At 71.2% G+C, this 115,343-nt stretch carries 89 protein-coding genes and 3 pseudogenes (1 of these 92 running past the window's edge); 34 read left to right on the forward strand and 58 right to left on the reverse strand.

The features are described from left to right. The 8 genes from OHA89_RS31875 to OHA89_RS31910 all read left to right on the forward strand — a co-directional run. Window positions 1–245: the 3' portion of an FkbM family methyltransferase gene (locus tag OHA89_RS31875; RefSeq protein WP_257557595.1), read on the forward strand. Its footprint begins 502 nt before the window's first position; only the last 245 of its 747 coding nucleotides appear in the window; its start codon lies off the left edge, out of view; its stop codon occupies window positions 243–245. Window positions 246–340: 95 nt separating this feature from the next. Next, a complete protein-coding gene (locus OHA89_RS31880) occupies window positions 341–1,486 on the forward strand; it encodes a glycosyltransferase family 4 protein (RefSeq protein WP_406367694.1) in 1,146 nt (381 codons plus the stop codon). Window positions 1,487–1,790: 304 nt separating this feature from the next. Beyond that, window positions 1,791–2,006, forward strand: a complete 216-nt coding sequence (locus tag OHA89_RS31885) for an MbtH family protein (RefSeq protein ID WP_266611175.1) — start codon at window positions 1,791–1,793, stop codon at window positions 2,004–2,006. Window positions 2,007–2,046: 40 nt separating this feature from the next. Further along, the gene (locus OHA89_RS31890) at window positions 2,047–3,285 is read left to right on the forward strand and encodes a cytochrome P450 (protein ID WP_266611177.1); all 1,239 of its coding nucleotides are present in this window, start codon (window positions 2,047–2,049) and stop codon (window positions 3,283–3,285) included. A 54-nt stretch (window positions 3,286–3,339) separates the two neighbouring features. After that, window positions 3,340–4,602, forward strand: a complete 1,263-nt coding sequence (locus OHA89_RS31895; RefSeq protein ID WP_215144959.1) for a LeuA family protein — start codon at window positions 3,340–3,342, stop codon at window positions 4,600–4,602. Beyond that, complete coding sequence (locus tag OHA89_RS31900) at window positions 4,586–6,571, forward strand: aconitase family protein (RefSeq protein WP_406367695.1); 1,986 nt, start codon at window positions 4,586–4,588, stop codon at window positions 6,569–6,571. The genes OHA89_RS31895 and OHA89_RS31900 overlap by 17 nt, the downstream gene beginning before the upstream one ends. Next, window positions 6,568–7,635, forward strand: a complete 1,068-nt coding sequence (locus tag OHA89_RS31905) for an isocitrate/isopropylmalate dehydrogenase family protein (protein WP_266611180.1) — start codon at window positions 6,568–6,570, stop codon at window positions 7,633–7,635. Before OHA89_RS31900 ends, OHA89_RS31905 begins: the two co-directional genes overlap by 4 nt. Further along, the gene (locus OHA89_RS31910; RefSeq protein WP_266611181.1) at window positions 7,628–8,872 is read left to right on the forward strand and encodes a PLP-dependent aminotransferase family protein; all 1,245 of its coding nucleotides are present in this window, start codon (window positions 7,628–7,630) and stop codon (window positions 8,870–8,872) included. The genes OHA89_RS31905 and OHA89_RS31910 overlap by 8 nt, the downstream gene beginning before the upstream one ends. Here OHA89_RS31910 and OHA89_RS31915 read toward each other — a convergent pair. The 20 genes from OHA89_RS31915 to OHA89_RS32010 all read right to left on the reverse strand — a co-directional run bounded on the left by OHA89_RS31915 (window position 8,869) and on the right by OHA89_RS32010 (window position 30,185). Beyond that, on the reverse strand, window positions 8,869–9,633 hold the full coding sequence (locus OHA89_RS31915; protein ID WP_257557602.1) for a hypothetical protein: 765 nt from the start codon (window positions 9,631–9,633) through the stop codon (window positions 8,869–8,871). The two genes, OHA89_RS31910 and OHA89_RS31915, sit on opposite strands and share 4 nt — an antisense overlap. Continuing rightward, entirely contained in the window at window positions 9,617–11,227 is a 1,611-nt protein-coding gene (locus OHA89_RS31920; protein ID WP_406367696.1) for a substrate-binding domain-containing protein, read from the reverse strand. Before OHA89_RS31920 ends, OHA89_RS31915 begins: the two co-directional genes overlap by 17 nt. After that, window positions 11,224–12,384: a hypothetical protein gene (locus OHA89_RS31925; protein ID WP_266611186.1), complete on the reverse strand. Its 1,161-nt coding sequence runs from the start codon at window positions 12,382–12,384 to the stop codon at window positions 11,224–11,226. The genes OHA89_RS31920 and OHA89_RS31925 overlap by 4 nt, the downstream gene beginning before the upstream one ends. Window positions 12,385–12,586: 202 nt before the next feature. Further along, the gene (locus OHA89_RS31930) at window positions 12,587–12,883 is read right to left on the reverse strand and encodes a DUF1876 domain-containing protein (protein WP_257557606.1); all 297 of its coding nucleotides are present in this window, start codon (window positions 12,881–12,883) and stop codon (window positions 12,587–12,589) included. 72 nt (window positions 12,884–12,955) lie between these two features. Further along, window positions 12,956–13,156 (reverse strand): DUF5988 family protein, encoded by a 201-nt coding sequence (locus OHA89_RS31935; RefSeq protein WP_215144947.1) that lies wholly within the window; start codon window positions 13,154–13,156, stop codon window positions 12,956–12,958. A 51-nt stretch (window positions 13,157–13,207) separates the two neighbouring features. Beyond that, a complete protein-coding gene (locus OHA89_RS31940) occupies window positions 13,208–14,419 on the reverse strand; it encodes a hypothetical protein (protein WP_266611189.1) in 1,212 nt (403 codons plus the stop codon). Beyond that, the gene (locus OHA89_RS31945; RefSeq protein ID WP_266611191.1) at window positions 14,416–15,465 is read right to left on the reverse strand and encodes an aspartate-semialdehyde dehydrogenase; all 1,050 of its coding nucleotides are present in this window, start codon (window positions 15,463–15,465) and stop codon (window positions 14,416–14,418) included. Before OHA89_RS31945 ends, OHA89_RS31940 begins: the two co-directional genes overlap by 4 nt. A gap of 22 nt (window positions 15,466–15,487) precedes the next feature. Beyond that, window positions 15,488–16,447 carry a GlxA family transcriptional regulator gene (locus tag OHA89_RS31950; RefSeq protein ID WP_266611193.1) on the reverse strand — a complete coding sequence of 320 codons (960 nt, stop codon included), beginning with the start codon at window positions 16,445–16,447 and terminating at the stop codon, window positions 15,488–15,490. Between the two features lie 144 nt (window positions 16,448–16,591). Further along, window positions 16,592–17,053: a response regulator transcription factor gene (locus OHA89_RS31955; RefSeq protein WP_406367697.1), complete on the reverse strand. Its 462-nt coding sequence runs from the start codon at window positions 17,051–17,053 to the stop codon at window positions 16,592–16,594. 68 nt (window positions 17,054–17,121) lie between these two features. Beyond that, on the reverse strand, window positions 17,122–18,579 hold the full coding sequence (locus tag OHA89_RS31960) for an aldehyde dehydrogenase family protein (RefSeq protein ID WP_406367698.1): 1,458 nt from the start codon (window positions 18,577–18,579) through the stop codon (window positions 17,122–17,124). Window positions 18,580–18,622: 43 nt separating this feature from the next. Next, window positions 18,623–19,978, reverse strand: a complete 1,356-nt coding sequence (locus tag OHA89_RS31965; protein WP_266612532.1) for a hydroxyacid-oxoacid transhydrogenase — start codon at window positions 19,976–19,978, stop codon at window positions 18,623–18,625. Window positions 19,979–20,134: 156 nt separating this feature from the next. Continuing rightward, window positions 20,135–21,373, reverse strand: a complete 1,239-nt coding sequence (locus OHA89_RS31970; RefSeq protein ID WP_215144937.1) for an ATP-grasp domain-containing protein — start codon at window positions 21,371–21,373, stop codon at window positions 20,135–20,137. Between the two features lie 37 nt (window positions 21,374–21,410). After that, window positions 21,411–22,763 (reverse strand): MFS transporter, encoded by a 1,353-nt coding sequence (locus OHA89_RS31975; protein ID WP_266611198.1) that lies wholly within the window; start codon window positions 22,761–22,763, stop codon window positions 21,411–21,413. Between the two features lie 78 nt (window positions 22,764–22,841). Next, complete coding sequence (locus OHA89_RS31980) at window positions 22,842–23,951, reverse strand: M14 family metallopeptidase (RefSeq protein WP_266611200.1); 1,110 nt, start codon at window positions 23,949–23,951, stop codon at window positions 22,842–22,844. Between the two features lie 32 nt (window positions 23,952–23,983). Further along, window positions 23,984–24,751: a hypothetical protein gene (locus tag OHA89_RS31985; protein WP_266611202.1), complete on the reverse strand. Its 768-nt coding sequence runs from the start codon at window positions 24,749–24,751 to the stop codon at window positions 23,984–23,986. Window positions 24,752–24,763: 12 nt separating this feature from the next. Beyond that, complete coding sequence (locus OHA89_RS31990; RefSeq protein ID WP_215144930.1) at window positions 24,764–25,492, reverse strand: hypothetical protein; 729 nt, start codon at window positions 25,490–25,492, stop codon at window positions 24,764–24,766. 23 nt (window positions 25,493–25,515) lie between these two features. Beyond that, window positions 25,516–26,604, reverse strand: a complete 1,089-nt coding sequence (locus OHA89_RS31995; RefSeq protein ID WP_266611204.1) for a hypothetical protein — start codon at window positions 26,602–26,604, stop codon at window positions 25,516–25,518. A 196-nt stretch (window positions 26,605–26,800) separates the two neighbouring features. Then, window positions 26,801–27,868 (reverse strand): hypothetical protein, encoded by a 1,068-nt coding sequence (locus OHA89_RS32000; RefSeq protein WP_257557626.1) that lies wholly within the window; start codon window positions 27,866–27,868, stop codon window positions 26,801–26,803. A 74-nt stretch (window positions 27,869–27,942) separates the two neighbouring features. After that, window positions 27,943–29,082, reverse strand: coding sequence for a serine hydrolase domain-containing protein (locus OHA89_RS32005; protein ID WP_406368661.1), 1,140 nt, complete (start codon window positions 29,080–29,082; stop codon window positions 27,943–27,945). A gap of 209 nt (window positions 29,083–29,291) precedes the next feature. Then, window positions 29,292–30,185 (reverse strand): alpha/beta hydrolase, encoded by an 894-nt coding sequence (locus OHA89_RS32010; protein ID WP_266611206.1) that lies wholly within the window; start codon window positions 30,183–30,185, stop codon window positions 29,292–29,294. Window positions 30,186–30,293: 108 nt separating this feature from the next. On the opposite strand from OHA89_RS32010, the gene OHA89_RS32015 reads away from it, so the two are divergent. The 5 genes from OHA89_RS32015 (at window position 30,294) to OHA89_RS32035 (ending at window position 34,676) form a co-directional block, all read left to right on the forward strand. Continuing rightward, the gene (locus OHA89_RS32015; protein WP_406367699.1) at window positions 30,294–31,328 is read left to right on the forward strand and encodes a helix-turn-helix domain-containing protein; all 1,035 of its coding nucleotides are present in this window, start codon (window positions 30,294–30,296) and stop codon (window positions 31,326–31,328) included. A 282-nt stretch (window positions 31,329–31,610) separates the two neighbouring features. Further along, a complete protein-coding gene (locus OHA89_RS32020; RefSeq protein ID WP_215144925.1) occupies window positions 31,611–32,174 on the forward strand; it encodes a hypothetical protein in 564 nt (187 codons plus the stop codon). A gap of 107 nt (window positions 32,175–32,281) precedes the next feature. After that, entirely contained in the window at window positions 32,282–32,758 is a 477-nt protein-coding gene (locus OHA89_RS32025) for a hypothetical protein (protein ID WP_266611209.1), read from the forward strand. Between the two features lie 116 nt (window positions 32,759–32,874). Continuing rightward, window positions 32,875–33,471 (forward strand): hypothetical protein, encoded by a 597-nt coding sequence (locus OHA89_RS32030; RefSeq protein ID WP_406367700.1) that lies wholly within the window; start codon window positions 32,875–32,877, stop codon window positions 33,469–33,471. Window positions 33,472–33,659: 188 nt separating this feature from the next. After that, the gene (locus OHA89_RS32035) at window positions 33,660–34,676 is read left to right on the forward strand and encodes a serine/threonine-protein kinase (protein WP_266611212.1); all 1,017 of its coding nucleotides are present in this window, start codon (window positions 33,660–33,662) and stop codon (window positions 34,674–34,676) included. 16 nt (window positions 34,677–34,692) lie between these two features. On the opposite strand, the gene OHA89_RS32040 is transcribed toward OHA89_RS32035, so the two are convergent. The 5 genes from OHA89_RS32040 to OHA89_RS32060 all read right to left on the reverse strand — a co-directional run bounded on the left by OHA89_RS32040 (window position 34,693) and on the right by OHA89_RS32060 (window position 45,244). Beyond that, window positions 34,693–34,923, reverse strand: coding sequence for a response regulator transcription factor (locus tag OHA89_RS32040; RefSeq protein ID WP_215144919.1), 231 nt, complete (start codon window positions 34,921–34,923; stop codon window positions 34,693–34,695). Window positions 34,924–35,136: 213 nt separating this feature from the next. Further along, complete coding sequence (locus OHA89_RS32045; protein WP_266611214.1) at window positions 35,137–37,569, reverse strand: SpoIIE family protein phosphatase; 2,433 nt, start codon at window positions 37,567–37,569, stop codon at window positions 35,137–35,139. A gap of 114 nt (window positions 37,570–37,683) precedes the next feature. Next, window positions 37,684–38,352 carry a 4'-phosphopantetheinyl transferase superfamily protein gene (locus tag OHA89_RS32050; protein WP_266611216.1) on the reverse strand — a complete coding sequence of 223 codons (669 nt, stop codon included), beginning with the start codon at window positions 38,350–38,352 and terminating at the stop codon, window positions 37,684–37,686. Beyond that, window positions 38,349–43,034 carry an aminotransferase class I/II-fold pyridoxal phosphate-dependent enzyme gene (locus OHA89_RS32055; RefSeq protein ID WP_406367701.1) on the reverse strand — a complete coding sequence of 1,562 codons (4,686 nt, stop codon included), beginning with the start codon at window positions 43,032–43,034 and terminating at the stop codon, window positions 38,349–38,351. Before OHA89_RS32055 ends, OHA89_RS32050 begins: the two co-directional genes overlap by 4 nt. A 26-nt stretch (window positions 43,035–43,060) precedes the next feature. Beyond that, complete coding sequence (locus OHA89_RS32060; protein WP_406367702.1) at window positions 43,061–45,244, reverse strand: MMPL family transporter; 2,184 nt, start codon at window positions 45,242–45,244, stop codon at window positions 43,061–43,063. Between the two features lie 179 nt (window positions 45,245–45,423). Here OHA89_RS32060 and recQ point away from each other — a divergent pair, with 179 nt between their 5' ends. Next, window positions 45,424–47,442 carry a DNA helicase RecQ gene (gene recQ, locus OHA89_RS32065; protein ID WP_406367703.1) on the forward strand — a complete coding sequence of 673 codons (2,019 nt, stop codon included), beginning with the start codon at window positions 45,424–45,426 and terminating at the stop codon, window positions 47,440–47,442. A 20-nt stretch (window positions 47,443–47,462) separates the two neighbouring features. Here recQ and OHA89_RS32070 read toward each other — a convergent pair whose 3' ends face one another. The 9 genes from OHA89_RS32070 to OHA89_RS32110 form a co-directional block, all read right to left on the reverse strand. Beyond that, window positions 47,463–48,116, reverse strand: a complete 654-nt coding sequence (locus OHA89_RS32070) for a DUF4389 domain-containing protein (RefSeq protein ID WP_406367704.1) — start codon at window positions 48,114–48,116, stop codon at window positions 47,463–47,465. Window positions 48,117–48,179: 63 nt separating this feature from the next. After that, window positions 48,180–48,962: a DUF72 domain-containing protein gene (locus OHA89_RS32075; RefSeq protein ID WP_266611224.1), complete on the reverse strand. Its 783-nt coding sequence runs from the start codon at window positions 48,960–48,962 to the stop codon at window positions 48,180–48,182. Window positions 48,963–49,064: 102 nt separating this feature from the next. Further along, window positions 49,065–51,581, reverse strand: coding sequence for an acyl-CoA reductase (locus OHA89_RS32080; RefSeq protein ID WP_266611226.1), 2,517 nt, complete (start codon window positions 51,579–51,581; stop codon window positions 49,065–49,067). Continuing rightward, window positions 51,578–52,726 (reverse strand): acyl-protein synthase, encoded by a 1,149-nt coding sequence (locus OHA89_RS32085; RefSeq protein ID WP_266612535.1) that lies wholly within the window; start codon window positions 52,724–52,726, stop codon window positions 51,578–51,580. The genes OHA89_RS32080 and OHA89_RS32085 overlap by 4 nt, the downstream gene beginning before the upstream one ends. 23 nt (window positions 52,727–52,749) lie before the next feature. Then, window positions 52,750–53,892 carry a GNAT family N-acetyltransferase gene (locus tag OHA89_RS32090; protein WP_406367705.1) on the reverse strand — a complete coding sequence of 381 codons (1,143 nt, stop codon included), beginning with the start codon at window positions 53,890–53,892 and terminating at the stop codon, window positions 52,750–52,752. After that, complete coding sequence (locus OHA89_RS32095; RefSeq protein WP_406367706.1) at window positions 53,889–55,193, reverse strand: MFS transporter; 1,305 nt, start codon at window positions 55,191–55,193, stop codon at window positions 53,889–53,891. Before OHA89_RS32095 ends, OHA89_RS32090 begins: the two co-directional genes overlap by 4 nt. Then, window positions 55,190–56,452 (reverse strand): phenylacetate--CoA ligase family protein, encoded by a 1,263-nt coding sequence (locus tag OHA89_RS32100; RefSeq protein WP_406367707.1) that lies wholly within the window; start codon window positions 56,450–56,452, stop codon window positions 55,190–55,192. Before OHA89_RS32100 ends, OHA89_RS32095 begins: the two co-directional genes overlap by 4 nt. A gap of 236 nt (window positions 56,453–56,688) precedes the next feature. Further along, window positions 56,689–57,810, reverse strand: a complete 1,122-nt coding sequence (locus tag OHA89_RS32105) for a sensor histidine kinase (RefSeq protein ID WP_406367708.1) — start codon at window positions 57,808–57,810, stop codon at window positions 56,689–56,691. Between the two features lie 7 nt (window positions 57,811–57,817). After that, complete coding sequence (locus OHA89_RS32110; protein WP_215144897.1) at window positions 57,818–58,534, reverse strand: response regulator transcription factor; 717 nt, start codon at window positions 58,532–58,534, stop codon at window positions 57,818–57,820. Window positions 58,535–58,667: 133 nt separating this feature from the next. On the opposite strand from OHA89_RS32110, the gene OHA89_RS32115 reads away from it, so the two are divergent. Together OHA89_RS32115 and OHA89_RS32120 are read left to right on the forward strand one after the other, a co-directional pair. Then, complete coding sequence (locus tag OHA89_RS32115) at window positions 58,668–59,801, forward strand: molybdopterin-dependent oxidoreductase (RefSeq protein WP_406367709.1); 1,134 nt, start codon at window positions 58,668–58,670, stop codon at window positions 59,799–59,801. Then, window positions 59,801–60,208, forward strand: coding sequence for a hypothetical protein (locus tag OHA89_RS32120; protein WP_257557653.1), 408 nt, complete (start codon window positions 59,801–59,803; stop codon window positions 60,206–60,208). The genes OHA89_RS32115 and OHA89_RS32120 overlap by 1 nt, the downstream gene beginning before the upstream one ends. Here the strand turns inward: OHA89_RS32120 and OHA89_RS32125 are convergent. The 5 genes from OHA89_RS32125 to OHA89_RS32145 all read right to left on the reverse strand — a co-directional run bounded on the left by OHA89_RS32125 (window position 60,131) and on the right by OHA89_RS32145 (window position 64,758). Then, entirely contained in the window at window positions 60,131–61,462 is a 1,332-nt protein-coding gene (locus tag OHA89_RS32125) for a glycosyltransferase 87 family protein (RefSeq protein ID WP_406368664.1), read from the reverse strand. The two genes, OHA89_RS32120 and OHA89_RS32125, sit on opposite strands and share 78 nt — an antisense overlap. 80 nt (window positions 61,463–61,542) lie before the next feature. After that, window positions 61,543–62,292 (reverse strand): bifunctional 2-polyprenyl-6-hydroxyphenol methylase/3-demethylubiquinol 3-O-methyltransferase UbiG, encoded by a 750-nt coding sequence (locus tag OHA89_RS32130; protein ID WP_266611235.1) that lies wholly within the window; start codon window positions 62,290–62,292, stop codon window positions 61,543–61,545. Beyond that, window positions 62,289–62,921, reverse strand: a complete 633-nt coding sequence (locus OHA89_RS32135) for a DUF2064 domain-containing protein (RefSeq protein WP_406367710.1) — start codon at window positions 62,919–62,921, stop codon at window positions 62,289–62,291. Before OHA89_RS32135 ends, OHA89_RS32130 begins: the two co-directional genes overlap by 4 nt. After that, window positions 62,918–63,625 (reverse strand): glycosyltransferase family 2 protein, encoded by a 708-nt coding sequence (locus OHA89_RS32140; RefSeq protein ID WP_215144886.1) that lies wholly within the window; start codon window positions 63,623–63,625, stop codon window positions 62,918–62,920. Before OHA89_RS32140 ends, OHA89_RS32135 begins: the two co-directional genes overlap by 4 nt. A gap of 41 nt (window positions 63,626–63,666) precedes the next feature. Continuing rightward, complete coding sequence (locus OHA89_RS32145; RefSeq protein ID WP_406367711.1) at window positions 63,667–64,758, reverse strand: NAD-dependent epimerase/dehydratase family protein; 1,092 nt, start codon at window positions 64,756–64,758, stop codon at window positions 63,667–63,669. A 134-nt stretch (window positions 64,759–64,892) separates the two neighbouring features. Between OHA89_RS32145 and OHA89_RS32150 the strand changes: the two genes are divergently transcribed. Continuing rightward, window positions 64,893–65,426, forward strand: coding sequence for a DM13 domain-containing protein (locus OHA89_RS32150; protein WP_257557660.1), 534 nt, complete (start codon window positions 64,893–64,895; stop codon window positions 65,424–65,426). Between the two features lie 184 nt (window positions 65,427–65,610). Then, window positions 65,611–66,372, forward strand: coding sequence for a maleylpyruvate isomerase family mycothiol-dependent enzyme (locus tag OHA89_RS32155; protein WP_266611238.1), 762 nt, complete (start codon window positions 65,611–65,613; stop codon window positions 66,370–66,372). 6 nt (window positions 66,373–66,378) lie between these two features. Here the strand turns inward: OHA89_RS32155 and OHA89_RS32160 are convergent, their stop codons facing one another. After that, entirely contained in the window at window positions 66,379–68,613 is a 2,235-nt protein-coding gene (locus OHA89_RS32160) for a sulfatase-like hydrolase/transferase (RefSeq protein WP_406367712.1), read from the reverse strand. A gap of 251 nt (window positions 68,614–68,864) precedes the next feature. On the opposite strand from OHA89_RS32160, the gene OHA89_RS32165 reads away from it, so the two are divergent. From OHA89_RS32165 to OHA89_RS32195, 7 genes are all read left to right on the forward strand, one after another. Then, on the forward strand, window positions 68,865–69,782 hold the full coding sequence (locus OHA89_RS32165; protein ID WP_406368666.1) for a formylglycine-generating enzyme family protein: 918 nt from the start codon (window positions 68,865–68,867) through the stop codon (window positions 69,780–69,782). 406 nt (window positions 69,783–70,188) lie between these two features. Further along, window positions 70,189–71,805, forward strand: a complete 1,617-nt coding sequence (locus tag OHA89_RS32170; protein WP_266611243.1) for an MBL fold metallo-hydrolase — start codon at window positions 70,189–70,191, stop codon at window positions 71,803–71,805. Between the two features lie 59 nt (window positions 71,806–71,864). Continuing rightward, the gene (locus tag OHA89_RS32175; protein ID WP_406367713.1) at window positions 71,865–72,635 is read left to right on the forward strand and encodes a thioesterase II family protein; all 771 of its coding nucleotides are present in this window, start codon (window positions 71,865–71,867) and stop codon (window positions 72,633–72,635) included. Between the two features lie 77 nt (window positions 72,636–72,712). Continuing rightward, on the forward strand, window positions 72,713–74,503 hold the full coding sequence (locus OHA89_RS32180; RefSeq protein ID WP_266611246.1) for an amino acid adenylation domain-containing protein: 1,791 nt from the start codon (window positions 72,713–72,715) through the stop codon (window positions 74,501–74,503). Further along, complete coding sequence (locus OHA89_RS32185) at window positions 74,500–76,254, forward strand: NAD(P)/FAD-dependent oxidoreductase (RefSeq protein ID WP_215144877.1); 1,755 nt, start codon at window positions 74,500–74,502, stop codon at window positions 76,252–76,254. The genes OHA89_RS32180 and OHA89_RS32185 overlap by 4 nt, the downstream gene beginning before the upstream one ends. 283 nt (window positions 76,255–76,537) lie before the next feature. Further along, window positions 76,538–77,638: a ribosome small subunit-dependent GTPase A gene (rsgA, locus tag OHA89_RS32190; RefSeq protein ID WP_257557672.1), complete on the forward strand. Its 1,101-nt coding sequence runs from the start codon at window positions 76,538–76,540 to the stop codon at window positions 77,636–77,638. A gap of 285 nt (window positions 77,639–77,923) precedes the next feature. Further along, window positions 77,924–80,356: a non-ribosomal peptide synthetase gene (locus tag OHA89_RS32195; protein ID WP_406367714.1), complete on the forward strand. Its 2,433-nt coding sequence runs from the start codon at window positions 77,924–77,926 to the stop codon at window positions 80,354–80,356. An 89-nt stretch (window positions 80,357–80,445) separates the two neighbouring features. Here OHA89_RS32195 and vioC read toward each other — a convergent pair whose 3' ends face one another. From vioC to OHA89_RS32210, 3 genes are read right to left on the reverse strand one after another with little or no spacing between them, the layout of a single operon-like run. Beyond that, complete coding sequence (gene vioC, locus OHA89_RS32200; RefSeq protein WP_257557674.1) at window positions 80,446–81,483, reverse strand: arginine beta-hydroxylase, Fe(II)/alpha-ketoglutarate-dependent; 1,038 nt, start codon at window positions 81,481–81,483, stop codon at window positions 80,446–80,448. Window positions 81,484–81,519: 36 nt separating this feature from the next. Continuing rightward, complete coding sequence (locus OHA89_RS32205) at window positions 81,520–83,160, reverse strand: condensation domain-containing protein (RefSeq protein WP_406367715.1); 1,641 nt, start codon at window positions 83,158–83,160, stop codon at window positions 81,520–81,522. Beyond that, complete coding sequence (locus OHA89_RS32210; RefSeq protein WP_406367716.1) at window positions 83,150–90,205, reverse strand: amino acid adenylation domain-containing protein; 7,056 nt, start codon at window positions 90,203–90,205, stop codon at window positions 83,150–83,152. Before OHA89_RS32210 ends, OHA89_RS32205 begins: the two co-directional genes overlap by 11 nt. Before the next feature lie 198 nt (window positions 90,206–90,403). Between OHA89_RS32210 and OHA89_RS32215 the strand changes: the two genes are divergently transcribed. Beyond that, window positions 90,404–91,240 carry a putative nonproteinogenic amino acid hydroxylase gene (locus tag OHA89_RS32215; RefSeq protein WP_215144868.1) on the forward strand — a complete coding sequence of 279 codons (837 nt, stop codon included), beginning with the start codon at window positions 90,404–90,406 and terminating at the stop codon, window positions 91,238–91,240. Here the strand turns inward: OHA89_RS32215 and OHA89_RS32220 are convergent. The 5 genes from OHA89_RS32220 to OHA89_RS32240 form a co-directional block, all read right to left on the reverse strand. Continuing rightward, entirely contained in the window at window positions 91,216–92,814 is a 1,599-nt protein-coding gene (locus OHA89_RS32220) for an amino acid adenylation domain-containing protein (protein WP_266611252.1), read from the reverse strand. The two genes, OHA89_RS32215 and OHA89_RS32220, sit on opposite strands and share 25 nt — an antisense overlap. Continuing rightward, on the reverse strand, window positions 92,811–93,899 hold the full coding sequence (locus OHA89_RS32225) for an ornithine cyclodeaminase family protein (RefSeq protein ID WP_406367717.1): 1,089 nt from the start codon (window positions 93,897–93,899) through the stop codon (window positions 92,811–92,813). The genes OHA89_RS32220 and OHA89_RS32225 overlap by 4 nt, the downstream gene beginning before the upstream one ends. Window positions 93,900–93,915: 16 nt before the next feature. Continuing rightward, entirely contained in the window at window positions 93,916–95,706 is a 1,791-nt protein-coding gene (locus OHA89_RS32230) for an ABC transporter ATP-binding protein (RefSeq protein ID WP_266611255.1), read from the reverse strand. Window positions 95,707–95,755: 49 nt separating this feature from the next. Continuing rightward, the gene (locus OHA89_RS32235) at window positions 95,756–97,447 is read right to left on the reverse strand and encodes an ABC transporter ATP-binding protein (protein ID WP_266611257.1); all 1,692 of its coding nucleotides are present in this window, start codon (window positions 97,445–97,447) and stop codon (window positions 95,756–95,758) included. 103 nt (window positions 97,448–97,550) lie between these two features. Further along, the gene (locus tag OHA89_RS32240) at window positions 97,551–98,309 is read right to left on the reverse strand and encodes a thioesterase II family protein (protein WP_266611259.1); all 759 of its coding nucleotides are present in this window, start codon (window positions 98,307–98,309) and stop codon (window positions 97,551–97,553) included. Window positions 98,310–98,941: 632 nt separating this feature from the next. Here OHA89_RS32240 and OHA89_RS32245 point away from each other — a divergent pair. From OHA89_RS32245 to OHA89_RS32270, 6 genes and pseudogenes are all read left to right on the forward strand, one after another. Then, window positions 98,942–99,736, forward strand: coding sequence for an SDR family NAD(P)-dependent oxidoreductase (locus OHA89_RS32245; RefSeq protein WP_215144856.1), 795 nt, complete (start codon window positions 98,942–98,944; stop codon window positions 99,734–99,736). Beyond that, window positions 99,729–100,223 carry a GNAT family N-acetyltransferase gene (locus OHA89_RS32250; protein WP_406367718.1) on the forward strand — a complete coding sequence of 165 codons (495 nt, stop codon included), beginning with the start codon at window positions 99,729–99,731 and terminating at the stop codon, window positions 100,221–100,223. Before OHA89_RS32245 ends, OHA89_RS32250 begins: the two co-directional genes overlap by 8 nt. A 74-nt stretch (window positions 100,224–100,297) precedes the next feature. Continuing rightward, on the forward strand, window positions 100,298–101,989 hold the full coding sequence (locus OHA89_RS32255; protein WP_266611265.1) for a carbamoyltransferase N-terminal domain-containing protein: 1,692 nt from the start codon (window positions 100,298–100,300) through the stop codon (window positions 101,987–101,989). A gap of 8 nt (window positions 101,990–101,997) precedes the next feature. Further along, complete coding sequence (locus OHA89_RS32260; protein WP_266611267.1) at window positions 101,998–102,630, forward strand: hypothetical protein; 633 nt, start codon at window positions 101,998–102,000, stop codon at window positions 102,628–102,630. Between the two features lie 537 nt (window positions 102,631–103,167). Then, window positions 103,168–103,725, forward strand: a pseudogene (locus OHA89_RS32265) (pectinesterase family protein); the annotation flags it as partial. Window positions 103,726–103,813: 88 nt separating this feature from the next. Beyond that, window positions 103,814–104,476: a hypothetical protein gene (locus OHA89_RS32270; RefSeq protein ID WP_406367719.1), complete on the forward strand. Its 663-nt coding sequence runs from the start codon at window positions 103,814–103,816 to the stop codon at window positions 104,474–104,476. 21 nt (window positions 104,477–104,497) lie between these two features. On the opposite strand, the gene OHA89_RS32275 is transcribed toward OHA89_RS32270, so the two are convergent. Continuing rightward, window positions 104,498–106,318, reverse strand: a complete 1,821-nt coding sequence (locus OHA89_RS32275; protein ID WP_266611271.1) for a glycoside hydrolase family 15 protein — start codon at window positions 106,316–106,318, stop codon at window positions 104,498–104,500. 123 nt (window positions 106,319–106,441) lie between these two features. Next, on the reverse strand, window positions 106,442–106,798 hold the full coding sequence (locus OHA89_RS32280) for a hypothetical protein (RefSeq protein ID WP_257557692.1): 357 nt from the start codon (window positions 106,796–106,798) through the stop codon (window positions 106,442–106,444). Between the two features lie 344 nt (window positions 106,799–107,142). Between OHA89_RS32280 and OHA89_RS32285 the strand changes: the two genes are divergently transcribed. Continuing rightward, a complete protein-coding gene (locus OHA89_RS32285; RefSeq protein WP_257557697.1) occupies window positions 107,143–107,787 on the forward strand; it encodes a CatB-related O-acetyltransferase in 645 nt (214 codons plus the stop codon). Between the two features lie 75 nt (window positions 107,788–107,862). Here the strand turns inward: OHA89_RS32285 and OHA89_RS32290 are convergent, their stop codons facing one another. After that, complete coding sequence (locus tag OHA89_RS32290; protein ID WP_406368668.1) at window positions 107,863–108,855, reverse strand: chitinase; 993 nt, start codon at window positions 108,853–108,855, stop codon at window positions 107,863–107,865. A gap of 5 nt (window positions 108,856–108,860) precedes the next feature. On the opposite strand from OHA89_RS32290, the pseudogene OHA89_RS32295 reads away from it, so the two are divergent. Continuing rightward, window positions 108,861–108,983 (forward strand): annotated as a pseudogene (locus OHA89_RS32295) (acyltransferase); the annotation flags it as partial. 420 nt (window positions 108,984–109,403) lie between these two features. Here the strand turns inward: OHA89_RS32295 and OHA89_RS32300 are convergent. The 7 genes and pseudogenes from OHA89_RS32300 to OHA89_RS32330 all read right to left on the reverse strand — a co-directional run. Continuing rightward, window positions 109,404–109,865: pseudogene (locus tag OHA89_RS32300) on the reverse strand (SUMF1/EgtB/PvdO family nonheme iron enzyme); the annotation flags it as partial. A gap of 38 nt (window positions 109,866–109,903) precedes the next feature. Continuing rightward, complete coding sequence (locus tag OHA89_RS32305) at window positions 109,904–110,806, reverse strand: ABC transporter permease (RefSeq protein ID WP_266611273.1); 903 nt, start codon at window positions 110,804–110,806, stop codon at window positions 109,904–109,906. Beyond that, on the reverse strand, window positions 110,793–111,587 hold the full coding sequence (locus OHA89_RS32310; RefSeq protein WP_257553662.1) for an ABC transporter ATP-binding protein: 795 nt from the start codon (window positions 111,585–111,587) through the stop codon (window positions 110,793–110,795). The genes OHA89_RS32305 and OHA89_RS32310 overlap by 14 nt, the downstream gene beginning before the upstream one ends. A 34-nt stretch (window positions 111,588–111,621) precedes the next feature. Then, the gene (locus OHA89_RS32315; protein WP_257557712.1) at window positions 111,622–112,731 is read right to left on the reverse strand and encodes an aliphatic sulfonate ABC transporter substrate-binding protein; all 1,110 of its coding nucleotides are present in this window, start codon (window positions 112,729–112,731) and stop codon (window positions 111,622–111,624) included. A gap of 261 nt (window positions 112,732–112,992) precedes the next feature. Further along, window positions 112,993–113,064, reverse strand: a complete 72-nt coding sequence (locus OHA89_RS32320) for a putative leader peptide (protein WP_353962671.1) — start codon at window positions 113,062–113,064, stop codon at window positions 112,993–112,995. 163 nt (window positions 113,065–113,227) lie between these two features. Further along, window positions 113,228–113,686, reverse strand: coding sequence for an Rrf2 family transcriptional regulator (locus OHA89_RS32325; RefSeq protein WP_257557714.1), 459 nt, complete (start codon window positions 113,684–113,686; stop codon window positions 113,228–113,230). Window positions 113,687–113,815: 129 nt separating this feature from the next. Continuing rightward, complete coding sequence (locus OHA89_RS32330) at window positions 113,816–115,018, reverse strand: acyl-CoA dehydrogenase family protein (RefSeq protein WP_406367720.1); 1,203 nt, start codon at window positions 115,016–115,018, stop codon at window positions 113,816–113,818. Window positions 115,019–115,343 lie beyond the last annotated feature (325 nt).

Genomic DNA, 115,343 nt, shown 5'->3' on the forward strand with positions numbered 1-115,343 from the left:
AGGCCGACGTCGAGGGGGCCGAACCGGCCGTGCTCGAAGGCGCCCGCGACACCCTGCTGCGCCACCGGCCGGTGCTCCTGCTGGAGATCGAGCACAGGCACCTCGCGAAGTACGGGGCGAGCCCGGCGGACCTGGTCCGCCGGCTCCGGCCGTTCGGCTACCGGATGCGCCGCTGGCACGGCGGCCGCTGGGCGGAGACCCGGGAGGTCCGGGACGACTGCCGCAACTACCTGTTCACCGACTGACCTTCACCGACTGACCTTCAGCGACTGACCTTCAGCGATCGACGATTCCCGGTCTCCGCGGACCCGGGGAACCCGAGGAAAGGAGCCTGCCCCCCATGGGCACCACTCTGATCATCACCAACGACTTCCCGCCCCGGCAGGGCGGCATCGAGACCTTCGTGCACGCCATGGCCACCCGCGTGCCCGACAACGACGTCGTCGTCTACACCTCCTCCGAGCCCGGCGCCGCCGAGTTCGACGCCACCCTGCCCTTCCCGGTGATACGGGACCCCGGCCGCACCCTGTTACCGACGCGCCGGGCCACGGCCCGGGCCCTGGACATCGCCCGCCGACACGGCTGCGACCGCGTCTGGTTCGGGGCGGCCGCCCCGCTGGCCGCGATGGCCCCGGCACTGCGCCGGGCCGGGATCCGGCGGATCGTCGCCACCACCCACGGCCACGAGATCTGGTGGGCACGCATACCCGGTGCACGCCGCCTCCTGCGGCGCGTGGGCAACAGCGTGGACGTGGTGACCTATCTCGGGGAGTACACCCGTGCCCGCATCGCCCCGGCGCTGGGGCCGCGCGCCCGAATGAGCCGGCTGGTGCCGGGAGTGGATTCGAACGTGTTCCGTCCCGACCTCACCTCCGGCCGCAAGCTGCGCCAGCGCTACGGACTGCAGCACCGGACGGTCATCCTCTGCGTGGCCCGGCTGGTTCCCCGCAAGGGCCAGGACACCCTCATCCGCGCCATGCCGCTGATCCGGCGGATGGTGCCGGACGCGGCGCTGCTGATCGTGGGCCGGGGACCGGACGAACGGCGGCTGCGCCGGCTCGCCGACCGGCACGCCCCGGGGGCGGTCGTGTTCGCCGGGGGGCTCGACCACGCCGAGACACCCGCCCACTACGCGGCGGCCGACGTGTTCGCCATGCCCTGCCGCACGCGCCGGGCGGGACTGGAGGCGGAGGGACTCGGCATCGTCTTCCTGGAGGCGTCCGCGACCGGTCTGCCCGTGCTCGCGGGGGATTCCGGCGGGGCGCCGGACGCGGTCCTCGACGGGCGGACCGGAAGGGTCGTCGACGGCCGCGAAGTCGCCGCGGTCGCCGATGCCCTGGCCGAGCTCCTGGTCTCCCCGAGCCGCGCCGCGACGGGCGCCGCCGGACGCCGCTGGGTCGAGGAGGAGTGGTCCTGGGAGGCCTCGTCCCGGCACCTGACCCACCTGCTGACCCCGGTGGACGTCCCTGCGGCCAAGCGGTTGTGAACTGGGCTTTTTCCTTGCAGGGAAACTTCTTGCCCGCGGCGTGAGGTCTGAACAACGATGAAGAGGTACGGGTACCCGCACCACGACGGTGCGGGTAGCCGCACTTCCACCGCCCGGGCCGGCCGTCCGGCCGCCCGTGAGGCCCCGTCGCCGGGGCCCCGGCCCGAGGCCGTCTCCCGCACCGGCGGCCGCCGCCATCCCGGCCGCCGCCGTCAGCGGGACACCGCGCCGTTCGCGCACCGGTACGCATCACCGCGCCGCGCGCCGCCCTGCCGGCCCCGCGCCCCATGTGAGAGGGACACCCATGAGCAACCCGTTCGAGAACGACGACGCCGCCTACCTGGTCCTGGTCAACGACGAGGGGCAGCACTCGCTGTGGCCGGCCGCCACCGCGGTGCCCGCCGGCTGGCGCACGGTCCACGGTGCGGCGGGCCGCCAGTCCTGCCTGGACTACGTCGAGGAGCACTGGAGCGACATGCGGCCGCACAGCCTGGCCGGCACCACTTCCCCGGCCGCGTGACCGTCCCCGCCCGCGAGCCGAGCGAGGAGCCCGCCGCACCATGACCTCAGCCCCCACCACCGTGCCGGACCTGACCGACCCGCTCACCCACCTTCCCCCCGACGGCCTGGACGAGGTCTGGGCACACCTGCGCCGCGAGGACCCGGTCCACTGGCACCCGGGCGGCACCGACACCCCCGGCTTCTGGGTCCTCACCCGGCACGCCGACGTCTCGGCCGTCCTGCGCGACTCCACCCGCTTCACCTCGGAGCGCGGCAACGTGCTCGCCACCATGCTGCACGGGGGTGACAGCGGGGCCGGAAGCATGCTCGCCGTCACGGACGGGCCGCACCACACCGCCCTGCGCAACCTGCTGCTCAAGGCGTTCTCCCCCCGCGCCCTGGAGGGCGTGGTCCGGCAGGTGCGCCGTACCAGCCGACGGCTCGTCACCGAGGCGCTGGAGCGCGGCGGATGCGACTTCGCCCAGGACATCGCCTCGTACGTGCCGCTCGCCACCATCTGCGACCTGCTGGCCGTGCCCGAGTCCGACCGGGAGTACATCCTCACCCTGACCAAGTCGGCCCTGGCGTCGGACTACGCCAACCTCCAGGAGGGCGAGGACCGCCTCGCCCGCGCCGAACTGCTGATGTACTTCCACGACCTGGTCCGCCACCGCCGCGCCCACCCCGGCTCGGACGCCATCAGCCTGATGGCTACGGAGCCCGCGGGGTCCACCCTGCTGGACGACGACGCCGTCGTCCTCAACTGCTACAGCCTGATCATGGGCGGTGACGAGACCAGCCGACTCTCCATGATCGGCGCCGTGCGGACGCTGGCCCACGACGCGCGGCAGTGGCAGGCACTGAGCGACGGCACGGCCCCGCTCAAGGAGGCCACCGAGGAGGTCCTGCGCTGGACCACCCCCACGCTGCACTTCGGCCGGGCCGCCACCGAGGACGTCGAACTGCACGGCCGCACCATCGCCAAGGGCGACCTGGTCACCCTCTGGCTCAGCGCAGCCAACCGCGACGAGCGGGTCTTCACCGACCCGCACCGCTTCGACCTCGCCCGGACCCCGAACAAGCACCTCTCGCTCGGCTACGGCCCGCACTTCTGCCTGGGCGCCTACCTCGGCCGGGTCGAGATCACGGCGATGCTCGACGCCCTGCGGACGTTCGTCGGCTCCATCGAGCAGACGGGTGACGAGCAGCGCATCTACTCGAACTTCCTCGCGGGCATGAGCAGCCTGCCCGTCTCGCTCAGCCCCCGTCCCGGGCCGCTTCCCGCCTGGCAGGAATGACCGCCGGAACCTGCCCTTCTTCCCGTACCACCACCAGAGCACGCGGAGGTCGTAGTGAACAGCAACACCGGCCGGAATGCGCACCCGAGCCCCGACGTCTGGTTCAACTGGAACAGCGTCGAAGCGGTGCCGGCCACCCCGGCGCCGGCGTATGCGGGGAAACTCTTCGACGAGACGCTGCGCGACGGACTCCAGGCTCCGAACATCCGCAACCCGTCGCTGGAGCAGAAGCTGATCCTCGTGGACCACATGGCCCGCACCGGCGTCCACTCGGCGGACCTCGGCTTCCCCGGATCGGATCCGCTCGCCCTGAAGGAATGCGTGGAGATCGCCCGGTACATCGCCGAGAACAGACTCCCCCTCGTCCAGGGCTACGCGGGCCGCACCCACCCGGCGGACATCGAAGCGATCTGCGAGATAGCCCAACAGGCCTCGGTACACGTCGACGCCTACCTGTTCATCGGTGTCAGCCCCATCCGGCAGTACGTGGAGGACTGGGACCTCGCCTCCATCCAGCGCCACGTCCGCGCGTCGGCCGTCGCCTGCCGGCGCGAGGGAGTGGAGTTCGTCCTGGTCCTCGAGGACGCCGTACGGTGCACCCCCGAGGTGCTCGCAGGGGTGTACGACGCGGCCATCGAGTCCGGGGTGGCCCGCCTCACCCTGTGCGACACGGTCGGCGCCGCGTTACCGGCCGGCGCGGCCTCGCTCATCCACTGGTCCCGGCGCTACTTCCTGGACCGGGGCCATCCGGTCGCCTTCGAATGGCACGGCCACAACGACCGCGGGCTGGCCCTGGCCAACTCGCTCACCGCCCTCGCCCTGGGCTGCGAGCGCGTCCACGGAACGATCCTGGGCATCGGGGAGAGGGCCGGAAACGCCTCCCTCGACCAGCTGGTCGTCAACACCCACCTGGACCGGCACGACAGTTACGACCTGAAGGCACTGCGCGACTACTGCGACTACGCGGCGCCCGTGCTGGGAGTCGACATCCCGCAGAACTATCCCGCCCTGGGCCGGGACGTGTTCAAGACCAGTGCCGGCGTGCACGCCTCCGCGATCCTCAAGGCGCACGAGAAGGGAAACCTCCTCGTCAAGGACAGCGTGTACTCCAGCGTCCCGGCGAGCTTCCTGGGCCGGGAACAAGAGGTGCTCATCGACGAGGCGTCCGGCACCAACAACGTCAAGTACTGGCTCACCGTCAACGGTTACGACAGCTCCAACCCCGCCTACCTCAAGAAGGTGCTGGCGATGGCGAAGTCCACCCGCGGCCCCCTCACCGACGAGCAGATAAGGCAGATCATTGCGACCGCCGAGTGACACCACGCACGGCGCCGCCGAGCGCCGGACGATCCGCCTCCGGGGCAACGTCCTCGTCGTGACCGAGGACACGGACGCACTGGCCGCCCAGCTGGACGGCAGCGGCGCCCTCACCACGGCCCAGCTGCTGCGGACCCCGCTCATGAACAACATCTCGACGGACGAGATGATCCCCGGCTGGTGCTGCTACTGGTACGACGAGAAGCTCGGCGACTACGCCTACCTGGGCCTGCGCGGCAAGCAGGTCGGCGAGGGCGCCCTGCGGGCCTTCGGACCGCAGATCATCGTCAGCGGTGAGGCGAAGGGCTGCGGCTCCTCCCGGGAACACGCCGTCTACGCCGAGAAGTACGCGGGCGTCGAGCTGGTCTTCGCGCGTTCCTTCGAGCGGATCTACGAACAGAACTGCCGCAACGTCGGCATCATCACCTGCGACGACTTCGAGCTCCTCGACGCGCTGCTGGCGGGCGAGGAACTGCCGCTGGAGGCCTTCACCCGCCGGGCCAACGAGATCGAGCGCGCCATCGTCGACCTCGGGGGACTCTTCGGCTTCAACCGGGCCGGGTCGCGGATCGAGCCCGCGTTCGCGCCCGGCCGCCCGCTCAACGTGGTCGAGAAGATCATCCAGAGCCGCCTCTCGTCCCGCAACCCGCTGCCGGCGGACGCGAGCGTGCGGATCGGCCAGTCCTACTTCGTCCGGACGGATGTAAGGTTCTCCCACGAGTACGTCACCCCCATGGCCGCGGGCATGTTCACCCAGCAGTTCGGCCCCGGCGCGGTCCTGGCGGATCCGCGATCCGTGTACTTCTTCCAGGACCACCTGTCGCTGGCGGGGCCGGTGCTGGCACGGCGCGCGAACGGCGCCGAGCTGATCGAACGGGTGGAGAACCTCGGCAGCCGGCAACAGGAGTTCGCCGCCCTCAGCGGGGGCAACTTCATCGGTCCCGCGCCGGACGGCGGCAGCCGCGCCATCTGCCACAACCACATCGTCGAGCACGTCGCCCGGCCAGGAGACGTGATCATCGGCACCGACAGCCACACCTGCACGGCCGGCGCCGTCGGCGCGTTCGCCTTCGGGGTGGGCGCCACCGACATAGCCAACTCCTGGTACAACCGCGAGATCCTGCTGAAGGTCCCGGCCGTGATCCGGATCAACCTGCTCGGCGACCTGCGCCCCGGGGTCTGCGCGAAGGACGTCATGCTCGGCCTGCTGCGGCACCCCGCCATCGAAGGCAGCCAGACCCTCGGCAAGGTCCTCCTGTTCACCGGACCCGGCTGCGCGGGGCTGAACATGGACGAACGCGCCACCCTCTGCAACATGGCGGTCGAAGCGGGCGGCATGACCGCACTGTTCGAGCCCGACGCGATCACCCACGCCCACCTGGCACAGCGCGATCCCGCACAGTCGCCCGGCAGCGCCCTCACCTCGGACGAGAACGCCGCCTACGCCGCGGTCGTCGACATCGAACTGGCCGGGATCGAGCCGATGGTGGCCCTGCCCGGCGACCCGCGGAACTCCGTCCCCCTCGCCACCGTCCACGAGCAGGTGAAGGTCGACAAGATCTACGGCGGCTCCTGCACCGGAGGCAAGGCCCACGACATGGACATGTACGCCAGCGTGTTCGAGCAGGCGCGGGCCCGCGGCGCGCGCGTGCCCGCCGGCGTGCAGGCCTTCATCCAGGTCGGCAGCGAGGCCGTGATGCGGTACGCGGCCGAGCGCGGCTACATCGAGCTCTTCTCGGACGTCGGGGTGACGGTGCTGCCCCCCTCCTGCGGAGCGTGTATCAACGCCGGTCCGGGTGTTTCCGAGAACCCGGCCGAGGTGACCGTCAGCGCCCAGAACCGGAACTTCCCCGGGAGATCGGGGCCCGGACAGGTCTACCTCGCCTCGCCCTACGTGGTCGCCGCGAGTGCCATCGCCGGCCGGCTCAGCTCGGTGGAGGACATGTTCCTGATGCGGACGGGCTCATGAAGATAGCGGTGGTTCCCGGAGACGGCATCGGCCAGGAGGTCGTCCCGCCGGTCCTCGACGTACTGGCCCTGCTCGGCGAGGAGTTCGGCCTCGGGATCGAGTACGAGGTCTTCGGCTGGGGAGCGGACCAGTGGCTGAGCAGCGGCGTGGGGCTCCCCGAGGGAGCGCTGGACATGCTGTCGGCGCAGTACTCGGCCGTGTTCCTGGGCGCACTGGGCGATCCCAGGATCCCCGACATGGCCCACGGCCGGGACATCCTCCTCGGCATGCGCCGAGGACTCGACCTCTACGTCAACCACCGCCCGCTGACCCTGCCGACGGGGGTGGTCGACGTCTACCGGGAGAACACCCAGGGGCTCTACGCCGGCGTCGGCGGCACGGTTCTGCAGGGCGGGCTGGCCGGCGTCGCGATCGACGAGTGCGTGTACACCCGCCCCACCGTGGAGAAGTTCGTGCGCTACTGCCTGCGCCGCCTCGCCGAGGAGGAACGGGGGCGCGTGGTGCTCGTCCACAAGTCCAACGCCGTACCGCACACCGGGAGGCTGTGGCAGGAGGTGTTCCGGCGCGAACTGGAGGACTTCCCGCAGCTGGAGGGATCCGAGGAGTACGTCGACTCCTTCTGCTACAACCTCGTGCGCGATCCGTCCCCGTACGAGGGCGTGGTCACCTCCAACCTCTTCGGCGACATCATCAGCGACATCGGCGCCGCCCTGATGGGCGGTCTCGGCCTCGCCGCGAGCGCCAGCATCTGCCCCGAGACGGAGTTCGCCCTCTTCGAACCGGTGCACGGCAGCGCCCCCGACATCGCCGGAAAGGGAGTGGCCAACCCGTACGCCGCCCTCCTCTCGCTGGCCATGATGCTCGACCATCTCGGGCACGGGGCGCCGTCCGCCGTGCTGCGCCGGGCCCTGGCCGGCGCGCTGCGCAGCGACGCGGCCACCCCGGACCTCGGCGGCCGGGGGACCACGGCCCTGTTCACGGCCGAGGTGACCACGCGCATCACACGCGAACTCGACGGCCGCGGCCGCCCGCGGGCCGGAGCGGAGGAGGTGCACCATGCGTAGGCGCGTCCCGCCGCCCGGGCTGGCCGGCCGCACCGACGCGGCCGGCAGCTCGGTCATCCGCGAGGCCCTCGCACTCACCGCCCGGCCCGAGGTGATCTCCTTCGCGGGCGGCCTGCCCGCCTCGGAGCTGATCGACACGGAAGGCATCCGCGCGGCGTACGACCAGGTGCTCAGCGAGGCCCCGCACCGTGTCCTGCAGTACTCCGTCACCGACGGGGACCCCGAACTGCGCGAGGCGGTCGCGGCGCGGCTGGTCCGCGGCGGGCTCGCCGCCCGCCCGGACGGCCTCCTGATCACCACCGGCGCGCAGCAGGCCCTCACCCTGCTGGCGACCGTACTGCTCGAACCGGGCGACACCGTCCTCGTCGAGGAGCCCACCTACCTGGCCGCGCTCCAGTGCTTCGGCTACGCCGGTGCGCGCGTGGTCGCGGTGCCCACGGACCGGCACGGCATCGACGTCGAAGCCCTCGCGGACGCCGTGGAGCGCGAGCGCCCCAAGCTGCTCTACCTGGTGCCCGACTTCCAGAACCCGACCGGGCACACGCTGCCGCTGGACCGGCGCCGGGAGGTGGCACGCCTGGCCTCCACCCGCGGATTCTGGATCGCCGAGGACGACCCGTACGGCGAACTGCGCTTCCGCGGCTCCCGGCTGCCGTGGATCTCCGCCCTGGAGGGCGCCGCGGACCGGACCGTGCTGCTCGGCAGCCTCTCCAAGGTGGTGGCACCGGGCATGCGGCTGGGCTGGCTGCACGGGCCGCCCGGACTGCGGCGAGCCGCCGTGCTCGCCAAGCAGGCGCTCGACCTGCACAGTTCGACCGTCGACCAGGCGGCCGCGGCGCGCTACCTCCGCAACCACGACCTCGACGCCCGGCTGGACCGGGTCCGGGCCCTGTACCGCGAACGCTGCGACACCCTGCTCGAGGCGCTCCCGCGGGTACTGCCCCCCGGCAGTACCTGGAGCCGTCCCGACGGCGGGATGTTCGTCTGGGTCCGGCTGCCCGACGGCTGGGACGCGGCGGCCCTGCTCCCGCAGGCCGTGGCGCAGGACGTCGCCTACGTACCCGGCGCCCCGTTCTTCGCCGGGCGTCCCGACCCGGCCACGCTGCGGATGTCCTTCGCCACCCACGGCCCCGCCGACATCGGGGAGGGGATGCGCAGGCTGGCCAGGACGTTCGCCCGGGCCACCCCGGCGGAGCGGACCCGGGTCCCCGCCCCCGCGGGCCCGCCTAGGCCCTAGCGGAAGATGGCCATCGCCTGGACCTCCAGGACCCCTTCGTCCGGGTTCCATTCCTGGACCTTGCCCAGGCAGCGGGCCGAGAAGGTGCCCCGGGGGACCTGGTTGCGCAGGCCCTCCGTGGCGCAGGTGACCCGGACCCGGGGGCCACGGGACGGGTCGGCCGGGTCACCGTACGGGGCCAGGAACACGGTGGATCCGGCCCGCTCCGGGCCGTCTCCGGCCGTACGGAACCGGCCCCGGATCAGCACGAAGCCCTCGATGTCGCGCAGCCGGACGGAGCCCTGCGCGCCGGAGGCCGTCCGCAGCAGCGCCGGGCTGCGGGTGACGGACTCGCTCGGGAGGTCGACGTGCACGATGACGCGCTTCTCCTCCAGCACCTTCATGATCAGGCCGATGACCGAGATCGGCTCCGCGACCTCCAGATAGCGGCTGACGATCTCGGTGTTCTCCTTGCGGCCGCCGTCCGCGCCGACGCCGAACACCTTCGCGCGGACGGTGCCGTCCTTGCTGTCGCTGGTGCGCTGTTCGACCTCCTTGCGCAGGGCCGCCGTGTACCCGCGCATCTGGTAGTGGTCCATGACCGTCTTGTCGTGCAGGTAGAAGCAGATGCCGTCGGTGATGTCCTGGGCGGCGGCCCGCCGGGCGCGGACCAGCCGCAGCACGGCCACCGCCAGGAGCGCCACGAGGCCCGCCCCGGTGACGGCCCACAGCAGCATCCAGGGCCACCACACGGCCCACCACGCTTCACTCGTGACACCCACGGATCTCCTTGAAGGCATTGAGAAGGGACTGCCCGGTGGCATCGGCCATGTGCCCGCCGGTGGCCCTGGCGGCCCGGTCGAGCTCCCTCGGGTCGGCCTCGCCGTACCGGACCGTGTAGGTGCGGACCGCGCGGGCGGCCGGCGACAGGGCCGCGTACCGGGCGAGGAACGCGTCCAGGCTCATCCCGGCGTTGTTCTCCCCGTCCGTCATGAGCACGATGGACACCCGCTGCCCGGAGTCCTTCGCCACTGCGGCGGCCGCCGTCCGGTAGCCGTGGTCGAGGGCCGACCACACGGCGGTGCTCGCGTCGAAGCCGTCGTCGGGGAGCATGCCGCGCAGCCGCTCCAGGTCCGGCGCCCCCTTGTACGTCACGCTCTGCTCGTCCAGGACGCCGCCGCCGAAGCGCACCACCGTGAGAGTCTCGCCCTGGTGGAAGCGGGCGAACTTGCCGGAAGGGGAGCCGTCCGCGCCGCTCAGCCCGTCCATCGTGGCGCGGAGGTTCGCGATCCGCTCGCCGCGCATGGACCCGGAGTAGTCGAGCAGGAAGATCACCCGCGCCGGACGGCCGCCGCGCGCGTCGGCGTAGTCGGCCAGCAGCCGGTCGAGAACCGCCTGGCTGTCCGGGAAGTACAGGGCGTTGCCGAGCGGGGTGCGCAGGCTGGGCACGCGGGTGAGGCCGGGGTCGACCGGCCGGCGCAGCGTACGCTCCATGATCTTCCGCTGTACCGGCTCGCTGCGGAGCCAGGCCGCCAGCCTGTCGTAGGCGGCCCGTTTGGCCGGATCGAGCAGCATCAGCGGATAGTCGGACAGCACGATGCCGTCCTTCGGGTAGACGATCTCCAGGGGAACGCGCAGGGTGCCCGCCCGGTTGAGGGTGAGCAGCTCGGACTCGTAGGTGATCAGCCCGTCGAGGCCGTCCTCGCCCCGTGCGTACGCGTCGGTGAGGCGGCCGGAGGAGTCGTCGGTCAGCGCGTGCCCGGCGAAGAAGCCGCGCAACCGGTCGCAGGAGACGTCCTCGGGGCGCAGCGCGCCACCGGTACCCGCGGCGGCGGTCGCGACGCCCACCAGCGCGGCGAGCCCGCTGTTCGAACTGCGGGGGTCGGCCATGGCGTACTTCAGCGTGCCGGCCGCCGCCGCGTCCGCCAGGTCCGCCCATGACAGCTGCCCGTCGGGGGCCGCCCGCCGCAGCCGCTCGGCCACCTCGGGCTTCAGGCCGACGACGACGGGGGAGCGCATGATGCTCGTCGACAGCGGACCGTCCGCCTGGCGTCCGCCCTCCTTCAGCTTGAGCTGGAAGGGGCGGGAGGAGGAGAGCCAGGCGAGGTCGTGCCGGTAGTCGCCGGTGACCAGGGAGGCGGTGGCCTCGACGGTGCCCTGGTACTCCATCGTCAGCGTGATGCCGGTGTCACGGCGCAGATCGTCGAACAGTGGCTGCATGTCGGCGAGTTCGGAGCTGGCGAGCACCCGCAGGGTCACCGGCTCGTCCTCGTCCCCGGAGCAGGCGGTGAGCGTGGCCAGTACGCACAGGCAGGCCAGGGCGAGCGAGGCCAGCGTCCTGCGACGGAGCCGGCCGGGCGAGCCAGGGGCCGTCACGGCGCCCCCTCCGGGAGCTGGGCGGGCGGGCAGTCGCCGATGACGGAGATCATCTGCTCCAGATGGCGGATGCGGGGCATGGGCGAGCGCGTGTCGTCACCGCTCAGGGCGGGAACCGGGACGTTCCGCTCGGTCAGGAACCGCGACAGCTGGTCGCCGGCCACCTCGCCCGCCGGGTCCAGGATGCGGAAGCCCAGCTCCATCGCACGCCGGCGCAACTCCGGGTCCTCGGTGACGAGTTCGCCGAGCCGCTCGCCCTCGGTGTTCAGCGCGATGAACTGGGGCTGGGTGACGAACTGGCTGGAGGGGTAGAGCAGTACCCGCTCCGAGTCGAGCCGACCGGACTCGGCGCGGTTGCGGACCTGATAGGTGAGGTACTGGTGCTCGTACGCCACGACCACCGGGGCGATGCCCTTGCCCTCCGGCGAGATGTATGTCTTGAACACGTCGGCGGCGGGCAGGCCCTGCTCCATGAGGTGCTTGACGGACTGCGCGCGGCTGCTCGCCTCCTCCGTGGTGGTGGGAACGTCGGGGCCGTTGCCGCGCCAGGTGAAGGAGACCAGGGCCAGATAGGTCCCGGCCGAGTTGGAGGTGCACACGTCGGGGCTCTGGGCGACGATCCGGTTGGCGTTGGAGATCCCGTGCCGGCCGATGCCGAGGTCGTTCCAGCGCTGTCCCTTGTCGATGCTTTCGAGGAACTTCTGCATGTCCAGCGAGTAGTAGAGCGGCTGGTCCGCGCCCCCGGCGGGCAGCGGTCTGGCGATGCCCGCGTCACGCAGGGTCTCGGCGTACTCCCGGTAGGTCGCGAGCACGATGGGGCTCACGAACGGGCGGCGCACCTTGGCGTACTGTCCTGCCGCGGAGCGCACGCCGGTGATCAGATCGCCGGCCGGCTGACCTGAGGGGAAGACGAAGTCGAGGGCGCCGAGGTCGCGCAGGGCGACCTCGCGCGAGCCCGTGCTGGTGATGTGGACCTTCACGCGGTGCTTCAGCAGGATCCGCTGGACCTCCTCGTCCTCGAAGAAGTCCCGCTTGGAGGCCATCTTGCCCTCGAGGACGATCACGCTCTCGAAGGGCAGCAGCAGATTGCCCGACACGGCCAGTGTGGCGAACCCCGTCAGCACCGTGGCCAGCGCGGGCAGGAACAAGAGCAGCATCCGCCGCGACCACGAGCCGGACGGCCGGCGCCGCACGGCCAGGCGAGGCTCCTCGACGACAGGTCTCTCCCCGACAGTCACCCATGCCCCCCAGCACGTCCCCGTCACCCTCGAGCGGCATCATCCACCGCCCGGTTGGCCATTCACGCACAGTTCCGCTAATCCCGCGTTAACAACTGCGTTGAAAATGTGGAGAGTTGGCTCACCGACCGGCGTCTTCCGGCCATCCGTAACCGGTGCGCGGATCAGGAGGCGCGGCGCCCATCGCCAAGAGATCCTTGTCGGCGGCGCGCATCAGCTGGCCGGCGAGGTCGCGCATCGCCCGGCTCGCGGCGAGCTCGTCACCGATCGCGGGAACCTCCAGGTCCTGCGGATTGCAGCGCGCCGCACCGCGGCCGACCATCGTCGACTTGCCGTTGTCGAGGACCGCCCGCGCCTTGGTCGTACCGCCGTCCTCGATCAGGTAGACGCCCACCTTCCATTCCTCGGCGTGTGTCATGACATGCCTCCTCACACCCCGGCACTGCCCTGTCTCCAGGATGCATCCGCGGGCGGGGTACGGGCCACCGCTCTACTCGGCGATCTCCGTCCGCTCCCACCACTCGTACACGGGCAGCCGCCCCTCCGGGCCGTCCTGGTGCCGCGACGTGGGCTTGAAATGCTCGTATCCGCCGAGGTGCGGGATCTTCAGGTCTTCTCCGGGGGCGGGGGCCGCGACGATCCGCTCGCGCAGGTCGTCCGGGCCGCCCACGAGTACCGCGCTGTCTGCCATGCCTCCAGTCTTCCGACCCCTGGGACCGTTCGCACGTCGAACCCGGAGGGCTCAGTGCGCGCCGTCCCGCGGCACCGGGACCGCCCGGGAGCCGAACAGGACGTCGCTGTGCGCGGAGCGCGCCTTGACCGGGGCCGGTGCCGGTGCCGCCGGGTCCGGGGCGTTCACCGGGTCCGGGTAGAGCCGGGCGTGGCACCGGCGGGCCTCGGCGTCTGCGTCGGCCCGGGACACCAGGACGTGCTCGGCCCGGCCGTCCGCGCGCACCGTGGTGATCAGGCACAGGTCGTCGTGCCGCCGCCCGGCGCCGAGGTGGTGCGCCGTACCCCGGGCCCCGGCCGGCACCACCAGGTAGGTGCCGCTCGCCGAGTCGAATTCCGTGGTCCGCAGGCCCTCCGCCAGCAGCCCGCGCGCCGCCGCCCGGCGCTCCGGCCCGGACCGGAAGCGCCAGACGTCGCTGCCCTTGTGCGCGACCACCGCGGCCGCCTCGGGGCCCTGGCCCACCACGGTCCCGCCCCCGCCCGAGCCGGTCCACGGGAAGGGGCGGCAGTGCAGCCGCACGTCCCCGCGCTCCGCCCAGTCCACGGCACTCTCGTGGACGACCTTGGCGCCGTGGCGCGACATCCGCCGCACGCCCTCGTAACTGATCTCGGGGAGCGTTCGCGCGGCCGGCACCAGATAAGGGTCCGCGGTGCAGACTCCGGGCACGTCGGAGAAGAGCACGCAGGTACCGGCGCCCAGCGCCGCGGCCATCGCCGCCGCCGAGAGGTCGGAGCTGTTGCGGCCCAGCATGACGGTCCCGCCGGCCGAGTCGACCGCCTGACCGCCCGGTACGACCAGGACCGGGCAGTCCTCCAGACCCGACAGCAGCACCGCGGGATCGGCCCGGATCAGCCTCGCCCGGTCGGCGGGCCCCTCGCCCAGCAGCCCGGTGCCGGCCGCGGACAGCGCCAGCGCGGGCACGCCCGCGGCGTCGAGGGCGGCCGCGAGCAGGGCGACGCTCACCGTCTCGCCACTGGTCAGCAGCATGGCGGCGACCTGTGCGGGCGGGTCGTCGGCCAGGACGTCGAGGGTCTGCTGGAGCCTGCCCGTGGTGCCGGACATCGCACTCACCACCACGACCACCGGGCGCTTCTCGTCGGCGATCCGACGGGCCGTGTACCGGGCGACCCGCGTGTAGCCGTCCAGCTCCGCGAACGCGGATCCGCCGAACTTCATCACCAGCGGACGCGGGTCCGGCCCGGCCTGCCCGGCGGTGCCGGTCAACCCAACCACCCGTTCTTCGTGGCGAGTTCCACGATCTGCAGGGCGTTGAGCGCCGCCCCGACCCACAGGTTGTCGGCGACGACCCACACCGCCGCGGCCCGCGGGTCCTCCGGCTCGACCCGGATGCGGCCGACGTGGACCAGCGCCCGGTCCTCGGGCCGGGCGAAGACGGAGCGGGGCATCGGGTACGAGGGGCTGTCCGACCGGGAGTAGACCCGGAGACCCGGGGTGGCCGCCAGTGCCTTCTCGACGGCCGCGGTGGTGACCGGCTCGCGCAGTCTGACGTGCACCGCCTCGGAGTGGCAGTGGAAGACCGGCACCCGCACCGCCGTCGCGCTCACCCGCAGCTCGGGCAGGCCGAGTATCTTGCGCGGTTCACGGACGAGCTTGCGTTCCTCGTGGGTGAGCCCGGAGTCGTCCTGGAGACCGATCTCGGGCACGAGGCTGAAGGGCAGCGGCTGCCCGAACCGCCCGCCCGGCCCGTCCTGCGCCCCGGGGTCGTCCAGTACCCTCCTGGATCCCTCGGCCAGTTCCTCCAGCCCCCGCAGACCGCCGCCCGACGCCGCCTGGTAGGTCGCCACCACCACGCTTTCCAGCGTGGCGAGTTCGTGCAATGGCTGCAGGGCGCGCACCAGCTGGATGGTGGAGCAGTTCGGATTCGCCACGAGGCCGGAGTCCGGCCGGACCGCGAGCGCGCCCGGGTTGACCTGCGGTACGACGAGCGGGACGTCCGGTCGCATCCGGAACGCGGAACTGTTGTCGACGATCAGCACGCCGGCCGCGGCCAGCCGCTCCGCCTCCCGGTTGCTGACGTCCACACCCGCGCAGAAGACGGCGACGTCCAGACCCCGGGGATCGAGATCCCCGACGGTCACCAGCGGGGCCATGGGCAGGGACAGCGCGAGTTCTGCGCCCAGGTCCCGGCCCACGCTGCGCGCCGAGCCGACCGGTACCACCCGCTCCACCGGCACGATCCCGCTGTCCAGCAGGGCCAGGCACTCCCTGCCCACAGCACCGGTGGCGCCGATTATCGCGATGCGCAGCATTCCCGTCCTCCTGTTGTGTCCGTCAGGTGAGAGAACCCCGGAAAGCGCGCCGGTAGGCGTTCGGGGTGGTGTTCAGCGAGCGCACGAACTGGTGGCGCAGGGCGGCCGCGTTGGGGAATCCCGTACGGGCGGCCACCGCCTCCATCGTCTCGTCCGTGTTCTCGAGGAGCCGCTGGGCGCTCAGGACCCGCTGCGCCAGCAGCCAGCGGTACGGGGTGGTGCCGGTCTCCATGCGGAAGCGGCGGGCGAAGGTGCGCGGCGACATGCACGCCAGGGCCGACAGCTGCTCGACGCTGATCTCCTGGTCCAGGTGTTCCTCGGCCCAGGCCAGCACGTCGCGCACGCCGTCCTCGCGGTACTCCGCCACCGGCCTCTCGATGTACTGGGCCTGGCCGCCGTCCCGGTGCGGGGGTACGACCATGCGCCGGGCGATGGCATTGGCGACATCGCTGCCCTGGAGCTTGCGCACCAGGTGGAGGGCGGCGTCGATCCCCGCCGAGGTGCCGGCCGAGGTGAAGACCGGATCCTCGTCGACGTACAGCACCCCCGGCTCGACCTCCGCCTTCGGATACCGCTCGGCGAGCGCGGCGGCGTACCGCCAGTGCGTGGTGCAGCGCCGCCCGTCGAGCAGCCCGGCCGCGCCCAGGACGAAGGCCCCGACACAGACGCTGAGCACCCGGGCACCGCGCGCCACCGCCTGGCGCAGGGCTTCCAGGAGATCCGGCGGGAAGTCCCTGGTGTGGAAGTCGTCCCCGACCGGGATGGCGATGAGATCGGCGTCCACGAGCCGGTCGAGACCGTACGGCGTGCTGATGGTGAATCCGGGGACCGCGCGCACGGATGAGGATTCCGCGGCGACGAGCGCGAAGTCGTAGGCGGGCAGCCCCTCCTCCTGGCGGTCGATCCCGAACACTTCGCATACGACGCCCAGCTCGAACGGGTGGACGTTGTCGAGTAGCACTGCGGCTACGTTCTTCAGCATGGGATCCAATGTGGCAGGGATTCGTGGTGTTCTGACAGTCCCACCACTGTCAGGTGGCCAAAAGCTCCCGCACACTGACGGCATGGATCCGGCAGTGTTCCGGAGTTGTTCACCTGGGTCCGGGGAGGGGGCTGCCGCACTGAATCACTCGCCGATGGAGACGATACCGCCGCGTATTCCCATGACGACGGCCTGTGTGCGATCGGAAGCGCCGACCTTCGAAAAGACGGCGGACAAATGATTCCGCACCGTCTTCTCCGATATCCCGAGCGAGCTGGCCACCCGCCGGTTCGACTTCCCCTGGGACACGAGGACCAGGATCTCGCGCTCGCGCGCCGTCAGGAGGGAGAGCGGCTCCCGGGACGTCGGATCCGTGGGGAGAGGGGTCGGGTCAGGGCAGGCCTGCTGTTCGTCGCCGGTGTCCGTACGCAAGTCCTCGATCATCTGTTCCTGGGCTTCCAGTGCGTCCTGCACCTCACCGAGGGCCTTGTGCATCCTGTCGACCGCCTCGGCGAGAGCCGTAACGGGCTGCGGTGGCGCACCGCAGAATTCACAGCACCTCTTGCCACTCAACTTGACGACTCGCCTCTGCACAACACGTGCCATCAGGTGCACTCCCTTAATGCAGATGTGAAAACCGAACCGCTCTTTTCGGTGAGGTCCAAAATCTCGATTTACGCAGGAGCCTGGGTGTGTATGGCCACCGTCTTGCACCTCGTGTATTCACGCAGCGCCTCCAGCCCCTTCTCCACGCCTATGCCCGAGCGCTTGTATCCCCCGAAGGGAAGCTCCACGCCACCGGCCGCGCTGTAGTTGTTCACGAACACCTGCCCCACCCGCAGCCGCTGGGCGAGCCAGTGGGCGGTGGTCACGTTGGACGTCCAGACACCGGCGGCCAGCCCGTAGGTGGTGTGCTCCGCGAGCTCGACCGCTTCGTCCAGCGCGTCGAACACCGATACGCACAGGACCGGGCCGAAGATCTCCTCGTTGAACACCCGGTGCTCCGGTGTCACGTGGTCCAGGATCGTGGGTTCCACGTAGAACCCCCCGGCGTAGGCCTCGCCCTCGGGCACCGCGCCGCCGGCGCGGACCACGCCGTCCTTGCCGCCCTCGGCCAGGTAGCCGAGCACCCGGTCGCGCTGCTTCGCGGAGATGAGCGGTCCCATGTCGGGATCGCTGATCCCCGGGCCGATGCGCAGGGCGCGGAACGCGTCCGCGAGGGCCGCCACCAGCTCCTTGTGTACGGAGCGGTGGACGAGCAGCCGGCTTCCGGCGGAACAGTTCTGCCCCGCGTGCTCGGTGATCGAGTCGACGATCAGCGGCACCGCTCGCCGGGCGTCGAAGTCGGGGAGGACGATGTGCGGTGACTTGCCGCCGAGCTCCAGGGTGACCGGCACGATGTTCCTCGCGGCCGCGGACATGACGGCCTCGCCGATCTCTCGCGAACCGGTGAAGGCCAGGCGGTCCACGTCGGGATGCGCGGCCAGTGCCGCTCCTGCCTCCTCTCCGTAGCCCGGCACCACGTTCAGTGCGCCCGCCGGGAGTCCTGCTTCCAGAACAATCTCCGCCAGGCGGAGCGAGGTCAACGGCGCGTCCTCGGCCGGCTTGAGCACACAGCAGTTTCCGGCCGCCAGGGCGGGTGCGACGGTCCGGGCTGCGATCTGCAGGGGGTAGTTCCACGGGATGATGTGCCCGCACACCCCGTACGGCTCCCGCAGGGTGAAGGCGAACCGGTCCGCCTGATGCAGGATCGTTTCACCGCCCAGTGCCTCCACGGCACTGGCATAGAAGTCGAAGTAGCGTGCGGCGACGTCGGCGTCGACCAGCGACTGGCTGAGCGGCTTGCCGGTGTCGAGGGTCTCCAGCCTGGCCAGTTCCGGGCGTTCGGCGCGGATCGCCGCGGCGATCCGGCGGCAGACCCCGGACCGCTCCGCCACCGTGGCGAACCGCCAGGCCGACTCGTACGTGGACCGGGCCGCCTCCACGGCCTGGGCGACCTCGGCTTCGCCGCAGCGGGCCACTCGCGCGAACGGGCGGCCGTTCGACGGATCGAGGACGTCGATCCATCCCACCGCGGGAACCTTCTTTCCCGCGATGACGGCCGTGTACTCAGGTAAGTCTGCTTCGCTCACGGGGGCATCAAGCTCCTTGCGTGGGGGACCGCAACACTCGTCGTCAGCCGGTCATCGAACCGCCGAGAATTCTCGTCAGATCACGAGCGGCGACGTCGCGGGGGCAGCACACCAGCAGGCGCTGCTGTTTGAGCGCACCATCGACAAGTGCAGGGAGATCCTTGCCGGAATAACCGAACGACGCAAGGCCGCCTGGACCGCCGGTATCCGCAACCAGCCGCTGCAAAGTGGCCGGAAGTACATCCGCTCCATGTGCCGTCGACACGCCGCCCAGATTCGCACCGAGCAACTCGGCCGCACGCAAGTGGCGCTCAGGTGATGTCGGATAGGTGAATTCGAATGCCGCCGGGGCCGTGGAGACGACCGCGGCGCCGTGCGGCACCATCGGGTGATCGACCGTATATCCTTCCGGCCGGTAGTCCCGGACCATTCCGGCTATCGGATAGGCGCACGCGTGCGGAATATGGGTTCCGGCGTTGCCGAAGCCCATTCCGGCATAGCTCGCCGCCTGGCTCATTCCGATCCGGGCCTCCAGGTCGTCCGGGTTGAGCACGGCCCGCCTGAGGTAGCGGCCGACCAGTCTCAGCGCCTGCTCCACCCACACGTCACTGATCGGGTTGGCGCCGACGTACAGCGGCCGGTCCGCGGGAGTGGGGTAGGGGGGACGCCGGTCGTAGGGGCGGGCCGTATACGACTCGCAGGCGTGCGTCAGCACGTCGTACCCCGATGACGCGGTCACCGCCGGCGGCAGGGTGAGGGTGTTGGCGGGGTCGATCAGCGCCAGGGACGGCAGCAGCCGCAGATCGCTGATCCCCGTCTTCACGTTCAGGCCGGAGACGCCGAGGGCGACCATTGCGGTGCACTCGCTGCCGCTCCCGGCCGTGGTGGGCACCGCCACCAGCGGCTTCAGCGGGCCGGGGATCCTGGTGCCGGCGCCTATCGGCGGGTTCAGGTAGTCGCGTACCGACCGGCCGGGGTAGGTGAGCAGCAGGTTCAGCATCTTGGCGGTGTCGATCGAGCTGCCGCCGCCGAGGCCGACGTAGCCGTCCACCCGCAGGGACGCCAGTTCGCGGGCGGCCTGGGTACAGCTCTCGTCGGTCGGCTCCACCTGGGCACGGTCGAAGACCGTGACCGCGATTCCCTCCTGCTCGATGAGCTTGGCGACCCGGGCCGGCAGGCCGAGGCCGGCCAGCACGCGGTCGGTCACCAGCAGGACCGACCGGACGCCGGCCCTGCGCAGTTCGTATCCGATTTCCCGGGTGGCGCCGACACCGAATTTCAGCGGTGGAGCCTGCCAGCCGATGATCCTCTCGTGCTCTGGGGAACTCTCGCCGACCCACGCAACCGGCTCCACCGTCTGCCCTCGCCCTCTTATCTGACCGGCAACATTACGTTGCATATTCACGGCGAATTTGATCAGGTGAGGGCCACATTAGTCGGGTGAATTCAGCCTCACCATAGGACTCTCGTCCCATACGGGAAGGGGCGGGGTGTCCGAATTCCCACCCCGCCCCTTCCCGTTCCCCTCCCCGCCCCGTCCCGCCTCGCCGTGCTGTCAGGCGGGTTCCACGGTCAGCCGTGCCTCGATTTCCTTGACACGGACCGTGTCGGCGTCAACGGATTCCTGGCTCGGGCCGCCGAGGATGACCCAGCCCAGGCTGGTGAACAGGTCCTCCGTGCACGGCACCTGCTCGCCGTTGCGGTAGGGCAGGCCCAGCCGCTGGAAGGTGGGCAGTTCCCGGACCGCGTCCAGTGCCTCGGCGTTGCGCAGGATTCCCTCACGCGGGCTGGACAGCCACACCACGCGCACCGGCTGCACGATCTCGTACCCGGGGGTGAACGTACCGTCGAGGTGGTGGCGGACCGTGCGGTCGATCTGGCAGTCCCCGGTGGCCAGTCGCGCCGAATACTGCAGACAGCTTCCGGCCAGCCGCGCGGCCGTCTCGATCAGCCGCGGGCCGTCGGCCGTGAGCATGACCTCCGTGTGGGTGCAGCCGGTACGGATTCCGACCGCCTGGGCCACCTCACGGGTGTACTCGCCCAGCATCGTCGCGATCGGGTCCTGCGGGGCCAGGTAGTCGACCGCGTCGTAGATCCCGATCCTGTCGTTCTTCGCCGACTTGCTGTAGCGGCTGACCGAGACCAGCCCGAACTTCCCGTCGACCGAGTAGGTGTCGACGATGTACTCCGTCCCCTCGGCGAACTCCTGCACCAGGACGGTGTCGTTGCGGATGTCGAAGCGGTTGACCGAGCCCAGGAGGCGGTTGAAGTAGGGCCGCCAGTCCTCCCGCGCGCCGACCTTGTGCACGTCGTCCGTGCCCCCGCTGCGGCGGGGCTTGAGCACCAGCGGCCGGCCCTCGAGGCCGTTGTCCCGGATCCACGCGGCGACCTCCTCGGGATCGGCGGTGGCGATCTGGCGCAGGTGCGGGATGCCGGCGGCCGCGACCGCCTGGCCCATGGGCCATTTGTCCCGGCGGGCTTCGGACAGTTCGAACACGTTGCCCGTGCCCGGCATCAGTTCCTCGATCAGCGCGTCGACCAGCATGACCGCGGACTCGTTGCCCGGGATGATGGCGACCGGGTCGTAACCCTTCACCGTCCGGATGAGCTCGGCCAAGTCCCCGTCGTGGTGGTGCGTACGGAAGAAGGCGTCCGGATTCCACGTACGCCGGTACGAGTTGAGCGGGCCCGGCGTGCTCAGCACGGCCACCGGTTCGATGTCTCGCTCCCGGAAGGCGTTCGCATACTCGGCCGCGCCGGAGTAGGGGTCGACGAGAATCGCGTAGCGGGGCATTTCTTTCCTCCTGAGTAGTGCCTGGGCGCTGCCTGCCTCACTTGCCGACGGTGGCCTCCGCGCCGGTGCCGAGGCCTTCGCCGGACCCCGCGCCGCCGTCCGGCTCCGTTCGCGGCGGCTTGCGGTCGGCGGCGCCCGTGGGGCGCACACCCAGCCATGCGGCGCCCACCGCGAGCAGCCCGACGGCTCCGCAGCCGAGCCACAGGCCGTCCCCGAACCTGTTCCAGAGCATGACGCCGAGGAACGGGCCCACCGCGGTGCCGAGTCCGTACAGCGAGTTCGACGCGCCCAGGTAGCGGCCGCGCAGCTCGGGCGGTCCGGCCTGCGCCGGATAGGCGAAGAAGAGGGTCGGATAGCCCACGATCTCGCCGAGCGACCAGACGAGGGTCGCGATCACCAGCGCGGCGATTCCCCAGGGCAGTGCGTACAGGCTCATCCCGATGCCGGTCAGGGCCACACCGGCGATCACCGCGATCCTGGCCGGCCAGCGCTGCACCACCTTGGCGACCAGCAGCTCGCAGGTGATGACGAGGGCGCCGTTGAGCGCGACCATCGCCGCGTACACACCGGTGCCCAGGCCGAGGTGCTTGACCGTCAGCGGAAGGGTCGAAACGTACTGGATGTAGATCACCGAGCTCGCGAACATCGCCAGCAGGAACAGCAGGTAACGGCCGTCCGCCAGCACCGCGAGATAGCTCGGCTTGCGGCCTGTCGCGACCCCGGATTCCGAGGCGTCCGCCGCCTCCTTCTCCCCGGTCGCGGACACCTGGCCGTGGGGCAGGGTCACCCCGGCCACCGTCGCGAAGACCAGGATCGCCAAGGCCTCGCCCCAGAAGAGGAAGTCCCACGACACCTGGACCAGGGCCGCGCCCAGCAGCGGGGCCGCCGTCGTGCCGAGGTTGATCGCCAGCCGGACCATGGCGAAGATCATGACCTGGCGTTCGGCGGGGATGAGCTGGCTGATCATGCTCGTGGAGGCGGGACGGTACGCCTGGCTCAGGGCTCCGCCGACTCCGATGACCGTCAGGATCGCCGCGTAGTTGTCCAGGTAGAGGACCGCGGGGAACAGCAATGCCGAGCTCACCAGCGTCGACATGATGGTCAGCCGCGGACCGATCCGGTCGGACATCCAGCCGCCGGTCAGCACCCCCAGCACGGTCCCCGCGCCGTAGACGCCGAGTGCGATGCCGGCCTGGGCGTCGGTGAACCCGCGCTGCGTCATGTACAGCACCATGAAGACCTGGATGAAACCGCCGAGTCTGTTCACCGCGGTGCCGACGAGCAGGGACTTCACGGCTGTCGGTGACTCCCGCCAGACCGTTTTGACGCCGACGTGGACGGGCTCCGGCTCCGTCTCGTTCACTGCAGAGGGGGAATCGCTGCTTGCCATGGGATTACTCTGCGACGCTGCAGGCCAGGGCGACAGTGGCCAGACTGACGTCCGTCCACGATTTCCTGCCACGCGCGGTCATCCGGCGTCTCCCGGCTTCGCGTCCGCGAGTCCGGCGAGGGCCTGACCGAAGACCTCGCGTGCCCGCCGGCTGATCCGCTCGCGCCACGTCGCGTCGTCCGCCGGGCAGAACGCCGCGCGGATCAGCTGCTTGAGTTCGGAGCCGACCGCTTCGGCCGGCGAGCTGTGCCGGTGCAGCCAGGCATCCGCGCACAGCGCGAGCAGCACCTCGGGGCCCGGCTGCGTGCCGAACTCCAGGGTGATGGCCGTGAGCCGGCTGCCGGGCCCCAGGCCGTCGGCCACCGCGGTCGCGGTATTGCCCACGATGGGCGTGGAGGAGGAGGTGCCCAGCTCCGAGGCGGTGAGCGCGTCCCCGTACCAGCGCCGGGCCCGCTCATGGGCGTGGGCGTCACGGCCGCCGCGGAAGATGGGTTCGCCGACACCGCGCTCACCGAGCCCCGTGTGCAGGTCGATGTAGGCGACGTGCGCGGCGCCGGCGATCTGCTCGGCCACCACCGCCTGGAACACCCGCCGGGACCAGGTGGGCCGCAGCCCGCCGTAGAACAGGCCGTCGGCGTGCCGGTACTGGCCCCGGGTGACGGCCTCCTGCAGGGTCTGCGGGCCGAGCCGCTCGCGCAGCACGGTCAGGTCCGCCACCAGCTCATGCGGGGAGAAGGCGGGGGAGTCCGGCGGCACCAGCGTCGCGTGGACGGCGTCGTACGCGTCGTTGTGCGGCGGGGCCCCGTGGTCGACGAAGTTCCGGTTGAGGTCGACGTTGTCCTCGTTCACGCGCCGCAGGTACGCGAAACCGTACGGATTGAGGGCGTGTACGAGCAGCACACCGGTCCTCGGCCCGGCCTCCCTCGCCACCCCCTCCCGCAGCAGGATCCCGGTCTGGCACGCCGAGCCGCAGAAGCCCTCGATGCCGTGCGTTCCGGAGACCGTCACCAGCAGCTTCTCCGGATCGGGCGGTCCCACGTAGGCGGTGTCGACGCAGAGTTCACCGCCGTCGGGCCCGCGGTGCCCCGGCAGCGCGTACGTCCTGCGCCGCGCGCCCGCTGCTTCGGCCGCACGCAGGAAGTCCCCGCGGGCCTGCGAGTAGTCGGAGGGAAAGACGACGTCTGCCATGGCTGTCTCGCGTTCCTGGAGTTCCGGGGGGCTCAGCCGCGCCCGGAGGGCAGCGGCACACCCAGGGCCGTGAGGATCGAGTGCGCCCCGTCCTGCGTGGGGACGTGCAGCATGCACAGCACCCGGTCGCCCGGCGCCGCGTGCTGCTCGAAGTAGGCGTTCGCCTCGGGAACGTAGCTGGTGGGCCGCTCCCGGTAGAGGTCGAGCGGACGGCCGATGCCCGGGAAGACGCCTCGGGCCGCGTCGAAGGCGGCGCCGGGCACGAGCGCCTCGGCCACCTCGGCCGCCAGCGCCACCTGGTTGTCGTCCTTGCCCGCGAGATCGGGGTACATGCTGATGTCCGGATGCCCGCTGAACGCCGACATCGCGCAGTGCACCACCGGGTTGTACGTCTTGAGCGCGATCACCTCGGGGAACGGGCGGCCGTCGGCCAGCAGCCGGGCGAAGTGGAGGGACCAGCTCTCGCCGAAGACCGGGCCGTTGCGGTACTTGTCACCGACGAACTGGATCATGACGTGCAGGCAGGAGCGCCCCGACGGAAGCTCCGCCCAGTGGGACGTGAGCAGCGAAACGGCAAGATCGCGCTCCCGGTCCACCCCGACGACCACGTAGTCGGCCTCCGTCAGCATGTCGCGGCGGAGCGTGAACAGCTGACGGGTCTGCAGGCCGGGCATCGTCTCCACCAGGCCGTCCACGATCCACTTCTCGGTCTCGGTCGGCAGCTCCCGGCCGGGCGGCAGGGCCATCACCTCGACTCCCTGCCGCCCGTTCGGCCGTGCGGCCCGGTCGTTGTCCGGCACGGATGACCCCGCTCAGACGTCGGCCGAGGTGGGCAGCGGGATCTGGCCCTCGGTACGGCCGAGCACGGTGAGCTGGTGCAGCTCGACGAAGTACAGCTTCCACAGCCAGTAGACGTGGTTGAGGTGCTCGACGACCTTCTGCTCGTCCGCGTCCGTGGTGACCAGGGTGGACATCACCCGCCACACGAAGTCGTCGTGGTCGTCGTCGAGGTCGGTGTTGACGTGGGCGCGCGCGCCCTTCACGTTCTCCTGGCCGAGGACGCTCTCCAGGTTGTCCAGCCATTCGGGCTGGGTGCGCGTGGTCACGTACTCCACGAAGTAGACGCTGGTGATCAGCGCGAGCGGGCTGTCCTCGAACTCCATGCCGTACTGGAGGTACCCGGTGAGCAGCTTGGTGGAGAGCATCGGCTCGGTGGAGTAGATCTGGTCCTTGGTGACGCCGACCTTGGCGAGGTCCGCGGCGAACAGCCGGTCGTGCAGCATCTCGTCGTCGGTGTAGTGCGCCCAGGCCTTGGCCTGCACCGGGTCGACCTTGGTGAAGTACTTGATGGCCAGCGCGTCGATGGTCCGCTTGCGGCGCAGCCGCAGGATGGTCTCGATGTTGTGGCGCTTGTAGTAGTCCAGGTTGAGTTCGGCGGCACTCTTCTGGTGCTGGGCGAACGGGACCGTCTCGTAGAAGTCCTTGATGAAGGTGTCGAGGATCGCGTCGACCCGCTTGCGCAGTTCGGGGTTGATCGTCATGGGCTTGCTTCCCTCCTGTGGGGTCAGTGGCAGCCGCAACTCGCGCTGGAGACGCGCTGCATCCGGCCGCGGCGCACCGCTTTGCGGGCGCCGAGTACGACGGTTCCGTCCGATGTCAGCAGCGAGCTGCGGGGGCAGAGGAAGGCCAGGGCGAAACGCGTGGCCGGTGTGATCCCCAGCCCGAGGTTGACCACGCCGCCGGTGGCGCCGTACACCTCGTTGGGTCCGCAGTTCGCCGGAATGACCTCTGTGGTGGTGTTGATCCCGAAGCCGAGTTCCCAGATGACGCGGTAACGCGGATCGTCGGTGAGGAGCTTGTCCAGCTCCGCGGCGGCCGGCGCGGCCCCCGAAGTCTGCGGGGTGACACCCTCGATGCTTCCGGCGGTGACGTGGAGCGTCACGGCGTGGGAGACGAGGGGGGAGAGCGCTTCGAACATCCGCTGCTGCTCGGCGCCGTCGGCGGGGTCCGCGTGCCGGTGCACGATCGGCCACCCGCGCAGCGTCAGGTCCCCGTGGAGACCGAGCAGCCGGGCTTCCGGCTCGAAGGTGGTGATCTCGGCGGCGGTCACGCTCAACTTGCCGGAAGGGAAGATCTGTTGATCGCCCGGTTCCAGGATTCCCGCCTGCTGGTTCCAGACGCAGTCGCCCACCGTGTGGTCGAACTCGGCTTCGGTGCCCGAGGCGTCGTCGACGATCGTCAGCCGGTCGCTGTCCCCGACGAGGTCGAAGAACTCCTCGGCGGTGGCCGCATGTTGGGCGATGTCGGTTTTCGCCGCGGTGCGCAGGAAGTAGCGGACGTACTCGTCGGTGAGCGGCGTGGAGCCCGCCGGCAGTACGGCCAGCTTGCGCGCGCCCAGCTCCTGCGGCGTCGGCGAGTCGAGGAAGCGGCCGGGGCAGACGGCCAGTACGTGCGCGTCCGGCGGAACGCTCTCGGCGATCAGCGTGCCCAGGCGCGTCCCGCGCGGCAGGGTCAGGTGGACCACACGGGAATACCCGTCACCGGGAAGCAGCGAGAGGGGCTCGCCGCCGTCCTCACTCGTTATCAGACAGAATGTCTCGACCGGCTCGCCGAATTGACCGAAGTCAGCTGTGGTGAGATCCAGCGGTGACACGGGCGCACTCCCTAGTGAAAGACGACGAGAACCCCGTGGCGGGGCATTCACATGCCCCGCCACGGGTCGGTACTCAGCCCAGGAGCGTGCCCAGGTAGTTACGGTTCTTCTGCACCTTGATCTTCTTCATGACAGTCACCTCCTGTTAATTGTATTTTTTTACATTCACCCCGAACGGTCGGACGGTCGATAGCCGCTAGTCCGCGGTGACGACCCTCTCCACCGTGGGGTGGTCCGGGTGTCCGATCAGCGCCAGTCCATTACTCGTGAGGACGCGCGTGTCGGGCGAAATGATGTCCAGGTGGTATTGGGTGTACGGAGTGAGCCCGAGGCCGTAGTGGAGACAGCCTTCCGTGCCGCCGTACACCTCGTTCATGGCGTGGTTGCCGGGCAGGATGTCGAGGGAGGTGTTGAGGGCGTGGCCGATCTCCCACACGATCCGGTAGCGGGAGTCCACCGCGAACATCTGCTCCAGCATCGCCACGGCCGGCGCGGCTCCCGGGTCCAGCGCCTCCAGGCGCGTGATCCTGCCGTCCTCGACCTTGGCCTTGATGGCGTGGTCACGCATCGCCCAGAGCTGGGAGTGGATGCGGGCCTGGTCGGTCCGGGAGAAGGACGGGGTGCCGTTGTGCAGGATCGGGTACCCGCGCAGCGTGATCTCGCCTTCCAGCGGCAGTTTCAGGGCCTCGTCGAACTCCCTGATCTCCACCGGCAGCACGCTGATCTCGCCGGACGGGACGATCTGCTGGTCGCCCCACTCGAGCGGACCGGCCTGCTGGTTCCACACCAGGCCGTCGCGGAGATGGTCGAGTACGGCCCGGGTGCCGTGCACGGGATCGGCGTACACCAGGTGGTCGGCCTCTTCGGCGAGCTCGAAGAACGTGTCGCAGAACGCCGCCTGGTCGACCGACGAGGTCCGCTCCATGACGCCGAGGAAGTGCCGGATCTCATCGAGGGTGGTGGGCGTCGAGTTGCACGCCATGCCCATGATCTTCCGCTGCCCCACCAGATCGGGATCCGGAGATTCGAAGAACCGATGGGGTGAGACCACCAGAATGTGAGCGGGTTCCGGTATCCGCTTTTCGAGGAGGTCCTCGAAACGGTCGCCGGCTCCCATCGGGATCGTCAGGTAGTCCTTGTACGCAGCGGATTCGACGATCTCGAACTGATCGGCCAACTCGGGGTTCGTGACCAGACAGAAAGTACTTCCGGTGGCCTCGCCGAACTGGCTGAAGCGCCCGGGATCGATGGATATCTGTGTCATGATCACTCCCGTCATGGCCTGTGCCACTTGCCCTCGCCGTGGTCACTACTTTGGCTTCCGGGAGCTACCGCGCGCTATAGGACCATTGTCCCTGGGAACTTTGTCGGCGAGGCATTCTCGGCCCGGCCGTTTCCGTCATCGCACATCGCTTGCCGGTACAGCGCCGACAGTGCGCCGTCGATGGGGTGGGGCTGCGGATTACCCGAGGAGTCCGGCCCGTTCCACCTCTGGAGGTTGACCGCGACGGACATCTGTCGCTTGCCGTCGGCCCGGGTCAGGGACAGCGTTCCGGCCCCCCAGGCGGAGCCGTCGTGGCCCCAGAAGGTGCCGCAGCCCCGGATCTCGACCATGTGCAGACCGAGGCCGTACTGGACCGTCGATCCGTCCAGGGCGCGGACCGGGAGCGTGCGCTGCATCTGCGCCAGCGACGACCGGCTGACGATCCCGCCGTCGAGCAGCCTGGCGTAGAAGCGGTTGAGGTCCTCCATGGTCGATACGAGAGCGGCCCCCGTCCCCGTCCAGGACGCGTTGTAGACGCTGTAGTCGCGCGGCGGGTCGATCACGCCCCACAATGCCTCGTACATCCGCGAGTGCGGTCCCTCGATACGCGGTCCGGCCGGAAACCCGGTGTGCCGGAGCCCGGCGCGCTCGATGACGTTCCGGGTGATGTACTCCTCGGCCGGGGTGCCGGTCACCTGCTCCAGGAGTTGGCCGAGGAGCAGGTAGTTGGTGTTGGAGTACACCCCCGTGGGGGCTCCGGGCTCGCCGGCGGGAGGCGCCGCGAGCCCCAGCTCGATCAGCTCGGCCGGCCGGAACTGCCTGAACCGGTTGTCGTCCAGGCTCTTGGACGAGACGTCCGGCAGGGAAGGGAACCCCTGGATGGACGGGAACGCGTAGGGGATGTAATCGGGGATGCCGCTGGTGTGGTTGAGCAGCATCCGCACCGTGATCTTCCTGCCGCGCTCTCCGGGCACCAGCTGCGGCAGATAGCCGCCGATCGGCGCGTCGAGCCGGATCCGGCCCTGCTCGACCTGCTGCATGACGGCGGCGGCGGTGAAGGTCTTGGTGACGCTGCCGACGCGGTGGCGCATGTCGGGCCTGACGGGACGGCCGGTTCCGACATCGGCGACGCCGGAGGCGCCGCGCCAGGTCAGGCCGGCATCGCGCACCTCGGCGTACACCCCCGGTATCCCCGCGCTGTGGACACCGTCCATGGCGGACTGCAGCTCCGCGGGATCGAAGCCGGACGACGGGCTCGTGCTGCCGGTCCGGTCGGGTGCGGGGGCCGCCGCCACCGTGCCCGTACAGGCAACCAGCGCGGCCACGCCTCCGCACAACACCATTCGGATCTTCAAGACATCCGTCCTTTCGTGATCAATGTGGGCAACGGGGCACTCTCCCCGTGCTGTTCGGCAGACACGACCTAGGCCAGCGCGCGGCGCAGGGCTGCGGTGAGGTCGGCGATCTGGCGTTGCGACACCTCGGCGGAGAGGATCGCCTGCGATCCGTGGAACGTGCCGGGCCACTGGTGCAGGTCGACCGACACGCCCGCCTGCAGCAGGCGCAGCGCGTAGGCGATGTCCTCGTCACGGTTGGGGCAGAGCTCCGCGGTGGCGATGTACGCCGGGGGCAGGCCGGACAGGTGGGCGGCCCGCGCGGGGGCGGCGTACGGCGTGGCGGGCTGGGAACCCAGGTAGTGCCGCCATGCTGCGGCGACCTTGTCGCGGTTCATCCAGGGCACGTCGGTGAACTCCCGGCGCGACCACGTCTGTTCCCGGTCGTCGAGTCCGGGCTCGTTGAGCAGCTGGAAGCGGATCGGCGGCCCCTGATGGTCACGCGCCCGCAACGCCACCGCGGCCGCGAGCCCCCCGCCGGCGCTGTGACCGCCGACCGCGATCCGCTCCGGGTCGACGCCGAGTTCGGCCGCGTGCTCGGCGGTCCAGGTCAGTACGGCGTAGGCGTCGTCCAGGGCGGCCGGGAACCGGTGCTCGGGCGCCAGGCGGTAGTCGACCGAGATCACCACCGCCCCGGAGAGGTCCGCGAGCCGTGCGGCCCACGGATGCTCGCTGTCCAGGCCGCCGAAGACGCCTCCGCCGCCGTGCAGCCAGACGAGTGCGCCCTGTGCCCGGTGCGGGCGGTAGATCCGCACCGCCACGTCCGGATCGGCGGGAACGGTGCGGTCCTCGACCTCCATGTTCGAGGTGTCCGGTGCCGGCGCCCCGGCGGCACGCTCGGCGAAGTCCTTGCGCGAGGCGACCGGGTCGTCCATGTCGAGGTCAGGCAGGAACGGTACGAATGCTTCGAGTTCGGGATCCATGACGACCATCCTCACGGTCGTCACCCACGGGGGTCATCCGCCGTCCGTCGCGCATCCCGCCCCGATCACGCACCGATCGGCGCACCCCTGCCCTCCTATCCTTCTGCCATGCAGGCACTGGCTTTACGGCTGTCGGGACTGGATCCGTACGTGGACGGCGCGATCCGCATCATCGCCTTCTACGACACGCTGATGCGCCGGCGGGTGGACCTCCCGGCGCTCGCCCGGGCCTCGGCGGGCCTGGCCGAGTGCGTGGCCGGGATCCGGCTCCACGGCACGGGGCGGGCGATCCGCATCTCGCCCGACGGCAAGGAGGCGTCCGCACCGCCGGCATCCGCGTCCACCACCGTGCCGGTCACCCTCGACGAGGAGGAGATCGGCACGGCGTGGCTGGAGCGCCCCGGAGCGCCCGGCCCGCTCGACGAGGTCCTCCTCGACCGGCTCGCCATCGCCGCCGCGGCCGTCGCCGAGCGGTACGGCCCGGCCCGCACCACCATGGCCGACCCCGCCCTCGTCGAACTGGCGATCAGCGCCGACAGCGACGAGGCGGCCCGCGCCCGGGCGCTGCGGCTCCTCGGTTTCGCCGCCGACCCGCCGGTCCACGTCGTCGCCGTACGGTCGCGGCTTGCGCTGGACCGGATCGGCGGCCTGGTGTGCCCGGCCCGCCAGGTGAAGGCGGCGCCGCTCGGCGACGTGGGCGTCATCCTGGCCACCACCGTGGACCCGGCCCGCTTTCCGGCCGGCGTACGCGCGGGCATCAGCACCGCCGGACGCCTTGACCGGGCCTGGCGGGAAGCCCGCACCGCCCTCCGCTTCACGACCCCGCGTGAACCCGTCATCCCCTACGCCGGCCTGGGCGCGCTGGCGCTCCTGGCCGAGATACCCCGGGACGTCTCGCGCGACAACGCCGACGTGGCCGCCATCGCCCGCATCGCAGGCAGCCCGGAGGATCTTCAGACGCTGGACGCCTACTGCGTCACCGGCTCCCTGCGCCGGGCAGCCGACCTCCTCCACCTGCACCACAGCAGCATCGCCCGCCGACTGGAACAGATCGCGAAGACCCTGGGCATCGAGCTCACCGAACCCGGCGGGCTGACACGGGCCAGGATCGCCCTCACCGCATGGCGGCTGCTCGACGACTGAGGAAGACCCTCCCGCACCGCTCCTGACGGCTGCGGATGCGCGCGCACGCGACTTTTACCTGGTGTTTTGTGGTGCGTCAAGTCCCGACTTTCCGGAACATGACCCGGGTGTGCCCGGCGGGGCTTACTTATGGAGCGGGAAGGAAGCCTCACCGGAAACGGAACGAGGCAACAGGGCAGAGACGGAAGACCTCCTCCCGGAGGGTTTCTCCTCTCCCTGATATCACCGCACCGTCCCGAATCCCCGGGGCACCTCAATATTCGTCATAGCTAGGAGAAAATCATGAACCGCAAGATTCGTATCGCGTCGCTGGCCGCTTCCATCGCTTTCATCGGTGGAGGGATCGCCCTTCCGGCCTCCGTGGCAACTGCGGCTCCGATGCCCGGACACGTGGCCACGGCCCTGCCGAGTGACGGTGGCGCCGGAGGAAAGGGTGGCAAGGGCGGCAGCGGCGGCCTCGTCGGGGGCGGCGGTGGTTCCGGCGGCGCCGGCGGTGGCAGCGTCCTCGGCACCGGCGGTAAGGGTGGCGGCGGTGGCGCCGGTGGCGACGGGGTCCTCGTCGGCGGTGGCGGCGGCGGTGGCGGCGGTGGCGGCGAAGGCCGTATCGGTGGCGCCGGCGGCGACGGCGGCAAGGGCGGCACCGGAATCCTCGAGGGCGGCGAGGGCGGCGGCGGCGGTGGGGGCGGCGACGGGACGCTGTTCGGCGGCAAGGGCGGCAACGGCGGCGACGGCGGCTTCAGCATCTTCAAGGGCGGCAAGGGCGGCGACGCCGGTGACGGTGGCTTCGGCGGCCTGATCGGTGGCCTCGGCGGGAACGCCGGCAACGGTGGCGGCTCCATCTTCTGACAGGCGCCTCGGTCCGACGGGGTGGAGGCCTTCACGGCCTCCACCCCCACCCCCACCCCCCTTTCTCACCCCCCACCCCTCTCGATGACGGCAACGGAGAAACCCCCATGTTCACGATTTCCTGGCAGCGTCCGCTCATCCTGGCGGCGGCCTCCCTGGCCCTCGTCACCGGTACGGCCTGTGCCGCGCAAGCGTCGCAGTCCCACACCCCGACCGGCGCCAGCTCTTCGGCCGTCGCCGACCACCCGGAACCCTGCTTCAAGCTCGGCAAGGGTGGAGAGGGCGGCAAGGGTGGAGAGGGTGGCAAGGGCGGTAAGCCCGGTAAGCCGGGCGAGCCCGGCCAGCCCGGCCGCTCCGGATGCCTCCGGTTCAGTGACCTGCCCGACAAGGACAAGTCGGAGCTGTCGGTGGTCGACAAGGTGCAGATCGTGCTGATCCTGATGGCCGACGACTCGGACGAGATGAAGGAGAAGATCGCCGACAAGTACAAGATTTCCGAGAGCCAGCTCGACACCTGGAAGGAGCAGTACAAGGAAGGTGACTGGTTCGCCCTGATGGGAGGTGACTCCCCCTTCTCCCAGTGAGAACCAGTGCGGGAAAACCGGGGCGGAAGGGCTCCCCGGCCCAAATGGGCCGGGGAGCCCGCTTCTTTCCGGTACCGGAATGACCTACGAACCCATTTCTTGGCAAGGAGAATCTCATGCGAGTGCGCTCTTGGAAGTTTCGTCTCGGTATTGCCATCTCGTCGACCCTGATCGGTGCCGGTGCCATGGCGCCCGCCGCCTCAGCGGCTCCGGCAGCCCCGGCCGCCCAGGTCTCCGCGGTCCAGCAGCACGGCCTCGCCCTCGGCAGCGGTGACAGCGGGCAGGGCGGGAACCGGATCGGCGCCGGCAAGGTGCTCGGCAAGCTCAAAGCCGGCAGCGGCAGCGTCAAGGTGGGCAACGGCACCGTCCGCGTCGGTGACAGGGTGTGCGCGGGCAAGTGCGACGGGTCGGTCAACGGCACCAACGGAACCAAGGGCGGGGTCTGTGTCGGGCAGTGCAACGGCAGCGCCAACGGGGGCAACGGCACTACCGGCCCCGTGGGCGGCAACGGCACGAACGGCGGCGGCGGCGGGGTCTGTGCCGGAGTGTGCAACGGCAGCTCCAACGGCGGCAACGGCGGCAACGGCGGGGCCGCGCCTCCCGGCGGTGACGGCGGTGACGGCGGCTTCGGTGGCGACGGCGGCATCTGCATCGGCATCGGCTGCCAGACCAGCGGTCAGGGCGGCCGCGGTGGCGACGGCGGCGAAGGCTGACCCCCACGGATCGGGCCCGCAGCCTCTCGGCTGCGGGCCCGATCCGTGCGCCGGGCACCGCACCCGCAGCAAGCAGGCCGGGCACTCGTGCGGCCCGCTGGATAGACTTTCAGGTACGGAAGAGCGGCCTGTCGCGTCGACTGTCGTCCGGAGGCTGGTCACGGACTATCGAGGACGGGGTCCGTCTGATGGGCACGGCACCGAACCTGAGCATGTACACGGGCCGGCCGTCCGCCCTGATCGGGAAGCAGATCGCGGGCTACCGGGTGGAGCGCATGCTCGGCCGTGGCGGCATGGCCGTCGTCTACTGCGCGAAGGACCTGCGCCTGGACCGTACGGTCGCGCTCAAGCTGATCGCCCCGGAGCGGGCCCGCGACGACACCTTCCGGCGCCGCTTCACGCACGAATCGCGGGTGGCCGCGTCGATAGACCACCCGCACATCGTGCCGATCTTCGAAGCCGGTGAGACCGACGGGGTCCTGTACATCGCCATGCGTTACGTCGCCGGTCTGGACATGCGAGCCCTGCTGGACCGGGACGGCCCGCTCCCCGTCGCGACCGCCCTTCGTATCGCCGCCCAGGTGGCATCCGCGCTCGACGCGGCGCATGAGCACGATCTGGTGCACCGGGACGTCAAGCCCGGCAACATCCTGGTCGCCGCGGGCACCGACAGCGAGCACCCCGAACACATCTATCTCACGGACTTCGGGCTGACGAAGAAGTCGCTGGCGCTCACCGGGTTCACCACCACGGGAGAGTTCGTCGGCACGCTCGACTACATGGCACCGGAACAGATCTCCGGCCGGCCGGTGGACGGCAGGTGCGATCTCTACAGCCTCGCCTGTGTCGTCTACGAATCCCTCGCCGGCGGGCCGCCCTTCGAGCGTGACGACGCCGCGGCGCTGCTGTGGGCGCACCAATACGACCAGCCCCCTCTCTTGAACGAGAGGAGGCCGGAAATCGCGTCCGCCGCCGACGAGGTCATGCAAAAGGCCCTCGCGAAGGTTCCCGAGGACCGTTACGGCTCGTGCCTGGAATTCGTGGCGGCCCTGCGCGCCGCCACCGGGAACGGTGGCGGCCATCGGGCCGATCCGTCATCCCCCGCGGATGCCCGGTCTGCCGGGGTCTCGGCGAACCCCGAGCCGCCCCCGGAGCCTCCGGCCTGGGCCCGGCCGGTCTTCCATGGCCCGCCTGGGGGGCCGTAGGTCATCCGGTCCGGTGTCACAGCCCCAGGGAGATGGCCAGCCGGGTCATTTCCGCCGTGGTGTTGATGCCCAGCTTGGCGCGGATCCGGCGGAGGTAGGCGTCGACCGTGTGCTTCGAGAGCCCCATGTGGCGGGCCGCCTGCAGGTAGGTGCACCCTGCTGCGATGTGTCGCAGTGCCTCCTGCTCACGCGGGGCCAGCGCGGGTGCGGTGGTTTCGGCGTTCGGCATGGTGAGTGTGAGGCTCATGGGATTCCCTCCGACGAATCGGCTCGGTCATCGATGCTCACGTCCTCGGAAGCAGGGGACATATGCCTGAATGTCGGTGTATGTCCTTGTTAAAGAGCTTGTTCGGGCGACGTCATGGCGCTGTCCGCCGACTGTCACGGGCGTGTCACAGGGAACGCCGCAGGGAACGCACAGGGAACGCCCGCGCGTCTGGATGCCTCGGTACCCGATGCCTCAGTACCCGACCAGGGACTGCTCGGCCCAGATGGTCTTGCCGATGGAGGCGTGCCGGGTGCCCCAGCGCCTCGCCAGCTGGGCGACCAGCAGCAGGCCCCGCCCGCCTTCGTCGAAGGTCCGGGCGCGCCGCATGTGCGGGGCGGTATTGCTCGAGTCGGAGACTTCGCAGATCAGGGTGCGGTCCTGGTGAATCAGCCGGAGCTGGATCGGCGGCTGGCCGTAGCGGATGGCATTGGTGACCAGCTCGCTGACCACGAGCTCGCTGACGAACGCGGCCTCGTCGAGCCCCCAGGCCGTCAGCTGGTCGGTGGTGTGCCGACGGGCGCTGGAGACGATGGAGGGGTCGGAGGGCAGGTCCCAGACGACGACCTTGTCGGCGTGGAGGGCCCGGGTCCGGGCGACGAGCAGGGCGACGTCGTCATCGGGAGGGTGAGTCAGCAGAGCCGTCAGCACGCGGTCGCAGACCGTGTCCAGCGTGGAGGCGGGACGGGAGAGAGCCGCGAACATGCCGTCCAGGGCCTCGTCGATGTCGCGCTCACGGGGTTGCAGCAGACCATCGGTGTAAAGGGCGAGGATGCTGCCCTCGGGAAGCTCGACGTCGATGGTCTCGAAGGGCAGGCCCCCCAGGCCCAGCGGCGGGCCGGCCGGAACGTCGAGGAGGTACACGGAGCCTTCCGGGGAGACCACGACGGGCGGCGGGTGGCCGGCCCGGGCGACGGTGCAGTGGCGGGTGACCGGGTCGTAGACCACGTACAGGCAGGTGGTGCCGATGCCCCCGGCCGTTTCCCCGGCGCCGTCCCGGTCGGCCTCGTCGGCCGACAGGTGGATGATCAGGTCATCGAGGTGGGTGAGCAGCTCGTCGGGCGGCAGGTCGACGTCGGCCAGGGTGCGCACCGCGGTGCGCAGCCGGCCCATGGTGGCGGCGGCACGGATGCCGTGGCCGACGACATCGCCCACGACCAGGGCCACCCGGGCGCCGGACAGCGGAATCACGTCGAACCAGTCGCCGCCCACTCCGGCATCGGTACCGGCGGGCAGGTAGCGGGAGGCGGTCTCGAGCGCCGCGTGATGGGGCAGCGACTGCGGGAGCAGGCTGCGCTGCAGCGTCATGGTGCTGGTGTGCTCCCGGTTGAACCGGCGCGCCTTGTGGATGCTGGCGGCCGCCCTGGCCGTGAGCTCCTGGGCCAGCCACAGGTCCTCCGGCTGGAAGGGCTCCCGGCGCTGGTGACGGCCGAACACGGCCAGGCCGAGCGTGGTGCCGCCGAAACGCAGCGGCACCACCATCATCGAGTGGGTCCCGTTCTCTCGGATCCAGGAGGCCCCCGGGTCCTCGGCCACCCATCGGGCGACGGCCGAGTCGCTCGTCCCGTACACGGCGCCACGGCCCGCGGCCAGACACTCGACGGGAGGCGACAGCGGCGGATAGACGACCGTCTCTCCGACGGCGACCCGGGACTCCGGGCTTCCTTCGAGGACCGACCGCGCGGCGGTACGGGACACGGTGACCGGACCTGCCACCGGGCCGGTGGGCGGTTCGTCAGCGCGCGGGGGAGGCTCCAGCAGGTCGACGAGCGCGAAATCGGCGAACCGGGGGACGGCGGCGTCGGCCAGCTCCTGCGCGGTGCGGGCGCCGTCCATGGTGGTGCCGATGCGGGCGCCCGCGTCGTCCGGCAGGAGCATCAGCTGCCGGTCGCCCTCGATCCCGGTCCTGTCGTGCGCGGCCAGGCACACCGCGTGCACCCGGCCGTCCCGGTCCCGCAAAGGGGCCAGCGAGGTCGCCCAGCCGTGCTCCGTGCTCGCGCCCGTGGGGCGGACGAAGGCCTCCTCGTACTGCGGCTCACCGGTCTCGAGCACCAGGCGCATCTTCCGCTCGGTCTCGTCGCTCACGGGATCCGGCGCGATGTCCGGCAGGCGCAGCCCGCGCATCTCGGCCTCCGTGAGGGACAGCGTGCGCTCCATGCCGGCGTTCGCCCGCACCAGCCGCAGGTCCGCGTCGAAGATCGCCATGAAGCAGGGGGACTGGGTGAACGCCCATTCGTTCAGCGATACGCCCCGGGGCGTGCGGGGCTCGCCCGCCACGGCGGACACCACGAACCACTTGGCGGTCCCGCCGGTGGACGTCCAGCGGTGCGCGAGCAGCCCCAGTTCCAGCCGCCGGCCGTCCCGGTGCCGCAGCGCCACCGTGCCGCTCCACCGCTCCTGCCCGGACGGGATCCGCCACGCCGTATCGCCGGCGCCGTCGGCGAGCAGCTGGGCGGCGGGCAGTCCCAGTACCTCGGAGGGCACGTAGCCGAGCAGCCGACGGGCATCCTCGCTCCACTCGGTCACGATGCCCTGCTCGCTGATGGTGGCCGTGGCCGTGTACGCCGACTCGGGGGAGGCGCTCGCCTGCTCCGGCCGCTCACCAGGAGAGGTGGGAACTTGCTCCATCGCCGCTCATCTCACCCTCGCTAGTTCCTTTGCCGCTGTTCCACGGCATTGCACGGCCAGGGGCTCCACTGACAAGCATGATCCGGCGGGCCGGGGAGCACCAACGCAGTGCCGTCACGGGCGGGCGAGGACAAGGGCGAGGACCGCGTCTCCCGCCTGCCACACCATCGCGCGGCGCCGTCCGCCGAGTACGGGCGGCCGCAGGCCGAGGATCGCGATGTGGCGCGGAGCGGCGCCGAAGATGCCGCTGCGGTCCGCCTTGACCGCGGCTTCCTTCAGCGCCCAGGCACCTGCCAGGGCATCCGGCCGGTCCGTACCGACGAGGGAGAGTTCCCCGGGCGAGAAGGCGTGGTCCGCGACACGGCGTACCGCGGCGGCCGAAGCCCTCTCGCACAGGTCCACGCCGACCGGTTCCGGTGCGAGGGCCGCGGCGACGTATCGGGAGGTGTGGCTGATGGAGACGTTCACGGCATGCATCGGGGTGCCGCCGACGACGACGCCGGGGCTGCCGTCGTCACGCGGGAGGATCTCCACGTCCTGCGCCGGCGCGGCGACGAACTCGCCGACCAGGCGCTTGGCGAGCAGCCGGCCGGCCACCCACTCGGCCTGCCGCCAGGCCGGCAGCGCCCGGACCACGCGCCGTTCGGCCGGGGAGAGAGGCGGTGGCTGGCCTGCCTGGCCGAGGTCGGTACGCCGGGCCACGATGACGCGGGCTCCGCCCCACCGGTGGACGTGTCCCGGCGCGATCGACGGGAAGGCGGTGTGCACTGCCGCGGGGCTCATGCGGCGGCGGGGACCGGGTCCAGGTGCCGCAGCTCGCCCTCCAGGGCGGTCACGGCGTACCGGATCTGGTCGGGCGTGTGGTCACAGGTGATGAAGAAGCGCAGCCGGGCCATTTCCTCGGGCACGGCCGGGTAGAGGATCGGATTGACGCTGATGCCCTGCTGGAAGAGGGCCTCCGCGAGCCGCAGGGTCTTCAGCGAGTCCCCGACGATGCACGGGACGATCGCCGTGTCATGACTGTCCCCGATGTCGATCCCCGCCGCGCCCGCGAGGCGGACGAACAGCGCGGCGTTCTCCGCGAGACGGGCCACGCGCTCCGGCTCGGCACGCAGCACGCGCAGGGCGGTCAGGGAGGCGGCGGTGTCGGCCGGGGTCATGCCGGCGCTGAAGACGAAGCCCGGAACGGTGTAGCGCAGGTACTCGACGACCGAGCGGTTACCGGCGACGTAGCCACCGCAGCTCGCCAGTGCCTTGGACAGCGTGCCCGACCACAGGTCCACGACCGAGCGGTCGATGCCGAAGTACTCGCCGATGCCGCGCCCCGTCGCACCGATCGTTCCGATGCTGTGCGCCTCGTCGATCATCAGCAGCGCGCCGTGCCGGCGCTTGACCTCGACGAGGGCGGGCAGGTCGGCGATGTCGCCGTCCATGCTGTACACGCCCTCGATGACGACGAGCACCCGCCGGTACTGGTCGCGGACCTGCGTGAGGACGGCGTCGAGGGCGGCCGCGTCGTTGTGGGGGAACGGCCGTCGGGTCGCGCCGGACAGCTTGCACCCCTGGAGGATGCTGTCGTGGGCGAGGGAGTCGTGGATGACGAGGTCCCCGGGGCCGACGAGGTGCCCGATCACGGTGACGTTGGTGGCGTGCCCGTTGGCCAGGGTGATCGCGGCCTCGCATCCGAGCAGGCCGGCGAGTTCCGTGTCGAGTTCCCGGTGCAGCGGACGGCTGCCGGACAGCAGCCGGCTGGCGGAAACCGACGTGCCGTAGCGCTCGATCGCGTCCTTCGCCGCCTCGTTCACCTGGGGGTGTGTGGCCATGCCCAGGTAGTTGTAGCTGGAGAACGAGAGGAGTTCCCGGCCGTCGATGACGGTCGTGTCCGTCATACCGCCCTCGTGGACGAGGAAGTACGGATTGGGCAGCCCCATCCCGGTGAGGGCGGTGATGCGCTCGCCGTGGGCGGTGACCTCCGGGAAGCACTCGATCCGCGTGTGCTCTTCGGGAAGCGGACCGGTGGCGGAGGCTACCGGCTCGGCGGGCGCCGGGGAGGGGGCTTCTTCCCCGCGGTCGGCGCGCTGTGCGGGGAAGGCTGCCGGCGCGGCGTCCGGGGAGCCGCCCGCGATCAGCGCGGCGATGCTCCCGGCGGTCGGCCGGTCGGCGGTCGTCTCGTCGAACGTCCACCGCGGCCATTGCCGCTTCAGGGAGGTGAACAGGTCGGTCAGCATCAGCGAGTCAAAACCGAGCTCGTCGATCAGGAGCTGGTCCTTGCGCAGATGACCCACCGGGAACGCGCTGATCCGCGCCACGTGCGCGAGCACGGCCTCGGTGACCTCGTCGAGTTGCCCGGTCGGCGGCGCCGGCGTCGGCGCCTCGTCGGCCGGGACGGCCGTGACGGCCGGGGAGGCGGGGGAAGCGGGCACCGGTGTGGTTCCGGCCGTCGGCGGGGCGGTGACCTGTACGGCGGGGTTCGGCGCGGGGAGCGCGTCGGTGAGGCGGGCCAGCAGCGTCACCTGCTGCTGAGCCAGCCGGAGCAGCTCGTTCATCGGGTGATCGGCGGGGTGATCCATCGGGGTCTCCTCGAGGGGTGCGGGGTGGGGCGGGAGGGAGTCGGCGGGGGTGTCCCGCTTCGCGGGGCGCAGGTCGGACAGCCAGTAGGACTGGGTGTCGAGCTTCGCCACCGGCAGGTCCAGCAGACGGCGGTCTTCCCGGGGAATCAGGGCGCGCGGGTCGACCGGGACGCCCAGGACCGCGAGCCGGGCGAGGGCCAGGACGAAGTCGCGTCCGCGGTCCGGTGCCACCCCCGCCGCGGGGACGACGTGGATGTCGTTGTGGCCGGTGAGGTTGCGGCGGACCGAGGTGAGGAGCGAGCTGCCGCCGGCCACCTGGAGGAAGACGCGGGCCCCCTGGTCGTAGGCGGTGCGGACGGCGTCGCTGAAGCGGACGGGCGTGGACGCGTGGAGGGCCCACAGCTCGCGCAGCCGGCCGGGGTCGGTGCACAGCTCCGCGTTCACCGAAGAGACGAACGGCAGGACGGGACTGCTGACGGGGCGGTTGGCGAGGCCCGCGCGCATCGTCTCCTCGGCGCAGGCCAGCAGCGGCGAGTGGAAGGCATGGGAGACGTCGAGCGCGGCGGTGACGATCCCGGCGTCGGCGCAGGCCTGCCGTACGGCGGCGAGCCCCTGAGGCGTGCCGCTGACCACGACCTGCCGCTCGTGGTTGAAGCAGGCCGGCCACACGTCGTCGATGCCGTCGACGAGCCGGTGGCAGGTCTCCTCGTCGCTCTGCACGGCGAGCATCCCGCCCCCGAGGCCGGTCCCGGCCCGCTGGAGGGCCGCTCCCCGGTGGACCAGGAGCCGGATGGTGTCCTCGTCGGTGAGCGCTCCGGCCGCCGCGGCCGCCGCGAACTCTCCGACGCTGTGGCCGAGGGCGAGGCCGGGAGTGACGCCGCAGTCGGCGAGCAGGCGGGTGGCCGCGATCTGGACGGTACCGAGCAGGGGCTGGCACACATCGGTGGCGGCGAGCCGCTGCCTGAGCTGCTCGGCGTCGCCGTCGCCGTGGCCGGCCGACGCCTCGCCGTACAGCAGATCGGTGAGGTCGAGGCCGCTGTCCTGGTGGGCCACGGCGCCGAGCGCGTCGACGGCCGCACGGAAACCGGTGAACCTCTCGTAGAGGTCCTGCATCATGCCCGGCCGCTGGCTGCCCTGACCGGGGAAGAGGAAGGCGATGCGGCGCTGCTCGGCCGGCAGGGGAGCGTCGGCGTAGAAGGCGCCGTCGCCGAGGTCGCCCCCGTTGCCGTCGCCGAGGTCGCCGCCGGCTCCGTCGGCGAGCTGCCGGCGGGCGTGCCGCAGCCGCTGGGTGAATTCCTCTGTGTCGCAGGCCACGATCGCGAGGCGGGCCGTCAGCGGCTCACGGGCGCCCAGGGTGTGGGCCACCGCCGCGATCGGCGTGTGGGGTGCGCGGTCGATGCTGTCGAGCACCTCGCCGATGTGCCGGTCCAGCAGCTCACGGTTTCCGGCCGAGAGCAGGACCAGGTGAGGTCCGGCGGCTTGGGTGCGTACCGGGAGGCGGCGGACGGCCGGGGAGGGCTGCTCCTCCAGGATCACGTGGACGTTCGTGCCGCCGAATCCGAACGAGCTGACGGCGGCCCGCCGCGGGGCGCCCCTGCCCGTACCCGCGGTCGGCCAGGGCCGCGCGCTGTCGGCAAAGCGCAGGCCCGCGGCGGAAATGCCCAGGTCCGGATGGGGGGTGGTCTCCGGCTGCGGCACGATCGTGCCGTGATGGACGACCAGGGCCGTCTTGATCAGTCCCGCGATGCCCGCCGCGGACAGGGAGTGCCCGATGAGGGCCTTGCCCGCGGCGAGGTAGCACAGACCGGGGTCCTCGTCGGGGTACTCGGTGCGCAGCCGGCGCAGCGCCTCGATCTCGGAACGGTCACCGACGGAGGTACCGGTGCCGTGGGCCTCGAGGAAACCTACGGAGGAGGGGGCAACCCCCGCGTCGTCGTAGGCCCGGCGCATGGCGCGCAGCTGGCCTTCGGCGGTGGGAACCAGCGGCCCGGGAGACGCGCCGTCGTTGGCCGAGCCGATGCCCTTGATCACCGCGTAGACCCGGTCGCCGTCGGCGAGTGCGTCGGCGAGCGGCCGTATGACGACAGCGCCGCCGCCTTCGCCCAGGACGAAGCCGTCGGCCCCCTCGTCGAACGGGCGGCACACCCCGGTGGCGGACAGTGCACGGAGTCTGGAGAAACCGACCAGGCTGTCGGGGGTGAGGTTGAGGTACACGCCGCCGACGACGGCGATCCGGCAGCTGCCCTGGCGCAGCTGGGCCATCGCCTGGTCGAGGGCGACCAGTGAGCCGGAACAGGCGGCGTCGACGGCGAAGCTGGGGCCGCCGAGGTCGAATTGCCGGCTGACGGTGCCGGACGCCATGTTGAGGAGGCTCCCGGGCAGGGTGAAGCTCTGGATGGTGCCGAGCTGTCCTGCCTGCTCCTTGACGGCGGCAAGGCCGTCGGCGTCGTCTGCCGCGAGCGACTGCTCGGCCAGGGTGATGGCCCGGATGGGGGCCGACATGAGGTCCTTGTAGTCGGACACCGACAGTCCGAGGAAGACCCCGGTGTTCTCCCGGTCGAAGTCGCCGCGTCCCAGCCCCGCGTCCTCGAGGGCCTCGCGGGCGACGTCGAGCATCAGCCGGTGCTGCGGGTCCATGGCCCGGGCACGGGCGGGCGGCACCCCGTAGTGCTGGGCGGCGAAGCGGTCCACTTCGTCCAGGAAGGCGACCTGGTCGGTGTACGCGGCATTGGGGGCCGACCGGTTGGCGGGCTCGTGGAACGTCTCGTGGTTCCAGCGCTCCCCCGGGACGGCGGAGAACTGCCGTTCGCCGCTCATCAGGAGCTCCCAGTAGGCGTGGAGGTCGGGGGCGCCGGGGAAGCGGCAGCCGAGTCCGGTGATCGCGATGTCAGACATGTGGGTCTTCCTTGTCTTGTCGGTGGTCAGTGGCGCGCGGGGGCGTGGGTACGGACGGGGGTACAGACGGAGGCACGGACGGCGATGCGGCCCGGGGGGCATCTCCTGGCGGGAGCCGGGGGAGGACGGGGCGCCGGGCTCGGCTCCTTGCGCCTCAGCAGCCGCGGTGCCCACCAGTTCAGGTCGCCCGCCAGGCGCATGAGCGCCGGTACGAGGACGCCCCGTACGAGCGTGGCGTCGAGGAGAACGCCGAGGCCCGCGCCGATCCCGAAGAACTGCAGGAGGGAGACCTGCGAGGTGCCGAAGCTCAGGAGGGTGAAGGCGAGCAGGGCGCCTGCGGTCGTGACGATGCCGCCGGTGTGCGCGAGGCCCGAGACGATCGAGTCGGCGTTGTCCTGCCCGGCGTCGTGTGCCTCCTTGATGCGCGCGAGGACGAACACCTCGTAGTCCACCGAGAGCCCGAAGACGATGCAGAACAGCAGCACCGGCATGGTCGTGCTGAGCGGGCCGGGCGTGAAGTCGAGCAGCTGGTGCAGATGGCCCGTCTGGAAGATCCACACCATGGCTCCGAGGACGGCGGCGAGGCTCAGGGCGTTCAGCGCGATGGCCTTCAGCGGCAGGAGCAGGCTGCGCGTGAATCCGAGCAGCAGCAGGAAAGTGGTGAGCGTGATCACGGCGAGCGCCAGCGGAAGCCGGTCTCCCACCGTGGCCTTGGCGTCGACCAGTACCGCGCTCGGGCCGCCGACCAGCACCTCGGTGCCCGCCGGTACGGGAGTCGCGCGGATGTCGTGCACGAGCTGCTGGGCGGCGCGCGACTGGGGGTCGACCAGCGGCACCACGGAGAGCCGGCCCGGGCCGGCGGCGGGGGGTCCGACGACCTGCGCGACCTGCGGGAGCGCGGACAGCCGGCGGGTGTACTCCGCCTGAGTCGACGGGGACGGCGCACCCGTCATGACGACCGTGAGCGCGCTGGAGCCCTTCATGTCGAACGTGCCGCGCACCAGGTCCCCGGTCTGACGGCTGGACGCGCTCACCGGCAGCGCCCGGTCGTCGGGGGTGGCGAAACCGGCGTGCGCGAACGGCCCGGCGAGGACCACGAGCAGGCCGATCACCGGCAGCGCCGCGATCAGCGGGCGGCGTACGACGATCCGCGCCAGCCCCGCCCAGAAGCGCGACCCCGAGCCGGCGTGGACCCGGCGGCGCCACGGCACGGGCCAGGCGTTCACCCGCGTTCCGAGCAGCGTGAGCAGGGCCGGCAGTACGGTCACGGCGCTCACCGCCGCGATCACCACCACCGCGATGCCCGCGTAGGCGAAGGAGCGCAGGAAGTACGGCGGGAACACCAGCAGCGTCGCGAGCGCGGCGGAGACCGTCGCGGCACTGAAGGCGATCGTGTGGCCCGCGGTGCGCACGGTCCGGATGGCGGCGTTGCGCGGGTGGTATCCGGCGGCGAGCTCCTCACGGAACCGCGAGACGATCAGCAGCCCGTAGTCGATGCCCAGCCCCAGGCCGAGCGCCGTGGTGAGGTTCAGCGCGAACACGGACACGTCGGTGACGGCGCCCAGAGCGCTCAGGACCAGCAGCGTCCCGGCGACGGCCAGGACCCCGATCAGCAGGGGCAGCGCCGCGGCCACCACACTGCCGAACACCAGGACCAGCAGGATGAGGGTTCCCGGCAGGACGAAGGATTCGGCCCGCTTCAGGTCGGACTCCGAGACGTCCTGGAGCTCGGCGTCGGCGAGCGCCGTCCCGCCGACGTGCACCGTCAGGGCCGTCCCGGAGGCGGCCGGGGTGGTCAGCTCCTCGCGCAGCTGTTTGACCCGCGCTGCGAGCTGCTCCCCCTCGCCGTCCACGTGCGCGACCAGCATGGCCGCGTGGCCGTCCCGGCCGCGCAGCTCCGCCGCGCCGCCGGTCCAGTACGAGGTCACGGCGCTCACCTGCGGCTGGGCCGCGAGATGCCTGGTCAGGCCCTCGCCCGCGCTCCGGACCGACGGGTCGTCGACGGATCCGCCGCGGGCCTGCGCGACCACGACCAGGTTGGGGGACGCCCCCTTGCGCTCGGCCGCCACGAGGGCCGCGCGGCTGGATTCGGATCGCGGGTCGTCGTACCCCTGCGTCTTCAGCCGGCCGGTCGCCTCCGCTCCGAACACGACGGACAGCACGAGGAACACGAGCGCGCCGAGGAGGACGAGCCGGGGGCGACGGGTCACGAGGACCCCTGCGCGACGGGACATCGAGGTCTCCGATCCGGGTGGCGTTTAGCGCCCTGCACTTGCGCAGGACGACCGGTTTCCACCGTGCCCGGAGGGGGGATGCGGCCGTAGCCCCGGCTATTCGTCACTTGACAGCGCGGAGCCGGGGTGTCGGCGGGTGCCGTTAGGCTTCGGGAATGGCCCTTCCGGACGCTTCACCCGAGACCTCCGACGCGTTGCAGGTACTGCACCGCGTCTTCGGTTACAGCTCCTTCCGCGGCGAGCAGCAGGAGATCATCGAGCAGGTCGTCGGCGGCGGTGACGCCCTCGTGCTGATGCCGACCGGCGGCGGAAAGTCGCTCTGCTACCAGATCCCGGCCCTCGTCAGAGAAGGCACGGGCATCGTGATCTCGCCACTCATCGCGCTGATGCAGGACCAGGTGAACGCGCTCACCGCCCTCGGGGTACGGGCCGGATTCCTCAACTCCACGCAGGACTCGTACGAGCGCCAGGCCGTCGAGCGGGCCTTTCTCGCCGACGAGCTGGACCTGCTCTACCTGGCCCCCGAGCGGCTGCGCACCGAGAGCGCACAGCGCCTGCTCGACCGGGGCAAGGTGGCGCTCTTCGCGATCGACGAGGCGCACTGCGTCGCGCAGTGGGGTCACGACTTCCGGCCCGACTACCTGGCGCTGTCCATGCTGCACGAGCGCTGGCCGAAGGTGCCGCGGATCGCGCTGACCGCGACGGCCACCGAGGCCACCCACGCCGAGATCGTGGCGCGGCTCGGCCTGGAGGACGCCCGGCACTTCGTCGCCAGCTTCGACCGGCCGAACATCCAGTACCGCATCGCCGCGAAGAACAACCCGCTCAAGCAGCTGCTGGAGCTGATCCGGACCGAGCACGACGGGGACGCCGGAGTCGTCTACTGCCTCTCGCGGTCCTCGGTGGAGAAGACAGCGAGCTTCCTGGTGGAGCAGGGCATCGATGCCGTGGCGTACCACGCCGGCATGGACGCCCGCACGCGTGCGGCGAACCAGGCGCGCTTCCTGCGGGAGGACGGGGTCGTGGTGGTGGCCACGATCGCCTTCGGCATGGGCATCGACAAGCCGGACGTGCGGTTCGTCGCGCATCTCGACCTGCCGAAGTCGGTCGAGGGCTACTACCAGGAGACCGGCCGGGCCGGCCGCGACGGCGAGCCGGCCACGGCGTGGCTGGCGTACGGCCTGCAGGACGTGGTCCAGCAGCGCAAGCTCATCGAAGGCTCCGAGGGCGACGAGGCGCACCGCCGCTCCCTGGGCATGCACCTGGACGCCATGCTCGCGCTCTGCGAGACGGTCGACTGCCGCCGGTCGCGGCTGCTGGAGTACTTCGGGCAGTTCGGCGGGCCGTGCGGCAACTGCGACACCTGTCTGACGCCGGCCGAGTCCTGGGACGGGACGGTCGCCGCGCAGAAACTGCTGTCCACGGTGTGGCGGCTGGCGAAGGAACGGCGCCAGAAGTTCGGCGCCGGCCAGATCATCGACATCTTGCAGGGCAAGAAGACGGCCAAGGTCATCCAGTTCGACCACGACGCGCTCTCGGTGTTCGGCGTCGGGTCGGATCTGAGCACCGCGGAATGGCGGGGGGTCGTGCGCCAGCTGCTGGCGCTGAGGCTGCTGGCGGTGGAGGGCGAATACGGGACGCTCGTCCTGACGGACGACAGCGGCGAGGTGCTGGGAGGGCGGCGCACCGTCTCGATGCGGAAGGAGAAGGCGGTCGTCGGCTCGCCCCGAAAGGAGTCCGGCTCGCGCTCCGGGAAGGGCGCCCGTGTGCCGGTCGACCTGCCGGCCGCGGCCGAACCGGTCTTCCTGGCCCTGCGCGCCTGGCGGGCCGCGACGGCGCGCGAGCAGGGCGTACCGGCATACGTCGTCTTCCACGACGCGACGCTCAGGGAGATCGCGACCCGGCTCCCCGGCACGGTGGAGGAGCTGGGCACCGTCGGCGGCGTCGGCGAGGCCAAGCTCACCAAGTACGGCCAGGGTGTCCTCGACACCTTGGCGGAGTGCGAGGCCACCGCGCCTGCCGCTGCCGCTGCCCTTGCCACGGTGCCTGCCCCTGCGCCTGCTCCCGCCCCCGCCGCCGAGCTCGGGTCGGTCGCACGGCCCGCGGCGCCGGACGCGGACGAGCCGCCCTTCGACCTGGACGAGATGGACCCGCCCTGGGACGACTGGGAATAGCGGGTCCTGGATCCGGGGATTCAGCCGGTGGGGGTCCGCTCCTCACCGCCCATGTCGAGGCGGAAGGGCGGGTAGGCGTCCGTCATGAGCGAGGCGTAGGCCGTGACGCGCAGTACCCACCGGTTGAGCCCGATCACCAGGTCGAACAGATCGCGCGGGTACTTCTCGGTGAAGGCCAGCGTGACGACGGCGATGAGCACGAGCAGACCGATCAGACCGCCGACGCACCAACCGCCGTGCATGGCACCGGTGAAGATGCCGATCACGAGGTACTGCGGGATGGCGAGCAGCCACCACTTCACCAGCACCAGACCTCGGGACAGGTGTTCCGGGTAGGCGATGTCGAGCCGGGCCGGGTATCCGGGCTCGGGGCCGAGGCTGAACGGCGGGTACCGGTCCGTACCCAGCGCGCCGTACGCGTAGTACGAGACCCGCCACGACCAGCGGAGCACCCCGAGGTTGAAGTCGAAGAGGGCTCGCGGGTAGCGCTCGGTGAGGAGGATGGCGAAGAACGCGATCACGCTGACCAGGAGGAAGGCGATCCACAGGAAGGCGAGCACGATGTAGTGGGGGATCGCGAGGATCCACTTGACCAGCCACAGCCAGCGCGAGAGTGGTGCGTCCAGTACGGCCGTCACTTTGACCGGTCGGTAGAAGCCGGCAGCTGTCGTCATGTGAATCACGCTTTCGATGCGTGTGACCTTGCCCTTCTCCATCATCCCGCGCGCGCGTCGGCGTCACCTGTCGGGCGCTCTCGGCGACGGAGGGGTACGGCTCACCGTCCTGCCCAGTGCGGCCGCCGCCCGGGCGAACCTCGCGGCATCGACGACGGCCGCACCACCGAGGTCGTTGTTGAAGTACACGTGCACGTCCGCCTCGTCCGGCCACGCGTCGGCGATGCGCACGACCCAGGACTTCAGGGCTTGCAGTCCGTAGCGCGGCGGCGGCTCGGCCAGGCCGCCGTGGAACCGGACGTACCCCCATGACGCCGTACGCCACAGCGGCGTCACCGGCCGGGACCCCCGGTCCGCCCAGCACAGCGCGCTGCCATGCCGCTCCAGCACCGCCCGTACCTCCCGCTCCGCCTCCCACCACGAGGCGTGGCGGAACTCGACGGCCACCCGAACCGTGCCGGGAAAGCAGCCGAGGCACGCGTCCAGCGCCCCGACGTCCTCGCGGAAGGAGGGCGGCAACTGCAGCAGGACGGGCCCCAGCCGGTCGCCGAGGCCCGCGGCGCGTTCCATCAGCCGGTGCACCGGCTCCTCGGGGTCGTGCAGCCGCTTCAGATGGGTCAGGTAGCGGCTGGCCTTGACCGCCATCACGAACCCCTCGGGTGTCCGCTCCCGCCAGGCCCCGAAGAGCTCCGTCGTGGGCAGCCGGTAGAAGGCGTTGTTGTTCTCAACGGTGGCGAACCGGCGGGCGTACTCCTCCAGCCACAGCCGCTGCGGCTGCTCGGGCGGGTAGAGAACGCCGCGCCAGTCCTTGTACTGCCACCCCGAGGTACCGACGAGCATGGGCATGGTCCGATCCCTGCCCGCCAGGGCAGGAGCCGCCGCCGCCCTGCAGGCCGATTCCCCCACCCGGTTGCAACCCGGCGGCTGACGACGGGCAGGGGTCACTTCCTAGCGGCGTGCGTCCACCACCGCGAGGAGTTTGCCGCTGGTCGGGCTGCGGTCCAGCGACGCGCCGTCGACCGCCTCGACCACCAGGTCCAGCAGCTGTTCCGTCACGGCCGACCGCAGCTCCGGGTAGCCGGACAGGAACACCTCCCGCAGCCGCTCCGGGTCCGTCGCTCCGGTCCGCTCCACCCGTACGGTCAGCCGCTCGCGCGCGTCCGTACCGTCGAGCCGGATCTGCAGCTCGCCGCGGTGGCCGCCCCGTTCCTCGGCCAGGGCCAGGAAGCGGCGGTGGTTGAGGAAGTACGTCGCCACCCGCATCACGTCACCGGTGCGGCCCCTCAGCTCGAAGCGGGGCGCGTGCCGGCCGCAGGGGCAGCGGCCCGGGATCTCCCGGCCGAGGTCGCCTATCAGGTAACGGCCCAGGCGCTGGCCGCGCCGGGCGTGCGTGGTGAAGACCAGCCGGCCCGTCTCGCCCGCGGCCACCGGCCGGTCCTCGGCCAGGTCCAGGATCTCCATGGTGTGGAGGTCGGCGTGCAGGTGGTGGACGCCTCCGGAGCTCTCGGTGCACTGGTAGCCCAGCGGGCCGAGGTCGGTGCTGCCGTAGGTGATCGAGCGGACGGCCTCGATGCCGAACGTGGCCTTCAGGGTGCGCTGCTGCTCCTGCGTGAAGTGCTCGCCGCCGTAGAAGACCTTGCGCAGGCCGCCGTACGCACGCAGCGCCTCCTCCTCCGCGTGCAGCAGCTGCCACAGGTAGGAGGGCATGCCGAAGAGGGTGTCGGCCCCGTGGTCGATGATGGCCTGGGCGGTCGCGCGGTGGTCGGGCCCGGCGGACAGCGGCAGTTGGACCCCGCCGAGGCGTTCCAGTACGGAGAAGAAGCTGATGAAGCTGCCGTACATCGCGCCGCAGTAGAAGAGGTTGGCGGTGCGGTCCCCGACCGGGTCGTAACCGGCGGCGAGCAGGCCGCGGGCGGCGGCGTGCATCTGGGTGTCGTAGTCGTCGTAACTGAAGACCGACAGGGCCGGTGCGCCGGTGCTGCCGCCGCTGCGGAAGAACAGCTCGGCGTCGGCGCGCGCCAGCCGCCGGGCCGGCTCCTGTACGTCCTCCTTGCCCAGCAGCGGGCCGGTGGGCTGCGGCAGGACCACGGGGCGGGCCAGGTCGTCCAGGCAGGCGGTGGTCGCGAAGCGGGCCGGGTCGGCCTGGACCGCGACGCGGCGGCTGTAGCGCTGCAGTGCGTAGACGCCGTCGTGCGGCTCGCCCGCGTAGCTCTCCAGCATGGCGCCGACCGGTGTGACGCGGGTGACGCCCGCCGCCAGGGCGGTGCGGGACAGCTCGGCGATGTCGGTCCGGCTGCCCGCGAGGCCCGCCGTCTGCAGATAGCGGCGCATCGGGCGCAGGGTGGCGATCAGCCGCTTGCGGGGCAGCGGCTTGACCCACACGCTGCGGTGCAGCGGCGAGGCGGTGAGCGGGGACCGGGTGTCGGCCATGACCCGCCACGAGCCGTCGGGCGCGGCGAACACCCGGGTCAGGCCCAGGTGTTCCTCCAGCCGGGCCACCAGCTCGGTGGTGGTCAGCTCGGCCTCCTCGGCGGGATCCGGGTCGTCGGCGTACGCGGTGGTCGCGGCCGGCGGCCGGGCCGCGAGGACGGTCGCGAACCGCTCGGCGAAGGCGAACACCTCGCCCTCGTCCTCGGTGTCGAGGTAGACCACCTGGGGGCTGGAACACGCCTGCTGTTCGTGCAGGCACACATCGTCCGCGAGGGCCTCGAGCGTGCCGGCATCCGACCAGACGTCGCCCGTCAGGTACGCGAAGGAGATCCGGTGCCCCCACTCCACCAGCCGGCAGCCGGCCGGCACATGGGCCGCCACCCCTTCGACGGCCCCTTCCCCGCCCCATACGGCGACGGCGTCCGCAGGAGCGCACATCAGGCGCAGCCACTCCTGCCGGGAGGACGGGAAGCGCAGGACGACGATCCGCGCGGCCAGTGCACCGCTCGGGTCCAGAGCGGCGAGCTCGGCCATCAGGTGCTGGGTCAGCAGGGTGTCGGCGCTGCTGGTCTTGAGGATGTTGACGTTTCCGGCGAGCAGGCCCTCGACGATGCTCAGCGGCGCGACCGTCGCGGCGTTGCCCGGGGCGATGTGCGCGACCAGGCCGACGGGCGCCCACGCCTCGTACACCGTCTCGCGCGGATCGGCCCGGTTCAGCCGGCCGGGAGTCGCGCTGCCCAGCTCGCGGCGCAGCTTTCGGGTCAGCTCCCGTCGGCCGAGGGCGGCGCCGAGCTCGGCCAGGGCGGCCGGGTCCTCCCCCTCGGGCAGGTACGCGGCGAGCCGGACGTGCACCGGGTGGGCCGGGTCGCACAGCGCGGTGGCGAGGGCGTCGCAGGCGGCCAGGACGGTCTCGGTCTCCAGCCCGTCGGCCAGCGCGGCCTCGACGGCGGCCGGCAGACCGGCGAGACGGCGCCCGGCCTCCTCGTCGCCGACGAAGGAGCCCTGCCAGTAGTGCTGCATCTCGGTCTCGGTCACGCCATGCCCTTCATGAGTTCCGCTGCGGCCACCGCGCAGCTGCGGTTGCGGCTCGCCCCGGCACGGCCGTGGACGGTGAACCAGGGGGTCTGAAGCTCGCACCCGCAGGCGTCGCCCGGCTGGAGGGAGGCGAGGTCGCCCATGACCACGCTCTGCGCCGGTACCGAGGTGATGTACGGCGACACGAGGTGCAGGTAGCCCCGCTCCCCGTACGGCAGCGGTTCGAGCGTGCGGGTGGAACGGATCGTCACCCGGGACCAGACGGGGGAGTGCAGCCGGTGGTGGTCGCACTCGATGTACGGGATGCAGTGCTCCACCGACCCGAAGGTGTCCCGGATCCGCTCACCCGGGATGCCGAGCTGCTCGGTGACGCGGGCGTACAGCTCCTCCTTGCCGATGCGCCGGTCGGCGTGGCCCTTCCAGCCGCCGCCGAGGACGACGAGGGAGCCCTCGGGCAGGCGCAGCGGAGGCAGTCCCATGGCCCGCATCCGCTCCAGCGTGAAGAAGAGGAAGGCCGGGAAGCCGAGGATGCGGACCGGGGCGTCCTCCCGCTCGAAGCGGCGCAGCGCGGCGATGCAGCCGAAGGGGTCGAACTCGTGGTCGCCGCCGGTGTTGCGCAGCGCGTACTCGACGCTGCGCGCCGGGGCGAAATCGCACAGGTAGTTGTCGGTGAAGGCGGTCCCGAGGTTGAGCGAGGGGGCCGGCTCGTAGCTGTACAGGAGGTAGTTGACCTCCTGGTCGGGGGTGATCCAGCCGTTGCGCTCGAAGATCCGGGCGACCATGCGCTGGGCGGAGCGGATGGTCCACTGGTCGAAGAACATCTGCGACTTCTGGCCCGTGGTGCCGGAGGAGGTCAGGTGCAGCTCGACCTCCTCGCGCGGGATGGAGAGCACCTCGTGCCGCTTGAAGAAGTTCGCGTGGACGAGCGGCGCACGGTACGGCTCAGCCGGGGGAGTGGCCTCGTACAGGGAGCGGAAGAACGGGGAGCGCTCGGTGTGCCAGGCGTTGGTCTCCGCCATGGCGGCGGCGAACAGTTCGTCCTCCGCGGCCCCGAAGGCGTACGGGTCGGTCAGGTCGCACAGCTGTTGTACGTGGGGCAGGAGGGCCGGGTCGGGTACGGCGACCGGCGCGAGATGGGGGTTCAAGGGGTTCACGGGGGCCATGGGGTTCATGAGGCAACCTCGGATGATGTGGGCAGGTGGGTCGACGCCCAGGCCGACACGTAGCAGTCCAGATAGGGCTGGAGGGGCGGTTCGACGGCGACGCCGCGGAAGTCGATCCGCTCGCTGGAACGGGACAGGACGGCGTAGTCGTGGAAGCCGTCCCCGTCCGCGCGCATCGCCGGGTAAAGGGCCCCGGCGACGAACCCCTGGGCCAGGAAGGCCGAGAGGGCCTCCTGGTGCGCGAGCGGCACCAGGGCCTCGACGTACCCGGCGCCCGCGCGGGCCAGTGCGCGGGTGACGGGTTCGAGGTACGCGGCCGCGGCGGCCGGGTCGGGGTGGGCGGTCAGCAAGGAGGCGTACCCGCCGGCGCGGTTGAGGTACGCGTAGACCTCGAACCGGCCGTCTTCGGGGGTGAGCAGCACGTTCGGGGTGTGCAGCGGGTAGAACCAGCCCCCGGCGCCGGGGAACTGCTCGCGGAAGCGGCGGCGCACGAAGGCCGGCGCCTCGATCATCTCCAGCCGTTCGACGGCCCCTTGCGGCGCGGGCGCCGCGAGCGGGGCGGCGGCCCGCACCCCGGGGTAGCCGATGCCGAGCGCGGCCTCGGCGGTGCGCAGCAACGGCAGCATCGGGGCGGGCACTTCGGTGACGGGGAGCCGGCGATCGAGCACCCCGGCGGAGTGACGCGCGTAGAGTGCGAGGCTTTCGCGGCTGCGGAGATCCACCGCATTGGGCAGGATGCCCAGCGGGCGGAAGCCGTTGCGCGCGACGACGCGCTGCGGACCGGCGCTGACGGTGCGCACGGTCGCGTACACCGAGTCCAGCCGTCCTGTGTCCAGCATCCCGGCGCACAGGGCCTCGGTCAGGGCGGCGGCCAGGCCCGCCGAGCGGTGCCCGGGGTGGACGGCGATGCCCTCCAGGCGGCCGATGCGGCTGCCCGGCTCACCGTGGATGGCGGCGGACACGGTCAGGGCCCCGGTGTCGGCGCAGCGGCCGACGAGCCACAGGGAGTACGGGTCCTCGATGAGCCGGGCCATCTCGGCCGGGTCGGTGCCGAGGGCCACGGGATAGTGCGGCCCGTAGACGGCGTAGTACAGCTGGCGCAGTTCGGCGATGTCCGCGCAGGCGGCCGGGGTGATGACGGGGTTCACCGCTCGCCTCCGGAGGGTTCCGCCACGGCCGGGCCGGGCGTAGGTGACCCGAGCAGGGCCAGCGCGACGGCGGCGGGGATCAGGCCGACGCCCTGCACGAGGCACAGCGTCTGCGGTGAGAGGAAATCGCCGGCCGAGCCGAACACCAGCGACGCCACCGGCAGGGAGGCACCCAGTACGGCCTGCATCACGGCGAAGAAGCCGGGCTTGTCCGCCGTCGGCACCAGCCGCTGGAACAGTGCCACGAAGCGGACGCTGACGGCCCCGGCACACCAGCCGGCCACGGCCAGGCAGCCCGCGATGACCAGACGGTGCGCGACCAGCCCGGGCAGCGCCAGGGCGAGGGCCATCAGGGCCAGGCAGTAGGCGCCGGCGACCGTGGGCCGCCCCGGCACGCGGGCGCCGGTGAAGGCGCCGACGAGCGCGCCGGTGCCCAGGGAGGCCTCCAGCAGTGCCACCGTGCCGCCGCCGCCCCGGAGGACCGAGCGGGTGTAGAGGGGGATGACGACGAACACGGCGGTGGTGAACAGGTTCGCCGCGGTGAAGCAGACCAGGATCCGCCGCACGTAGGGCAGTTCACCGAGGATGCGGCGCAGCGTGCGCCGCGGGGGCGCGGCTGCCGCCACCGGGTCGGCCGGGTCGCCGGCGGTGGTGCGGAACCGGGCGCTCGCGACGAGCAGCGCGGCCCCGGCGTACGCGGCGGCGCAGCCGACGGCCAGCCCGGCCACGCCGGCCCGGTCCACGGTCAGGGCGCCGAGCAGCGCTCCACCGAGGCCGGCCAGGGACTGGGTGGACAGCTCGAAGCCGGTGGCCGTCTCGATGTCGGCGTCGTCGACGAGTTCGGGCACCGAGGTGGTCAGGCAAGGGTCGAAGAACGCCTGGCAGGTTGCCAGCGCCAGGCCGGCGGCGTACACGGTGGCGAGCGGCAGCCCACCGCCGTACGCCCACAGCGCGAGGGCGGCCGAGGCGCCCCCGGCCAGGCCGGCGGCGGTCCGCAGCACCGAACGGTGCGCGAACCGGGCGACGGCCCCGGCCACGACGGGCGCCAGCACCACGGCGGGCAGCGTGCAGGCGGCCATGAACAGCCCGGAGGCGAGCCCCCGGGCGTCGTGCACGGCGTAGGCGACGATCCACCAGGACACGCCGACCTGGAACATGCGGATGGCGGCCTGCGTGAGGACCTGGCCGAGCCACACGGCGCCGAAGGCGCGGTTGCGCAGGATCAGCGGAGCGCGCCGGCCGCCGGTCTCACCTGCGAACCCGGCTTCGGTCTCACTTGCGGCCACGGGTGAGGCGGTCATGCGGTCGGCCTCTCGTCGAGGACCCGGACGAGCTTGCCCGAGCGCGGGTTGACGGCGAGGTCGCGGTGGCGCGCCCACTCCACGGACAGCGGGTGCACGAACCCGGCGCGCACACTGTCCGGATAGAGCGGCCGCACGGTCTCCAGCTCCGCGACGACCGCCTTGGCCAGTTCCTCCCCGCCGTGGTCACCGGGGGCCGTCGCCAGCCGCAGGACGAGCCCGTCGCGGCCCTCCCAGCGGCGGACGACGAGCTGCACGCCGACCACGTGACCTGCGGTGTCCGCCGCGGCCACGGCGTCCTGGGCGTCCTGGGTGTAGAGGGAGACGGGGCCCACCCGTACGCCCTCCTCGGCGCGGCCGAGGATCCGGAAGTGGCCGGGCCCGGTGCCGGTCCACTCGGCCCGGTCGCCCGCGGGGTAGCGGATGATCGGCATGAGGCGCCGGAAGAGGCTGGTGACGACGACCCGGCCGGGCCGCCCCGGTTCCGTGATGGGCTCATCGGTGGAGTCGTCGAGGATCTCGACGACCGAATACGGGGTGAAGGCCCGGTGCACCCGGGCGTCGGGGCCGGGTACGGGGCGGCCGAGCAGGCCGGCGTCGACGCTGGCGTATCCGACGGAACGGGCCTCGGCGCGGGGGAACGCGGTGGTCAGCAGGCGCCGCTGGTCGTCGAAGAGGGCCTCTCCGCCGAAGAGGAGCAACTCCACCGAGTCGAGCCGGACACCGGATGAGATGGCCTGCTCGGCGAGCCGGCACAGGGTGGTGGGCGTGCCGGCCAGTACCTGGGCGGCGAGATCGCGCAGCGTGGGGAGCGTCGACTCCAGCGGTGCGCCGCCGCCGATGGGCAGGCGGACGTTGTCCACGGGCGCGTGGGCGAGGGAGTCGAGGACGAAGAGGAAGCTGGCGTACAGCTCCCCGGCGTAGAAGAGGTCGGCGACGCGGTGCCCCGGGCGCAGGCCCGTGTCCACGAGCCCCTGGCCGAAGGAGGTGACGAACGTGCGCCACTCGTCGCGTGTGTAGACGGAGAACTTGGGGGACCCGGTGGTGCCGCCGGTCTTGTAGACCGTGGCTTCGCTGAGCGGGCCGGTCAACACGCGGCTGTCGTGAAGGGTGTTGGCCGCCCAGAACGCTTGCTGGTCGACCACCGGCAGGTCGGTGAGGCGGTCGGCTTGCGGCGGCAGGGATGCGTAAAGATCCCGATAGAACGGCGAGTTGTGCCGGGCGAAACGTATGAGGTCCGAGAGTTGCTGGGCGGACATGGGCCTTTGCCTTGGTGACGGAATGGGACGGGAGTCACGGCGGGGCGCGGCGAGAGCGAGAGCTCGCCTGCGGGCTCGACCTGTGTGAACGGGGGACCCCCCGGCGCCCCCGCCTCCTCGACGCACGTCGAAACTGACGCGCGGTCATGATGATGAAACATCAGTGCCCTTGTCACCAAATCGGGCAAAGATTTCCGGCCAGAGGGGCCGCTTGCGTCAGAATTTCTGGTTCCCGCCTAGGCGCCGGCTCTGGGCAGGGTCACCTCGAAGCAGCAGCCGTCGGCCACGTTGCGCACGCTGGCGCGGCCCGCGTGCGCCTCGACGATGCCCCGGACGATCGCCAGGCCGAGACCCGCACCGCCCGGAGGCGTGCGCGCTTCGGTGCCGCGCCAGCCGGTGTCGAAGACGCGCGGCAGGTCCTGCTCGCGGATGCCGCCGCAGCCGTCCGTCACCGAGAGCACCACCGTGTCGTCCTCCCCGGACTCCGCGGCGATGGCGACCGTACCGTCGGCCGGTGTCCGATGGAGCGCGTTGCTGAGCAGGTTGCACAGGACCCGCGTCATCTCCTTGCCGTCGACCTCGATCGGCACCGGCGTGACCCGCTCTCCGACGACCCGGACGCCGCGTTGCCGGGCGAGCGCCTCGACGCCGGCCACCGCGTCGCCCACCAGGTCGTACGTCGAGATCCGGGTCGGCGTCAGTGCCAGTGCTCCCGCATGGATGCGGGAGAGCTCGAAAAGATCGCCGACCATGGTGTTCAGCCGCTCCGCCTCCGTCCGGATCTGGCGGAAGTACCGCTCGGGGTCGACGGCCACACCGTCCTCCAGGGCCTCCGCCATCGCCCGTACTCCCGCCAGCGGAGTCCGCAGGTCGTGCGAGATCCAGGCGACGAGTTCCCGCCGGGAGCTCTCCAGTGCCCGCTCACGGTCCCGCGACTCGTTCAACTTGGCACTGGTGACGGCCAGTTCCCGGCTCAGCGCGGCCAGTTCCGCGGTCCCGGCCTGGTCCGGCGCGGCGAACGAGCCGCCGTCACCGAAGGAACGCGCCGCCAGGGCCAGAGCCGCGCTGCGGGCGACCACCCAACGACCCAGTACGAGTGCCAGCGCGAAGGAGACGACGGCCGCCACGGCGACGACCGTCGTGACCACGGTCAGGTCATGGCGCGACAGGAACATCGCCCGGGCAACGGCGAGCGTTCCGGCGAGCATCGTCGTCACGGAGACGGCTGCGACGACCGCCAGTGAGACCGCCATCGACCGGTGTCGTACCGCACGGAGCACCGCGGCCCCGAGCGCACCGGCCGCCGCCGCGCCGCCCAGGGCGTACAGGGCGATGAGAACCAGGTCCTGTTCCCGCATCGTGTGGTCAGCCCTTCCCTGCGGAGGAGTCGAAGCGGTAGCCCACGCCCCAGACGGTCTGGATCAGTCTGGGGTTCGCCGGGTCCTCCTCGATCTTGGTTCGAAGCCGTCGCGCGTGGACCGTCACGGTGGACAGGTCACCGAACTCCCAGTCCCACACTTCCTGCAGGAGCTGCTCCCGGCTGACGGCCCGCCCCGGATTGCGCATCAGGTACACGAGCAGATCGAACTCGCGCAAGGTGAGGGCGAGTTCGTTCCCACCCTGGACGGCTCGGCGAGCGGCCGGGTCGACCACCAGGTCCGCGGCCCTCAGAAGTGTTCCGGTGGTGGAGGGGGCCGCGACGGCGGCCCGGCGGCGCAGTACGGACTGCACCCTCAGCACGAGTTCGCGCGGACTGAAGGGCTTGGTGACGTAGTCGTCGGCGCCGACTTCCAGGCCGAGCACACGGTCTTCCTCCTCCCCTCGCGCCGTGAGCATGATGACGGCAGGCGCCGGTGAGCCCTCGCGCAGGCCGCGGCACACTTCGATGCCGTCCATTCCGGGAAGCATCAGGTCCAGGACGACGAGATCGGGCCGGCCGTTCGCGGCGCACACCAAGGCCTCGCGGCCGTCGGCGGCGGTGTCGACGACGAAGCCGGCGTTCTTCAGGTAGCCGGTGACGACCTCGGTGACCGTCGGGTCGTCATCGACGACAAGGATCCGATGCGGTGGTTCAGGGTGCATGCCGTCAGCCTCCCACGCCCTCCGGGCGAGGTCACGGCCTGCCCCTGGCCGGGTCCGGTGCGCGGGCAGGCGTCAGCGATTCGTAAGGCGTACATACCCCCCGTGAAGGCCCGGTTGCAGGTGTCATGGGCGCATGAAACTGCGTGTCCCCCTTCCGAGATTCTCCGGCCGGCTCCACGATGCGCGTACGGCGACCGCGATCGGCCGGTGGCTGGCCGCGGCCGTCGTGGTGTGCTTTCTCACCGGAGTGATCAGCCACTGGCTTCAGCATCCCCCCGGGTGGCTGGCCGACGACCTGCCCAGCCGTCCGTCATGGGGCTACCGGCTGACCCAGGGCCTCCATGTGGCGAGCGGCATCGCCGCGATCCCGCTCCTGCTGGCGAAACTGTGGACGGTCTATCCGCGGCTGTTCGAGTGGCCGCCGGTGCGCTCGGTGCGCCACGCCCTGGAACGGCTGTCGGTGGCCCTGCTCGTCGCGGCGGCCGTCCTCGAGGTGTTCTCCGGGCTGCTCAACACCGTGCAGTGGTATCCGTGGCCCTTCTCCTTCGTCCCGGTGCACTACGCCCTGGCCTGGGTGTTCGTCGGCGCGATGCTGCTGCACGTCGCCGTCAAGGCCCCGGAGATCAAGGCGCATTGGAGCCGGCGGTCGGCAGGCACGCTCGCTCTGCCGGCCGAGGACGGACCTGACCGGCGTGCTCTGCTGACGGGCGTCGCCGCAGCGGTCGGCGCCGTCACCCTCGCGACGGCCGGCCAGTCTTTCACCCCGCTGAAGCGGTTCGATCTGCTGGCACCCAGGCATCCCGACCACGGGCAGCAGGGCCTTCCGGTGAACCGCACCGCCGTCGCCGCCGCCGTCGCCGTGGTGAACGTCCAGCAGTGGCGGCTGATGGTCGCCGGACCCCGTCCGTACGTCCTGACGCTCGACGAGCTCCGAGCCCTGAGGCAGTACGACGCGACCCTCCCGATCGCGTGTGTGGAGGGCTGGAGCAAGTCCGCCCACTGGAGTGGCGTGCGGATCCGAGACCTGCTCGACCGGGCCGGGGCTCCCCCCGAAGCCCGGCTGCGGGTGGTCTCCATGGAGCAGGAGGGCGGGTACGCGGTAACCGAGATGGGCCACACCTACGCCCGGGACGAGCTCACCCTGCTCGCCCTGCGACTCAACGGCGAGGTGTTGTCACCGGATCACGGCTTCCCGGCGCGGATCATCGCGCCCAACCGGCCGGGCGTACTGCAAACCAAGTGGGTTCACCGGCTGGAGGTCCTGTGATGCGGACGGCTCTCGGCGTCATCGGCGCCGGTCTCCTGGGCTACGGCCTCGTGCTGCTGTTCGGCGGTGGCCAGTTCGCCGACGTGGCGATCTGGCTGGCCGGTGCCGTGGCGCTGCACGACGGGATCATCGCCCCGCTGGTCCTGGCCGCCGGGCTGCTCCTGGCGGGCGTCCGCGCGAGCCGGACGGTACGCGGTGCGCTGATCGTCGCCGGGTCCCTGACGGTGGTCGCACTGCCGGTCCTCCTGCGTCCGGGCGCACGGAACAACTCCTCCGTGCTGCCGCTGGACTATCCGCGCAACTGGTTGCTGTCACTGGCCGCGGTGGCGCTACTGGCCGCCCTGTTGCACCTCGCTCGGTGGCTGCGAGGACGCACGAGCAGCCGGCGACCGCACGGGAGCGAGTGACCGCAAGGCCCATCCGGCCAGGACGGCCGTGGCGGCAAGCGCGTAGGCGACGGTACCCGTCGCATCGCCGAGCGCCCGGGCGGTGATGTAGGCGGCCGCGCCGGCGACGGCGACGCCGAGCCACTCCCAGCGGCCGTCGAGGGCGACGAGGGCGATCAGGAGGAGCGCGTACCAGGAGTAGCCGGGGGTCATGAGAAGGAACGCGGTTCCGGTGACCAACAGGGCCCCGCTCCAGGGGCGTTCGGGATCGCCGCGGCGCATCACGTACCCGACCACCACGAGCATGACGGCCACGACCAGTGGCAGCGCCCAGGAGTCGGGCACCAGCAGACGGAGCAGGGCGTAGCGGTCGCGTGCCGAGGCGTCGTCGTAGCCCTCCTCCTCGGCGTAGCCGCCGAGGTAGCCGAACACGGAGTCGTGCGAGGCGAGGACGTACGGAAGATAGAGCAGCCCGACGGCCGCGGCCGCGGGCAGCAGGACGGCGACCGCGTCCCGGACCCGCCGTACGCCGGACAGGGCGCCCGGCAGCAGGACGGCGGGCAGCAACTTGGCCGCGATCGCCAGGCCGAGCAGGGCACCGCCCGCGACCCGGCGCCCGGCCACCACCCCGAGCGCGGCGACCGACAACAGGACGGCGAGGACGTCGACATGGGCGTTGTTCACCGCCTCGATCGGTACGGCCGGGCACCACGCCCAGTAGGCCGCGTTCCGCGGATCACCGCGCCGCCGCAGGATCAGCAGCAGAGCGCCGGCCGTGGCCACGGACAGCAGGGCCGCGCCGGTCTGCAGCGCCTTGTGCCGGGCGTCCGGCGGCGAGAGCGCGTGGACCAGGAGGAAGTAGCCCTCGGCCACGGGCGGGTAGATGGTGTGCACCCGGGGGCGGTTGATCCGGGTGCACGTCCCGTCGGCGACCGCCGCCCGGTCCGGCGCGGCACAGGCCGTGCCGCCCTGCGGGAAGAGCCAGTCGTCGCGCAGGCGGGTGAGCGCGGGATCCGCCGGGGAGTGGTCGTACGGGGAGATCCCCGCTGCCTGCACCCGGCCGTCCCAGGCGTAGCGGAAGGAGTCGGTGCTCGTACGGGGCCCCGCGACCAGCCCGGTGGCCGCGACCACCACCGCGCCGGCGAGCACCAGCGGGACGACGTGCCGGGCGGGTACCTTGCGCAGGGCCCAGGCCGCCGCGGCGAACAGGGCCCACGAGGCCGCGTACCACCAGGACAGTCCGGCCGGGTCGGCGAAATAGCCGTCCTTGCGCATGGTGAGGACGAGTGTGGCGGCCAGGGCGGTCAGGAGCAGGACCGTGAGGAGCACGGCGGTTCCTGCGGTGCGGTTGCGGTTCACGGCGCCACCGGCATCGCACGGCCCGCGGTCCGGGGGCGGAGCCGAGGCCGCCGTGCCAGTTCCACGAAGACCCGGTCGTCTACCGACCACTGCTCCCGGCGGGCCCATCCGGCGGCGTCTGCGTGCCGGTACAGCGCCGGAGCACCGAGCCGCGCCCAGGCGAACGGCGCGCCGAGCCCGCCCCGGCCGTTGTCGATCCGGACCTCGCACCGTTCGTCCACATCCACCGCGAGGCATTCGGCGATGACGGTCGCGTCGGGGCAGGTGACGTCCTTCAGACGTTCCAGCAGGGCCGTGGGGTCCCCGCCGATTCCTATGTTCCCGTCGATGAGCAGGACGGTGTTCCAACGGCCTTCCCCCGGCAGGGGATCGAACACCGACCGGCACAGTGCGAGCCCGCCCAGCCGTTCGGCTCGAGCCACCGCTTCCCCGCTCACGTCGATGCCCAGCGCCGGGTGGCCGTGAGCCGCGAGGGCGGCGACCAGGCGGCCGGGCCCGCATCCGACGTCGAGCACGGCGCCCCGGCACCGCGCGAGCGCACTCAGGTCCGCCGCATCCGGGTCGGCGCACCAGCGCTCCACCTCGAGGGGCAGCAGCCAGCCGTCCACGCGACGCAGGAAGAGCGGACCGTGCCCGTCGCGCAGCGCGTCGTCGTACGGATTCTCCCGCCAGGCGGCCGGCGCCGGCGCCGAGGGCGCGGCGGCGGCTGCGGTGAACGCGGCCCAGGCCCTGCCGACGGCCCTCATGCGCGGACCGTCGTGCCGCGGGGGCAGGTCAACCGCCCGTGCAGGGAGTGGAAGCGCCCGCCAGGGGCCTCGGCGGCCACCAGCAAGGCGTCCTCGGCGGTGTCCACGTCCCGCAGTACGGGCAGCCGTCCGATCCGCAGCCCCGCCTCCGCGAGGCGCGCGTACTGGACGGCGCCCGTTTCGGGCACCGACATCGGGACGCCGCGCAGCAGTGCGGGGTCCGGCTCCGCCAGCCCCAGCGCCCAGAAGCCCCCGTCCACGGCGGGCCCGAACCACGCGTCGTACGAAGCCCAGTCGGCCCGGGCCAGCAGTGCGGGGGTGACCTGCGGGGTGTCCATACCGATCAGCAGGGCCGGTCCGGTGCACGCGGCGAAGGCGGCGGCGAGCCGTTCATCGAGGCCGCCCGCGCACTGCGGGACGACCTCGAAGCCGGGCGGCAGCCACGGTCCGGGGCGGCCCTCCAGGACCAGCACCCGGCGTTCGGCCGGGGTGGCGGCGACCGCCGCCAAGGTGTCGGTCAGGGCGGCTTCGGCCAGCGCGGCAGCCTCGGACGGGGTGAACGGAGGGGTGAGGCGGGTCTTGACCCGGCCCGGCACCGGCTCCTTCGCGATCACCAGCAGCGTCGTCACACCCGGCCTCCCGTCTCGGTCGGGGCAGCGGCGGCGGGCTCTGCCAGCGCGCGGCTCATGTCGCGCACCGCCTGCCAGGTGCCCCGCCAGGTGCCGGTCACCTTGGACTTCCCGGCCCGGGGGAGATAGGGCACGTCCACCTCCCGGATCCGCCACCCGGCATCGGCCGCGCGGATCACCATCTGGAGCGGATAGCCGCTGCGCCGGTCGGTCAGCCCGAGGCCGAGGAGCGCCTCCCGGCGTGCGGCCCGCATCGGCCCCAGGTCGTGCAGCCGCAGACCGGTGCGGCGGCGCAGCATCCGCGACAGCGCCAGGTTTCCGGCGCGTGCGTGGACCGGCCAGGCGCCCCGCCCCTGCGGTCGGCGCCGCCCCAGGACGAGGTCCGCGCCGCCGTCCGCGACGGTCGCTGCGAAACCGGCCAGCAGGCCGGGGTCGAGCGAGGCGTCGCAGTCGCAGAAGCAGACGATGTCCGCCGTGGCGGCGAGCAGCCCGGCATGGCAGGCCGCGCCGAATCCGCGGCGGGACTCGCGGACCACGGTGGCCCCGAGTCCGCTCGCGATCTCGGCGGATCCGTCGGTGGATCCGTTGTCGACCACGAGGGGCCGCCAGCCGGCGGGGATCCGGGCGAGCACCCAGGGCAGGGCCTCGGCCTCGTTCAAACAGGGAAGTACGACGTCTACGGTCACATCTACGGTCACGGGCATCACCGTATGAATTCCGCAGGGACATAGGGGACATCAAGTCCTTACAAAACGCGGACGTCACCCTCTGCGGGCCGTGGGCCATCGGCCGAGGCGCGCTGGTCCGCCCGCGCGAACTCGGCCATTCCTTCGGCGAAGCCGACCCGCGGAAGCCATCCGAGCTCGGCCCGCAGCCGCGCGGAATCGGCGGTGACGTGCCGTACGTCGCCGAGCCGGAACTCACCCGTCACCACGGGTACGGGGCCGCCGTGCGCCGCCGCGAGCGCGCCGGCCATCTCCCCGATGGTGTGCGGCTCGCCGCTGCCCGTGTTGTACGCGGTGAACGCACCCGCCGGGCGGTCGCCGACCGCCTCCAGCGCCACCGAGTTGGCCGCCGCCACGTCCCGTACGTGCACGAAGTCGCGTCGCTGGGCACCGTCCTCGAAGACGCGCGGTGCCTCACCCCGGGCCAGCGCCGACCGGAAGAAGGACGCCACGCCCGCGTACGGGGTGTCCCGGGGCATGCCCGGCCCGTACACGTTGTGGTAGCGCAGCGACACCGCCCGCCCGTCCGTGGACCGCGCCCAGGCGGCGGCCAGGTGCTCCTGCGTCAGTTTGGTCGTCGCGTACACGTTGCGGGGATCCACCGGGGCGTCCTCGTCCACCAGGCCCGGGACCAGCTCCGACCCGCACGCCGGGCAGCGCGGCTCGAACCGGCCCGCCGCCAGATCGGCGACCTCGCGCGGACCGGGCCGTACGAGTCCGTCGCGCGGGCATTCGTAGCGCCCCTCCCCGTACACGACCATCGATCCCGCGAGCACCAGGCGGCGCACACCCGCCTCCGCCATCGCGGCGAGGAGCACGGCGGTGCCCAGGTCGTTGCAGCTGACGTACGCGGGCGCGTCCGCGAAGTCCTTCCCCAGTCCCACCATGGCCGCCTGATGGCATACGGCGTCCACACCGCGCAGCGCCGCTCGTACCTCCTCCGCGTCCCGGACGTCCCCGATGAGCAGTTCGGCGTCCGGCAGCACCGGGGCCACCGCGTGGGCGGCGGGCAGCAACGCGTCCAGGACCACCGCTTCGTGCCCGCGTTCGATCAGTGTCGTGACGATGTGCGCGCCGATGAATCCAGCGCCTCCTGTGACAAGTACTCGCATGCCTGTGACGCTACGGAATCCGCAGGTGCGCAGCCGGTTCGGGACACGGACGTAAGGGTTTCGTCACCGGTGCGGATGTGGCGCCCCCTGCCTCCACCGCGTTGAATGCGAGTGAAGATCCACGAGGGAGAGGCATGACAGTGCGAAACACGAGGCGGCGAGGCCGACTGCTGGCCGGAGCGGCGATCGCGGCCGTGATGGTGCTGGGCGCCGGGCTGTACTGGTTCCAGCCGTGGAAGCTGTGGCAGAACGAGACCGTCAGCGAGGCACTGCCCGCCGCGACGGCCGCACCGTCGGCCGCGGCCGCGGCCGGCCCGCGGACGGTCGCCTCGGGCGAGCTGATCAGTCACGAGCACGCGACGACCGGGTCGGTGAAGATCGTCCGGCTGCCCGACGGCTCGCAGACGCTGCGCCTGGAGAACCTCGACACCAGCAACGGCCCCGACCTGCGGGTGCTGCTGAGCGATGCCCCGGTCAAGGAGGGCGTGGCGGGCTGGCGCGTCTTCGACGACGGCAAGTACCTCACCCTGGGCAAGCTCAAGGGCAACAAGGGCGATCAGAACTACGAACTGCCGCCCGGTATCGACCTTTCCCAGTACACCAGCGTGAGCATCTGGTGCGACCGCTTCGACGTGTCGTTCGGAGCCGCGGCCCTCGCGAAGGCGTAACGCGCGCACGCACCGCGACCTCGACGCCTACCGCCTCATGCGCGGCAGCCGAGCGGCACTCGGGCCGGAAGTTGACAGCCACGACGCCGGCGAATTAGCTTCGCATTACTTAAAGACATAAACCATCTATGTCCTTAAGTGTTCTCACCGCCTGGGGCAGCACCATCAGAGGAAGGGCACAGACATGAACCCCGCCCAGCACGGAGCGGCCGTCGCAGCCGAGACCGCCGGATTCGTCGCCACGGTCACGGCAGCCGACCTCTCCACCCCGGTGCCGACCTGCCCCGGCTGGACTCTCGGGGACCTCACGCGGCACGTCGGCAGCGTGCACCGCTGGTTCAGCGAGCTGCTTCGCCGGCGCATCCAGCAGCCGCCGACCAGCCGTGAGGTGGATCTGCGCCTGCCGGAGCACCCCGACGGCCTGCCCGCCTGGCTGGCCGCGAGCGCGGCGGAGGCCGCCGAGGTGTTCGCCGCCACCGACCTGGACGCACCGATGTGGGCCTGGGGAGTCGACCAGCACGCCCGGTTCTGGGTACGGCGCATGCTCTTCGAGACGCTCGTCCACCGGGTCGACGCCCAACTCGCGCTCGGGCTCTCACCGCACATCGACCGCGTGCTGGCCGTGGACGGCATCGACGAGTTCCTCACCAACCTGCCGTTCGCCTCCTCCTTCGCGCCGCTGACCGCCCAACTGCGCGCCCCTGACCGGACCATCCGCTTCAGCTGCACGGACGGCGACGGCGACTGGCTGGTCGGCCTGCGCCCCGACGGGTTCGCCCTGGTGGCCGACCGCGCCGAGCCCCGCGCGGCGGACGCCACGGTCCGGGGAACGGCCGCCGACCTCCTCTTGCTCCTCTACGGCCGCCTGGACCGCCACAGCGACGCCTTCCAGCTGCTCGGCGACACGGACCTGCTCGCCCACTGGTCCGACCACTCGGCCTTCTAGGCCGGCTCAGACCACCGTGACGCGGGCCAGCGCCCACGAGGTGTGGTCGAAGGACGTCTTGTTGTTGGCGTCCTCCACCACCAGCCGCAGGACCCGCACGCCCCGCACGTCCACGTCCAGCGCCACCGGACCGGTGGCAGCCGTGAGCGTCGGTGTGGTCAGCAGCAACCGGTCGTCGCCGTACACCTTGGCGCGGGTCGCGCCGAGCGGGCTCTGCTTCGCCGAGAAGTCGTCGATGCCGACGAGGGCGGTGAAGCGGTTGCCCGCCGCACCCAGGTGGAAGGCGATGTCACTGGGTGCGTGGACGCCGAGGCCCTTGGCGTACTTCGTACCGCCGAAGGCGATCAGGGGACCGTCTCCCGCGGCGTTCTTGCCGTTGGAGGCGTCCCGCTCGACCGGGCCCCACCCGTTGGTGGCGGAGATCCACTCCAGGTCGGAGAGGTACGAGTCGCTCGTCGGCGGGGGCGGCGGCGTGGGCACCGTACCGGACGCGCGATAGGTGACCGTCCCGCCCGGCGCCAGTGCGGTTCCCTCGGCCGTGAGGTCCCAGCGCGTCCGGGCGGGCGCGTCGGCGGGCGGGGTGACCTTCCAGGTGGCGTCGAGCCGGGCACCGGCGGCGAGTTGCCCGGCGGTGGTCGCGGTGGTCGCGGTCACCGTCCAGCCGGCCGGGACGCGCAGCGCGAGCGCCGCCGAGGTCCAGGCCTTGGCGGATCCGTTGGCGAGCGACGCGGTGACCGTGAACGTCTGCCCCGGAACGGCGATCTGAGGCAGGGGCAGGCGGACGCCGAACTCCTTGCGCGGGTAGCTGTCCTGCCAAGAGGAGCGCATCAGCGCCACCAGCGCGGCCGCCGTCGAAGGGTGTGCGTCGAGGACGTTGCGGGTTTCCCCCAGGTCGGCGGCCAGGTCGTAGAGCTCGACCTGCCACTTGTCGTCGGGAAGGTTGTGGTCGCGTTCGGGCGCGAAGCGCACGGCCTTCCAGTTGTCCCGCCGCACCGCTTCGGCCAGCCATGTGGCCCGCTGGGCGTCCTGTGCGTTGGCCCGGCTGGTGACGCCCCGCTCGTCGCGGAACCAGTAGAGGTGGCCGTGGCGGGCCGCGTCGGGACTTCCGGCCAGCAGCGGGGCCGCCGAAAGGCCGTCCACGTCCGAGGGCGCCGGGGCTCCGCCCAGTTCGGCGAGGGTGGGGAGGATGTCGGTGAGCGGGGTGGGGCGGTCGCTGGTGCCCCGTGCGACGCGGCCGGGCCCCCAGGCGATGAGGGGGACGCGCACGCCGCCCTCGTACAGGTTGCGCTTGTAGCCGCGCAGGGGACCGTTGGCGTCGAACAGGTCCGGGTTGACGCCGCCCTCCTCGTGCGGCCCGTTGTCGCTGGTGACCAGCAGGACCGTGTCGTCCTCCAGACCCAGCGCGCGCAGCCGGTCGACGACCTTGCCGACCAGTGCGTCGAAGTAGCTGACCTGCGCCGCATGCCCCTTGTCGGCGGCCGTCCAGCTCTGGGCGGCGTACGCGCTGGTGTCGGGCACGTCACTGGGGGCGTGCGGCACGTTCGGCGTCAGGAACAGCAGGAACGGCTCGTCCTTGTGCGCGCCGATGAACTCCAGAGCGTGCTGTTCGATCAGGTCGGGAGCGTAAACCGCCTTCGCCCCGCCCGCGTTGGCGGGGATGAGCTCCTTGGTCCCGTTGTGCCAGAGGTACTCGGGGTAGTACTGGTGCGCGTGGCTGTGGTCGATGTAGCCGTAGAACTCCTCGAAGCCGCGGGCGGCAGGGTGGCTGTCCTGGTCGGCCGCCTCCGGACCGAAGCCCCATTTGCCGATGACCGCGGTGCGGTAGCCGCGGGCCTTGAGAACCTGCGCGAAGGTGGTGTCGGTCGCGGTGAGTGAGCCCTGGGCGGCGGAGGGGTTCGCGCGCACCGTGGAGTGGCCGGTGTGCAGGCCGGTCAGCAGGGAGCAGCGCGACGGCGCGCAGACGGCGGCGGTCGAGTACGCGTCGGTGAAGCGCAGCCCCTCGGTCGCCAGCCCGTCCAGACGCGGGGTTGTGATCAGTTTCTGTCCGTACGAGCCGAGTTCGCCGTAGCCGAGGTCGTCGGCCAGGACGACGATGAGGTTCGGCGCGCGCGTGGCGCTCGGCGTCTGCGTCCCGGCCTGTGTGGTCCGCGCCGCCGCGGGTGCGGCCGAGGCGGCTGCGGGCAGGGCCGTCAAGCCGAGCGCTGCGGCCGAACCGGCCAGGAAATGACGGCGGCTTGACATCGGTGAACTCCTTGAGGCTGCTGCGCTGTGCGCACCGCGGACCGGTCATGAACGTGCAGCCGATCATGGGCGTGCGGCGGGCCCCCGGACCATGCACAGCGCATGAAGATCGTGTGACAGGGGGCCCGGCCTGGTATTTCCGGAGCCGCGGGCGGGCGACATTGGCCACGTCGGAGCCGCTATGAGAGGTGGGAGAGGTTTTGCCGATCGAGATTGCCGGGGCCGGGTCCGGGGCCGGGGGCCTGGCGGGGATGAGCGCCGGCGGGCACGGTGGGTCGTGCTGCGCCCCTCGCGGCGCGCCGCCCGCGGCCGCCGACCGCAGGCCGCCGGGACCGTCGGCGGTGCTGCCCGCGTCCCGCATCCGCGCGACCACCGAGACGGTGGCGCTGGCCGGCGGCACGTTCCGGATGGGCAACGAGGACGGGAGCGCGAACCCCCTCGATGGCGAGGGGCCGGTCCGCGAGGTGACGGTCGCCCCCTTCCGCATCGACGTCCATGCCGTCGGCAACCGCGAGTTCGCCCGCTTCGTGGAGCAGACCGGATACCTCACGGTCGCGGAGGGCGCCGGCTGGTCGTACGTCTTCGCGGGACTGATCGAGCCGGAGCTCGTGCTGGCCTCACCCGCCCCGCCGGGCACTGCGTGGTGGCGGGCGGTCGAGGGTGCCTCGTGGCGCAGCCCGTACGGTCCCGGCTCCGTGCCAGAGCCCGGGCATCCGGTGGTCCACGTGGCGTGGCAGGACGCGAACGCGTACGCCGCCTGGGCCGGAAAGCGGCTGCCGACCGAGGCGGAGTGGGAATACGCGGCGCGCGGCGGGCTCGACCAGGCGCGCTACCCGTGGGGAGACGTCCTCGCCCCCGGCGGGGTCTGGCGCTGCAACATCTGGCAGGGGGAGTTTCCGCTGGTCAACACGGAGGAGGACGGCTACCTGGGCACGGCGCCGGTGGACGCGTACGAGCCCAACGCATACGGGCTGTACAACACCGTCGGCAATGTGTGGGAGTGGACGGCCGACGAGTTCGCTCCGGGCAGCGGTACGCGGGCGATGCGCGGGGGCTCGTACCTGTGCCACGACTCGTACTGCAACCGGTACCGCACCGCGGCCCGGACGGGCAACACCGAGGACAGCAGTACCGGCAACGTGGGGTTCCGCTGCGTGACCGCGCCCTGAGCGGGCGGCGGCCCGGCGAGCCTGACCGCAGGCCGCCCGTTGTCAGCACCCGGCACCTGGCTTTCCGCACGGAGACGAGTGACGGCGGCTGAAATCCGACCCCGCAATCGTGTCCACCGCAGCCCGACGGCTATTTGCCAGGACCCGCTGAATTGAGCCAAGCCTGTAATCCATGCCACCTTGAATTCTCCTTGAGCCGCTCTGGGGATCGAATTCAGAAACGCATCAGCAGCGTGATCGTCAGGCAACTGTCCTGCTAAATTGACGGATTCATGAACTGTCCCTTGTGATAGACATGAACGAATATGCGAGACAAAGGGACTGACTCGACCTCAGCCATCGCATGCATGACACGCGTGCGCAAGCCGCGAACCCACCCACCGACACCGACAGCGAGGGAATTACCTTGCCCGCACACCAGAAGCTCTACCTTCGCCCGTCCGTGGTGGCCCAGCCCCTCCTGCACCGCTGGTACGCGTGGCCCTATCTGCTGGCGCCCCACACCGGCGCACTCAACCTGCGGGACCGTCTGCTGCCGATCGTGGACAGCTACTTGAAGGCACCTCACCTCCACGATGCGGTCAATTCGGACCCACACCGCTACGGCGCGCCCTTCCTCGACCCCCAGGGCGCCACCCACGACGAAGTCCAGGCGGCGCGCGAGACCATGGCCAAGGGAGGCGAGGCCAAGCTCCAGCTCGCCGACGACATAGACGAACTCCGCGCCCTGCTGCGGGAGAAGGCAGTCGGCGGGCCGATGGAACCTCTCTATCCCTTGGTCCCCCACTCCCTGCGCGGGCGGGTCGAGCTCGTCTACGACACCGCCCATAAGCCCACCTTCCGCTTCTTCGAAGCGCTGATGTACGGCTCGCCGGCGTACGAGCGCGACGGTCAGTGCGTCTCCCTCACCGCCGCAGCGAGCCCCCAGCCCTTCGTGTACAGCAGTCCCGTCCTCCCGCGCCCCGACCGCCTGGACATCGATCTGCCCTTCGACTCCCCGCTGTGGAACGAACTGTTCGAGGCGCGCCTCGGCCCCGTCGACGTCCCGCACCTCGCGCAACGCCTCGGGGTCGCCGATGCCGACCTCCCGGCGTTCACCGCGCTGTTCCACGACGTGCCGCCGGCGCAGCACACCCCGCCCGCGCCCGGAGACGTCCGGGTGCGGTACCTCAATCACGCATCCGTGCTGATCGAGACCGGCACCGCGTCCGTGCTCCTCGACCCGCTCCTCGGCTACACCGACGACGGCTACGAGCACTACACCATCGAAGACCTCCCCCGGCACATCGACGCCGTCGTCATCAGCCACTTCCACTCCGACCACTTCTCGCTGGAGACCCTGCTCCAACTCCGCACCCGCATCGGCACGATCGTCGTTCCCCGCGCCTCCGGCGGATCGCTGCCCGATCCCAGCCTCAAGACCATGCTCCAGGCCCTCGGATTCTCCAACGTCCAGGAGCTGGCCGAACTCGAGACCCACCGCGTGGCCGACCACGTCGAAGTCACCGCCCTCCCCTTCGTGGGCGAGCACGCCGACCTCGACATCCGCACCAAGATGGTGCCCCTCGTCCAAGCCGGCGGCCGCAGGTTCCTCTTCGCCACCGACATCACGCCGCTCGAGCCCGCGCTGTTCGACAACATCCCCGGCCTCACCGAGACTCCTCTCGACGCGCTCTTCATCGGCCTCGAATGCGTCGGAGCCCCTCTGAACTGGCTGTACGGGCCGATGCTGGAAGGGAAGCTCTCCCGTGAGCACAACAACGGGCGCCGCCTCAAGGGCAGCAACGCCGCCCAGGCCGACCAGCTCGCCCAGCAGCTGGGCGCCCGTCACGTCTACGCCTACGCCATGGGCCTCGAACCCTGGCTCAAGCACCTCACCGGCTCCGAGTACGACCCCGAAGCCGAACAGGTGCAGCAGGCCGGCGTCCTCACGCGGCTGAGCGCCGAACGCGGCATCACCGCCGAGCTCCTGCGCGACCGGGCCGAGCGCACCTGGCCCGCCGTCGACCCGGCGAAGCCGTAGGTCCGAGCGGTCGTCCGTCCCTGCCGTGCCCGTCGTAGATCCTCTTGGGTGGTGCGTACATGCAGAACCACGCCGGGCGCCGGAGCGCGCCTCTGCGCCGCTTCGGCCCGCCGAGTACGGGCCCGACCGCGCATCAGGGCCAGGGTGCCGCAAGCCGCGCCACCCTGGTCTGCTTTCCGAGCGCGGGCGCCGGAGCGACCGGCTTCGCGCCGTGGCGCAGGTTGCTGCCCGAGTGGCTCGACCTGTACGGCCACGTCGGACCCGGGCGTGAGGAGCGCGGCCGGGAGACGCCCCTGAGTTCCGTGGAGGAGCTGGTCGACGACGTGCTGCCGGACGTGCTCGCGCTCCCGGACCCGCTGGTCCTGGTCGGGCACAGTTTCGGCGCGGCCCTGGCCTACGAACTGACGCACCGGCTGACCCTGGCCGGCCGCCCACCGATGCGGCTGGTGGTCCTCGCGGCGGTCGCTCCGGGGGCGACGGCGTTGCAGCCGCCCAAGAACGATCACGAGATCGAACTGCTCTGGAATCAGCTGGGCGCCAACAGTGCCGGTCTCAGCCGCCCCGGCTTCCGCGAATGGCTGTTCCCGGTGCTGCGCGCCGACTTCACCGCGCAGGCGGCCTACCGCCCGGCCCGCCCCTCGTACATCACCACGCCGGTCACGGTGATGTACGGAGACGAGGACCAGGTCGTGACGGCCGAGGAGGCGGCGATCTGGCGGACTCTGTGCTCGGGTCCGTTCGAGGTCGTGCCCGTGCCGGGCGGTCACTTCTTTCCGCAGGCGGAGCGGGCGGCGACGACCGGCGCACTGGTGCGTGCACTCGAGCGGTAATAGAGGGCCATTCGATCGGTGGCGGCTACGCTATTCGAATCTAGAATTGACAATGATCCGGCAGGGGACGTTTGTTGATGAACCATGACGATCCAAGGACTCTGACTTTCCTCTTCGAGGAATGTGTCAGAAGATATTCGGGGCATACTGCCCTGGAATTCGAAGGTGACTCTTTGAGCTACGGCGAGCTGAATCGCCGGGCAAACAGACTGGCCCACCATCTGAGGGATACCGGCCAGGTCCGCCCCGATGACCGGGTGGCGATTTTGGTCCGGCATCCCCTGGACGTGATCATTTCCATGCTGGCCGTCCTCAAGGCCGGCGGTGCCTATGTCCCCCTGGACCCCGACAACCCGCCTGGAGTGACCCAGCGGATCGTCGAGGACGTGGCACCCAAGGCCATGGTGATCGAGTCGTCAGCGGCCGCCGGCGCGATGTACTTCAACGGCGAGCTGTTCGTTCTGGACGTCATGAGCGCCGCCCTGACCACCCCGGACACCGACCCCGAACCCGCGGCCACGCCCTCCGACCTCGCGTACGTGATCTACACGTCGGGGTCGACGGGCAGGCCCAAGGGCGTGGCCGTCGAGCACCGTGCGATCGTCCATACGCTGACGTGGCGCAATTCCTATTACGGTTTCGGTCCGGAGGACGTGACGCTGGCCATTCCGCGGCCGTCCTTCGACAGTGCCGTGGCGGACACGTTCTGCGCCCTCACCTCCGGTGCACGTCTGCTGCTGCCGCGCCGGGACCGCATCACCGACCGGCATTACCTGACCGGCCTGATGGAACACGGGAACGTCACCCATTTCCTGATCACGCCGATGCTGTACAAGCGTTTGCTGGAGGGCATGGAAGCCGGGTCGGTGACGTCCCTGCGGTGCGTCACGATCGCCGGTGAATGGTTCACGCCGAGCCTGACCCTCGAGCACTACCTGCGCCTGCCGCAGGTGGATCTGTACAACGAGTACGGGCCGTCCGAGAACGCGGTCTGCTCCACCGTCCACCGCCTCGCCGCCACCGACGAGCGCGTCCTCATCGGCAGGCCGATCGAGAACACCGAGGCGTTCGTCCTGGACGAGGACGGTCAGCCGGTGGGGCCGGGCGGGATCGGCGAGCTCCACCTCGCCGGGGCGGGCCTGGCCCGCGGCTACCTGGGCGACCCCGAGCTGACGGCACAGCGCTTCTTCACCCCGGCCGCGGCCCCCGCCGCCGGTAAGCGCGTCTACCGCACCGGGGACATCGTGCGACAGCACGCCGGTGGTGACCTGGAGTTCATCGAGCGCCGTGACGGCCAGGTGAAGATCCGGGGCCGGCGGGTCGAGCTGGGTCAGGTGGCCCAGGTCCTGGCCCAGGACGCGACGGTCAGCCACGTGCACGTCCTGCGCCACGTCACCGAGACCGACACACCGCTGCTGGTCGCCTTCGTCCAGGGGCCCACCGGGCAGGACGTCGACCGGCTGCGCGCGACGGCGCAGGAGAACCTCCCGGACTACATGGTCCCCTCGGCCATCATCCCGGTCGACACGGTGCCGCTGACCGGCAACGGCAAGGTCGACGACAAGGCCCTCATCGCCCTGTACGAGGGGACGGTCGGCCGGCGTGCGGCGGGTCCGCAGCCGGGGAGCGAGGCCGAGGCGGCGCTTCTGGAGATCTGGCAGGAGCTGTTCGCGCCGCTGCCCATCGGTCTGGACGACGACTTCCTGGACCTGGGCGGCGACTCGTTGAGTGTGATGGACCTGCTGGCCCATGTGGAGCAGCGGATCGGGGTCCAGCTTGAGGTCTCGGACCCCTACACGGACCGGACCATCCGGAGCCTGGCCCTCGTGATCGAGGACCGACAGAACGACAAGGTGGGAGCAAAGTGAGCAGGCAGAGCGGTACCGATTCCATTTTCGGCGGTGTCGACTACGACGTGGTCATCGCGGGCGGAGGCCTGGCCGGGCTGACTCTGGCCAAGCAGCTCAAGGACGCGCAGCCCGGGCTGTCCGTCCTGGTCTGCGAGCGCGAGCGCTCCCCGATCCCGCTGTCCGCGTTCAAGGTCGGCGAGTCCTCGGTCGAGGTGGGCGCCTACTACTTCTCCCACGTCATCGGCCTGTACGACTACCTGGAGGAACAGCACCTGGAGAAGCTGGGGCTGCGCTACTTCTACGGCGGCGGCCAAGGTCTCCAGGAGGAAGCCGAGTTCGGTGTCAACCGCTTCCTGCCGGCGAAGTCCTACCAGCTCAACCGCGGCTCCCTGGAAGAACACCTGCGCGTGATCGTCGAGGGCGCCGGGGCCGTGCTGACGCAGGGCGTGAAGGTCCTGGACATCGAGCTCGGTGAGCAGGACGCCCCCCACAAGGTCACCTACCAGGCCATCGACGACGACAGCGCGCAGCCCGCCACCGTGACCTGCCGGTGGGTCGTCGACGCCACGGGCCGCCACCGCCTGCTGCAGCGCAAGCTCGACCTCACCAAGCGGTACCCCAAGCCCCACAACTCGGTCTGGTTCCGGCTCGAAGGCCGGCTCGACACCGACGAGGCGGTCGGCCCCGAGCACTCCGGCTGGCACGACCGCATCACCGAACCGCGCTGGCACTCCACCAACCACTTCATGTTCGAGGGCGGCTGGGTGTGGGCCATCCCGCTGGCCCCCGACCACACCAGCGTCGGCATCGTCGTGTCCGACGACCTCCACCCGGTCACCAAGTTCAACCGGATCGAGAAGGCCATCGACTTCGTCGTGGAGCGCGTGCCGGGCTTCGACCCCGCCATCCGCGAGCTGCCGGTCCTCGACTTCCGCGTACTGAAGAACTACAGCCACTCCTCGCAGCAGGTCTTCTCGCAGGACCGCTGGGCGTGCGTCGGCGACGCCGCGGTCTTCGCCGACCCCTACTACTCCGTGGGGTCGAACCTGATCGGCTACGCCAACAGCTTCGTGACCGAGATGGTCGGCCGGGACGTGAAGGAGTCCTTCGACGAGGGCTTCGTGCGGTACGCCAACCGCTGGTTCCTCTCGCTCGCCGAGGGCCTCACCATGAACATCCAGGGCTCCTACGCCTTCCACGACAACGCCGTGATCATGTCGTTGAAGACGATCTGGGACTACTACGTCGGATGGTCCTTCTCCGACCCGCAGTTCTACGGGAAGACCTTCCTGGACGAGTCGGCGAGCACCACGCTCAGCGCGCTCGGCGCGCACGCGGTGGCGACCCAGGGCACCATCATGAACCTCTTCCAGGCCTGGGCGCGCAGCTACCGCGGCGTCTTCGCATTCGACTACATCGACTACTACGACGACGTGCCCACGCTCGCCCGGCTCTTCGAGCAGAACCTGCCGGGTGACGAGATACCCGCCTTCGGCACGGTGCTCACGAGCGTGCGCGACGGTCTGGAGCGCATCGAGGAGCTGGCCCACGTCATCTTCTACCTCGCCCTCGAGGACGCCCTTCCCGAGCGCCTCGAAGAGATCCGCTCGCGGGGCTGGCTCAACGTCTCGGCACTGAGCCTGGACCCGGAACGCTGGGAGCAGGACGGACTGTTCGCGCCCAAGAGCCGACCGAGGCTGGACGAGGTCAACGCGCTGGAGAAGGAGCTGCGGGCCCTTTACCGCACCTCGGCGCCCGCCGGACGGTAGATCACCGCCCACTCACCCGGGCGGGCTCCCGGGTGAGTGGGCGAGCATCTCGAGTCTCAATCCAGCGCTGCTTGAGCGGTGTTGCGGGCCGCCCGGTGCTGTCGTAGCGTCAAGTGCATTGAATGCCTCCGGCGTCGGAGCCAGCCGAGGTGGGCGACCCGCATGTCACCACCGTCGTAGCCGCGCCCGAAGAGCAGCCCCACTCCTCCGCCCCCTGTTCAGCAGCCGGCGCAGCCCGACTTGCGTGCGCCGGCCGGAAACACCTCCCGAAGGGCTCATCGCGTTGCGTCACTCATCGACATCGGCTGATTCGATCTACCCGCGGCCGCTCGAGGCCTACGGATGGTCCCCTGAGCTCGACGACCAATTCGCCTCCGTTGCCGACGCCTCGTGGGTGCCCGGCCGGGTCATCCGCGTCGACCGGGGCCGCTGCGACGTCGTGATCGCCGACGGCGACACCGAGGTGACCGTCGTCCACGCCGACACAGGTCCGGTCGCGGACCCCGACCCCATGAAGATGCCCTGCACGGGCGACTGGGTGGCGGTCCGGGCCAGTGCGGCCGGCACGTACGTCCAGGCGCTGCTGCCGCGTCGCACGGCGATGGTCCGCTCCAGCGCCTCGCAGCGCTCCGAGGGCCAGGTGCTGGCCGCCAACATCGACACCATCGGCGTCGTCGTGGCCCTGGACACGGAGCCGGACCTCGGCCGGATCGAGCGGTTCCTCGCCCTCGCGTGGGAGAGCGGAGCGCAGCCGGTGATGGTCCTCACCAAGTCCGACCTCGCGGAGGACGCGGAGAGCGTCCGCGAGACGGTCGAACAGGCCTCGCCCGGGGTGGACGTCCTGGTCGTCAGCGCCACCACCGACGACGGCATGGACATCCTCGCGGCCGTTCTGACGGGGACGAGCGTCCTGGTCGGACAGTCGGGCGCGGGCAAGTCCACCATCGCCAACGTACTGCTGGGCCGCTCCGTGATGGAGACCCAGCAGACCAGGAGCGACGGCAAGGGCCGCCACACCACCACGACCCGCGAGCTGATGCCCCTGCCGGGCGGCGGTGTGCTGATCGACACTCCCGGTATTCGCGGCGTGGGCCTGTACGACGCCGCAGACGGCCTCCAGCAGACGTTCTCGGAGATCGAGCTGCTCGCCGAGGACTGCCGGTTCCGGGACTGCGATCACGTTGCGGAACCCGGCTGTGCGGTACAGGAGGCCATCGAGGACGGCATGCTGCAGCAGCGCCGCCTGGACAGCTACCACAAGCTGATCCGGGAGAACCAGTGGATCGCCTCGCGGAGCGATGCCCGCCTGCGCCAGGAGCGCCTCAAGGCGCTGAAGACGCAGGGCAAGGAAGGCATGGCCAACATGATCGCGAAGCGCGGCTGACGCGAGGCAGCGGCCTGGCCGGAGTACCGGGCGCCCGAGTCGCGGGCCGCCCGGTACTCCGGCCTGAACAAGTGCATGGGCACCCTGTGGTGTCAGCGGTGACCCGCGTACCGGCTCGGCCACGGCCCGCCGGTGCGCGGTCCGTTCGCGTCCCACCTCGGTGACGGTGTGCCCGCACGTGCCCGATGCGGTGTTCGAAACCCATGGCGGTCCACACGCCGTGGCGAACGCCGCTTGGCCGACGGGCAGTTGTCTTCATTCGTCCTCGAGCAAGGAAACGTGCCCATGACGTCCGACTCTGTTGTGCCCGCCACCACGATCCGCCCCCGCCGCACGGGTGCCGCGCAGCCGGCGCGGGCCCACGCCAGACTCGCGCTGACCGCGGCCGCCGTCGACGGCCTGGCCAAGGTCTCCGGCGGGCGCCCCCTGGAGGAACTGGTCGCCCTCACCGCGGCGACGGCAGTGGTGGTCGGTGCGGCGGAGCACACCGACGAGCCGGTGGTGGCCGTGTCCGGCCCGGCCGGGCCGGTACTGGCCGGGATCGGGCTCACCGCCCGGTCCACCGTCGGCGATCTGATCCGGGCCGCCGACTCGGCACTGCGGTCGGCGCCCGTGGTGGCCGACGGGGAAGCGGCGCTCACCGGCGCGGTGCTGGTCCGCTCGGCCCGGGTCGGTGCCGGCCCCGCTGCCCGTGCGTCCCGGCGGGACGTCATCGAGCTGAGCCTGACCGAACCCGGTGCGGACGGCGTACGCGAACTCGTGGCCGAGGCCGGACCGGATCGCGCCGAGACATGGTTCCTGGAAGTCCTGCTTCGGTCGGTGTCCCGGGTCCTGGCCGGATTCGCCGATCCGCACGGCCCCGCCGCCGCGCTGCCGTCGGCCGCGGCGGACGATGTGGCGGCGGCCACCGCGCTCGGCCGGCGCGGCTTCGAACCCCAGAGCGTCCCCACGACGCTGACGGCGCCGATCGAGGAGACGGTCCGCGCGTACCCGGACCGTACGGCCGTCGTCGCCGGCGCCGAGACCCTGACGTACCGCGAGTTCTGGCAGGCCGCGCAGGCCGTGGCGGCGCGTCTGCACGCGGCGGGCATCGGACGGGGACACCGGGTGGGGGTGCTCACCGGCAAGACGATCCACGCCGTGCCGGCGATCACCGGCACCCTGCTCGCGGGCGCGGCCTACGTTCCGCTCGACCCCAGGTCACCGGCCTCGAGGCTGGCCGAGATCCTCGACGACGCCGAGTGCGGAGCGGTCCTCGCCGCGCCCGACCTGCTCGCCGGGCTGCCCGCCGGCCTCACCACCCCGGTGATCGACATCCAGGCGGCGGCCGGCGGCCCCGCCGTCGAGCCCGCGACGGGCTGGTCCGGGCCGCTCCCGGACGACCTCGCGTACGTGGTGTACACCTCGGGGTCGACCGGCAGGCCCAAGGGCGTGGAGATCCGGCACCGTGCCATCGCGAGCTATGTGCACTGGAAGGTGCGCAACCACGGGCTGGACCTCGACACCAGGCTGCTGCAACTGCCGTCGCTGGCCTTCGACAGCTCGGTCGCCGACCTGTTCCCGGTGCTGGCCTCCGGCGGGCGCCTCGTCCTCGCGGACACGCACCAGCTGCTGCCGCGTCAACTGGCCGAGCTGGCGCAGCAGCACCGCATCACCCACCTCACGAACGTCCCGAGCCTCTACCGGGTCCTGCTGGGCGAACTCCCGCGTGCCGCGGACTCACTGCGCGCCGTCACGGTCGCCGGCGAGGCCACGACGCCCGATCTGGTGCGCCGCCACCACGAACTGCTGCCCGCAGTACGGCTGATCAACGAGTACGGCCCGACGGAGAGCTCGGTGGGCGCGACCGCGTTCGACCACGGCACGGACGCCGGACCCGGCCTCCCGATCGGGTGGCCCGTCGCCAACACCGTCGCCACCGTGACCGGCGGCGACGGCCGGGTCCTGCCGATCGGATTCGTCGGAGAGCTCAGGCTGGCGGGTCACGGGCTCGCGGACGGATACCGCAACCGGCCGGAGCTGACGGCGGCGGCGTTCGTGGCCGACGCCGGGGCGCCCGGGGGACGGAGCTACCGCACGGGGGACCTCGTCTGGTGGCGTCCGGACGGAATGCTGGAGTTCACCGGGCGGGCCGACGACCAGGTGAAGATACGCGGCCACCGGGTGGAGCCCGGTGAAGTGGAGAGCGTGCTGGGACTGCTCCCGGGAGTCCGGCAGGCGGCGGTCGCCGTGGTGAGCGGCCCCGACGGCGCTCCGGCGCTGGCGGCCTGGCTGGAAGCCGTGGACACCACGGTGGAGGAGATCAGGGCGGGGGCCAATGCCGCCCTGCCGCCCGCGATGGTGCCGACCTCGATCACGCTGATCGACGAGCTGCCCCGGATGGTGAGCGGCAAGATCGACCGGGGCGCCCTGGTGCGTCTCGCCGAGACCGACGCCGCCCCGGCACCCGCGTCCTCCCCGTCGCGGACGGGAGCGGGAGGCGACGAGCTGGAGGCGAAGGTCGGGGCCATCTTCGCGGAGGTCCTCGCCTCCGGCCCGATCGCCCCCGACGGGGACTTCTTCGAGGAGGGCGGGCACAGCCTGCTCGCGATCTCCGTGATCGACGCCATCGAGAAGGAGCTGGGAGTGAGCATCGACATGGGTGACTTCTTCGACACCCCCACGGTCCGCGAGGTCACCCAGCTGATCCGGAAGGCCAAGCCGGACCACGAGGCGTAGCGGCGCCGAGACGCCACGCACTGTGCCCGGGGCGCTCGCGCCCCGGGCACAGTGCGTGGCGTTCCGCTGTGCGGTCACCCGGACAGGTTCTAGCCGATCAGGCGGGAGCCGACGGACCGGCGCATGGCACGGGACTTGCGGAGGTCGTGGGTGACGTTGACCCGCTTGAGCCAGCGGTCCGTGCCGTCGTAGCGCGCCTCGAACGCACTGCGGCTGTGCACCACCCGGTGGTTGTTCATGAAGACACAACTGCCGGCCTCGAGCGGGCAGTCGGTCAGGCCGGCGTCGAGCAGCTTCGCCGCCGCCGCGAGGGCCCGTACGGCCTCGGGGTCGTCCTCGGGCGCCGACATGTGTGTCGCGTCGAAGCACAGCAGGGGGTGGGCCCGGGAGCCGGTCAGCACGGGCACCGGGCCGAGCCCGTCGATGAGGCGCGCGATGTTCTCGAAGACCAGCCGGTCCTCGTCGGTGCGCACCGTGTTGTTCTCCGGCAGGTGCGACTTGTCGGGGACGATGTGGAACCGGCTCTGGAACAGGACGTCGAGGACGTCCTGCGGCAGTTCGGAGAAGTCCGCCTCCGCGACGGTCACCGGCACGGCGTCCGGGTTGCGCAGCGCCGACAGGATGATGTAGTCGGCGCGGTAGGGGTGGAAGGCGTCCTCGGTGTGCAGGGTCAGCGGTGTCTTGCTGCCCGTGCCGAGCAGCTCGTGCTCGTACTGGCGGATCGGGAACACGTCGTTGACCAGGTGCCCGTCCTGCTGCGTGGCCCAGCCGAAGGGTTCGCCGAGCAGCGAACCGTAGAGGAGGACGAGGATCTCCTCGGGCAGTTCGTGGTGGATCCGGGTCTCGTCCTTCCAGTGCGCGGGCGTGGGCCCGATGCGCTCGTCGTCCACGAGATGGCCGTTGACCGCGCAGAAACCGCGGGCCTGGTCGAGGGAGAAGGCCCGCAGAAAGCGCCGGACCCGGACGGGCAGCTCGCCGGTGAGCAACGGCAGGTCCTGGAGCAGCCGTTCGTCGTCGGCCGCGCGGTACTGCCCGGCCAGGCGCAGGGTCAGTTCGGACACCTGCCGGGCCTCGGCCGCGGTCAGCCGCAGCTCTGTCCCGGTCCGGGGCTCGATAGACGTCGTCATGGTTGATCTCCTCATGTGCGGGGGCAACAGGTCGGGTCAGGCATCGAACCGGAAGCCGCCGAAGGCCCGGTGCTCCGGCGCCGCTTCGGGTTCGGGCTCCGCGGGGTCACGCAGGAGGCGGGCCACTTCCTCTTCGAGCCGCAGGGCCATCCGCTCGGCGGTGTCCGCGGCGTAGCGCTCGGTGTCGTACTGGAGCCACAGCCGCATGCCGTCCGCGTGTTCCACGAACTGGAAGGACAGCTCGAACATGCCGACGCGCTGGGGTATCGGCCCGCCGCGCAGGGCGATCCCGTCCGGCGGACACGGTCCCGTGTCGATGCGGGGATACAGGGCCACCCACACGTCGAAGAACGGCGGCCGTCCGGGGGAACGCGGTGGAGCGAGCGCCGCCACGAGCGTGTCGAAGGCCACCTCGCTGTGGTCCACCGCGTCCACCGTGCGCTGCGCGACCTGCTGGACGAGGTCGTCCGCGGAAGTCCCGTCCCGGACTTCGAGCCGCAGCGGGACGGTCGCGACGTGGAAGCCGACCGCGTCGTTCGCACCGAGTCGGGCCCGCCGGTCCACGGGGGTGCCCAGGCAGATGTCGGTGCTGCCCGTGATCCCCGCCAGGGTACGGGCGACGGCGGCGGCCAGCGGTACGAACGAGCCCGCGTGGTGCCGCCTGCCCAGGTGCGTCAGCTGTCGCAGCACGTCCGGGCCGATCTCCCGCACGGCGATGCCGGTGGCGCTGCCGGCCCGCTGCGTCCGCGGACCGCGCACCGGGAGGGGCAGTGGCGCCGGAGGGGGGAGTAGCACGCCACGCCAGTGGTCGAGCGCGGCCTCCTGATCGGTCGGGCGGTGAGCGGGCCGGTCCTCGGGCGGCCCGACGGCAGCCGGATCCGCGTAGGCGGCCACGAGTTGCGTGGCGAGGACCTCCAGGCTGCGTCCGTCGCACACGAGGTGGTCCGCGAGCAGCAGGAGCGACCACCGGGCGTCGGCGCGCAGGAACAGGGTGGTCCGGGTGAGCGGGCCGGTCGACGGGTCGAACGGCACTGCGAGGCGCTCGTCCACCAAGGAGTCGAACCGGGTCCCGGCCGGGTCGTCCCCGCGCAGGTCGATGACCTCCAGCGGCGGCAGGTCGTCGGTGACCAGCGCCCGCGGTTCGCCCTGGGCCTCGACGAAGACGGTGCGCAGCGCCGGGTGGCGCCGGCCCAGGCCGGCCCACGCCGCCGCCAGCCTGTCGACGTCCACGGCACCCTCGCCGTCCAGCAGACAGGGCACCGTGTAGGCCCCGGAGTCGCCGTCCCCGCGCTGCCGTTCGAGCCACAGCCAGCGCGTGGCTTCGGCGACTTCGGTTCCGGGCAGCGCGGTGGCGGGCTGTGGGCGCGGGGCGGAGGCGGACGGCTCGGCGGGTTCCACGGTGCCGGGGGCGAGGTCGGCCAGCCGGGCCGCGAGCAATGCGGGCGAGGCGGCGTCGAAGATGTCCCGTACGCGGACCCGCACGCCGAAGGCCACTTCCACGGCCACGGCGAGGTCCAGCGCGGACAGGCTGTGTCCGCCGGCGACGAAGAAGTCGGTGTCCGCAGTGACGTCGTCCACTTCGAGTGTCGTGGCGAACAGCTCGCACAGCCGCTGGGTCAGGTCGGGTCCGGTCATGGCCGGGTCGTCCGTGTGCCTGAGGGCGGTGTCAGAAGTCATAGTGTGTGTCGCTCCAAACAGGGCCGGGTGCGGACGGCTCGGGGGTCGGGGGCACGGTCGGTGACGGGAGCCCGGGGGGCGGTACGGGCCGGCCGGTGGCCAGGGTGTGCAGCACCGCGGCGACATGATCGGCGTAGGCGCCGGCCTCCGCCTCGTCGAGCAGGTTGTCGTCGTAGGTGAGGTCGAGGTGCAGGGTGTCGCCCTTGATGCGTGCGTACAGCCAGAGGTCACTGGTCGCGGGCAGATCGTTCGCCGGCAGGTCTTCGACCACGTGGCTCTCGGGGCCCAGGCCCGCGTTCTCCCAGCTCACGCCCAAGTCGAGCAGCAGGCTGCGGCCGGGTGCCGCGCGCAGGGCCAGCCGCTGGGCGAGCACGTCGAAGGGCAGCCGGGAGTGTTCGTAGGCCTCGAGGATCCCGATCTGGACCCGGGGCAGCAACTCGCGTCCGGTCACCGCGTCGTCCAGCGTGACCCGTAGGGGCACCGCGTTGGCCAGGTAGCCGATCAGGGCGTCTGCCTCGGGCCGGTGGCGGAGTCCCGCGGCGAAACCGACGACGAGGTCGGTGGCCCGGGTGTGCTGGTGCACGGTGAGGGCGAACGCGGTGACCACCTGCGCGAACGGGGTCGCGGGGGCGCCGCCCAGCACGTCTGCGGGCAGGGACCGGTGAACCTGTCCGGTCCGGCCCCGGCGGCTGCGGCGGCGGGCCGGGTCCACGGGATCGGGCCCTTCCGCGACGCCGCTCAGCCGCTCCCGCCAGAACTCCAGCTGGCGCTCCGCCTCGGGACCGGCCAGCCACTCCTGCTCCTCACGGACCCACTCCTGGTAGGTGTAGGGGAGTCGGGGGAGTCGCGGCGGTTCGCCCGCGACGGCCTGCTCGTACGCGGTGAACAGGTCGCTCAGCAGCACGTCGACGCTCGCGCCGTCGTAGATCAGGTGGTGTGCGGTGACAGTGAGCAGATCACCGCCGACGGGCCCCGCGAGCAGCCGCACCTCGAACAGCGGCGCCTTGTCGAGGGCGAAGCCGACCCGCCGGGCGTCTTGCAGTGCGGCCGCGACCTCCGGCCCGGAGGGGTCCGCGCCGGGCAGGTCCACCACGACCAGCGGTGCGCCGTCCGGCAGTCGGTCCAGCACGGTCAGCTCCGCGTCGGTTCCCCGGGGCAGGACCTGCGCGCGCAGCATGTCCTGGCGCTCGACGACGGCATCGAGGGCGCTGCGGAGCGCGCCGGCATCGATCCGGCGGCCCAGCCGTACGAGGTCGGAGATGACGAAGGTGTCCGAGCCCGCCCATCGTGAGGTCAGCCAGACGCGGCGCTGTGCCCGGGACAGCGGCAGGAACCCGCCCTCCGAGGACGGCCCCGCGACCGGGCCCCGCTCAGCTGCGGCGTTCGCCGACTGCCCTTCCAGTGCCGCGGTGAGTGTGGCCACGGTCTGGAAGGTGAAGACGGTGCGCACCTTGACGTGCAGGGCGTGCGCGATGCGCGCGGCGGTCAGACTGTGGCCGCCCAGCTCGAACAGATTTGCGTCCGGGTCCGTGACGGGACGCTCCAGAATCTGCGTCCACACGTCGGCGACGTGCTGCTCGGCCGGGGTGAACGGCCGGGCGGCAGCGGGGGATTCCGCGGCGGCCAGGGCCTCGTCGGGCGCGGGCAGCGCCCGGCGGTCGAGTTTGCCGCCCGCGGCCACCGGGAGGGCGGGCAGGTACACGAAGGCGGCGGGCATCATGAAGGCGGGCAGCCGTTCCGCGAGGTGCCGGCGGAGCGCCGCCGGGTCCGCCTCACCGACCACGTAGGCGACCAGCCGTGGTTCGGCGCCGGTGGTCGGGAGCACGGCTGCGTTGCGCAGACCGGGGGCTTCGGCGAGGACCGCGGCCACCTCGTTCGGCTCGACCCGGTTGCCCCGGATCTTGAGCTGGTCGTCGGCCCGGCCCAGGTACTCCAGGCGTCCGTCGGGCAGCCGTCGGGCCAGGTCGCCGGTGCGGTACATGCGCTCTCCCGGGCGTACCCGGCTGGTCACGAAGCGGGCGGAGGTCAGCTCGGGGTCGCCGAGGTAGCCGCGGGCCAGGCCCGCTCCGCCGATGCACAGTTCGCCCGGAGCGCCCAGCGGCACCAGCCCGCCCCGCTCGTCGAGCAGGTCCACCCACTTGCCGGGCAGCGGGCGGCCGATCGAGGCGTCACCGGAAGCCGTCCCGGACCGGGTGTCCGGCGTGCCGGGGGCCCCTGTCACGTCCACCGGCTCCACCGTGGTCACCACACTGTCCTCGGCCGGGCCGTACTCGTTGAACAGCAGTACGCCGGGAAGGAGTTCGGCATGCCGGGCGGCGAGCGCCCGGGTGACCCGCTCCCCGCCGAGCACGACCTCGCGCACCTCGCGGAACGCCGGGCCGACCTCGTCGAGCAGCATCTGGTAGAGACTCGGCACGAGCAGCACATGGCGGATCGGGTGCTGCCGCACGACCGCGGCCACATCCTCCGGCGTGAGCAGCTGTTCCCGGGTGACGATCACCATGGGTGCGCCCGAACCGAGCGCGCTGAACACGTCGGCGATGCCGGCGTCGGCGTGGATCGGATCGACCTGGAGGACCGCCCCACCGGCGTCGAGGCCGTAGTGGTCGATGCGGAAGCGGACGGAGTTGACTATCCCGCGGTGCTCCACCATGACGCCCTTGGGCGTTCCGGTGGAGCCGGAGGTGTACACCACGTACGCGAGGTCGGCGGGGCCGGCGGGGTGGAGCGGTCGTGGCTCGTCCCGGACCGCGGCGGCCTCGGGCGCGTCGCCGACGGTCACCGTGGGCAGGCCCTCGGCGGCCGTGGTCCGCGTGAAGTCCGCCGACGTGACGGCGGCGACCGCCCCGCTGTCGCGGAGCACCCGCGCCAGCCGGGCCGGCGACTGCTGCGGATCGAGGGGAAGGAACGCCGAACCGGTCTTGAGTACGGCGAGCAACGCGACCGGCATCCACTCGGAACGCTCGCACAGCACCGCGACCACGCGGTCGGGGCCGGTCGGCGCCACCGCCGCGATCCGGGCGGCCAGGGCATCGGCCCGGCGGTCCAGTTCACGGTAGGTCAGGACACGGTCGCCGCAGACGACCGCCCGGCCCTCGGGCGCGCGCCGCACCTGGGCGAGTACGAGGTCGAGGAGGGTGCCCGCGGAGCCTTCGGCAGAGGCGCTCTCCCCGGTACCGGCCGCGATGAGCGCGGCCCGCTGTGCGTCGGGCAGCAGGGGGGCCGTGCCGACGGGGGCCTCGGGGGCGTCCGCAAGCGCGGTCAGGAGGCGGTCCAGCTGGCCGGCGAGCCGGTGCGCGGTCCCCGCGTCCAGTACGTCCTCGCGGTAGGTGACAGCCACCTCGATCGGACGGTCCGGGCCGGGTTCGCTGAAGGCGAAGGAGAGGTCGAACCCTTCCGCGCCGCTGTCCAGCCGGATGTGTTCGACCGCCGGGCCCTCCTCGGTGCCCAGCGGGTCCGTACCGGAGACGGAGGCCTCGACCAGCACGTCGAAGAGCGGATTGCGGCCCGTGATCCGTTCGCGCCCCATCGCCTCCACGAGGTTCTCGAAGGGGTACTCCTCGTGGGCGCGGACCTCCTGCGCGTGCGCCGCCACCGCGGCGACCACATCGGTGAAACCGAGCTCCGGCGCGATCGCGGTGCGCAGCGCCACGGTGTTGACGAACAGCCCCACGGAGTCGGCCAGTTCGGGACGGTCACGGCCCGAGACGACCGTGCCGAGCACGATGTCGCCGGCCCCGCTCCAGCGCAGCAGAAGGACACGGACGGCGGCCACCATCGCCGTGAACGAGGTGGTGCCGAGCCGCCGGCACAGGTCCTGCACGGACCGGGTCGTGCCTTCGCCGAGCGTCAGCCGGACCGTGCCCGCCGCCGAACTGCGCTCCGTCGGCCGGTGGCGGTCGAGCGGCAGGTCCACGCTCGGCGCGCCGTCCAGGGTGCGCCGCCAGAACGCGCTGCTCTGCGCGTCGTCCCCGCGGGCGTGCTCACCGAGCGCGTACGCACCGTACTGAGTGGGCTCCGGTACCTGCTGCCTGCCGTTCAGGAACCGCTGGAGGTCGCGCAGGATCACCGCGAACGACCAGCCATCGCAGACGCTGTGATGAACGGACAGCAGGAGCGTGCCGCCGGGGCGCCCGTCCTCGACGATCCAGTGGGCACGCAGCAGGGGACCCTCGGCCGGGTCGAACACGTGGCGCTGCTCCGCATCGGCGATGCGCCGCAGCAGACCGGCGGCGCCCTCGGCGCCCGCCCGGTGGACCCGCAGCCCGGGCCGGGCCCGCTCGGGAGCCAGCACGATCTGGCGCAGGCCGTCGGGGTCGGCGTCGAACACGGTGCGCAGGGCCTGGTGCCTGCGCACCGTCCGCTCCAGCGCTTCCGCCACGTCGGCCGCCTCGTGGGCGCCGGGCAGCCGGAAGGCCTCCACCATGTTGTACGGGCGCACTTCCCCGCCCTCGTACTGTTCGAGGAACCACATCCGGCGCTGGGCGTTGCTCGCGGGGACGGGGTCCGGGGTCTCGGGCCACGGCGTCCGGGGGGCGGGGTCCGCAGATCCGTCGGCCGCGGCGCGGCGCAGCAGCGCGCCGAGCCCTTCGGGAGTGCGGGCGGTGAACACGTCGCGGACGGTGATCACGCCGCCGCCGGCAGCCGCGCCGAGCCGGCCCGCGAGGACGGCGGCGGTGAGGCTGTGGCCGCCCGCCGCGAAGAGGTCCTCGTCCCCGGCGCACGGCGCGGCCCCGAGCACGTCGGCCCAGATCCGGGCGGCGGTGCGGTCGGCTTCGTCGGCAGGCTGCCAGACCTGCCCGTCCAGGCTCGCCACATGGGCCAGGATGGCCACGCGGTCGATCTTGCCGTGCAGGGTGACGGGCAGCTCGTCGAGTCGCAGGATGCGGCCCGGGACCATGTAGCCGGGCAGGCGCAGCTCCAGCCGGCGGCGTACGTCGGCCGGTTCGAGACCCTGGTCCGAGGTGTAGACGGCCACGACTGCCGGCGGTCCCGAGGGGGCGGTGAAGGGAAGGACCGTGGCGGCGACGATGCCCGGGACGGCGCTGAGGGACGCCTCCACCTCGCCGAGCTCGACCCGGTTGCCGTGGATCTGGATCTGGTTGTCCCGGCGGCCCAGGAAGACCAGCTCGCCCCGGCGGTTCCAGCGGCCGAAGTCGCCGGTCCGGAACACCCGGACGCCGGGATGCGCGGGGAGCTCGCAGAACCGCCCCGGGCCGGTCGGTTCGTCATCGGCGTAGCCACGGGCCACGCCGGGGCCGAGCACGTGGATCTCGCCGGGGATGCCGGGCGGCGCGTGGTCCCCGTGCGGGGTGAGCACCAGCACGCCGAAGCCCTCGGTGGGCCTGCCGACCGGGACGGTGGTCAACTCGGGGAAGGCCGATCCGGGGCAGGTGAAGGTGGTCGCCTCGATGGTGGCCTCGGTGGGCCCGTACAGGTTGCCGAAGGTGCCCACGCGCAGTCGGTCCGCCAGCCGGGGCAGGAGCCCCGCCGGGATCTCGTCGCCGCCCAGCAGGCAGATGCGGACTTCTTCGGCGGCTCCGGCGGGCAGCCCTTCGGCCATCACGGCGAGCAGGGAGGGAACACAGTTGATGACGTTCACGCGCAGGCGTCGCGTCGCCGCCCAGAACTCCGGGGGCGAGAGCGTCTGGGGTGAGTCCATGACCACCACGCAGCCGCCCGCGGCGAGCGTCGTGAAGATCTGGTACGTCAGGGCGTCGGAGGTCACCGCCGACAGCAGGGCGCACCGGCTCTCCTCGTCGAAACCGAGGAGCCGACCCGAGGCGAGGGTCTTGTGGGCGAGCTGACGGTGGGTGAGCGCCACCGGGCGGGGGAGGCCGGTCGATCCGGAGGTGAAGAAGAGGATGGCTTCGTCTTCGGGATCCGGTCCGGCCGCCGCCCCCGGGCCGTCGGCGGTGACCAGGGCCTGCGGGGACACCACGGGGAGGTCCGTTTGTCCGGGCAGTTCGTCCTCTGCGGAGATGACGCAGACGGCCCCGCTCAGGCGCAGCTGACGGGCGACCCGCGCCGGCGGGTGCGAGGGGTCGAGGGGAACCATCGAGGCGCCCGCCCGCAGTACCGCCAGCACCGCCAGCACGAGTTCGGGGCTCTTGGGCAGCAGCAGCGCGACCCGGTCGCCCGGCTTCACACCGTGGTCGAGGGTGAGCGACCGCGCGGCGCGCGACGAGCGCAGCCCCAGCTCCCGGTGGCTCCACACCACGGTGCCGTCGGACACCGCCTCGCGGTCCGGGAAGCGGTCCGCGGAGTCGTCGACGATGCCGGTGAGGGTCGCGTCGGCGAAGTCCGCCACGACCGGCAGGCCCGACCACCGCTCCAGTTCGGCGCGCTGTGCGGGACCGAGGACGTCCAGCTCCGTGACCGGCCGCCGAGGTGAGCGGCCGAGTTCCTCGAGGGCGGCCGCCGTGCAGCGAAGAAGGGCTGCCGCGGCCACCGGAAGCTCGCCGTCCGCCTCGGCGCTCAGGGTCAGCCGACCGCCTGCCCGACGCAGGGTCAGGCACAGGCCGACAGGCTCCAGCAGCTTGCCGCCCGCCTCCTCGCACACGACGCCGAGCCGGCCGAGAGCACGGCCCACGGGCACACCGGCGAGCGCCAGTCGGGAGGCGACCGCCTCCCGGTCGGGCCAGGCGAGGGGCAGGGCGGACTCGAGTTCGGTGTGCAGCGCCATCAGGAAGGCCGAGGCCGGTGCCGCGCGGTCGAGGGGAGCGCAGAGCGCGAGCTCGCGTGGCACCGCGTCCGCGCCGGTCCCCGCGCCCGCCCCGGGCGACGGGGTGGGCACGGGCACCAGGACCACATGCCGGGGTTCCCCGTCGAGGGCGGCCAGCGCGAGCCGGGTGGCCGCGACGGTCAGCAGCAGGAGGCCGGTCGCGTCGCCTCCCGACAGGGCGTCCAGCCGCTCGGTCACCGCGGGTTCCAGGACGCATTCCGGCGTGGCTCCGTCCGGGGACACGACATCCAGGAACGGAACTCCGCGGCCGGCCGCCAACCGGGCGAGCCAGGATTCACTCAGGGCATTGTCACTCAGCATTTTGTACGCTCACCCAATACCTTCGATGGTTCTGAAGAACTTGACGGCACCTTAAGATCCTGCGCAAGGGAAATGAGTCTTGTCAATCATGAATCCGATGCCTACAGTCGACCATTGCCCTCACTTCCTTCGGTCGTTATGATTGCCGATCATCGACGTCCGGCACCACGATCCACCCACCAACCGACGGGATTTCGCATGCTCAAATCGCAAAGGCTCGCCACGCTTCCGATCGATTCCTACGACCTTTCCGAAGACCTTTCGGTCATCGATTCAAACGATGCCGGAGGTGAGTACGACGCATTCTCCTTCGGTTACTGGTCCGCGCATGTCCTCGCGAACTCCGGAGGAAGCGGCAAGGACACGGCCTTCCGGCCCTACGAGGGCCAGCTCACCCTTACTGAACTGGGCAAGAAGCTCCCCGGGATCATGTCGCTCGTCACCGACAACTTCCCCCTCGAGAGGCTGCAGTGGGTACGTGTATTCGGCCTCAGTGACGGAATTCTCGCGCCGCATGTCGATTTTCTAGAATTCTCCGAGCCGGGTACGAGGCTTCAGATACCCCTGCGCACGGACGAGGACTCCCTGCATTCCGAGAACGACATCGTCTATCACCTCCGGCGCGGCGAGGTCTGGAAAATCCACACCACAGTTCCGCACTCGGCCCGCAGTGTTTCACCGCTCGCGAGGCTGTCTCTGTGCCTTGATTTCTCGGATGCCGAAGCCCCCATTGAAATCAAGAACGCCATCCCGTCCGAGCTGCCGGTCCGCATCATTTCGCGTCCTCCGGTCTCGGACGCCGACGTGGCGGAGCTGCTGTCCTCCGCGGCCGATATGAACGCCACCAACCTGCGCGCCTCCTTCCGGAAATTCGCCGCGGTCCCCTTCACGCGCCAGGCCGATGCGACGGCGGCGTTCGACTGGTTCATCGAAGCCGCCGTGCGCACCGGGGACGACGCACTGGTCCGGAAGGCCGAGGCGTTCCGGACGTACTGCATCGAGAAGCGCGGCTACCGCGAGGACTTCGACTGGTGAGGCACCAGGGACAGGGGCTGCGCCCCGTGGCCGGGCAGGGCCTTGCGGTCGAGCTTGCCGTTGGGTGAGACGGGCAGGCCGTCCACCAGCCACCAGCGCACCGGCACCATGTAGTCGGGCAAGGCTGCGAGCAGCGCCCGGCGCAGTTCCGGGGCCGGCGGCGGATCACCGGTGAGAGCAGCGTGCAGCTCCACCGCCCCGTCGGCCCGCACCACCGCGAACGCCGCGGCGTCCTTGACCCCGGCGAAGTCCGCGAGGCGCGCCTCCACCTCCCGGGGTTCCACGGCATTGCCCCGGATCTTGATCAGGTCGTCGATCCGGCCCAGCAACTGGAGCGTCTGGTCGGCCCGCCACACCCCCCGGTCCCGGGTGCGGTACAGCCGCTCGCCCGGACGGAACGGATCGGGCACGAACGCGGTGCGGCTCAGCTCGGGATCGGTGTACCCCAGGGCCACCCCCGCACCGCCGATGTACACTTCCCCGACCTCCCCGTCGGGCACCGGCACGCCGTCCTCGTCCAGCACGTAGACGTAGGTGTTCCACACCAGTGACCCGACCGGCGGCCTCGGCTCGAGATTGCCGGCAACCCCGCTCATCGAGTGGCTGGCCACCATGTGGTTCTCGGCCGGCCCGTAGTGGTTGTGCAGGGTGATCTCCGGTCGGCGCGTCAGCAGTCCCTCCAGAGCCTCCGTGACCCGGACCGTCTCGCCCGCGCTGATGATGTGGCGCAGGTCCGGGGCGTGCTCGAAGTTGGTCGGCAGCGTCATGACCACGTCGATGAGCGACTGCGGGAAGTCCACGACCTCGATGCGTTCGTCGATGACGAAGTCGATCAGATCCCGTGGATCGCGCCGCACATGGGGCTCGGGCACGTGCAGGCACCCGCCCGAGGCGAGCGTGTAGAACATCTCCTGGACCGACACGTCGAAGGTCAGCGGTGCCACCTGGAGGACCCGCCGTCCGCGCCCGAGCCCGGAGCCGTCCACCTGCCAGGAGATGAAGTTGGCCAGGCAGCGGTGGGTCTGGACGATGCCCTTGGGCTTGCCGGTGGATCCGGAGGAGAAGATGACGTACGCGGGATCCTCCGGCTCCGGCGCCCGGCGGACCGCCGCCGCGCTGCCCGCCGGATCCGGTGCCACCAGACCCGCCAGACCGGTCGCCCGCAACCCCGGGGCGCCGGTGTCCAGCGCCCCCGGATCGGCCATGACCAGCAGCTCCGCGCTGCTCGCCCGCAGAATCTGCTCGATGCGCTCGGGCGGGTACGTCGTGTCCACCGGCAGGTAGGCGGCCCCGGACCGCAGCGTGCCCAGGACCGCCGCGGTGAACTCGGCTCCCGCCCGCGCGGCGATGAGCACCGTGTCACCGCGCCCGATGCCGAAGTCGCGCCCGAGCCGGCCCGCGACGGTGTCCGCGAGACGGTCGAGTTCCGCGTACGTGACCTCCCGGCCCGGCTCGCGCACCGCGGGTGCCCCCGGGTGCGCGGCCACCTCGCGGTCGATCAGCTCCAGGACCGAGGAGACGCCGGTGTCCACCACCGGCCCGGCGTGCCCCGGGAGAGGGGTCGCCGCGGTCATCGCCGTGCCCCCGGCTGTCCCTCCCAGGACCGGGTGACCGGCTCCGGCAGGAACGAGTAGGGGTCCTGCGGGTCGTCGGCAGTCGCCTCGACGGCGATGTGGTGACCGACGCCGAGGTCTCGTGCGAGCTCCTCGAACACCTCGACCATGACGAGGTCCTGGAGCGCCAGGCCTGTCGAGTCGTACACGGTGGTGACCGGGGACAGCTTCCGGTGCGCCTCCGGGTCCAGGAGGATCTCGGCGAGCGAGGGCCCGATCTCCTCGGGAGCGAGCTGCTGGCAGTCGCCCTCGGCTCGCGCCTGCGCCACGTGGTCGGGGACGACGACCGCGTTGCGCAGCAGCTCCAGCGGCAGCTCGGTCTTTCCGGGCATGTCGGAGCCGATGGTGTTGATGTGCACCCAGGGCTTGAGGCTGGTTCCCCGGATGACAGGGCCCGCGTACGGCGCGACCGAGGTGGCGGTGCACAGCACGTCGGCCCGCTCCTCCATCTCCGCCAGCGGAGCGATCCGTACGGCCCCGGCAGGCAGCCGGGACCTGGCCGCGAAGGAGTTCTCCGCCCGTACGTCCTCGTCGCACACCAGGATCTCGGAGAAGGAGAAGACCCGGGACAGGGCGTGCAGTTGTGTCACGGCCTGCGCGCCGCAGCCCACGAGACCGAGGACCGCGGAGTCCGGACGCGCCAGCACCCGGCTGGCCAGCGCGGACGCCGCACCCGTACGGATGGCGGTGGCGAAGGTCCCGTCGATGACCGTCCGCAGGTGGCCGCTGTCCGCATCGAAGGCGCACAAGGTGGACAGAATGGTGGGCAGCTGGTTCTTGGTCGGATTGTGCGGGTTGTAGCCGACCATCTTCATGGACACCGTGGCGCCGTGCCGGAGCGCGGGCATCCACTCCAGCAGACCCAGATGGGGTGTCTCGATGAGGAATCCGTCCCGCTGCTTCATCTCCACCGGTGCGTCGCGGCCGGTGGCGAGAACGGTTTCCAGTCGGGCGATCGTCAGATCGTAGAGTTGCCCGAGTCCCACCTTCGAGACGATGGTGGCGATGGCTTCGGCGTCGACTATGCGGGTGCGCTCGGCTTGCAAGGGTCTCTCCTGGCGCTCAGTGTGCGGGCTGGTCCGAAGAAGGCGTAGGAACAGAGGATTTTGAAGAGGCCGGGCCGCGCCCGTGCCAGGACTCCCACAGCCCGGCGTACGCGCCCCCCGCCGAGACGAGCTCGTCATGAGCTCCCTGCTCGGTGATGCGGCCGGCCTCCATCACGACCACACGGTCCGCGTCATGAGAGGTGTGCAGCCGGTGGGCGATGGCGATGACGGTGCGCCCGCGCAGCACGCCTGCGAGCGAACGCTCGAGGTCGCGGGCGGCCCGCGGGTCGAGCAGCGAGGTGGCCTCGTCGAGCACCAGAGTGTGCGGATCGGCCAGGACGAGCCGTGCCAGGGCCAGTTGCTGTGCCTGGCCGGGCGACACGGGGTTCTCGTCGGTGCCCAGCTCCGTGTCGAGGCCGCTGGGAAGGGCCTGGACCCAGTCCTCGGCGGCCACGGCCGCCAGGGCCGCCGTCACCTGCTCGTCCGTGGCGTCCGGCGCGGCCAGTGCGACGTTCTCGCGCACGGTTCCGAGGAACACGTGGTGTTCCTGGGTGACCAGTGCGACGTGGCGGCGCAGTTCTTCCAACGGCAGTTCGTGGACCGGCACTCCGCCCAGCGTGACCGATCCGGTACGCGGCTCGTGGATCCCGGCGAGGATGCGGCCGAGGGTCGACTTCCCGGCCCCCGAAGGGCCGACGATGGCGATGCGCTCGCCGGATCCGACGCTGAGACTGACGTCCTCGATCACGTCGTGACCGGTCCGGTAGGCGTAGGCGATGCCTTCCGCGGCCAGCCGGTCGCCTTCGGGCCGCCGACCGGAGTCGCTCGCCGGGCCGGCCTCGGCCTCGATGCCGATCAGACGGGCCAGCGAGGCATCACCGACCTGCAACTCTTCGAGCCAGCCGAGGAGTTCGTCCAGCGGGTCGATAACGGCCCGGGTGTAGAGGGTCGCGGCGGTCACCTCGGCGAGGCTCACCCAGCCCTCGATGTAGAAGAAGCCGCCGAACAGCAGAGTGGCGGCGACCGGCAGCACGTAGCCGAAGTCCATCAGCGGGAACCAGACGCTGCGCAGGAACAGCGTGCGCCGCTCCGCGCCGTTCGCCCGCTCGACGTCCTCGTCCGTGCGGCGGATGCGCGGGCCGGACCGGTGCAGCGACTCCACGGTGCGGGCGCCGGTCACCGTCTCCGAGAGGCCCTGGGAGAGGTCGGAGTAGCCGGCCGCCTCGGCCAGGTAGGCCTCCCGGGCACGTGCCAGGTACCAGCGGGTCGACCAGACGATGAGCGGGACGGCGACGAGGCACGGCAGGACCATGATCGGGCTGGTCACGACCAGCGCCACCAGCGTCAGTCCCACCGAGAGGCTCGCCACCAGGATCGACGGCGCCCCCATGCGTACGGCGCTGGACAGCGCATCCACGTCGCGGGTGCTGCGGGTCAGCAGATCGCCGGCCCCGGCCTTCTCCACCGTGTGCAGGGGCAGGGTCAGGACCCGCCGTACGAACCCCTCGCGGATGTCGGCCAGGACCAGCTCACCGAGCCTGGCCCCCTGGAGGCGGGCAGTGCGGGTGAACGCGGCCTGGAGCAGGAGGAGTCCGGCGATCGTCAGCACGGTGATGTCCACCTGGTCGGTGGTGATGCCCTTCTCCACCTGCCCGACCAGACGGCCCAGCAGGGCGGGCACGACCAGACCGCAGACCGTGGCGAGGACGAACCAGAGCACGGTGCGGCTCAGCAGGCCGGTATGGCTGCGCACCAGGCCCCGTACGTGACGGCGGACCGTCTTCGCGTCGGCTACCGGAAGACTCACTGGGCACTCCTCTGAGAGCGGCTGTCGGAAGGACGGGGGACGGTGACGGTCACGTCTCCTCCCGCATGACAACGGCGGCGTACTGGGACGCACCGGTGGCGAGTTCACGGTGTGTACCGGTCACGACGACCTTGCCGTCCTCCACGTAGGCGACCTCGTCGGCCTGGGCGAGCAACAGCGGGCTGTTGCTCACGACCACGGTCGTGCGCTCGGCCCTGGACCTGTGGAGCCGTTCGGCGATCACCGATTCGGTGTGCGCGTCCACGGCGCTGGTCGGATCCACCAGGACGAGGATCTGGGGCTGCGCTGCCAGCGCGCGCGCCAGCCGGAGCCGCTGCTGCTGACCGCCCGAGAAGGCGGAGCCCCCTTCGGTGACGACGGTGTCCAGACCGTCCGGCAGGGCCTCGACGATGTCTTCCGCGTTGGCGTCGTGCAGGGCCTGGGCCCGCACCTGCTCCGAACGTCCGCCCAGATCCTCGGCCAGGACACCGGAGAAGAGGGTGTCGTCGTTGCGGGCCACCAGGACGAGGTCGCGCACCTGCTCCAGCGGCAGCGAGTCCAGGGGTACGCCGCCGACGGTCACCTGACCCGGGGCGTAGCGCCCGAGCCGTTCGGCGATCTCGGCGCCCTCCTCCGGAGTGGAGGCGGCGATCGCGGTCATCAGCCCCGGCCGGACCCGCAGCCCCGAGTCCGCGTCGTACAGGTCGGGCGCCTCGGAGAGGTCGGCCCGTGCGGCGTCGGAGCCGGCGTCGGGCTCGAGGGCCAGTACCCGCACGACGCGCTGCGCCGCCACATCGGCGCCGACGAACGACTGCACCGCAGAAGTCGCCGTACGCATCGGCAGCATGAGGAACGCGGCGTATCCGTAGGCCGCGACGAGTTCACCGGCGGAGAGACCGCCACCGACGGCGAGGCGGGCACCGATCCAGACGACCGCCACCACGAAGATGCCGGGGAGCAGCACCTCGGCGGCGGGCAGCACCGATTCGACCTTCGCCACGTGGACGCCGGCCTGGCGCAGCCGCTGCGAGTCCTTGCGGTAGCGCTCGCCGAAGGCGGCCTCGCCGCCGATGCCGCGCAGCACGCGCAGACCGGACACGATGTCGCCGGCCCGGTTCGTCAAGTCGCCCTGCAGGTCGCGGTAACTGCCGATGCGCTTGTGCAGGGGGCTGAGCAGCGGGCCCGTGCCCGCGAGGAGGACGGGGACGCCGATGAGGACGAGCAGGCCGAGGGTGACCGAGGTGGAGAGCAGCACGATGGCGACGAGCACGACGGTGACCGCGCTGCCGATGCCGCGGGCGAGTGCCCCGGGCAGGGCGCCGATGCGGGTGATGTCCGCCGTGCCGATGGCCACGACCTCGCCGGCGGAGATCCGCTTGGGCAGGGTCGCGCCCAGCCGTACCGCCTGCGCGGCCACGAGGCGGAAGGTCAGGTAGTTGGCCTTGAGCCGGCCGATCGTGTCACAGCGGTGGCGCAGGACGCTGCCGGCGGTGGTCACCAGGGCGAGCCCGATGATGACGCCGGTCCAGACCAGCAGCCGGTCGGTGTCCTGCTCCGAGACGGCGTCGATGGCCCGGCCGATGGCGAAGGGGGTCAGGCCCATGCTGGCCATCCACAGGCAGCCCCACAACACCCCGAGGAACAGTGTGCTCGACTGCCTGCCGATCAGCCATCGAAGATAGTGCCGGGGCGATCGGAGGTCCGGATCTCCCAGCTCGGGCAGCGGATCGTTGCTTGGCAATGCGAATTCCTTCGGGGTGGTCCCGTCCCGGATGACCGGGGCGGGCGGGGGCTGAGGGGTACTGAGCGGTTGTGCCGTCGGGGACGCTGGGGAGCGTCCCCGGTCAGCTGTGCGGTGGCAGCAGACCGAGGACGAACGCCCTCAGTTCAGCGGTCACGTGGCGTGGGTCGGCGTGGTGGTAGAAGTGGTCTCCGGGGAAGGTCCGCACGGTGCCGGTACCGGCGGACCAGGCACGCCACTTGCGGATGTGTTCGTCCGTCACGCCGGCATCGTCCTGGCCCCGCCATGCACCGACCGGGCAGGGCAGGAGGGTGTCCTCGCCGGGTGGCGTGTAGGAGTCGCAGATGGCGATGTCGCCGCGCAGGGGACGCGCCACCGCAGCGGCCAGGCGGCTGTTGGCGGCCAAGGCGGCGGGCACGGCGCCGTCCGCGACCAGTTCGGCGACGAGCTCCTGGTCGGTCAGCCGAAGCGAGCCGGAGGGCTCTCCCTGGTCCTCCGGGGCCCGGCAGGCAGAGGCGACGAATCCGCGGGGCCACCGGCCGTGCTCCCGGCCCAGGGCGCGGGCGAGCTCGTACCCCACCAGAGCTCCCATGCTGTGGCCGAACACGAAGTAGGGCAGGTCGAGCCGGGCGGCGAGGGCCGGCGCCAGCTCGTCGAGCACCTCCGCCATGCCGGTCGCGGGCTCCTCGCGCCACCGGCTCTCGCGGCCCGGCAGCTGTACGGCCAGCAGCGCGATGTCCGGGCCGAGCAGTTCCTGCCAGGGGCGGAACTGAAAGGCGCCGGAACCCGCGTGGGGCAGGCACACCAGCAGCGCCTTCGCGGTGTGCGGCGGGTCCCACTCCACGAGGGGCACCGGCTTCACAGCCGGGCTAAGACGGACACGCGAATGCGACGCTTCTGAATGGAGGCACACTGTTTCCCTTGTCAGTCGAGGGTGGCGTTCAACGGTGGACGCCGTATGAGAAGTTGGGGGAGCGGGCGTCTTGCACTGCCCCTCGAGTGAAACTCGATTCGAAATACACAGGCCCCAGCCTCGTCGCCAACATTCCTATCACGGAATGGACTTGGAATGTCAACAGGTGAATATCGGCCGTCCATCATCGCAGCCCCACGGGCTTCCCCATGGGCTCTCCATGCCACGATTTATGATCCCGGTCGAGTCTGCCTAGAGCTCCGCTTCCGATCGCCTGGAAGTGAAATGGAAGAGCCCTCACCAGGCCCTCGAGTTCAGAGAGTTGTGCCGTAGGTCACGTGGTTGAGTCGCATCGGCCCGTGATTCACTGGCCAGGAATTTACAGGTAAGAGGTCGGTCGACCTGGAGCCTTGTCGGCCAGGGTGTTTCGACGTAACGAGGCGTACCTCTGGCCGGTCGGCGTGCAAGGAGATCCCGATGCCGCCGAAGCAGGTGTCCAGAACCCCACCCCTGACGGGGGTGTGGGATGAACGCGTGAAGGTTTCGTGGCGATACAGCGCAACGGGGCCGAGGGGGTGTGCATGGCGCAGGAAAAGCGCGGCGTAGCCGTGGTCTCGGGAGCATCATCGGGCTTCGGCAGGAGAATTGCACAGGTCTTGTGCCGGCGGGGCTACTCCGTGGTGGCTCTGGCTCGCAGAGCGGACCGTCTGAAGATCCTGGCGGACGAGGACTCCACAGGAGCGATTCTGCCGGTGGTCGCCGATGTCCGCGACCGAGAAGGGCTGGCCCGGGCCCTCGACGAGCTGCCTCCGGAATTCCGTGACATCTCGGTGCTCGTCAACAACGCCGGCCTCTCACGGGGATTCGGCCCCCTTCAGTCGGGCAGTGCCGATTCCTGGCGCGAAATGATCGACACGAATATCTCCGGTCTGCTGAACCTCAGCGGCCTGGTACTTCCCCGGCTCGTTTCCCGCGGGTCCGGGCACGTGGTGAACATCGGCTCGATCGCGGCGAGTTACCCGTACATGGGCGGAAACGTCTATGCCGCCACCAAGGCATTCGTCCACCAGCTGTCGCTGAACATGCGCGTCGACCTCCAGGGCACGGGCGTCAGGGTGAGCTGCGTGGCGCCGGGTATGGCGAAGACCGAGTTCGCCAAGGTCCGCTACGACGGGGACGAGGAGTGCGCCGACGCGCTCTACCGGGACATCGAGCCGCTCACCCCCGACGACGTGGCCGAGGCGGTGGCCTGGTGTCTCTCGCAGCCCGCCCGCGTCAACGTCAACATGATCGAACTCATGCCGGTCGAACAGCACTTCGGGCTCGGCTTCGCCGGTAGCCCGCCCGCCCCGCCGGGTGGTGCGGAGGGTGCGTGAGTCTGTGCTGACCGCCTCCCGGCGTGTGACCGCGCCGGACGTGCTCGTCGCAAGACCCGCGCGCCCCGAGGACGCGGAGCAGATCGCTCTGCTCTCCGCCCCGTTCGTCGAGCAGGGCCTGCTGGTCGCCCGCCCGCTGGCCGAAATCGCCGCGACATCGCAGGACTTCGTGGTCGCTTGCGAAGGGGACCGGCTGGTCGGCTGCGCCGGGGTGACACCGTCCGGCGGCAGCCTGGTCGTCTACAACCTGTGCATTGCGGTCGACCGGCAGGGCAGCGGAATCGGCCGGCATCTGGTCGGAATTGCCGAGACCACCGCCAGAGAACTGGGCTACAGCTCTCTGCTGGCCCTGACCCGGCACGGCGGGGAATGGTTCGGGAAGCTGGGCTTCAGAGAAGTCCCGGCGAGCGAGACCCGTGACGAATGGCGCACTCTTTTCCGTCCGGGCCGAAAATCCAGCCTCTACCAGTTGAGGCTCAACTCCTAGCAGTCCGGAAACCGAAGCACGCCCATGTGCCGACTCAAGCAGACCAAGGAGTAACCCAGTTGATAATCTGCGGGTTGAAACTCACGCATGATGGTGCCGTCGCCCTGGTCGACGACGACCGTCTCGTGTTCAGTGTTGAGATGGAGAAGCTGGGGAACGGTCTGCGCTACAGCACTGTTGCCGACTTCAGCCTGATCCCCGGAGTCCTCTCCGACTTCGGCTACAAGCCGGAGGACGTCGACCAGTGGGTCGTCGACGGCTGGGACGGAGACGTCTCGGGAACGGTTTCCCTCCTTGACCAGGGGGTGCCCACAGAGATCGTGGTCGGTCCCTACCGGGAGTCGGCCGCGTGCCCGGCGCTCGATTCGCCCAGCGTCTCGGGCACGTTCCCGATGGACGGCAGGACCTACCCGTACACGAGCTTCCCGCACGCGGCGGGACACGTGGCGAGCGCTTACGTATCCAGCCCCTTCGCCCAGCGCGACGAAGGCTCCTTCGTCCTGGTCTGGGACGGCGGACTCTTCCCCCGCCTCTACTGGGCGGACCCGCGCGGCGGCGTGGAGAACCTGGGTGAACTCTTCCCCCTCATCGGCCACGCGTACGCCATCGCGGGACACCACTTCGGGCCCTTCCGCAAAACCGTCCAGTCACCCACGGTCGACGACCTCTCGGTCGCCGGCAAGCTCATGGCGTACATCGCGCTGGGCCGGGTGGACGAGAGCGTCGTCACGGTTCTGCGGGAAGAGTTCCACCGGGTCTTCGAGAGCGATGAGCCGGCTTCCGTGGAGTACCGCGAGACGGTCGGCGGGTACGGCAGTCTCTTCGAGCGGTCCGTGCCTCCCATCCACGAGTTCTTCTCCGCGGTCCGCGCCCGGGTGTCGGAGAACGGGATCAGCGACGAGGACGTCCTGGCGAGCGTGCACGCCTTCTTCGAGGCCCTCCTCGTCGAACGGATCACCGCCAAGGTCCGCGCCGCCAAGGGCGACGGCCCGTGGAACCTGTGCTTCGCCGGCGGCTGCGCGCTCAACATCAAGTGGAACAGTGCCCTGCGCGAGGCACCGGACTTCCGTGACGTGTGGGTCCCGCCGTTCCCCAACGACTCGGGTTCCGCCATCGGAGCGGCCGTTCTGGGCCGGGCACAGCGCGACGGCCTGGCACCGCTCGCGTGGAACCCCCGCCTGGGCCCGGCGCTGACGCCGTCGGACGAGCTGCCCGCCGGCTGGTCGAAGTCGGCATGCTCTCCGGAGGAACTCGCCGCGATCCTCCACGAGTCCGGAGAGCCCGTGGTGGTCCTGCACGGACGAGCCGAACTCGGCCCTCGCGCACTCGGCGGCCGCAGCATCCTCGCGGCCCCGGTCAGCGCGTCGATGAAGGACGAGCTGAACCGGGTGAAGGACCGCGAACCCTACCGGCCCGTCGCCCCCATCTGTCTCGAGGCCGATGCACCGGGGATCTTCGCTCCCGGCACGCCGGACCCGCACATGCTCTTCGACCACGAGGTACGGGCGGACTGGGTGGACCGGATCCCCGCGGTCATCCACCTGGACGGCACCGCGCGGCTCCAGACGGTCGGCCCGGCGGACGACGACCTGCTCTTCGCCGTACTGTCCGCCTATCAACGGCTCACCGGCGTCCCCGTGCTGTGCAACACCAGCGCCAACCTCAACGGGCACGGCTTCTTCCCCGACGTGGCCTCCGCCGCCGAGTGGGGCAGGGTCGCCCGGATCTGGAGCGACGGGACGCTGTATCAGCGGACCGACGGCTGAGCCGAGGCGTGACACCGGAGGCACACCCCGACCCGGCCGCCCAGGACGTGGCCGAAACCCTCGTCGCCACCCTGCCCCGGATCAGGGAACTGCACGGCCGGACCGTGGTCGTGGTGGCCGGGCACCACGTGCTCGCCGACGACAAGCTGCGGCACGCGTTCTGCGGTGACATCGGGTTCCTGCGGTACAGCGGGGTGAGGACCGTCCTGGTGCACGACGGCGGCCCTCACCTCCCGGCATGGCTGGACGACGACCCGGCCGCGCTGCGCACCCATGTCGCCGGATACGTACAGCGGGGACTGGTGGGGAGCCTCAACGACCACACCACGCTGGCGGTCGGCCTCACGGGTGAGGACGGCCGCACCCTGGAGGTGGGCGAGGGAGAGGACCTACGGGTCGATCCGGGGGTGCTCCGCGTGTTCCTCGACAGTGGCCGGATTCCGGTGGTGTCGAGCATCGCCTACGGCAAGGACGGCGGCATCCGCCACCTCGCTGCGGCATCGGCCGCCACCGCTCTCGCCTCGGCGCTCGACGCCGCCTTGGTGCTCCCGGCCGGAGCCGGAGCGGTGGGCCCGGCGTCCGCGACCTTCGTCGACATGGCCGTGCCGCACGCGGTGTTGAGGCATCTCCATCGCCTCTGACGAGGACAACACCGCGCACGCTCCGGCGGGTGCCCGGCAACCTTTCGGGCTCCGGCGGCAACTGAGGGGTGAACAGTGCACCTCACCCCCGGCTACTCGCTCGACTCCTACCTCAAGGCCTACGATCCCGCCGTCTGGGGCCGTGCCAAGGTGCCGTCCGGCGCTCAGGAGGACGCCCGCAGGGCGGCCCAGGCCAGGCAGGCCGCCCGCGTGGTGTTCACGGTGCCGGCGCGGACCACCGTCATCGGCGTGCCCGGCACCGGAGCGGGCAGCGGCAACCTCGTCGGCGGCGCCCCCGTGGACCTGGTCGCCGCTCACAACGACGCCAACCCCGGGAAGAAGATCAAGACCACCGTCGGCTGGAAGCCCACCCTCACCGCCGGACTGGAACCCGCCGCCGGACTGCCGGCGAAGCTGGCGGCCAAGGCGGGCGCCGGCGTCCTCACCGAGACCGGAGGCAAGGCTCCCGCCCCGTCCGGTCCGGCCGGCGACCGTACGCTGACGGTCGCCGCCGACGGCTCCGCAGCGCACCGTTCCGTGCAGGCCGCCGTCGACGCGGCCACCGCGGGCGACACCGTCCTGGTCGCACGCGGCACCTACCGGGAGACGGTGTACGTCCCTGCCTCCGAGCACGGGCTGACCCTCAAGGGCGCGACCGGCAATGCCGAGGGCGTCGTCATCACCTACGACAACGCCTCCGGCACGCCGAAGCCCGAAGGCGGTACGTACGGAACCGCGGGCAGTGCCACCGCGACCTTCTCGGCGAACGACATCACCGTCACAGGTGTCACGGTCGAGAACACGTGGGAGAGGTCGGCGCACCCGGACGTCAGGGACACCCAGGCCGTGGCGGTCAACGCGTCCGGCGACCGTCAGAAGTACCTCGACTCGCGATTCATCGGGCACCAGGACACCGTCCTGAACTGGGCTCCCTCGGCCACCGGCCAGTACCGGCAGTACTTCCGCCACTGCTTCATCGCGGGGGACGTCGACTTCGTCTTCGGCAACGCCACCGCCGTCTACGACCACGTCGACATCACCCTGCGCGACCGGGGCGCCGCGGCCGGCGGGCTGGGCGGATACCTCGCCGCGCCGAACACCGATGCGGCCAAGCCGTACGGGATCCTCATCACCGACAGCTCCATCAGCAGCACGGACCCCCCACCTGCCCGACCGGGCCCGCATGCTGGCCCGGGTCGAGCGCGGCATGGCCCGTCGCGGCACCGCCGACCGGCTGCGGGACCGCACCCGCACCCGCACCCTGTCCTGGCCGAAGATCGTCCTCGCGACCCTGGCCACCGCCGGAACCCTGACGGTGAGCGCCCTCAGGGTGGTCGCCGTCGTGCACACCTCGGACCCGCCACGGAATCCGACGGCCGCCGCCCCGTCCGCCGCCCCGTCCGCCGGCGGCAGCGCGGCGCCGCCGGCGGAGGGCAGCCGGACCGAGGACGGTCCACTGTGGGCCGACGGCTCCGTCGACCCCCACGGCAACGCCTACTGGGCACAGAGCAACGTCACCCTCAAGGCGAGGAAGCCGCTCACCGCGCTCGTCGTCGAGCTGCGCATCGCCCTCACCGAGGGGGTGAAGGACACCGGCAGCTGGCGGACCCGCCCCGCCGCGGACTTCGACCTCTCCGTCCGCCAGGAAGGTGGCTTCCTCGTCTACCGGTGGACCCTCAAACCCGGCAGGACCCTCCCGTCCGGCGAGCACGTCTTCGCCGGCCAGTACAACCACGCTGCCGGCGGACGCGACGCGAAGGACGACACGTACCGGATCGACGCCGGTGCCGGTGCCGGTGCCGGTGACGCGGAGAGCGGAGCCGCCGTGTGGGGTGGGTTCGCGTAGGGCGCGTCCACGCCCCGCCGTTCAGCGTCGCTGTTCCCGGTCGAGCGCTTCGTCGAGGGTGATGGCGGCCATGATCAGCGACAGGTGGGTGAATGCCTGTGGGAAGTTTCCCAGTTGCTCCCCGCTCGGACCGATTTCCTCGGCGAAGAGCCCGACGTGGTTCGCGTACGTCTGCATCTTCTCGAAGGTGTACCGGGCCTGGGGCAGCCGACCTGCCCGGGCGAGTGCGTCCACGTAGAGGAAGGTGCACAGACTGAAGGTGCCTTCCGATCCGCGCAGTCCGTCCGGCGACGCCGCCGGGTCGTAGCGGTAGACAAGGCTGTCGGAGACGAGCTTGCGGTCCATCGCGTCGAGCGTGGACAGCCAGGCAGGATCCCTGGCGGCGATGAATCCGACCCTCGCCATGAGCAGCAACGAGGCGTCCAGGACGTCGCTGTCGTAGTGCTGGATGAAGGCGCGCTCCTTCTCGCTCCAGCCGCGTTGCATGACCGCGTCGAAGACGGTGTCCCTCGCCTTGCGCCATCTCTCCAGGTCGGCGGGCTTGCGCATGACCTCGGCCAGACGCATCCCGTGGTCGAAGGCCACCCAGGACATCATCTTGCTGTAGGTGAAGTCCTGTCGGCCGCCGCGAGTCTCCCAGATGCCCTCGTCCGGCCTGTCCCAGTTGTCGGCGAGCCAGTCCATCGTCCTGGCCAGGCTCTGCCACCCCCGGAAACTGGCCTGCTGTGCGATTTCGTCACCTTGTGCCAGTGCGTATACGGCCTCGCCGTAGATGTCGAGCTGAAGCTGGTCGGCAGCGCCGTTGCCGATGCGCACGGGCGCGGAACCGCGGTAGCCCTCGAAGTGATCGAGTGTCTCCTCCGGCAGGTCGGGATCGCCGTCGACCCGGTACATGGTCTGCAGCGGCTCGCCGTCCTTGCCCTCGCGCTCGCGCAGCCTCTCCACGAGCCAGTGGACGAAGGCGATGGCCTCCTCGACGAAGCCGAGGTCCAGCATGGCCCGCACGGACAGCGAGCCGTCACGCACCCAGGTGAAGCGGTAGTCCCAGTTGCGCTCTCCGCCGACCTGTTCGGGCAGGCCCATCGTGGCCGCCGCGATCAAGGCGCCGGTGGGGGCGTAGGTGAGGAGCTTGAGAGTGATCGCCGAGCGGTGGACCAGCTCGGGCCAGCGGCCCCGGTAGTGGGACTGGTGCAGCCACTGCTCCCAGAAACGGTTGACCTCCTCGATCTGTTCGGTCAGCCCGTCGACGGTGGGGGAGACCGGTGCCTCGCCGCCGGACGCGCAGACGGTGAAGACCGCGCCGCCGGACTCACCGGCGCTCAGCGTCACCCTGCCGCCCACGTCGTCGCCGTCCCGCTCCAGCGGGAAGGTGGCCTGCAGGTGCGCATCGATCCCCGGAGCCCGGAACACGGCGCCGTTGTCGTCGAGTTCGAGCTGATGGCCGGCCCGGGCGTAATCGAAGCGCGGTCGGCACTCGAGCGTGAAGTCGACGGTGCCCCGCACGGCGCGTACCGCGCGGACCAGGGTGTGCCGGTCGGTGGCGGTGCGGGTGGGGTCCGGAGGCATGAAGTCGATCACCTCGCCCACGCCGTCCGGCGACATGAACCGGGTCACCAGGATGGCGGTGCCGGGGTAGTAGAGCTGTTTGCAGACCGCGTCGGGGTTCTCGGGGGCCAGCAGAAAGTACCCGCCGCGGTCGTGGTCGAGCAGGGCGGCGAAGATGCTGGGAGAGTCGAACCTGGGGGCGGCGAACCAGTCGACGACGCCCTTCGACGAGACGAGTGCGGCGGTCTGCAGATCGCCCACCAGGCCGTGCTCAGCGATGGGTGGATAGCGGTCCATGGTTGCTCCGGAGTCTCGCAGGAGACCCCCTGCATCCACCATCGCTCACCCCGGTCGTCCTTGCCACGCCGATGTGGCGTGCCGGAGGTCGGGGCAGCCGACAGGGACGGCGGCGGCCTTGCTTCAGCCCTGAGTGGCGTGCGGCTTCGCTCCCAGCATCTCTCTGGCCAGCTCCGCAATATTGGCCACGGCGTGGGAGAGCCCGCTCACCACGATGGCGGCCGCGGCGATCAGGACCCAGCCGGCCGCCTCGTGCGGCAGCGCGGGGGCCACCACGACAGGCGATCCGCCCTCTCCGTGCGCCGTGCGCGGCTCTCTTCGCAGCACCTCTTTGGCGATCTCCGCAACACCGGCGACAGCGTGGAACACCGCCCCCAGGGCGATGCCCGAGGCGCCGATCAGGACCCAGCCGCCCCTCCCGATCCCGGCGGTGCGGGGTGCCGGAGCGGACTTCATTCTCAGGTGACGGATGCGGGGCATGGGCTCGGCCTCCTTCGGCGCCACCGTCGGCTTGCCGCGACCTCGGAGGGAGATCGGGCGCCTGCGTCCTCAGGGTCGCGATGAGGAGGACTCTCTGATCATCCGATGCGGGTGGTCCTCGTACCGCCACTGTAGTGCGGGTCCGGCGATCAGGCGCGGCGCAGCCGCGACGGGGCAACTCGAAGTGAGACCACGGCTACGGTGCGTGCCCTGCGCGAATCGTCCTGGCCGTCGGCCGCGGGCCAGGCTGCCGCGAACGGGCCGCTGCGCGGCTGATGAACGGCCGCGCGGCATACGCAGAATGGGAGCATTCACCAGCTATTGTCGAACCGAAAGCGACTGCCATGAACCGCCTTCCCGCAGACCCGACGGTACTTCACCCGTTCCCCGACCAGCCGCGCGTGGTGCTGCTGAAGCCGCTGGTGACCTCGCCGCTGATCGAGGTCGGCGAGTACTCCTACTACGACGACCCGGAAGATCCGACCGCGTTCGAGACCCGCAACGTGCTCTACCACTACGGGCCGGAGAAACTGCTCATCGGGAAGTTCTGCGCCCTGGGAACCGGAGTGCGGTTCATCATGAACGGCGCCAACCACCGCATGGACGGCCCCTCCACGTTCCCCTTCCCCATCATGGGCGGCTCCTGGGCCGAGCACTTCGACCTGCTCACCGGCCTGCCGGGAAGGGGCGACACCGTCGTCGGCAACGACGTCTGGTTCGGCTACAACACCATGGTCATGCCCGGAGTCCGTATCGGGCACGGCGCGATCATCGGATCCGGCAGCGTCGTCGTCGACGACGTCCCCGACTACGCCATCGTCGGCGGCAACCCGGCCAAACTCATCCGCACCCGCCACAACGACGACGACATCGCCCGCCTGCTTGATCTCGCCTGGTGGGACTGGCCCGCAGAACACCTCACCGAACACATCCGGGTCGTCATGTCCGGCACCATCGACGACCTCGAAGAGATCGCACCACGAGCCTGAGCCGGCCCACAGGGAGCACACACCACTCCGGGACACCAGTGGTGACCGGCCGGCCGGGCCCACCGACGCAGCGGTTCAGCCGGAGAAGGCCTCCGCGAACGCCCCGGCGCTCTGCGACACCCCACTGCAGTTCGTTGCCGCGTCGTCCGACGAGGTGTCACCGTCCTCGCACTGCCGGTCCCGGAAGGTCGACCACATCGACACCCAGGCGATGCCCTTGTCCTCGGCGAAGGACCGGACCCGGGCCGCGTCGGACAGCGTGAACGTCTCGCCGGCGATGTCGTTGTCACCGATCATCGAGGTGACGGCGAGACCGCGCCAGGCGTCGTCGGCGGAGAGGCCGAAGACGTCCTGCAGTTGATCGTGCGCGGCCTGGGCGGAGGCGATGGCGTAGTCACCCATGTCTCCGGTGTACGTGCCGCCGTAGTTCATCGTCATGATGTTGACGGTGGCCACCTGCACGCCGTTGTCGTTGGCGGACTGCGGCAGCGCAAGGCTGCCCTCGTCGAGCCCGGAGGGCATGACGGGCAGGGTGAAGGAGACCGTCAAGTCGCTGCGCTCCTTCTGGAGCAGCGCGATGGCCTTGGAGCGCATCTCGACCGCGTCCGAGTCGCCGAGGTCGTCGCCCTCGATGTCGAAGTCTGCCTGCGTCGCCCCGGCGGCGTCGAGCGCGTTCGCGTAGGCACCGGCGAGCGCGGACGCGTTGGCGCAAACCGCTGCGAGCTCCGCGCCGGAGGCGCCGCCGAACGAGACGCGCACGCTGCTGCCGGACGATGTCAGCGCCGAGATACGGGACTTCACCGTCGGGTCACCGATGGCCTGGCTCCCGTCCCACTTCGGCGTGCAGCCACTTCCGTCCGAGATGACGAAGGCCAGGTTGTACGCCGAAAGGGAGCCGGCGGAGTCGTTGGCGGAGGCCGCGGTGGCGCTGACGCAGGGGGCGTAGGACGTGCTCGGCGCCGCTGTCGTCGAGGGTGACGCACCGGCCCCGGACGGGGTCGGCGAGCCTGCGTCGCCCGGTGGTCCGGTCCCGTCCGAGGAACATCCGGCACAGGCCAGGGTCACCAGACAGGCTGCCGCTGGAGAGCCAATGGTTCCTGTTCGGCATCGGGTGGCTCCTGCTCGCGGTGGCCGTCCTGCTGTGCGGCTGGGTCGAGGACGTGGCGGCGAAGAAGAGGCCGCGGCTGTTTCCGTAGGGGGAGCCGGCACCCCGACGCCGCGCGCGCCGCCGACGGCGACACGGCGGCCGACGTGCACGGGACGCGCCTGTGCCGGGAGGGTGGTGGCGCCGATGTAGGCCAGTGTCGTTACGGGGAATTGCCTCCGCCGGGCGCACCGCTCGGCGGTTGGCCGCCGCCTCCCGGGGCTTCGCCTCCCCCGCTCTCCGCGTCGGGGTCGATGCCGAGGGTGAGGGTGCCGGTGTACCCCTGGGTCGTCGTGTCGCCGGTGACGGTCATCAGTCCGTCCCGGGCGCCGCCTCCGCCGTAGACCATGTCGTCGGCGAGTTTGGTGGGCGTACCGGTGTGCTGCGCGTACGGGCGCAGCGCGCGTACACGGCCTCCCCGTACTGGTCGGCGAAGAAGAGCTGGCTGCTGTCCGCGGCCACGCGGAAGCCGGGGGCGGAAAGACTTCGCCGGCGCAGTGCCCTCGTAACCGTCCTCCGCGGTGTTCAGGGTGGGTAAGTCTCCCCGCCAGATGTTGCACATGCGCCGGCCGCCGGGGGTGAGGTCGTCGCCCCACGGGTAGCGCCGTTGCTCGAGCCCGCCGCGGGCCGCGTACTCCCATTCGGCCTCGGTGGGCAGGCGGGTGCCGGACCAGGCGCAGTAGGCCTGGGCGTCGTTCCAGGAGACGTGGATGACGGGGTGGTTCTGGCTTGCGGTGACGGACGAGCCGGCTCCCTCAGGGTGGCGGCAGCCAGCGCCGGGGACGGCTCGCCACCAGGGGACGGCCGCCACGGGCGGCGCCACGGCGGCGACATCGTCGGGCAGGAAGCCGCCGAAGACGAAGGAGAAACCGAAGTGTTCGGCTTGGGTGACGTGTCCGGTGGCTTTGACGAAGGTGGCGAACTGGGCGCCAGAGGGTGTTGCGGCTGGTCAGTGCCGAGCGCGACCGCTGATCAGCTCTTGACCAGCAGGCCGCGGCTGCGCAGGACCCATCGCTCGACCGGGCTGAAGATCAGCAGGTCGATGGCGATGCCGACGACGAGGATGAGGATGATGGCGAGGAACACGCCGGGCAGGTCGATGTTGTTGCGGCCGTTCTCCAGGAGCTGGCCGAGGCCCAGGCCCAGTTCGGGGGAGCTGGCGATGATCTCGGCGGCCATCAGGGAGCGCCAGGAGAAGGCCCAGCCTTGCTTGAGGCCGGCGAGGTAGCCGGGCAGTGCGGCCGGCATGACGATGTGCCGGGCGCCGCTCAGGCCGGTGGCGCCCAGGGTGCGCCCGGCCCGCAGGTAGAGGGGCGGGATCTGGTCGATGCCGGAGACGAGGCCGTTGGCGATGGAGGGGACGGCGCCGAGCAGGATGACCGTGTACATCATGGCGTCGTTCAGGCCGAACCAGAGGACGGCCGGCGGCACCCAGGCGACCGAGGGCAGGGACTGCAGGCCCTGGAGGATCGGGCCGATCGCGGCGCGGACGAACTTCACCCGGGCGACGAGCAGTCCGAGCGGGGTGCCGATGGCCAGGGCCAGCAGGAAGCCGAGCAGGCCGCGCGACACGCTGGTCCAGATGACCTCGAGCAGGGTGCCCTTGAGCCACATGTCGGTCAGGCTGTCCCATACCGCGGACAGTGCGGGGAGTTTGGTCTCCTCGGTGACCTTCGTTGCGACGAGGATCTGCCAGACCAGGAGCACGAGGCCGACGGCCAGGACCGGGGGCAGGACCTTCTTGAGGAGGATCTCGCGGATGGGTGTGCGGTGGGTCTGGACCGCGTCGAGGGCGTCCAGGCCGGCCTCGAGGCCCGCCAGGTCGTCCTGCCTGCCCTTGGCCGCGGCCTTCGGGGTGGTGTCAGTGCTGGCCATGGCGGCGGATCTCCCCACGCAGGTGTTCGGTGATCTCAAGGGACAGTTCCGCCACGTCCGCGTCCTCGATGCGGCGCGGCTGCGGGATGCCCACGGTCCATTCCTTCGCGACCCGGCCGGGCCGGGAGGAGAGCAGGACCACGCGCTGCGCGAGCCGCACGGCCTCGCGCACGTTGTGCGTGACGAACAGGACGGAGAGGTTGGTCTCGGCCCAGATGCGGGTGAGTTCGCCGTGCAGTACGTCGCGGGTGATGGCGTCGAGCGCGGCGAAGGGTTCGTCCATCAGGAGCAGCTGGCTGTCCTGGGCGAGGGCCCGGGCCAGGGCGACGCGCTGGCGCATGCCGCCGGACAGTTCGTGGACGCGCTTGCCGTAGGCGCCGGCGAGGCGGACCAGTTCCAGCAGCCGTTCGGCCTCCGGCTTGCGGTCGGCCTTGGCGACCCCGCGCAGGCGCAGGGCGAGTTCGATGTTCTTGCCCGCGGTCAGCCAGGGGAAGAGGGCGTGTTCCTGGAACATGAGTGCCGGGCGGCCGCCGGGGGTCTCGATGGACCCCGCGGACGGCTTGTCCAGGCCGGCGACCAGGTTGAGCAGGGTGGACTTTCCGCATCCCGAGGCTCCCAGGATGGTGACGAACTCTCCGGGAGCGACATCGAGGCTGATGTCGTCCAGGACGAGCTGTGATCCGGCCGGGCCGGAGAAGGACTTCGAGACGTGCTCGATGCGAGCGGCGTGCGTCAGCTCCGCTACGGTGCCCTCGGCAGCCTTGGCAAGCATGGTGGCCATGGTCGTCACCTCCTGGGGTTGCTGGATTGCGGGGTTACTTGGCGCCGAGACCGGCGTCGGAGACCTCGGGCTTGCCGGCGGCCTTCAGTACCTTGTTCAGGAGCGTCAGGTCGTAGATGCCGGTCAGGTCGGGCTGCTCGATGAGCTTGGCCTTGACCGCGTAGTCGGCCTGCGTCTTCAGCGTGGTGGCCAGCGGGTCGTCGGTGATCGCGATGCTCGGCCAGGCCGGGTCGATGACCTTGGCGTCGAGCGGCTTGCCGCCCTCGGCCTCGAGCCTGGCGTTCGCGGAGGCCTTGGCCTTGTCCGGGTTGGTGTTGATCCACTCGTTGGTCTTCACGGTGCCCTTGAGGACGGCCTCGACCACGTCCGGGTGTTCCTTGAGGAACTTCTGCGACACGATGATGTTCGTGATCACGAACTTCTTGTCGGGCCACAGGGAGGTCTCGTCGAGGAGGACGGAGCCGCCGTCGGAGACGAGCTTGGAGGCGGTGGGCTCGGGTACCCAGGCGCCGTCGATCGAGCCCTGCTTGAAGGCGTCCGGGGTGACCTTGTTGTCCGTGCGGACGACGGAGACGTCGCCCTTGCCGGACTCCGGGTCGACCGTCCAGCCCTTCTCGGAGATCCAGTTGAGGAACGCGACGTCCTGGGTGTTCCCCTTCTGCGGGGTGGCGATCTTCTTGCCCTTGAGGTCGTCCAGGGTTTTGATCTTGTCCGGGTTCACGACCAGCTTGACGCCGCCGGAGGCCGAACCGGAGATGATCCTCAGGTTGGAGCCCTTGGACTTGACGTAGCCGTTGATCGACGGCGAGGGGCCGATGAAACCGATGTCGAGAGAGCCGCCGTTGAGCGCCTCGATCTCGGACGGACCGGCGTTGAAGGACTGCGGCTTGATCTTGGTGCCGTTCAGTTCCTTCTCGATCAGGCCCTCCTGGAGGCCGACCAGAGCGGTGGCGTGCGTCAGGTTCGGAAAGTACCCGATGCGGACCTCGGAGGCCGACAGCTTCTTGCCGTCGGTAGCCGCGACGTTGGCCTTGTCGTCGTCCTTCTTCGCCTCGGAACCGTAGCCGCAGGCGGTGAGCAGCAGGGGAAGTGCCGCTGTGACGGCGATGGCGCGCAGGGTGGTGAGCGGTCTTGCGGCAGACACGGAGGTGTCCTTTCACGGGATGGTGTTCAAGAGGAGGTGTGGAGAGACGGGCGACGCGAAGCCATCGGCACGCACGGCACCCACTTCCGGCCGTCGGCGGCGGGATCGCGGTCGCAGGCTGAGGAACGGAGAGGTGTGGGACGCCCGAGCTCGGAGGCACGCGATCGGTGAGGTCGGCCGAGGGGCCCGCCCGGCCGGCGGAGAGCGGACGGGGACAGCGCCGAGTGGCGCACTACGCGGAGCCAGGCCCGGCGAAGGGTGTCAGCCGGTCCGACAGATGGCGCTGGACGTACGGACCAGGTCGATGTGTCGGCGGGAGGTCAGAGGCAGCATCCGGCCTGCGTGGTGCAGTGTTCGCACGGCCACCTCACTGAATTCCTAGTTTTCCTACCTGGTTGGTAGGCATATTGGCAGAGGTGGGCACCCGCCCCAAGAGGTTGACCGCATGGTGGACGCGGAAATCTCGTGATGTGAGAACGTGCAGGTGGGGCGGGGGTCAGGGATTGGTCCAGGCCCCGGGGGTATCGGCCAGTGCCGATACGTCGGAGGGCAGGTCGGACGACGCGACGTCGGCGAGCGACACGCCGTCGAGGATCTCGCGCACGTTGGCCCGCAGTGCGATCCACAGGGGGAGTAGCGACTGGGCGGGGCCGGTGTAGGACAGGTCCGGTGGGCGGACCCCGCGCACCGAGACGAGCGGTCCGTCCACGACGCGGATGACGTCCGCGATGCTGATGGACTGGGCGGGCTTGGCCAGCCGGTAGCCGCCGTTGCCGCCGCGCTGGCTGAGCACGAGACCGCCTCGGCGCATGTCGTTCAGGATGCCTTCGAGAAACTTGTGCGGAATGTCCTGGGCGTCGGCGATGGCTTCGGCTTTCACCGGCCCGTCATCCTGTGACGCGGCAAGCTGCAGCGCGGCACGTACCGCATAGTCCGCCCTGGCTGAGATCCGCATAGGGACATTATCCGGCATGGATTGGGCCGGCGTCGGTCGCGGGTGGCCGCCCGCTGCCGGGCAGGTACTCGTGCCCGGCAGCCGTGGGGATCAGGTCGCGGATCCGCGACCTGAGCGGTGCCATGCGGGTCAATGGAAGGCCGCCGCCACCGCGCGGTGGGATCCGTTGAGGTAGTGCTCGCCGATGGAGCGCAGGCGGTGCGCGACCGGGCGGTGAGCTGTCAGGACTCGGGCATTGCGCCAGAACCGGTCCAGGCCGGGGGCATCGGCGAGTTCCAGCACCCGGGCCGTGATGTGCAGGGTGGCCTTCGACATCACGGCCTCGGCCGTGGCGACCAGGGCGGCGACGCCCGCGGGTACCTCGGCATCGAGCTGCGCACCCGTGGCGAGGGCCTGTGCCATCACCTCCGTCGCCCGGTCGACCACGGCGGTGGCCGCCTGAGCGGCAGAGGCGAGTTCCCCGTACGTCAGGAAGAGGTCAGGGTCCTCACCCGGCAGCCGGTGTGCGCGGCCGCCCCTGCTGAGGTCGCGCGCTTCGGTGAGGGCGCCCTCGGCGATGCCGAGGCCGACGTGGCACAGGGCCAGCCGGAGCGCCGGCTCCGCGAGCGCGGTGAAGGGCGCTGTCGACTCCTCGTCGTGCGGCCGGCGGCCCAGCACCTGCACCGGCGTGATGGTGACCCTGTCCAGGACGACCTCGCCCGCGCCGGCGACCCGCTGCCCGAGGCGATCGTGGGCAGGTTCGACGGTCACGCCCTGTGCGCCGGCTGGGATCCGTACGACCAGGACGTCACCGGTCGCGGCGCAGACGGCATCCACCACGATCTGGTCGGCCGCGGCCACCGCCGTGTCCACGGAACGGCGCCCGTTCAGCGCGTAGCCGGTGGTGCGCGGCCTCAGTGTGAGGTCCGGTCCCTCGGTGTCGCCGCCCGGTGCGGGAGTGCGGACCGCCCCGGTCCACAGCCACCGCTCGCGCACCGACTCCTCTTCGAGGGCGGTCGCTTGCTCGTGACTCGCGTAGAAGCGTCCGCTCCAGGCGTGTACGTAGTGGCGGGCGAGTACGTCGCCGACAGAGCTGTCCGCTGCGGCGATCTCCCGTATGACGGCGCATCCCGTACGCCAGTCCGCCCCGCGGCCGGGCCCGGGCGGGGTGAGGGCCGCCGGCAGGCCGGCCTCGCGCAGCCGGGCAGCCTCGTCGGTCGGCGGCTTGCCGGCCTGATCGCGGGCGATGGCGTCCGCGGCGAGGTCGTCCGCCACGTCGCGGGCGGTACGCAGGAGCGCGCGGCGCCGCTCATCGGCGGATCGGGGGCCGGCAGGGCTGGGTGTCGTCCGCATGGGCGTCACCGGCAGACCCCGGTGCCGCTGTGTGGCGCAGGGGCTGGGCGGACAGTGGTGCCATGGGGGCTGGCGGTGGTCATGTCGGCTACTCCGGAACGTTGTTGTGTGGCGTCGGCCGGTTGCTGGGCGGTGTGGGAGGCGTGCTTGTCCGTTCAGCATCAGCGTCGTGGCCGGACGCACTTCACCGGTTCCCCACTTTTCCCATCGGATTGATAGGGATACTCGTCCGAAGCTGCGTTCCGGGCAAGAGTGTGACCGAATCGTGGACAATTCGATCTCGGGATGAAAGACGCCGCAGGTCAGTGGCCGGGTTGTGCGGCTG

This window comes from Streptomyces sp. NBC_01546, from assembly GCF_045208355.1.
GTDB lineage: Bacteria > Actinomycetota > Actinomycetes > Streptomycetales > Streptomycetaceae > Streptomyces.

What these genes read in the sequence shown, in the direction of transcription:
- OHA89_RS31880 (WP_406367694.1), top strand. Translation starts at nt 341, where the DNA reads ATGGGCACCACTCTGATCATCACCAACGACTTCCCGCCCCGGCAGGGC.
- OHA89_RS31885 (WP_266611175.1), top strand. Translation starts at nt 1,791, where the DNA reads ATGAGCAACCCGTTCGAGAACGACGACGCCGCCTACCTGGTCCTGGTC.
- OHA89_RS31890 (WP_266611177.1), top strand. Translation starts at nt 2,047, where the DNA reads ATGACCTCAGCCCCCACCACCGTGCCGGACCTGACCGACCCGCTCACC.
- OHA89_RS31905 (WP_266611180.1), top strand. Translation starts at nt 6,568, where the DNA reads ATGAAGATAGCGGTGGTTCCCGGAGACGGCATCGGCCAGGAGGTCGTC.
- OHA89_RS31910 (WP_266611181.1), top strand. Translation starts at nt 7,628, where the DNA reads ATGCGTAGGCGCGTCCCGCCGCCCGGGCTGGCCGGCCGCACCGACGCG.
- OHA89_RS31925 (WP_266611186.1), bottom strand. Translation starts at nt 12,384, where the DNA reads ATGCTGCTCTTGTTCCTGCCCGCGCTGGCCACGGTGCTGACGGGGTTC.
- OHA89_RS31930 (WP_257557606.1), bottom strand. Translation starts at nt 12,883, where the DNA reads ATGACACACGCCGAGGAATGGAAGGTGGGCGTCTACCTGATCGAGGAC.
- OHA89_RS31935 (WP_215144947.1), bottom strand. Translation starts at nt 13,156, where the DNA reads ATGGCAGACAGCGCGGTACTCGTGGGCGGCCCGGACGACCTGCGCGAG.
- OHA89_RS31945 (WP_266611191.1), bottom strand. Translation starts at nt 15,465, where the DNA reads ATGCTGCGCATCGCGATAATCGGCGCCACCGGTGCTGTGGGCAGGGAG.
- OHA89_RS31950 (WP_266611193.1), bottom strand. Translation starts at nt 16,447, where the DNA reads ATGCTGAAGAACGTAGCCGCAGTGCTACTCGACAACGTCCACCCGTTC.
- OHA89_RS31955 (WP_406367697.1), bottom strand. Translation starts at nt 17,053, where the DNA reads ATGGCACGTGTTGTGCAGAGGCGAGTCGTCAAGTTGAGTGGCAAGAGG.
- OHA89_RS31965 (WP_266612532.1), bottom strand. Translation starts at nt 19,978, where the DNA reads ATGCAACGTAATGTTGCCGGTCAGATAAGAGGGCGAGGGCAGACGGTG.
- OHA89_RS31970 (WP_215144937.1), bottom strand. Translation starts at nt 21,373, where the DNA reads ATGCCCCGCTACGCGATTCTCGTCGACCCCTACTCCGGCGCGGCCGAG.
- OHA89_RS31975 (WP_266611198.1), bottom strand. Translation starts at nt 22,763, where the DNA reads ATGGCAAGCAGCGATTCCCCCTCTGCAGTGAACGAGACGGAGCCGGAG.
- OHA89_RS31980 (WP_266611200.1), bottom strand. Translation starts at nt 23,951, where the DNA reads ATGGCAGACGTCGTCTTTCCCTCCGACTACTCGCAGGCCCGCGGGGAC.
- OHA89_RS31990 (WP_215144930.1), bottom strand. Translation starts at nt 25,492, where the DNA reads ATGACGATCAACCCCGAACTGCGCAAGCGGGTCGACGCGATCCTCGAC.
- OHA89_RS32000 (WP_257557626.1), bottom strand. Translation starts at nt 27,868, where the DNA reads ATGACACAGATATCCATCGATCCCGGGCGCTTCAGCCAGTTCGGCGAG.
- OHA89_RS32005 (WP_406368661.1), bottom strand. Translation starts at nt 29,082, where the DNA reads ATGGACGGTGTCCACAGCGCGGGGATACCGGGGGTGTACGCCGAGGTG.
- OHA89_RS32010 (WP_266611206.1), bottom strand. Translation starts at nt 30,185, where the DNA reads ATGGATCCCGAACTCGAAGCATTCGTACCGTTCCTGCCTGACCTCGAC.
- OHA89_RS32015 (WP_406367699.1), top strand. Translation starts at nt 30,294, where the DNA reads ATGCAGGCACTGGCTTTACGGCTGTCGGGACTGGATCCGTACGTGGAC.
- OHA89_RS32020 (WP_215144925.1), top strand. Translation starts at nt 31,611, where the DNA reads ATGAACCGCAAGATTCGTATCGCGTCGCTGGCCGCTTCCATCGCTTTC.
- OHA89_RS32025 (WP_266611209.1), top strand. Translation starts at nt 32,282, where the DNA reads ATGTTCACGATTTCCTGGCAGCGTCCGCTCATCCTGGCGGCGGCCTCC.
- OHA89_RS32030 (WP_406367700.1), top strand. Translation starts at nt 32,875, where the DNA reads ATGCGAGTGCGCTCTTGGAAGTTTCGTCTCGGTATTGCCATCTCGTCG.
- OHA89_RS32035 (WP_266611212.1), top strand. Translation starts at nt 33,660, where the DNA reads ATGGGCACGGCACCGAACCTGAGCATGTACACGGGCCGGCCGTCCGCC.
- OHA89_RS32040 (WP_215144919.1), bottom strand. Translation starts at nt 34,923, where the DNA reads ATGAGCCTCACACTCACCATGCCGAACGCCGAAACCACCGCACCCGCG.
- OHA89_RS32045 (WP_266611214.1), bottom strand. Translation starts at nt 37,569, where the DNA reads ATGGAGCAAGTTCCCACCTCTCCTGGTGAGCGGCCGGAGCAGGCGAGC.
- OHA89_RS32050 (WP_266611216.1), bottom strand. Translation starts at nt 38,352, where the DNA reads ATGAGCCCCGCGGCAGTGCACACCGCCTTCCCGTCGATCGCGCCGGGA.
- OHA89_RS32055 (WP_406367701.1), bottom strand. Translation starts at nt 43,034, where the DNA reads ATGTCTGACATCGCGATCACCGGACTCGGCTGCCGCTTCCCCGGCGCC.
- recQ (WP_406367703.1), top strand. Translation starts at nt 45,424, where the DNA reads ATGGCCCTTCCGGACGCTTCACCCGAGACCTCCGACGCGTTGCAGGTA.
- OHA89_RS32070 (WP_406367704.1), bottom strand. Translation starts at nt 48,116, where the DNA reads ATGACGACAGCTGCCGGCTTCTACCGACCGGTCAAAGTGACGGCCGTA.
- OHA89_RS32075 (WP_266611224.1), bottom strand. Translation starts at nt 48,962, where the DNA reads ATGCCCATGCTCGTCGGTACCTCGGGGTGGCAGTACAAGGACTGGCGC.
- OHA89_RS32095 (WP_406367706.1), bottom strand. Translation starts at nt 55,193, where the DNA reads ATGACCGCCTCACCCGTGGCCGCAAGTGAGACCGAAGCCGGGTTCGCA.
- OHA89_RS32100 (WP_406367707.1), bottom strand. Translation starts at nt 56,452, where the DNA reads ATGTCCGCCCAGCAACTCTCGGACCTCATACGTTTCGCCCGGCACAAC.
- OHA89_RS32105 (WP_406367708.1), bottom strand. Translation starts at nt 57,810, where the DNA reads ATGCGGGAACAGGACCTGGTTCTCATCGCCCTGTACGCCCTGGGCGGC.
- OHA89_RS32110 (WP_215144897.1), bottom strand. Translation starts at nt 58,534, where the DNA reads ATGCACCCTGAACCACCGCATCGGATCCTTGTCGTCGATGACGACCCG.
- OHA89_RS32115 (WP_406367709.1), top strand. Translation starts at nt 58,668, where the DNA reads ATGAAACTGCGTGTCCCCCTTCCGAGATTCTCCGGCCGGCTCCACGAT.
- OHA89_RS32120 (WP_257557653.1), top strand. Translation starts at nt 59,801, where the DNA reads ATGCGGACGGCTCTCGGCGTCATCGGCGCCGGTCTCCTGGGCTACGGC.
- OHA89_RS32125 (WP_406368664.1), bottom strand. Translation starts at nt 61,462, where the DNA reads ATGCGCAAGGACGGCTATTTCGCCGACCCGGCCGGACTGTCCTGGTGG.
- OHA89_RS32130 (WP_266611235.1), bottom strand. Translation starts at nt 62,292, where the DNA reads ATGAGGGCCGTCGGCAGGGCCTGGGCCGCGTTCACCGCAGCCGCCGCC.
- OHA89_RS32140 (WP_215144886.1), bottom strand. Translation starts at nt 63,625, where the DNA reads ATGCCCGTGACCGTAGATGTGACCGTAGACGTCGTACTTCCCTGTTTG.
- OHA89_RS32145 (WP_406367711.1), bottom strand. Translation starts at nt 64,758, where the DNA reads ATGCGAGTACTTGTCACAGGAGGCGCTGGATTCATCGGCGCGCACATC.
- OHA89_RS32150 (WP_257557660.1), top strand. Translation starts at nt 64,893, where the DNA reads ATGACAGTGCGAAACACGAGGCGGCGAGGCCGACTGCTGGCCGGAGCG.
- OHA89_RS32155 (WP_266611238.1), top strand. Translation starts at nt 65,611, where the DNA reads ATGAACCCCGCCCAGCACGGAGCGGCCGTCGCAGCCGAGACCGCCGGA.
- OHA89_RS32160 (WP_406367712.1), bottom strand. Translation starts at nt 68,613, where the DNA reads ATGTCAAGCCGCCGTCATTTCCTGGCCGGTTCGGCCGCAGCGCTCGGC.
- OHA89_RS32165 (WP_406368666.1), top strand. Translation starts at nt 68,865, where the DNA reads ATGAGCGCCGGCGGGCACGGTGGGTCGTGCTGCGCCCCTCGCGGCGCG.
- OHA89_RS32175 (WP_406367713.1), top strand. Translation starts at nt 71,865, where the DNA reads ATGCAGAACCACGCCGGGCGCCGGAGCGCGCCTCTGCGCCGCTTCGGC.
- OHA89_RS32180 (WP_266611246.1), top strand. Translation starts at nt 72,713, where the DNA reads ATGAACCATGACGATCCAAGGACTCTGACTTTCCTCTTCGAGGAATGT.
- OHA89_RS32195 (WP_406367714.1), top strand. Translation starts at nt 77,924, where the DNA reads ATGACGTCCGACTCTGTTGTGCCCGCCACCACGATCCGCCCCCGCCGC.
- vioC (WP_257557674.1), bottom strand. Translation starts at nt 81,483, where the DNA reads ATGACGACGTCTATCGAGCCCCGGACCGGGACAGAGCTGCGGCTGACC.
- OHA89_RS32205 (WP_406367715.1), bottom strand. Translation starts at nt 83,160, where the DNA reads ATGACTTCTGACACCGCCCTCAGGCACACGGACGACCCGGCCATGACC.
- OHA89_RS32210 (WP_406367716.1), bottom strand. Translation starts at nt 90,205, where the DNA reads ATGCTGAGTGACAATGCCCTGAGTGAATCCTGGCTCGCCCGGTTGGCG.
- OHA89_RS32215 (WP_215144868.1), top strand. Translation starts at nt 90,404, where the DNA reads ATGCTCAAATCGCAAAGGCTCGCCACGCTTCCGATCGATTCCTACGAC.
- OHA89_RS32220 (WP_266611252.1), bottom strand. Translation starts at nt 92,814, where the DNA reads ATGACCGCGGCGACCCCTCTCCCGGGGCACGCCGGGCCGGTGGTGGAC.
- OHA89_RS32245 (WP_215144856.1), top strand. Translation starts at nt 98,942, where the DNA reads ATGGCGCAGGAAAAGCGCGGCGTAGCCGTGGTCTCGGGAGCATCATCG.
- OHA89_RS32270 (WP_406367719.1), top strand. Translation starts at nt 103,814, where the DNA reads ATGCTGGCCCGGGTCGAGCGCGGCATGGCCCGTCGCGGCACCGCCGAC.
- OHA89_RS32275 (WP_266611271.1), bottom strand. Translation starts at nt 106,318, where the DNA reads ATGGACCGCTATCCACCCATCGCTGAGCACGGCCTGGTGGGCGATCTG.
- OHA89_RS32280 (WP_257557692.1), bottom strand. Translation starts at nt 106,798, where the DNA reads ATGCCCCGCATCCGTCACCTGAGAATGAAGTCCGCTCCGGCACCCCGC.
- OHA89_RS32285 (WP_257557697.1), top strand. Translation starts at nt 107,143, where the DNA reads ATGAACCGCCTTCCCGCAGACCCGACGGTACTTCACCCGTTCCCCGAC.
- OHA89_RS32305 (WP_266611273.1), bottom strand. Translation starts at nt 110,806, where the DNA reads ATGGCCAGCACTGACACCACCCCGAAGGCCGCGGCCAAGGGCAGGCAG.
- OHA89_RS32310 (WP_257553662.1), bottom strand. Translation starts at nt 111,587, where the DNA reads ATGGCCACCATGCTTGCCAAGGCTGCCGAGGGCACCGTAGCGGAGCTG.
- OHA89_RS32325 (WP_257557714.1), bottom strand. Translation starts at nt 113,686, where the DNA reads ATGCGGATCTCAGCCAGGGCGGACTATGCGGTACGTGCCGCGCTGCAG.
- OHA89_RS32330 (WP_406367720.1), bottom strand. Translation starts at nt 115,018, where the DNA reads ATGCGGACGACACCCAGCCCTGCCGGCCCCCGATCCGCCGATGAGCGG.